114 protein-coding genes, 1 pseudogene and 3 riboswitches (2 of these 118 only partly in view) are annotated in these 115,343 nt (G+C 42.2%); of the genes and pseudogenes, 89 read left to right on the top strand and 26 right to left on the bottom strand.

What is annotated here, in order from left to right:
- The 6 genes from AWT60_RS01725 to AWT60_RS01700 all read left to right on the top strand — a co-directional run.
- Positions 1 to 24 carry the 3' end of a hypothetical protein gene (locus AWT60_RS01725; RefSeq protein ID WP_041105755.1) on the top strand. It extends 420 nt beyond the left edge of the window, so only the last 24 of its 444 coding nucleotides appear in the window; its start codon lies beyond the left edge, outside the window; it ends in the stop codon at positions 22 to 24.
- Positions 25 to 27: 3 nt separating this feature from the next.
- On the top strand, positions 28 to 366 hold the full coding sequence (locus AWT60_RS01720; RefSeq protein WP_052462922.1) for a DUF3969 family protein: 339 nt from the start codon (positions 28 to 30) through the stop codon (positions 364 to 366).
- A 164-nt stretch (positions 367 to 530) separates the two neighbouring features.
- Entirely contained in the window at positions 531 to 1,388 is an 858-nt protein-coding gene (locus AWT60_RS01715; protein ID WP_024423955.1) for a MurR/RpiR family transcriptional regulator, read from the top strand.
- Positions 1,389 to 1,573: 185 nt separating this feature from the next.
- Complete coding sequence (gntK, locus tag AWT60_RS01710) at positions 1,574 to 3,118, top strand: gluconokinase (RefSeq protein WP_041105753.1); 1,545 nt, start codon at positions 1,574 to 1,576, stop codon at positions 3,116 to 3,118.
- 24 nt (positions 3,119 to 3,142) lie between these two features.
- Positions 3,143 to 4,471, top strand: coding sequence for a GntP family permease (locus tag AWT60_RS01705; protein ID WP_024423953.1), 1,329 nt, complete (start codon positions 3,143 to 3,145; stop codon positions 4,469 to 4,471).
- A 110-nt stretch (positions 4,472 to 4,581) separates the two neighbouring features.
- Complete coding sequence (locus AWT60_RS01700; RefSeq protein WP_373272886.1) at positions 4,582 to 5,670, top strand: DNA alkylation repair protein; 1,089 nt, start codon at positions 4,582 to 4,584, stop codon at positions 5,668 to 5,670.
- Between the two features lie 31 nt (positions 5,671 to 5,701).
- On the opposite strand, the gene AWT60_RS01695 is transcribed toward AWT60_RS01700, so the two are convergent.
- Positions 5,702 to 7,039, bottom strand: coding sequence for an amino acid permease (locus tag AWT60_RS01695; RefSeq protein ID WP_024423951.1), 1,338 nt, complete (start codon positions 7,037 to 7,039; stop codon positions 5,702 to 5,704).
- Between the two features lie 314 nt (positions 7,040 to 7,353).
- Between AWT60_RS01695 and AWT60_RS01690 the strand changes: the two genes are divergently transcribed.
- The gene (locus AWT60_RS01690; RefSeq protein ID WP_087975962.1) at positions 7,354 to 8,868 is read left to right on the top strand and encodes a methyl-accepting chemotaxis protein; all 1,515 of its coding nucleotides are present in this window, start codon (positions 7,354 to 7,356) and stop codon (positions 8,866 to 8,868) included.
- Positions 8,869 to 8,907: 39 nt separating this feature from the next.
- On the opposite strand, the gene AWT60_RS01685 is transcribed toward AWT60_RS01690, so the two are convergent.
- Both AWT60_RS01685 and AWT60_RS01680 read right to left on the bottom strand, forming a co-directional pair.
- A complete protein-coding gene (locus AWT60_RS01685; RefSeq protein ID WP_087975963.1) occupies positions 8,908 to 9,891 on the bottom strand; it encodes a Gfo/Idh/MocA family protein in 984 nt (327 codons plus the stop codon).
- Positions 9,892 to 10,019: 128 nt separating this feature from the next.
- Entirely contained in the window at positions 10,020 to 10,379 is a 360-nt protein-coding gene (locus AWT60_RS01680; protein WP_039182663.1) for a MerR family transcriptional regulator, read from the bottom strand.
- A gap of 307 nt (positions 10,380 to 10,686) precedes the next feature.
- Here AWT60_RS01680 and yidA point away from each other — a divergent pair, with 307 nt between their 5' ends.
- Positions 10,687 to 11,499, top strand: a complete 813-nt coding sequence (gene yidA, locus AWT60_RS01675) for a sugar-phosphatase (RefSeq protein WP_024423947.1) — start codon at positions 10,687 to 10,689, stop codon at positions 11,497 to 11,499.
- A 35-nt stretch (positions 11,500 to 11,534) separates the two neighbouring features.
- On the opposite strand, the gene AWT60_RS18680 is transcribed toward yidA, so the two are convergent.
- On the bottom strand, positions 11,535 to 12,542 hold the full coding sequence (locus AWT60_RS18680; RefSeq protein ID WP_087975964.1) for a helix-turn-helix transcriptional regulator: 1,008 nt from the start codon (positions 12,540 to 12,542) through the stop codon (positions 11,535 to 11,537).
- Positions 12,543 to 12,671: 129 nt separating this feature from the next.
- Here AWT60_RS18680 and AWT60_RS01665 point away from each other — a divergent pair, with 129 nt between their 5' ends.
- Positions 12,672 to 13,379: a class I SAM-dependent methyltransferase gene (locus AWT60_RS01665; protein WP_087975965.1), complete on the top strand. Its 708-nt coding sequence runs from the start codon at positions 12,672 to 12,674 to the stop codon at positions 13,377 to 13,379.
- Positions 13,376 to 14,473, top strand: a complete 1,098-nt coding sequence (locus tag AWT60_RS01660; protein ID WP_218676793.1) for a saccharopine dehydrogenase family protein — start codon at positions 13,376 to 13,378, stop codon at positions 14,471 to 14,473. The genes AWT60_RS01665 and AWT60_RS01660 overlap by 4 nt, the downstream gene beginning before the upstream one ends.
- Before the next feature lie 152 nt (positions 14,474 to 14,625).
- On the opposite strand, the gene AWT60_RS01655 is transcribed toward AWT60_RS01660, so the two are convergent.
- Positions 14,626 to 16,449, bottom strand: a complete 1,824-nt coding sequence (locus AWT60_RS01655; protein WP_218676792.1) for an acyltransferase family protein — start codon at positions 16,447 to 16,449, stop codon at positions 14,626 to 14,628.
- Positions 16,450 to 16,674: 225 nt separating this feature from the next.
- On the opposite strand from AWT60_RS01655, the gene AWT60_RS01650 reads away from it, so the two are divergent.
- From AWT60_RS01650 to AWT60_RS01600, 11 genes and pseudogenes are all read left to right on the top strand, one after another.
- Positions 16,675 to 17,550 carry an aldose 1-epimerase family protein gene (locus tag AWT60_RS01650; RefSeq protein WP_218676791.1) on the top strand — a complete coding sequence of 292 codons (876 nt, stop codon included), beginning with the start codon at positions 16,675 to 16,677 and terminating at the stop codon, positions 17,548 to 17,550.
- Between the two features lie 60 nt (positions 17,551 to 17,610).
- On the top strand, positions 17,611 to 18,555 hold the full coding sequence (locus tag AWT60_RS01645; RefSeq protein ID WP_034624115.1) for a DNA-binding transcriptional repressor DeoR: 945 nt from the start codon (positions 17,611 to 17,613) through the stop codon (positions 18,553 to 18,555).
- 84 nt (positions 18,556 to 18,639) lie between these two features.
- Positions 18,640 to 19,311, top strand: coding sequence for a deoxyribose-phosphate aldolase (deoC, locus tag AWT60_RS01640; protein WP_024423938.1), 672 nt, complete (start codon positions 18,640 to 18,642; stop codon positions 19,309 to 19,311).
- A gap of 166 nt (positions 19,312 to 19,477) precedes the next feature.
- Complete coding sequence (locus AWT60_RS01635) at positions 19,478 to 20,659, top strand: NupC/NupG family nucleoside CNT transporter (RefSeq protein ID WP_017368363.1); 1,182 nt, start codon at positions 19,478 to 19,480, stop codon at positions 20,657 to 20,659.
- 25 nt (positions 20,660 to 20,684) lie between these two features.
- Positions 20,685 to 21,986, top strand: a complete 1,302-nt coding sequence (locus AWT60_RS01630; protein ID WP_024427551.1) for a pyrimidine-nucleoside phosphorylase — start codon at positions 20,685 to 20,687, stop codon at positions 21,984 to 21,986.
- 151 nt (positions 21,987 to 22,137) lie between these two features.
- Positions 22,138 to 22,622 (top strand): annotated as a pseudogene (locus AWT60_RS01625) (MarR family winged helix-turn-helix transcriptional regulator).
- Between the two features lie 13 nt (positions 22,623 to 22,635).
- Positions 22,636 to 23,274 carry a nitroreductase family protein gene (locus AWT60_RS01620; protein WP_024427550.1) on the top strand — a complete coding sequence of 213 codons (639 nt, stop codon included), beginning with the start codon at positions 22,636 to 22,638 and terminating at the stop codon, positions 23,272 to 23,274.
- A gap of 25 nt (positions 23,275 to 23,299) precedes the next feature.
- Positions 23,300 to 23,593 carry a putative quinol monooxygenase gene (locus AWT60_RS01615; protein ID WP_024423933.1) on the top strand — a complete coding sequence of 98 codons (294 nt, stop codon included), beginning with the start codon at positions 23,300 to 23,302 and terminating at the stop codon, positions 23,591 to 23,593.
- A 189-nt stretch (positions 23,594 to 23,782) separates the two neighbouring features.
- Positions 23,783 to 26,164, top strand: coding sequence for an immune inhibitor A domain-containing protein (locus AWT60_RS01610; RefSeq protein ID WP_218676790.1), 2,382 nt, complete (start codon positions 23,783 to 23,785; stop codon positions 26,162 to 26,164).
- Between the two features lie 206 nt (positions 26,165 to 26,370).
- Positions 26,371 to 26,625, top strand: coding sequence for an ORF6C domain-containing protein (locus tag AWT60_RS01605; protein ID WP_012011773.1), 255 nt, complete (start codon positions 26,371 to 26,373; stop codon positions 26,623 to 26,625).
- A gap of 5 nt (positions 26,626 to 26,630) precedes the next feature.
- Positions 26,631 to 27,002 carry a DUF1304 domain-containing protein gene (locus tag AWT60_RS01600; protein ID WP_034281380.1) on the top strand — a complete coding sequence of 124 codons (372 nt, stop codon included), beginning with the start codon at positions 26,631 to 26,633 and terminating at the stop codon, positions 27,000 to 27,002.
- A gap of 34 nt (positions 27,003 to 27,036) precedes the next feature.
- On the opposite strand, the gene AWT60_RS01595 is transcribed toward AWT60_RS01600, so the two are convergent.
- Positions 27,037 to 27,201 carry a hypothetical protein gene (locus AWT60_RS01595; RefSeq protein WP_003214630.1) on the bottom strand — a complete coding sequence of 55 codons (165 nt, stop codon included), beginning with the start codon at positions 27,199 to 27,201 and terminating at the stop codon, positions 27,037 to 27,039.
- Between the two features lie 255 nt (positions 27,202 to 27,456).
- On the opposite strand from AWT60_RS01595, the gene AWT60_RS01590 reads away from it, so the two are divergent.
- The 11 genes from AWT60_RS01590 to bglH all read left to right on the top strand — a co-directional run bounded on the left by AWT60_RS01590 (position 27,457) and on the right by bglH (position 39,877).
- On the top strand, positions 27,457 to 28,113 hold the full coding sequence (locus tag AWT60_RS01590; protein ID WP_218676789.1) for a type 1 glutamine amidotransferase domain-containing protein: 657 nt from the start codon (positions 27,457 to 27,459) through the stop codon (positions 28,111 to 28,113).
- Between the two features lie 141 nt (positions 28,114 to 28,254).
- On the top strand, positions 28,255 to 29,382 hold the full coding sequence (locus AWT60_RS01585) for a hypothetical protein (protein WP_076840550.1): 1,128 nt from the start codon (positions 28,255 to 28,257) through the stop codon (positions 29,380 to 29,382).
- Between the two features lie 56 nt (positions 29,383 to 29,438).
- A riboswitch (TPP riboswitch) is annotated at positions 29,439 to 29,542 on the top strand.
- An 87-nt stretch (positions 29,543 to 29,629) separates the two neighbouring features.
- Positions 29,630 to 30,316 carry a thiaminase II gene (gene tenA, locus AWT60_RS01580; protein WP_076840549.1) on the top strand — a complete coding sequence of 229 codons (687 nt, stop codon included), beginning with the start codon at positions 29,630 to 29,632 and terminating at the stop codon, positions 30,314 to 30,316.
- Positions 30,313 to 30,912, top strand: coding sequence for an ECF transporter S component (locus AWT60_RS01575; protein ID WP_024423927.1), 600 nt, complete (start codon positions 30,313 to 30,315; stop codon positions 30,910 to 30,912). Before tenA ends, AWT60_RS01575 begins: the two co-directional genes overlap by 4 nt.
- On the top strand, positions 30,887 to 32,485 hold the full coding sequence (locus AWT60_RS01570) for an ABC transporter ATP-binding protein (RefSeq protein WP_218676788.1): 1,599 nt from the start codon (positions 30,887 to 30,889) through the stop codon (positions 32,483 to 32,485). Before AWT60_RS01575 ends, AWT60_RS01570 begins: the two co-directional genes overlap by 26 nt.
- On the top strand, positions 32,475 to 33,209 hold the full coding sequence (locus AWT60_RS01565; protein WP_218676787.1) for an energy-coupling factor transporter transmembrane component T family protein: 735 nt from the start codon (positions 32,475 to 32,477) through the stop codon (positions 33,207 to 33,209). The genes AWT60_RS01570 and AWT60_RS01565 overlap by 11 nt, the downstream gene beginning before the upstream one ends.
- Before the next feature lie 150 nt (positions 33,210 to 33,359).
- Complete coding sequence (locus AWT60_RS18795) at positions 33,360 to 34,199, top strand: methyl-accepting chemotaxis protein (protein ID WP_041108429.1); 840 nt, start codon at positions 33,360 to 33,362, stop codon at positions 34,197 to 34,199.
- 168 nt (positions 34,200 to 34,367) lie between these two features.
- Entirely contained in the window at positions 34,368 to 35,183 is an 816-nt protein-coding gene (locus tag AWT60_RS01555) for a YwqG family protein (RefSeq protein WP_218676786.1), read from the top strand.
- 235 nt (positions 35,184 to 35,418) lie between these two features.
- Positions 35,419 to 36,252, top strand: coding sequence for a BglG family transcription antiterminator LicT (gene licT / locus AWT60_RS01550; RefSeq protein WP_034281373.1), 834 nt, complete (start codon positions 35,419 to 35,421; stop codon positions 36,250 to 36,252).
- Between the two features lie 327 nt (positions 36,253 to 36,579).
- Positions 36,580 to 38,487, top strand: coding sequence for a beta-glucoside-specific PTS transporter subunit IIABC (locus tag AWT60_RS01545; protein WP_041108425.1), 1,908 nt, complete (start codon positions 36,580 to 36,582; stop codon positions 38,485 to 38,487).
- The gene (gene bglH / locus AWT60_RS01540; protein WP_041108423.1) at positions 38,459 to 39,877 is read left to right on the top strand and encodes an aryl-phospho-beta-d-glucosidase; all 1,419 of its coding nucleotides are present in this window, start codon (positions 38,459 to 38,461) and stop codon (positions 39,875 to 39,877) included. Before AWT60_RS01545 ends, bglH begins: the two co-directional genes overlap by 29 nt.
- Before the next feature lie 55 nt (positions 39,878 to 39,932).
- On the opposite strand, the gene AWT60_RS01535 is transcribed toward bglH, so the two are convergent.
- Entirely contained in the window at positions 39,933 to 41,057 is a 1,125-nt protein-coding gene (locus AWT60_RS01535) for a 5-methyltetrahydropteroyltriglutamate--homocysteine S-methyltransferase (RefSeq protein WP_041108421.1), read from the bottom strand.
- 88 nt (positions 41,058 to 41,145) lie between these two features.
- A riboswitch (SAM riboswitch) is annotated at positions 41,146 to 41,258 on the bottom strand.
- Between the two features lie 136 nt (positions 41,259 to 41,394).
- Between AWT60_RS01535 and AWT60_RS18470 the strand changes: the two genes are divergently transcribed.
- Together AWT60_RS18470 and AWT60_RS01530 are read left to right on the top strand one after the other, a co-directional pair.
- On the top strand, positions 41,395 to 41,649 hold the full coding sequence (locus AWT60_RS18470) for an AAA family ATPase (protein ID WP_256928148.1): 255 nt from the start codon (positions 41,395 to 41,397) through the stop codon (positions 41,647 to 41,649).
- Positions 41,650 to 41,799: 150 nt separating this feature from the next.
- Entirely contained in the window at positions 41,800 to 43,425 is a 1,626-nt protein-coding gene (locus tag AWT60_RS01530; RefSeq protein ID WP_256928147.1) for an ATP-dependent nuclease, read from the top strand.
- A 54-nt stretch (positions 43,426 to 43,479) separates the two neighbouring features.
- On the opposite strand, the gene AWT60_RS01525 is transcribed toward AWT60_RS01530, so the two are convergent.
- The 4 genes from AWT60_RS01525 to AWT60_RS18635 form a co-directional block, all read right to left on the bottom strand.
- Positions 43,480 to 44,799, bottom strand: coding sequence for a gluconate:H+ symporter (locus AWT60_RS01525; RefSeq protein ID WP_024423918.1), 1,320 nt, complete (start codon positions 44,797 to 44,799; stop codon positions 43,480 to 43,482).
- A gap of 49 nt (positions 44,800 to 44,848) precedes the next feature.
- Entirely contained in the window at positions 44,849 to 46,270 is a 1,422-nt protein-coding gene (locus tag AWT60_RS01520; protein WP_041108539.1) for a four-carbon acid sugar kinase family protein, read from the bottom strand.
- Positions 46,271 to 46,277: 7 nt separating this feature from the next.
- A complete protein-coding gene (garR, locus tag AWT60_RS01515; protein ID WP_041108417.1) occupies positions 46,278 to 47,171 on the bottom strand; it encodes a 2-hydroxy-3-oxopropionate reductase in 894 nt (297 codons plus the stop codon).
- A 198-nt stretch (positions 47,172 to 47,369) separates the two neighbouring features.
- The gene (locus tag AWT60_RS18635; RefSeq protein ID WP_171464800.1) at positions 47,370 to 48,227 is read right to left on the bottom strand and encodes a MurR/RpiR family transcriptional regulator; all 858 of its coding nucleotides are present in this window, start codon (positions 48,225 to 48,227) and stop codon (positions 47,370 to 47,372) included.
- Positions 48,228 to 48,388: 161 nt separating this feature from the next.
- Between AWT60_RS18635 and AWT60_RS01505 the strand changes: the two genes are divergently transcribed.
- Positions 48,389 to 49,066, top strand: coding sequence for a DUF3298 and DUF4163 domain-containing protein (locus AWT60_RS01505; protein ID WP_034281367.1), 678 nt, complete (start codon positions 48,389 to 48,391; stop codon positions 49,064 to 49,066).
- A gap of 83 nt (positions 49,067 to 49,149) precedes the next feature.
- Here the strand turns inward: AWT60_RS01505 and AWT60_RS01500 are convergent, their stop codons facing one another.
- Both AWT60_RS01500 and pepT read right to left on the bottom strand, forming a co-directional pair.
- Entirely contained in the window at positions 49,150 to 49,329 is a 180-nt protein-coding gene (locus AWT60_RS01500) for a hypothetical protein (RefSeq protein ID WP_008345664.1), read from the bottom strand.
- Positions 49,330 to 49,618: 289 nt separating this feature from the next.
- Positions 49,619 to 50,851, bottom strand: coding sequence for a peptidase T (gene pepT, locus AWT60_RS01495; protein ID WP_041108413.1), 1,233 nt, complete (start codon positions 50,849 to 50,851; stop codon positions 49,619 to 49,621).
- A gap of 226 nt (positions 50,852 to 51,077) precedes the next feature.
- Here pepT and AWT60_RS01490 point away from each other — a divergent pair, with 226 nt between their 5' ends.
- From AWT60_RS01490 to AWT60_RS01470, 5 genes are all read left to right on the top strand, one after another.
- On the top strand, positions 51,078 to 51,401 hold the full coding sequence (locus AWT60_RS01490; RefSeq protein ID WP_024427532.1) for a WXG100 family type VII secretion target: 324 nt from the start codon (positions 51,078 to 51,080) through the stop codon (positions 51,399 to 51,401).
- 4 nt (positions 51,402 to 51,405) lie between these two features.
- Positions 51,406 to 52,602 (top strand): DUF6861 domain-containing protein, encoded by a 1,197-nt coding sequence (locus AWT60_RS01485; RefSeq protein WP_041108537.1) that lies wholly within the window; start codon positions 51,406 to 51,408, stop codon positions 52,600 to 52,602.
- Positions 52,603 to 52,614: 12 nt separating this feature from the next.
- On the top strand, positions 52,615 to 53,373 hold the full coding sequence (locus AWT60_RS01480; RefSeq protein ID WP_041108411.1) for a hypothetical protein: 759 nt from the start codon (positions 52,615 to 52,617) through the stop codon (positions 53,371 to 53,373).
- Between the two features lie 21 nt (positions 53,374 to 53,394).
- Positions 53,395 to 53,922: a YfjD family protein gene (locus AWT60_RS01475; RefSeq protein ID WP_041108409.1), complete on the top strand. Its 528-nt coding sequence runs from the start codon at positions 53,395 to 53,397 to the stop codon at positions 53,920 to 53,922.
- Between the two features lie 99 nt (positions 53,923 to 54,021).
- The gene (locus tag AWT60_RS01470) at positions 54,022 to 54,486 is read left to right on the top strand and encodes a helix-turn-helix domain-containing protein (RefSeq protein WP_041108407.1); all 465 of its coding nucleotides are present in this window, start codon (positions 54,022 to 54,024) and stop codon (positions 54,484 to 54,486) included.
- Positions 54,487 to 54,540: 54 nt separating this feature from the next.
- Here AWT60_RS01470 and AWT60_RS01465 read toward each other — a convergent pair whose 3' ends face one another.
- Complete coding sequence (locus tag AWT60_RS01465; protein ID WP_024427528.1) at positions 54,541 to 54,888, bottom strand: helix-turn-helix domain-containing protein; 348 nt, start codon at positions 54,886 to 54,888, stop codon at positions 54,541 to 54,543.
- A gap of 205 nt (positions 54,889 to 55,093) precedes the next feature.
- Here AWT60_RS01465 and AWT60_RS01460 point away from each other — a divergent pair, with 205 nt between their 5' ends.
- From AWT60_RS01460 to AWT60_RS01435, 6 genes are all read left to right on the top strand, one after another.
- A complete protein-coding gene (locus tag AWT60_RS01460) occupies positions 55,094 to 56,083 on the top strand; it encodes an asparaginase (protein ID WP_024427527.1) in 990 nt (329 codons plus the stop codon).
- A gap of 28 nt (positions 56,084 to 56,111) precedes the next feature.
- Positions 56,112 to 57,533, top strand: a complete 1,422-nt coding sequence (gene aspA / locus AWT60_RS01455; RefSeq protein WP_041108405.1) for an aspartate ammonia-lyase — start codon at positions 56,112 to 56,114, stop codon at positions 57,531 to 57,533.
- A 143-nt stretch (positions 57,534 to 57,676) separates the two neighbouring features.
- A complete protein-coding gene (nhaC, locus tag AWT60_RS01450) occupies positions 57,677 to 59,083 on the top strand; it encodes a Na+/H+ antiporter NhaC (protein WP_218676785.1) in 1,407 nt (468 codons plus the stop codon).
- Positions 59,084 to 59,378: 295 nt separating this feature from the next.
- On the top strand, positions 59,379 to 59,804 hold the full coding sequence (locus AWT60_RS01445) for a YwqH-like family protein (RefSeq protein WP_218676784.1): 426 nt from the start codon (positions 59,379 to 59,381) through the stop codon (positions 59,802 to 59,804).
- Positions 59,805 to 59,841: 37 nt separating this feature from the next.
- Positions 59,842 to 60,105, top strand: coding sequence for a YwqI/YxiC family protein (locus AWT60_RS01440; protein ID WP_218676783.1), 264 nt, complete (start codon positions 59,842 to 59,844; stop codon positions 60,103 to 60,105).
- 287 nt (positions 60,106 to 60,392) lie between these two features.
- Complete coding sequence (locus AWT60_RS01435) at positions 60,393 to 60,818, top strand: YwqH-like family protein (protein WP_041087582.1); 426 nt, start codon at positions 60,393 to 60,395, stop codon at positions 60,816 to 60,818.
- A 48-nt stretch (positions 60,819 to 60,866) separates the two neighbouring features.
- On the opposite strand, the gene AWT60_RS01430 is transcribed toward AWT60_RS01435, so the two are convergent.
- A complete protein-coding gene (locus AWT60_RS01430) occupies positions 60,867 to 61,076 on the bottom strand; it encodes a hypothetical protein (RefSeq protein ID WP_229137077.1) in 210 nt (69 codons plus the stop codon).
- Between the two features lie 136 nt (positions 61,077 to 61,212).
- On the opposite strand from AWT60_RS01430, the gene AWT60_RS01425 reads away from it, so the two are divergent.
- The 6 genes from AWT60_RS01425 (at position 61,213) to AWT60_RS01400 (ending at position 67,633) form a co-directional block, all read left to right on the top strand.
- Positions 61,213 to 63,171, top strand: coding sequence for a BglG family transcription antiterminator (locus AWT60_RS01425; RefSeq protein ID WP_218676782.1), 1,959 nt, complete (start codon positions 61,213 to 61,215; stop codon positions 63,169 to 63,171).
- An 88-nt stretch (positions 63,172 to 63,259) separates the two neighbouring features.
- Positions 63,260 to 64,570, top strand: a complete 1,311-nt coding sequence (locus tag AWT60_RS01420) for a PTS sugar transporter subunit IIC (protein WP_024423901.1) — start codon at positions 63,260 to 63,262, stop codon at positions 64,568 to 64,570.
- 30 nt (positions 64,571 to 64,600) lie between these two features.
- Positions 64,601 to 66,034 (top strand): glycoside hydrolase family 1 protein, encoded by a 1,434-nt coding sequence (locus tag AWT60_RS01415; RefSeq protein WP_218676781.1) that lies wholly within the window; start codon positions 64,601 to 64,603, stop codon positions 66,032 to 66,034.
- 12 nt (positions 66,035 to 66,046) lie between these two features.
- Entirely contained in the window at positions 66,047 to 66,370 is a 324-nt protein-coding gene (locus AWT60_RS01410) for a PTS sugar transporter subunit IIB (protein WP_024423899.1), read from the top strand.
- Positions 66,371 to 66,389: 19 nt separating this feature from the next.
- Complete coding sequence (locus tag AWT60_RS01405) at positions 66,390 to 66,719, top strand: PTS sugar transporter subunit IIA (protein WP_024423898.1); 330 nt, start codon at positions 66,390 to 66,392, stop codon at positions 66,717 to 66,719.
- A gap of 65 nt (positions 66,720 to 66,784) precedes the next feature.
- Positions 66,785 to 67,633, top strand: coding sequence for a polysaccharide deacetylase family protein (locus AWT60_RS01400; RefSeq protein WP_218676780.1), 849 nt, complete (start codon positions 66,785 to 66,787; stop codon positions 67,631 to 67,633).
- Between the two features lie 1,003 nt (positions 67,634 to 68,636).
- On the opposite strand, the gene fosM is transcribed toward AWT60_RS01400, so the two are convergent.
- The 4 genes from fosM to AWT60_RS01380 are packed head-to-tail and all read right to left on the bottom strand — an operon-like array spanning position 68,637 to position 71,832.
- On the bottom strand, positions 68,637 to 69,062 hold the full coding sequence (fosM, locus tag AWT60_RS01395; RefSeq protein ID WP_218676779.1) for a FosM family fosfomycin resistance protein: 426 nt from the start codon (positions 69,060 to 69,062) through the stop codon (positions 68,637 to 68,639).
- A 59-nt stretch (positions 69,063 to 69,121) separates the two neighbouring features.
- Positions 69,122 to 70,213, bottom strand: a complete 1,092-nt coding sequence (ribD, locus tag AWT60_RS01390) for a bifunctional diaminohydroxyphosphoribosylaminopyrimidine deaminase/5-amino-6-(5-phosphoribosylamino)uracil reductase RibD (protein ID WP_041108388.1) — start codon at positions 70,211 to 70,213, stop codon at positions 69,122 to 69,124.
- On the bottom strand, positions 70,200 to 70,961 hold the full coding sequence (locus tag AWT60_RS01385; protein WP_218676778.1) for a GTP cyclohydrolase II: 762 nt from the start codon (positions 70,959 to 70,961) through the stop codon (positions 70,200 to 70,202). Before AWT60_RS01385 ends, ribD begins: the two co-directional genes overlap by 14 nt.
- Positions 70,962 to 70,977: 16 nt before the next feature.
- Positions 70,978 to 71,832: a VOC family protein gene (locus AWT60_RS01380; protein ID WP_218676777.1), complete on the bottom strand. Its 855-nt coding sequence runs from the start codon at positions 71,830 to 71,832 to the stop codon at positions 70,978 to 70,980.
- 177 nt (positions 71,833 to 72,009) lie between these two features.
- Between AWT60_RS01380 and AWT60_RS01375 the strand changes: the two genes are divergently transcribed.
- The 15 genes from AWT60_RS01375 (at position 72,010) to cydC (ending at position 88,507) form a co-directional block, all read left to right on the top strand.
- Positions 72,010 to 72,342, top strand: a complete 333-nt coding sequence (locus AWT60_RS01375) for a winged helix-turn-helix transcriptional regulator (RefSeq protein WP_087977956.1) — start codon at positions 72,010 to 72,012, stop codon at positions 72,340 to 72,342.
- A 369-nt stretch (positions 72,343 to 72,711) separates the two neighbouring features.
- A complete protein-coding gene (locus tag AWT60_RS01370; RefSeq protein WP_076840531.1) occupies positions 72,712 to 73,170 on the top strand; it encodes an NEAT domain-containing protein in 459 nt (152 codons plus the stop codon).
- A 20-nt stretch (positions 73,171 to 73,190) separates the two neighbouring features.
- Entirely contained in the window at positions 73,191 to 73,844 is a 654-nt protein-coding gene (gene isdC / locus AWT60_RS01365; RefSeq protein WP_075621474.1) for a heme uptake protein IsdC, read from the top strand.
- Positions 73,845 to 73,863: 19 nt separating this feature from the next.
- Complete coding sequence (locus tag AWT60_RS01360; RefSeq protein ID WP_218676776.1) at positions 73,864 to 75,699, top strand: NEAT domain-containing protein; 1,836 nt, start codon at positions 73,864 to 73,866, stop codon at positions 75,697 to 75,699.
- A gap of 76 nt (positions 75,700 to 75,775) precedes the next feature.
- Entirely contained in the window at positions 75,776 to 76,663 is an 888-nt protein-coding gene (gene isdE / locus AWT60_RS01355) for a heme ABC transporter substrate-binding protein IsdE (RefSeq protein ID WP_056765396.1), read from the top strand.
- Between the two features lie 33 nt (positions 76,664 to 76,696).
- On the top strand, positions 76,697 to 77,683 hold the full coding sequence (locus AWT60_RS01350; RefSeq protein WP_024427509.1) for a FecCD family ABC transporter permease: 987 nt from the start codon (positions 76,697 to 76,699) through the stop codon (positions 77,681 to 77,683).
- Positions 77,670 to 78,440: an ABC transporter ATP-binding protein gene (locus tag AWT60_RS01345; protein ID WP_056765397.1), complete on the top strand. Its 771-nt coding sequence runs from the start codon at positions 77,670 to 77,672 to the stop codon at positions 78,438 to 78,440. The genes AWT60_RS01350 and AWT60_RS01345 overlap by 14 nt, the downstream gene beginning before the upstream one ends.
- Before the next feature lie 26 nt (positions 78,441 to 78,466).
- Positions 78,467 to 79,219: a class B sortase gene (gene srtB, locus AWT60_RS01340; protein WP_056765398.1), complete on the top strand. Its 753-nt coding sequence runs from the start codon at positions 78,467 to 78,469 to the stop codon at positions 79,217 to 79,219.
- Between the two features lie 18 nt (positions 79,220 to 79,237).
- Positions 79,238 to 80,176, top strand: a complete 939-nt coding sequence (locus AWT60_RS01335) for an ABC transporter substrate-binding protein (protein ID WP_218676775.1) — start codon at positions 79,238 to 79,240, stop codon at positions 80,174 to 80,176.
- Positions 80,173 to 81,186, top strand: a complete 1,014-nt coding sequence (locus AWT60_RS01330) for a FecCD family ABC transporter permease (RefSeq protein WP_218676774.1) — start codon at positions 80,173 to 80,175, stop codon at positions 81,184 to 81,186. Before AWT60_RS01335 ends, AWT60_RS01330 begins: the two co-directional genes overlap by 4 nt.
- A 7-nt stretch (positions 81,187 to 81,193) precedes the next feature.
- Positions 81,194 to 82,309, top strand: coding sequence for a heme oxygenase (isdG, locus tag AWT60_RS18630; RefSeq protein WP_283936073.1), 1,116 nt, complete (start codon positions 81,194 to 81,196; stop codon positions 82,307 to 82,309).
- Between the two features lie 323 nt (positions 82,310 to 82,632).
- The gene (locus AWT60_RS01320) at positions 82,633 to 84,048 is read left to right on the top strand and encodes a cytochrome ubiquinol oxidase subunit I (protein WP_024423881.1); all 1,416 of its coding nucleotides are present in this window, start codon (positions 82,633 to 82,635) and stop codon (positions 84,046 to 84,048) included.
- Positions 84,035 to 85,051, top strand: coding sequence for a cytochrome d ubiquinol oxidase subunit II (cydB, locus tag AWT60_RS01315; RefSeq protein WP_218676773.1), 1,017 nt, complete (start codon positions 84,035 to 84,037; stop codon positions 85,049 to 85,051). The genes AWT60_RS01320 and cydB overlap by 14 nt, the downstream gene beginning before the upstream one ends.
- Positions 85,051 to 86,787, top strand: a complete 1,737-nt coding sequence (gene cydD, locus AWT60_RS01310; protein WP_218676772.1) for a thiol reductant ABC exporter subunit CydD — start codon at positions 85,051 to 85,053, stop codon at positions 86,785 to 86,787. The genes cydB and cydD overlap by 1 nt, the downstream gene beginning before the upstream one ends.
- Positions 86,777 to 88,507, top strand: coding sequence for a thiol reductant ABC exporter subunit CydC (cydC, locus tag AWT60_RS01305; RefSeq protein WP_218676771.1), 1,731 nt, complete (start codon positions 86,777 to 86,779; stop codon positions 88,505 to 88,507). The genes cydD and cydC overlap by 11 nt, the downstream gene beginning before the upstream one ends.
- A gap of 57 nt (positions 88,508 to 88,564) precedes the next feature.
- Here cydC and AWT60_RS01300 read toward each other — a convergent pair whose 3' ends face one another.
- A complete protein-coding gene (locus AWT60_RS01300) occupies positions 88,565 to 89,602 on the bottom strand; it encodes a pectate lyase family protein (protein ID WP_256928167.1) in 1,038 nt (345 codons plus the stop codon).
- 460 nt (positions 89,603 to 90,062) lie between these two features.
- On the opposite strand from AWT60_RS01300, the gene sigY reads away from it, so the two are divergent.
- From sigY to AWT60_RS01250, 11 genes are all read left to right on the top strand, one after another.
- The gene (sigY, locus tag AWT60_RS01295; protein ID WP_075621487.1) at positions 90,063 to 90,596 is read left to right on the top strand and encodes an RNA polymerase sigma factor SigY; all 534 of its coding nucleotides are present in this window, start codon (positions 90,063 to 90,065) and stop codon (positions 90,594 to 90,596) included.
- Positions 90,593 to 90,904: a YxlC family protein gene (locus AWT60_RS01290; RefSeq protein WP_041108357.1), complete on the top strand. Its 312-nt coding sequence runs from the start codon at positions 90,593 to 90,595 to the stop codon at positions 90,902 to 90,904. Before sigY ends, AWT60_RS01290 begins: the two co-directional genes overlap by 4 nt.
- Positions 90,901 to 91,113 carry a hypothetical protein gene (locus AWT60_RS01285; RefSeq protein ID WP_041108354.1) on the top strand — a complete coding sequence of 71 codons (213 nt, stop codon included), beginning with the start codon at positions 90,901 to 90,903 and terminating at the stop codon, positions 91,111 to 91,113. Before AWT60_RS01290 ends, AWT60_RS01285 begins: the two co-directional genes overlap by 4 nt.
- A gap of 311 nt (positions 91,114 to 91,424) precedes the next feature.
- A complete protein-coding gene (gdhA, locus tag AWT60_RS01280) occupies positions 91,425 to 92,795 on the top strand; it encodes an NADP-specific glutamate dehydrogenase (protein ID WP_163114671.1) in 1,371 nt (456 codons plus the stop codon).
- Positions 92,796 to 92,877: 82 nt separating this feature from the next.
- Positions 92,878 to 92,991 (top strand): hypothetical protein, encoded by a 114-nt coding sequence (locus AWT60_RS18445; RefSeq protein ID WP_231120688.1) that lies wholly within the window; start codon positions 92,878 to 92,880, stop codon positions 92,989 to 92,991.
- Positions 92,992 to 93,340: 349 nt separating this feature from the next.
- Entirely contained in the window at positions 93,341 to 95,284 is a 1,944-nt protein-coding gene (locus AWT60_RS01275; protein ID WP_218676770.1) for a BglG family transcription antiterminator, read from the top strand.
- Between the two features lie 122 nt (positions 95,285 to 95,406).
- On the top strand, positions 95,407 to 95,712 hold the full coding sequence (locus tag AWT60_RS01270; RefSeq protein ID WP_024423869.1) for a PTS sugar transporter subunit IIB: 306 nt from the start codon (positions 95,407 to 95,409) through the stop codon (positions 95,710 to 95,712).
- 14 nt (positions 95,713 to 95,726) lie between these two features.
- Positions 95,727 to 97,076 (top strand): PTS cellobiose transporter subunit IIC, encoded by a 1,350-nt coding sequence (gene celB / locus AWT60_RS01265; protein ID WP_218676769.1) that lies wholly within the window; start codon positions 95,727 to 95,729, stop codon positions 97,074 to 97,076.
- A gap of 26 nt (positions 97,077 to 97,102) precedes the next feature.
- Entirely contained in the window at positions 97,103 to 97,429 is a 327-nt protein-coding gene (locus AWT60_RS01260) for a PTS lactose/cellobiose transporter subunit IIA (RefSeq protein WP_024427495.1), read from the top strand.
- Positions 97,426 to 98,754, top strand: a complete 1,329-nt coding sequence (locus AWT60_RS01255; protein WP_218676768.1) for a 6-phospho-beta-glucosidase — start codon at positions 97,426 to 97,428, stop codon at positions 98,752 to 98,754. Before AWT60_RS01260 ends, AWT60_RS01255 begins: the two co-directional genes overlap by 4 nt.
- 118 nt (positions 98,755 to 98,872) lie before the next feature.
- On the top strand, positions 98,873 to 99,271 hold the full coding sequence (locus tag AWT60_RS01250) for a hypothetical protein (protein ID WP_034281330.1): 399 nt from the start codon (positions 98,873 to 98,875) through the stop codon (positions 99,269 to 99,271).
- Between the two features lie 317 nt (positions 99,272 to 99,588).
- Here the strand turns inward: AWT60_RS01250 and AWT60_RS01245 are convergent, their stop codons facing one another.
- Positions 99,589 to 100,680 carry a branched-chain amino acid aminotransferase gene (locus tag AWT60_RS01245; RefSeq protein WP_218676767.1) on the bottom strand — a complete coding sequence of 364 codons (1,092 nt, stop codon included), beginning with the start codon at positions 100,678 to 100,680 and terminating at the stop codon, positions 99,589 to 99,591.
- Between the two features lie 368 nt (positions 100,681 to 101,048).
- On the opposite strand from AWT60_RS01245, the gene AWT60_RS01240 reads away from it, so the two are divergent.
- From AWT60_RS01240 to ywaC, 5 genes are all read left to right on the top strand, one after another.
- Complete coding sequence (locus tag AWT60_RS01240) at positions 101,049 to 102,476, top strand: right-handed parallel beta-helix repeat-containing protein (RefSeq protein WP_218676766.1); 1,428 nt, start codon at positions 101,049 to 101,051, stop codon at positions 102,474 to 102,476.
- 97 nt (positions 102,477 to 102,573) lie between these two features.
- A riboswitch (SAM riboswitch) is annotated at positions 102,574 to 102,683 on the top strand.
- A gap of 170 nt (positions 102,684 to 102,853) precedes the next feature.
- Complete coding sequence (locus AWT60_RS01235) at positions 102,854 to 103,972, top strand: sugar ABC transporter substrate-binding protein (protein WP_218676765.1); 1,119 nt, start codon at positions 102,854 to 102,856, stop codon at positions 103,970 to 103,972.
- Between the two features lie 69 nt (positions 103,973 to 104,041).
- A complete protein-coding gene (locus AWT60_RS01230; protein ID WP_218676764.1) occupies positions 104,042 to 105,538 on the top strand; it encodes a sugar ABC transporter ATP-binding protein in 1,497 nt (498 codons plus the stop codon).
- Positions 105,535 to 106,548, top strand: a complete 1,014-nt coding sequence (locus tag AWT60_RS01225) for an ABC transporter permease (protein WP_041108333.1) — start codon at positions 105,535 to 105,537, stop codon at positions 106,546 to 106,548. The genes AWT60_RS01230 and AWT60_RS01225 overlap by 4 nt, the downstream gene beginning before the upstream one ends.
- Positions 106,549 to 106,643: 95 nt before the next feature.
- Positions 106,644 to 107,276: a GTP pyrophosphokinase YwaC gene (gene ywaC / locus AWT60_RS01220; RefSeq protein ID WP_025093809.1), complete on the top strand. Its 633-nt coding sequence runs from the start codon at positions 106,644 to 106,646 to the stop codon at positions 107,274 to 107,276.
- Between the two features lie 44 nt (positions 107,277 to 107,320).
- Here the strand turns inward: ywaC and AWT60_RS01215 are convergent, their stop codons facing one another.
- Both AWT60_RS01215 and AWT60_RS01210 read right to left on the bottom strand, forming a co-directional pair.
- On the bottom strand, positions 107,321 to 107,461 hold the full coding sequence (locus AWT60_RS01215; RefSeq protein WP_164512173.1) for a hypothetical protein: 141 nt from the start codon (positions 107,459 to 107,461) through the stop codon (positions 107,321 to 107,323).
- Between the two features lie 19 nt (positions 107,462 to 107,480).
- Positions 107,481 to 108,566: a Rap family tetratricopeptide repeat protein gene (locus AWT60_RS01210; RefSeq protein WP_041108330.1), complete on the bottom strand. Its 1,086-nt coding sequence runs from the start codon at positions 108,564 to 108,566 to the stop codon at positions 107,481 to 107,483.
- 519 nt (positions 108,567 to 109,085) lie between these two features.
- On the opposite strand from AWT60_RS01210, the gene AWT60_RS01205 reads away from it, so the two are divergent.
- The 3 genes from AWT60_RS01205 (at position 109,086) to AWT60_RS01195 (ending at position 111,290) form a co-directional block, all read left to right on the top strand.
- Complete coding sequence (locus AWT60_RS01205; protein WP_024423857.1) at positions 109,086 to 109,850, top strand: transporter substrate-binding domain-containing protein; 765 nt, start codon at positions 109,086 to 109,088, stop codon at positions 109,848 to 109,850.
- Between the two features lie 70 nt (positions 109,851 to 109,920).
- Complete coding sequence (locus AWT60_RS01200) at positions 109,921 to 110,565, top strand: amino acid ABC transporter permease (protein WP_024423856.1); 645 nt, start codon at positions 109,921 to 109,923, stop codon at positions 110,563 to 110,565.
- Positions 110,562 to 111,290 carry an amino acid ABC transporter ATP-binding protein gene (locus tag AWT60_RS01195; RefSeq protein WP_024423855.1) on the top strand — a complete coding sequence of 243 codons (729 nt, stop codon included), beginning with the start codon at positions 110,562 to 110,564 and terminating at the stop codon, positions 111,288 to 111,290. Before AWT60_RS01200 ends, AWT60_RS01195 begins: the two co-directional genes overlap by 4 nt.
- Before the next feature lie 84 nt (positions 111,291 to 111,374).
- Here the strand turns inward: AWT60_RS01195 and AWT60_RS01190 are convergent, their stop codons facing one another.
- Positions 111,375 to 111,758, bottom strand: coding sequence for a glyoxalase GlxA (locus AWT60_RS01190; RefSeq protein WP_024423854.1), 384 nt, complete (start codon positions 111,756 to 111,758; stop codon positions 111,375 to 111,377).
- Positions 111,759 to 111,876: 118 nt separating this feature from the next.
- Here AWT60_RS01190 and AWT60_RS01185 point away from each other — a divergent pair, with 118 nt between their 5' ends.
- Positions 111,877 to 113,058: a class I SAM-dependent rRNA methyltransferase gene (locus AWT60_RS01185; protein WP_218676763.1), complete on the top strand. Its 1,182-nt coding sequence runs from the start codon at positions 111,877 to 111,879 to the stop codon at positions 113,056 to 113,058.
- 34 nt (positions 113,059 to 113,092) lie between these two features.
- Here the strand turns inward: AWT60_RS01185 and AWT60_RS01180 are convergent, their stop codons facing one another.
- Both AWT60_RS01180 and AWT60_RS01175 read right to left on the bottom strand, forming a co-directional pair.
- Positions 113,093 to 113,773: a CidB/LrgB family autolysis modulator gene (locus AWT60_RS01180; protein ID WP_024423852.1), complete on the bottom strand. Its 681-nt coding sequence runs from the start codon at positions 113,771 to 113,773 to the stop codon at positions 113,093 to 113,095.
- A complete protein-coding gene (locus AWT60_RS01175) occupies positions 113,767 to 114,150 on the bottom strand; it encodes a CidA/LrgA family holin-like protein (RefSeq protein ID WP_024423851.1) in 384 nt (127 codons plus the stop codon). Before AWT60_RS01175 ends, AWT60_RS01180 begins: the two co-directional genes overlap by 7 nt.
- Before the next feature lie 165 nt (positions 114,151 to 114,315).
- Between AWT60_RS01175 and cidR the strand changes: the two genes are divergently transcribed.
- Both cidR and thiM read left to right on the top strand, forming a co-directional pair.
- Positions 114,316 to 115,203 (top strand): cidABC operon transcriptional activator CidR, encoded by an 888-nt coding sequence (cidR, locus tag AWT60_RS01170; RefSeq protein WP_218676762.1) that lies wholly within the window; start codon positions 114,316 to 114,318, stop codon positions 115,201 to 115,203.
- 17 nt (positions 115,204 to 115,220) lie between these two features.
- Positions 115,221 to 115,343, top strand: the beginning of a protein-coding gene (gene thiM, locus AWT60_RS01165) for a hydroxyethylthiazole kinase (RefSeq protein ID WP_218676761.1). The gene runs 702 nt beyond the window's last position; only the first 123 of its 825 coding nucleotides appear in the window; it begins with the start codon at positions 115,221 to 115,223; its stop codon lies beyond the right edge, outside the window.

The following is a 115,343-nucleotide window of genomic DNA, read 5'->3' as shown; positions in this document are numbered from 1 at the left end:
AAAAAAGGTTGGAGTGTGAAATGATTTATGAATAAAATAGAACTAAGATATTCTTCACATGAAGATTTAGATAGGATTATTGTTATAAATATCATTGGTATAATCATATCGCTAAAAGAAGGTTTAATCACTATAGAAGAAGCGGAAAAGCTCATGTTCAGTCCACGAACAATCGATGTTTTAAAAAAGAAAGGGATAAATGAAGAACTGATAAATATACTTCATTTGGGAACAGAACTTGAAGATGTAGAAAGTTTAATACCACATGAATTAAGTGATAGTTTAGAAGAAATAAGGGTAAAATGCTTAAGATTCCTAGAAAGAAATACAGAAAATGAAGTTAAAAATAATGTGGTAGATTGTTGAGCTAAAAGTGTATATTATAAAATTTTGAGTAAATCTTTTTTGATTTATTGATCAAAACGATGAATTCATAAAAAGAGAAGTCTGTGCAAACAGGCTTCTTTTTTATAAGATGGGAACATGAGGAAATGTATACGCTCACATGAATAAGGAAGGAGTGAAGTCAATTGGCTTCTGTCAGTTTAAGTAGTATTGAAAAAATACGAGCAGCAAGCAGAGGATTGCCGCCAAAACTGAAAGGAATTGCAGAACATATTACGAGTGAACCTGGCGACATTATTCATTTGTCTATTGTTGAGCTTGCCAAAAAAACAGCGAGTTCAGAGGCAACGATTTTTCGTCTTTGTAAAAGGCTTGGATTTGAGGGCTTTCAAGATTTGAAGATTGCAATTGCCCAGGAAATAGATCAAACAAAGCCTGATTATGTAGATGAAGAAATGAGTCTTGATGATGATACGGCCGTTTTTATGCAAAAGGTTTTTCAGGCGAATATATCTGCATTAAAGGATAGCTTTCAATTACTGAATCCAGAAGATGTAGAAAAAGCCATTCAAATCATTCATGAAGCAAAGCGCTTAGAGTTTTATGGGAGTGGCGGGTCCGGACTCATTGCAACAGACGCTTTTCATAAATTTATGAGGACAGGCATCAACTGTATTGTTCACACCGATTCTCATTTTCAAGCGATGTCTGCCGGTCTTCTCGACCAGCACAGTACAGTAATTGGTATATCTCATTCTGGCCGTAATAAAGATTTACTCGATGCAATGAAAACAGCAAAGGAAAAAGGAGCGAAAACCATCGGTATTACAAGCTATCAGCGCTCTCCATTGAGCCAGCTTGCCGATGTCACATTGTATACTTCGACGCAGGAAACGGCTTTTCGAACAGAAGCGATGTCTGCAAGACTTGCTCAGCTCACTGTCATTGACGTACTATACTTTGCACTTGCTCACTTAAGACAGCAGGAAACTTTAACCAATTTAAAACAAATGAGAGAAACCATTTCACAAAAAAGGGTGTAATGGTTTCAAAAATAAATTTTTCTATTAGTGAAAAATGCCGTTGTGGTAACGATTTTGAGCTTTTAAGTGAAAATAATTTTCTTTTTAGTCGTTGAATGTCGAAAAAATTATTCCTATAATGGGATTTAACAGGTATATCAAAACAATAAAATATGATTTCAAATCAATGATTGGGCGTGATACAGATGAAGGGAAACCAGGCGGTAATTGGTTTGGATATTGGAACAACAAGTACAAAGGCGGTTCTGTTTGGACCACAGGGGAAAGTGATAGCAAAGCATTCGGTTCCTTATGATCTCATTCAGCCCCAGCCAGCATGGGTTGAACAGGACCCTGAACATATATTAGAAGCCGTCATTGCAAGTGTAAGAGGTGCGTTGACGAAAGCAGCATTTGATGCAAAACATCTCATAGGCGTCGGGATTAGTACAGCGATGCATTCCTTGATTGTGATGGATAAGCATGGCAAGGCGTTAACGAACAGTATCATTTGGGCAGATAACAGAAGTGCAGAACAAGCGAAGCGAATCACTTCAGACATGGACGGCTTCCAAGTGTATAAAAGAACCGGTACACCGATCCATCCAATGTCACCGCTTTCAAAAATACGGTGGATCAAGGAAATGGCACCTGATGTCTTCAAGAAGGCAGCGAAATTCATTTCCATCAAAGAATATATTCTTTATCATTTCTTCGGTCAGTATGTCGTCGATTATTCAATCGCTTCAGCAACGGGACTGTTCCGTTTGGAAACGCTTCAATGGGATGAGCAGGCGCTGCGTATTGCTGGAATTGAAGCTGATCAATTGTCTGAACTTGTTCCCACGACATATCAGCTGAGAGGGATTCAGCCAGAGATCGCCCTGCGAATGGGCATTGCGGAAGATACACCATTTGTTGTTGGTGCGAATGATGGGGTTCTAGCGAACTTAGGTGTGGGAGCGATTGGAAAAGGTGAGGTGGCTGTCACGATTGGGACAAGCGGTGCAGTCCGTACGGTCGTGGACAAACCAATAACAGATGAACAATCAAGAACGTTCTGCTATGCGTTGACTGATAAGCATTGGGTGGTTGGAGGACCGACGAATAATGGCGGGATTATGCTCAGATGGCTGAAGGATGAATTTGGATCCTCGGAGGTTGAGGTAGCAAAGCGTCTTGGAGTGGACCCTTACGACCTGATGATTGATATTGCGAAAAAAGTTCCAGCCGGCTCAGAGGGACTGCTGTTTCTGCCATTTTTAACAGGTGAGCGTGCACCTTATTGGAATCCTAATGCGAGAGGCACTTTCTTTGGGATCGGTCTTCAGCATAAGCGGGAGCATTTTATAAGAGCTGTGTTAGAAGGCGTCATTATGAGTGTTTTCTCAATCGGTGTTGCCTTAAGGGATTTAACCGGTTCAGCAAAGGATGTCAGGGCGTCGGGCGGATTTGCGCGATCTCCGCTGTGGCGGCAAATTTTAGCGGATACGATGGGCAGGGAAGTACTTGTCCCAGAAAGCTACGAGGCATCAGCACTTGGGGCGGCTGTCCTCGCACTTCATAGTTTAGGTTATATGGAAGAGATAGAAGAGGTCCAAGATTGGATTCGAATCTCTGCCCGTCATGAACCAAATATGGAGAACAATGAAACATACATAGAACTGTTTTACTTATATGAGCGTCTCTATGACAAACTCAAGGATGAATTTGATGTCATTAGTGCGCTGCAATTAAAACAAAATCATTAAACATCAGGGAAAAGGTGGGAGAGCATGCTTTTATTCATCGTGATTGCCGCAATTGTCCTTTTACTCATCCTCATAACAGTTGCTAAGTTGAATCCGTTTGTGAGTTTAATTATTACCTCTATGTTAGTCGGCTTTGCCACAGGGATGGACCTGCAGGAAATTATTCAATCCATCAAAACGGGGTTAGGCAATACGTTATCATTGCTGGCCATAGTTCTAGCGCTTGGAACCATGCTTGGGAAAATGATGGCTGAATCAGGTGGAGCTGAGCGGATCGCTCACACATTAATCGGCCGGTTTGGGACAAAAAATGTGCATTGGGCGATGATGTTTGTTGCCTTTATTGTGGGAATACCTGTCTTTTTCCAGGTCGGATTCGTTCTTCTCATTCCTTTATTGTTTACGATTGCGATTGAAACGGGAATCTCGCTCGTGACAATTGGGATTTCGCTCATTGCTGGCTTGTCTGTCGTTCACGGTCTTGTGCCGCCTCATCCAGCTGCCATGGCAGCTGTCGGCATCTATCATGCCAACGTGGGGAAAACCATTTTCTTTTCCATTATTGTCGGTTTGCCGACAGCTATTATTGCTGGGCCGCTGTATGGAAAGTGGATTGGAAAGCGGATTCATAAACCAGTTCCAGAGCTGCTGAGAAAGCAATTTACTGAACGCAATGAAGATCGAAAACTTCCCGGCTTTGCAAATACGATGTTTACGATTTTGGTGCCAGTGATTCTAATGCTTCTTGCCACACTGGCGGATATTATTTTACCAGAGGACAATATTTGGTATCAGGTATTTAAGTACATTGGAGATCCAATTACAGCACTGCTGATTGCAACGGTGTATTCTTTCTTCAGTCTTGGCTTTGTGCAAGGGATGAGCCGTGACCGGGTGCTTTCCTTTAGTAATGAGTGCTTAGGACCGATTGCTTCTATTCTGCTTGTCATTGGAGCAGGCGGGGCTTTCAATAATGTGCTCATCGATTCGGGTGTTGGTGATTATATTGCAGATTTAGCCAAACACTCGCCGATCTCGCCAATTTTGCTTAGCTGGCTGATTGCTGCGGTTATTCGTGTGGCAACAGGATCTGCTACGGTCTCCATGATGACCGCAGCTGGTATTGTCGCACCGATTGCTGCATCTATGCCGGATGTGAGCAGAGAGCTCCTAGTGTTAGCTACAGGGGCGGGTTCATTGATTTTGTCTCACGTCAATGACTCTGGTTTTTGGCTGATCAAAGAGTATTTTGGTATGACCATTAAAGAAACGTTTTTGACATGGACGGCTATGGAGACGATCATTTCTGTTAGTGCCATTGCATTTATTATGATCATTAATATGTTTATATAGTGAGACGCAACAGCCTGATTCTTCGGAATTGGGCTGTTTTTGCTTTTGACAATACCACCTCTTTCAGATTGGGGTAAAATAAAGATATTGAGAAGCGGGAGGCGGACACGATCGAACCATTAAAACACGTTTATCATGAATTATTTATTGAAGAATTAGCGGAGAAACTTGCACAAGCGTCGACTGGGTTTGATGCTGGAGAATTCCAGCGGCTTGTGTTTCAAAAGGATTGGCAGCAGCTTGAGTTAAAAGGCAGAATGAGAAGAGTCACTGAATCGATGCATGCCTGTCTGCCTAAGGATTATGAGCAGGCCATTGAGGTGCTGCGTCAGACAGCCCCGCATTTTTCAGGACTTAGTGCGCTTGTATTTCCAGACTACGTCGAAATGTACGGTCTAGCACAATGGGATATCTCGATCAAGGCGCTCGAATTCTTTACGCCTTTTTCCACTTCTGAATTTGCCGTTCGGCCTTTTCTGATTCAGGATCAAGACAAAATGCTGGCGCACATGCTTGTATGGTCACAGAATCAAAATGAGCATATTCGGCGGCTGGCTAGTGAAGGATGCAGACCACGTTTGCCATGGGGATTAACTGTTCCTGCACTTAAAAAGGATCCTTCGGTTACGCTGCCTATTTTAGAAAACTTGAAGTCGGACCCAGCGCGCTATGTGCAAAAAAGTGTAGCGAACCACTTAAATGACATTTCAGCGATTCAGCCTGATCTGATGAAGAAGACGGCTAAAAGCTGGTATGGAACGAATGAACATACGAACTGGATCATCAAACATGCATCTCGTACCTTACTAAAAAAAGGCGATCCAGATATCATGGCTTTGTTTGGCTATGGGGATGATCCATCTGTTCAAGTAACAGATTTGAAGGTAGTGCAAGACCCTATTCGTATTGGAGAGAAAATGACCTTTCAATTTACACTTCAGGCCGCTAAGCCACTAAAGCTGCGTATAGAGTATGCCATAGACTATGTCAAAGCTCGGGGTACCCGCAATCAAAAGGTATTTAAAATCACAGAGTTTGAAACAAGTTCAGCGTTAAATAGAGAATTTATCAGATCACAGTCCTTTCAAAATATGACGACGAGAAAGCACTATGAGGGAACCCATACTTTAACGATTATCATCAACGGCATTCCAAAAGCGTCGATTGATTTTGAGGTAACAGAAGATAGCAGCTCATAAAAAAACCCGCCAATTCGGCGGGTTTTGGCGTTTAAGCCTTCTTTTTCATTAAGAATGAAGCGATGATGGCAGCGACTAAGAAACCAATGCTGATAATGGAGCTAGGCAGGTTTTCTTGTCTGAATAGGAACAAAACAAAGCTCAAACTGAGTACAAGACCTGCAAATAAAGTTAGATACGGAAACAGCCACACCTTGAAATATGGCTCCTGTGGATACTTTGGACGCAGTTTCAGATGTGCCATACAAATGCTGATCCAAATGAGTGAAACAGCAAAACCAGGAATAGCCAGCATGTAGCTGAAAATTTGGTCTGGATATAAGTAAGCAAAAAATGTTCCGATGAGAAGAAATAGAACGGTAACCCATAAACTTAAAATGGGTACGCCTCTTTTGTTGACCTGTGCCAGTTTTTTCGGACCGCCGTCTGATTTAGAAAGAGAATGAATCATTCTCGTCGTTCCATAAATTCCGGAATTCGCCGCAGAGAGAACGGCTGTAATCAAGACGAAATTAATGAAGTGAGAGGCGCCTTGCATACCAGCAGCAGAAAAGACTTGGACAAAAGGACTGTTATTTGGGTCAATTTGATTCCAAGGAATAAGGCCGCAGATGATCAAAATCGGCAATGTGTAAAATAAGATAATCCGCCACATCATACTTTTGACTACTCCAGGCAGAACCTTCTCCGCATCCTTTGTTTCAGTAATGGTCAGCCCAATCAATTCAGAGCCTCCATAAGAGAAAATAACCACTAAAAGTGATGCAAAGATCGCACCCCATCCATTCGGGACGAAGTTTTGATAGTTGGTAAGCGCTGGTGTGCTTTGTTCGTTTGGAATGATCCCAAATAATAATGCTGCACCGAGAATAATAAAGACAATAATAACGAAAATCTTCATTCCAGCGAACCAAAACTCAATTTCACCAAAGTATTTTACATTATTTAAGTTAATTCCGATGACTAACAGTGAGCAAAGTAAACATAGTGACCATAGCGGCACGTTCGGCAGCCAGTATTGAAGCAGACTGCCAGCTGCAATAATCTCAATGACACATACAGTGAGCCACATAAAACAGTAAACCCAGCCGACGACAAATGAAAAACGTTGACCAAGCGCAATTTGTATAAGGTCGCGAAGATTATTTCCCGGATACACAATGGCCATTTCGGCTAATGCTGCCATCACAATGAGGAGCAGCAATCCAGCAAATACATAGGAAAAAATGACCCCAGGGCCTGCTAAACCAATTGTATCGGCACTTCCTTTAAAGATTCCTGTACCAATGACCCCGCCCATCGCAATCATGCGAATGTGACGCGGTGATAAAAGCTTTTTTAATTCTTGTTGCTCCTGATTCGCGCTCATGACGTTCTCCTTTTTTAAAAATGCTTATGTTCCATTTTCTTTTTTCAAGACGTCAGTGTCAATATAAAAAAAGAGATTTTTCAGACAAAAATAGAGGTTGATTCTATCAAAACATATATTTATATCCATAATTCCCTTATTTCATCCATATTCTAAAAACGAAACTTCAAATAAATGAACATTTGCCTTATTTATGACATAAACAATTTTCAGTTTTTGTCGATATATCATTTGTATTACTAAAGTCCTAATAAAGAATTGTTTATAACTGTAAAATATTTCAAGAACGTTAGAGTTGAAAGGAGTTATGAAAGATGTTTAAGAGAAAAGCAAATGATTCATCGGCTGGAATCCTTCTGAGTGAAAGCAGCCAATTAATAGAAAGAATCGAAAAAGGAGACCTTTCAGCAAGATTAGATACTGCTGCATTTTCTTCTAGCCAAACGATTGAAGCAGTGGCACAAATTAATGAAGCTTTGCAAAAGATGCAGGAAGCACATGAAAATATTCAAATGCGGGTGGAATTAGTGACAAAAGCCATTCAAGTTGGCTTATGGGATATGGTCGTCATCGCTGGAGACCCAGTCAATCCAAAAAATGAATTCACATGGACGGATGAATTCCGCAAAATGCTCGGCTTTCAAAATGAGCACGATTTTCCCAATCTATTAGACAGCTGGGCATCTCGAATACATCCGGATGAACAAGAATATACATTAGATGCATTTTCTTCGCATTTATTGGATCATTCAGGGCGTACGCCGTATGATATCGAATATCGCTTAAAGTTAAAAAACGGAGATTATCGCTGGTTCAAAGCAACTGGAACGACCGTTCGTGATCGAAATGGTGTCCCTCTTCGTGTGGCGGGCGCTCTTTTTGATATTCATGATCAGAAATTGAAAGAAGAAGAGCTGCAAGCATTTGTCACAAGATATGACTTAATCAACCGTGCGCTTGTCGAAGCTCCTTGGGACATGGTGGTAGAGGCAGGCGATCCAGTCAATCCAAATAACGAATTCTGGTGGTCTCCGCAGTTCAGAAAAACGCTTGGCTTTACAGACGAAAAAGATTTCCCGAATGTACTGAGCAGCTGGAGCGATCGTCTGCATCCTGAGGATCAAGAAATGGCTCTCCAAGCTTTTGCAGATCATTTAAATGATCACTCTGGACGTACACCGTTTGATATTGATTACAGATTGCAGCGCAAAAATGGGGAGTACCGCTGGTATCATGCCGGTGGTGAAACCATTCGTGATGAAAAAGGTGTGCCTCTTCGTGTGGCAGGAACCATTCGTGATATCACGTTAGAAAAAAACAAAGAGAAAACAGCGAATGAAATGGCGTCACAAGTAGAACAGCTTTCAAGTTCTATTAGTGAGATGGTATCGGGCATTAGCTCTGTGACAAATCAAGCACAGGAGCTTGCTGTTGCTCAAGAGCAGTCAACATCTGCCGCCAATTTAGCAAAAAATAGTGCTGATGAGACGAAAAATATTTCTGACTTAATCAAAGAAGTGGCGAACCAAACGAACCTGCTTGGTCTAAATGCTGCAATTGAAGCAGCTAGAGCTGGTGAACAGGGCCGCGGATTCTCTGTTGTTGCAGATGAAGTACGGAAGCTGGCGCTGCATAGTGCCAATGCAACGGAAAATATCGAATCTAGTTTAACGGAAATGAAAACACAAATTGATGAAATTCTTGAAAATATCTCGAATATGACAGCTCTCACGCAAACTCAGGCTGCTTTAACAGAGCAGGTGAATGCTTCAGTCGATGAAGTGAATCACATGTCTCAGCGTCTTGTGGCGTATTCAAAGAGTATTTAATCGTCAAAAACCGCCCTCTCATAGAAGGCGGTTTTTTCATTAAAATTGATCTGCTGGGAAAACAATACCTGCATCTTTTCTTGCGGCATCAAGAACTTTCATCACGGAGAGACTTTCATCAAGCCATGAATAGCACTGTTCATGATTTTTTGTTTCAATGATCTGCTGGAAAGCTTCTGCTTCATAAAACAGCCGATTTGGATTTGTTTGTGCATTGAGTGAGATGACCCTGTCATCAACATGCAGCAGCACTTCCTCGCACCCATTCGCCCCATTTTTCACATGAATGAAGCCTTTTTCTCCTTGAATCAATGCAAAGTTCATGCTGCTTGTATCCTTACTGCCGACACTTGTCGCAATAAAATCATTGTAAGTGAACGTCAAAACACCAGATGTGTCAATACCGTTTGGATGGCGGTTTGCCTGATATCGGACTTGCTCTGGTGATCCAAAGAGGTTCATGATGAAATGGACATTATAGATATTAATATCCATCAGCGCTCCTCCAGAGAACTCAGGGTTAAAGACATTTGGCGTTTCGCCGGCTAGCAGCTGATTATATTTGCTTGAATATTGACTATAGTTGCATTGAACCAGTTTGATTTTACCTAATTGATGAAGGTGCTTTTTGATCAAATGATAGTTTGGCATATGAACGGTCGTAATGGCTTCAAATAGGAGAAGCTGCTTTTCCTTTGCGAGAGCGATTAAGGCTTCCAGCTCTTTTACATTAGAGGTGAAAGGCTTTTCGCATATCACATGTTTTCCGTGTTTCAATGCTTTCGTTGCATGCTCGCTATGTAAACGATTCGGTGATGCGATGTAAACGGCTTCTACGTGAGGATCTTCTAGCATAGCAGTTAGATCCGTATAAGTTGTCTGCACCCCAAATTTGTCTGCGAACTTCTTTGCCGTTGCTTCCTTTCTTGAATAGACAGCGTGACAAGAAGCACCGTCGAGCTGTTCAATCGCTTGCAGGAAGCCTTCCACAATGATACCTGTTCCGATGGTTGCGATGTTCATTCTCAAAACCCCTTCCACTCGTTTAAGCTGACTCTAGTATAACCGATGTTTTCATTGAACGTGTACTGAGATACATGAGCGAAGTGTGCCAGTGATCAACACCGGCACACCTTTGGCAGCCCTTACAATCAGCTGATGTTTGCTAATGTTTGCTTTGTTAACAATTGAATGGCAGCCTTCCTTTTTTTTAACTCTTGAATAGAGTGCTGGATATCTTCGACTTTTTGCTCGAGCAGCTGTTCAGCTTCTGTTTTTGACTGTTTTTCAAAAAGTGACTTGATAATTTCACGAATTTCTTTAAGGGAGAAATCTAGCTTTCTCGCTTCGGTGATAAATGATAGCATGAGTACATATTTTTTATCATATAGACGATAGCCGTTATGTGCTCTCTTTGGCTCTGGGAGCACTCCCTCATTTTCGTAAAAACGAATGGTTTCAATATGTACACCAGACATTTTTGACAATTTACCTCTCGTAAACGTAATCATTCCCTGCACCTCCTTTCTTTGTTATTCATCATACAATTAGATTTACTCGTTTCAAAACATTCTATAGTGGTGGACAATTGTTCTGTTTTACTTGTTTCAAATGGGTGATCAGCACGAGCACGATGATTAGAATGCGTTATAATAGAGTAGACTCATGTGATATTTGTTACAGATAAGAACAAGTAGACAGCGTGAAGAAAAAACGATAGGCTAAAATAGGTAAATAGTAATGAAATAACCTGTCATCATCGTAATGGTGGCTCAAAATAGTGACAGCACGTTTTTGCTGAGAAAAGGGGACCAGTGAATGTATAAATTAGTCGCAATTGATATGGATGGTACGTTATTAAATGATCAACATATGGTGCCGGATGAAGTGTTTGAAGCCATTCAACAGGCTAAGGCAGAAGGAATTAAAATTGTTTTATGTACAGGCCGGCCAATTGGCGGGGTAAATCGCTATTTAGCTGATCTTCAGCTTGATCAAGAGGGAGATTATGTGATCGCCTATAATGGAGCGCTTGTTCAAAACAGCCATACAAATGAAGTGGTGTCAGAGCTGACATTATCCTATGATGACTTAACTTCGTTATATGAATTGAGCCGTCAGCTGGACACGCCGATGCATTATTTCGATTCAGCCAATTTATACACACCGAATCGTGATATTAGTGAATACACAGTGCTTGAATCCTACTTAACAAAACTGCCGCTGAAATATATGCCTGTTGAAGAGGCAGATTCATCGATGAGACTTCCAAAAATGATGTATATTGATCAGCCAGAACGTTTGGAAAAAACGATACAAGCCATTCCATCTGAAGTGAAGGAAAAGTATATGATGGTGAAAAGTACAGATTTCTTCCTTGAAATCCTGCATCCTGATGTGAGTAAGGGAAATGCCGTGAAGCTTCTAGCGAAGGAGCTGGGAATTCCTCGTGAAGAAGTCATGGCTATTGGGGATAACGGGAACGACGTCTCAATGCTAGAGTTTGCGGGCTGCGGCGTCGCTATGGGAAATGCCATTGATGATGTCAAAGCCGTAGCTGATGTTGTAACAAAATCTAATAATGAAGCCGGAGTAGCACATGTCCTGCATGAGCTGGTTTTAGGAAAATAAGAAAAGAGCGGTCTGCCAGTGCGGCAGCCGCTTTTTTATATATTGGAGAAAAAGTAAACAAGCATACGTCTGCTGTTTAAATTCGTCTTTTGCAGCATCGCTTTCACATGATCATGAACGGTATGGGGTGAAATATATAACGTACTCGCAATTTCCTTTGTCGACTGGCCCTTTAATAAGCAGTCGAGGACGTTCATCTCTTTTTCTGTCAGCTTGTACGTTTTCGCTGCATAAGGAAGAATATCATTTGTTTGGGCTCGTTTGATGTGAATCATGACAGCCTCCTCCTGCCTGTCAGCCTGCGCCAATCGAAAGGCTTGAAGGGAAAGAAAGACCCCCGTAGGCATTCTTGTGATGCTTGCTGCTGTTTGATCGGTGCCGCCGTATAAAAGTTTAGCGCCTAATGCTCTGAACGGGCGGGGCATGACGGCTTGGTCATGGATTTGCTCAAAGGCTTGAAATGTACGAAGCCAATGGAGCCCTGTCTCATTTCCATAAAGAAGCTTGTAATGAGTTGAAAGAATGAGAAATCCTTGCTGCTCCGCCGCATCATCATCTTCAGTGTCCCTTTTTTTGAAAAGCTCATCTCTCAGCTTGGCTGCAAGTGACGGTGTTAGATCGATGACTGCTTGTATATCTCGCTTCTGAAAAGATTCCTTGCCCTGTTGACGATAAAGGCTGGCGATACCCCAGCATTCTCCTTGAATCACAAGGGCTGCCCGCAATTCATCAGACCAACCGTTAGGTATCAAAATATGCAGATAGCGCTCGCTGCTCAGATATTCTCCGCTTTGGACGAGACTCGCAGCATGAATAGGGCCTTTGGCTAGAAACTCATGCTGATGCACGTCCTTTTTTAAAAATTCATTTTGAAAGAGCTGGTCATGAATTTCTTCAATCGGTTCATCAGTGTAGGAACCTGTCGAGAGGAGAGTGGCTGGATCGATGGTTGTGATACAGGCGGCATCAAAATCAAGGACAGCAGCAAGCTCGTCCCGAATGTGCTGCCTTAGCTGCTGAAAATGAGTGGCTGGATTGACCACATGATCTCCTCCTCAAAAACCCCCACTTTTAGGGATCGTTTTTTCTGGTGCCTCTTTTTACAATAAAGATGTCATATCGATAGTGTACAGGAAACGATGGAAAGCGGAAAGGAACTGGAGGAGAATCATATGAAGGGACACCAGCATTGGCACGATCCTGTTGCTGAATTATACGCAGCAACGATTTCACATAAAGTACCCGGCTATCACCTTTTGCATGAGTTAACAGTAGATGTATTAGAAACTGAAATAAAGGGAGCGGCCTCTCGTATTCTAACTGTCGGAGCGGGTGGGGGCGAAGAGATCATCAACATGCTTCAGAGAAAAGAAGACTGGCTCATCACAGGAGTCGATCCCTCTGCATCTATGCTGGATATGGCGAAACAGCGGGTTTCACAGCTCCATATGGAGGCGCGTGTCACATGGTATGAGACCGCATTAAACAAGGTGTCTGCTGAAGCTGTTTACGATGCCGCAGTGAGCCTGCTCGTAATTCATTTTGTAGAAAATCGGCTGCCATTTTTACAGGAGATTGCACAAAGGCTTCAACCAGGGGCCCCGTTTGTACTCGCATTTATACAAGGAGAGATGAATTCCAGCGCATTTCAGCAAGAGCTTCATATGATGTCTCTTTTCATGAAGCGGCAAGGTCTAGGAAAAGAAGTGTTTTCGTCCTTTCATGACAGGCTGGGACGTGCCACATATCCTGTGCCTGAGGAGGAAATGAGAGGACATTTAATTGAGGCGGGGTTTCGAGACATCAGACCTTATTTTCAGGCAGGAATGATCAAAGGGCTTGTTTGCAAGCGAGGTCGTAGAGAGGCGGATGAGAGATGAGATCACAGGTGATGGTAATTGGCGGCTATGGACATGTCGGACAGCAAATATGTCTTCAGTTAAGTGAAGTGTATCCAGGGCAAATTGTTGCGGCGGGCAGGAGCTATGAGAAGGCCGAACAATTTTCACAGCAGACAAAAAGAAGAGTCCGTCCTTACAAACTAGATGTTAGTCAGCCATTACATTCGGACTGGATGGATGAAACAAAGCTGGTGATCATGTGTCTCGACCAAGATGACACGTCATTTGCTGAAACCGTTCTGCGGGCAGGCATTGATTATATCGATATTTCTGCAAAGGGGGCGTATATGGAGCAAATGGCACAGCTGGATCAGCAGCAAATCAGTGCAACGGCTTTGCTCAGTGTAGGCCTCGCGCCCGGTCTTACAAATTTATTAGCTGCGAAAGCGGCATCTATGCTTTCATCAGTGGATCAAATAGATATTGGGATTATGCTTGGGTTGGGGGATCAGCATGGAAAAGCCGCGATTGAATGGACGATTGATCATGTCCATACTGAATATGAACTCACTGAGCATGATCAGCGGAAAAGAGTGAAAAGCTTTACTGGAGGCAGACAGGTCAACTTTGGTGAACAGCTTGGAAAGCGGTATGCCTATCGATTCCCCTTCTCTGATCAACAGACATTGCTTTCCACACTTCATGTGCCATCTGTGACGACAAGGCTTTGTTTTGATTCACGTCTCGCGACGGGTGCATTGGCCTTCACAAGGAGCCTTGGACTGACGTCGTTCCTTACACTGCCGAAGATGAAGGACAGAGCCATTTCAATGATTCAATCTTCTCAAGTGGGAACAGATCAATATGCAGTCAAAGTGGAGGCGGCAGGGACGGATGGGAAAAAGGTTCATCATGCAGCGCTTGGTATAAAAGGACACGACGAGTCTCAAGCAACAGCTCAAGTCGCCTGTGCTGCGGCCCTGCATTTATTGAACAGGCGGTTTCAGTCAGGAGTTTTTCATATTGAACAATTATTTTCACTAGCATATGAGAACGGGCTTTTTGCTTTGGTGGATCAAAAAACAAAGGAAGAGCAGACATTAGTCATAAGAGCCAGCCTTTTGACGGCATAAAAGCAGCGTGCAGACAAACCCTCGCATTCGTTGTCAGGTCTGCGTGCTGGTGCTCACGAATGTCAAATTCGCTCCGCGCCGGTACTCGCCCTTCCTCGACTGCAAAGGTTTTCTATCACGCTGAAAAAAAGACTAGCATTCTGCTAGTCTTTTTATGATGACGTCGACACATCCCCTTTTTTCTTAATGCTTGCTGTGATGAGCTGTGTCAATGTGTCAGAACCTTTTTTTGAAAGGTGGACCCCATCGGACTGAAAATAGGATGGCTGTCCAGTAGCGGCTGAATGCCAATCGACCAAGGTAACATTTTGATCTTGATCGGCCACTCGCTGAATTACCGTATTTACATCATTTTCCCATGATCTAGGGACCCTCGTGTTCACTAGGAAAATATGTGCCTTTGAAAAGTTTTGAATGAATGCTTTCAGCGTGTCCTCAGTAAAATAACCATTTGTGCCAAGTTCAATGATAACAGCAGCATCAGATTGATTAAATGATTTGTATTGAGGGGCGATGCTGATGGCTTCGTTCATCTGTCTGCCAACTTTCCCATCGATGGTGATTTGTTTATATGCTTTTTCAAGATTCGGCGCAATGTCTAGCATGACAGAATCACCAATGGCAAGAACTTGGTGAAATTGTTTTTGATCAGCTGCTTTTTTCTCGTGCTTTTCTTTCTTTTTCTTCGCTTTTGATTCCGATGGTTCGGCTGTTTTTTTCGGTGCTGTCTTAATTTGCGTCACTTCCTTCACATGTGGAGATGAAGAGGGCGAGTTAGACATGCCGATAATAAATAAGATCAAAAGAGCTGCGGTGATTCCAAGGAACACCTTATTAGATGTAGACCACTGTTTGATTCCTTTTTTCCAAATAGACCAAGAGGAAAAATATTGTCTGAAGCCATGCTGGCGGATCGGTTGTTCGATGAAGCGATAGGAAGCCTCAGCAACTAGTAAAATGGCGATGAGCTGCAATGTGACACGCGCTATGGAAGGCTGTCCAATTTCAATGACCGGTGTGGTCAGTACGATAATGGGATAATGCCACAAATAAATACCATAAGACCGCTTACCTAGCCAGACGAGCGGCTGAAAGGACAGCCATTTCCCTATAAGACTTGCAGGATGGCAGACGCACGCAATTAAGATGGCCGCATTCAGACAGAATAAAAGCATGCCGCCCTGATAGAGAAAGGCATCGAAATCGTCCACTGCATAAACACAAAGAAGGAAAATCGCAAACGAACCGAACCCGGCAATATGTAAAATACGTCTGCCAACAGGAAGTAATTTTTTGCTGGACAGTCTTTGCATAGGCCACACAAATGCCAGGCTGCATCCAATCAGGAGCGCAAATGCACGAGTATCTGTTCCATAATAAACCCTGCTTGGATCGGTATCTGGTGAATAAAGAATCGCCATCCATAAGGCAGAGACAAGAGCAAGTCCAAAGGTGATCATAGGCAGATGCGATCTGTTTTTTACCCATTTCAGCCCTGCTATCAACAGTACCGGCCAAATGATATAAAATTGCTCTTCTATTGCCAGAGACCACAAATTTTTCAGTGGAGATAGGGCATTGAAGCTATCAAAATATGAAAGCTGATGAAAAATGTACCACCAGTTACTGACATAAAAAAAGGACGATATGGCATCGCCACGAATGGACAATAATGCGTTTGATCCAGCAATCGCGCACCAGCTGACGGTTATAAAAATCATGATGTAAGCTGCTGGAAGAAGCCTCCTGATCCGTCCCATCCAAAATGGCAAAAGCTCTTGATAGCCTAAATCCTGCTTATGTAACAAGATCGTTGTTATCAAGTAACCAGAAATGACAAAAAATAAATCAACGCCAAGAAACCCGCCGCTTGCGGGTCCGATATGTAAGTGATAAGCAATGACTGCCAATACAGCAACGGCTCTTAGTCCATCTAATCCTAAAATATAACGAAAACGATTTTCCTTGCTGTTCATGAAAATGAATCCCCCATCAATGTCAAACGCTTCTTTTTGTCGTTCATTCAAAAGAGCAACGATTCTTTTATTTTATATAAGATTAGACGAATCAGCATTACATTTTGTTGGCGAATTTCTGTCTTTTTTAAAATTTTTTTAATTGGTGAGTAAGAGATGTCGAATTTGATACTCAAAACCAAAATCCCTGTCATAATAAAAGAAGAAGGAAAGGGGATGTATTGAATGAAAACGATTGAAAATGATCAGTTATTGGTTCAGATTCATGAAAAAGGAGCGGAAGTCAGGGAGGTGCTTGACAAGGAAAGCGGGCGTCACTATATGTGGTCTGGTGATCCAGCTTATTGGGGCAGGGTGTCGCCTGTCTTGTTTCCGATTGTTGGGCGATTAATGAATGATCAATACAAGATTGACGATCAAACCTTCGAGCTCACACAGCATGGGTTTTTACGTGATGTCAATTTTGATTTATATGAAGAAACGAAGCATACGGTGACCTTTCAATATGAATCAAGAGGCCGGCACGTGAAGCAATACCCGTATGAATTTACAGCGCGAATTCGTTATGAACTATTGGAAAATGGACTGAAGATTTCCTGGGAAATTGATCATGACGGAGAGGATACGATGTATTTCTCCATTGGAGGACACCCAGCATTTCGTATTCCGCTTGTTGAAGGTGAGCAAACATCAGATTATTCACTCACATTGACATCTTCCACTGAACATCTCCCTGTGCAATATGAGCTGCGGAATTCACTTGTCAGGGAGAAAGAAAAAGGCATTCAGCTTGAACCGATCCAGCTTCGCCCAGAGCTTTTTCAGCATGATGCGATGATCTTTAGCCATATCAATCGAGTGTCATTGACTTCAGGGGCAGGTCACGGAGTTGAGGTCGATCTCACTGGCTTTCCTTTCGTTGGCATTTGGTCGCCTTATGATCAAGAAAAAGGAACGATGGCTCCTTTTGTTTGTATTGAGCCGTGGTATGGCATCGCCGATAGGGAAGGGACGCATGGACAGTATAAAGAGAAGTTTGGCATTCAAACATTAGAAAAGAATGAGACCTTTCATGCCGCTTATACAATTTTCTTTAAATGAACATTTGTGCATGATGAGGTGAACAATTTGTTATGATAGAAGAAAAAAGGGGGCGTATGAATGGATCGAGAGAAACAACAGCTGAGTATTGAAGCGGCAAGGCTTTACTATTTGTCTGATTACAGCCAGCAGGAAATTGCCAAACAGCTCAACTTGTCGAGACCGACCGTATCTCGGCTGCTTCAATATGCGAAAGAGAAGGGATACGTCCAGATTACGGTGATGGATCCGTTTGAGGATTTAAACGAGCTTTCTTCATTGCTCAAGGAAAAATATGACCTTCTCGAAGCACATGTGGTGTTTTCGCCAAAGGACGACTATCCAACCATCACCGATTATTTGAGCCGATTTGGTGCAGATTACTTGCAAGAGACGGTGAAAGACGGTGATATCGTTGGCGTGAGCTGGGGAACGACTATGTATCAAATTGCACAAAAGATGCAACCTAAACAGGTAAAAGGTGTGGAGGTTGTCCAGCTCAAGGGTGGAATCAGCCATTCTCATGTGAATACATATTCTGCGGAAACCATCCAGCTGTTTGCTGAGGCCTTTCAAACAGCACCGCGCTATTTGCCGCTTCCTGTTGTATTTGATAGTGCTGCTGTCAAGGAAATGGTGGAGCAGGACAGACATATTCAGCGAATTATTGAAATGGGCAAGCAGGCGAATATCGCTGTGTTTACTGTTGGAACGGTAAGAGATGAAGCACTTTTGTTTAGACTAGGTTATTTCCGTGAAGAAGAAAAAGCGCTCCTCAAGGAATCCAGTGTTGGAGACATTTGCTCGCGTTTTTATGATCAAGATGGACGCATTTGCAGTGAAGCCATTAACAATCGCACAATTGGCGTAGAGCTAGATGATTTAAGGACAAAAGAACGATCCATTCTTGTCGCTGGCGGTCATCGAAAGGTGGCTTCTATACACGGTGCACTAAGAGGGAAATATGCCAATGTATTGATCATCGATCAGCACACAGCGAGGGCTCTTTTAAATGTCACAAAATAGATGAACAAAATTTCATAACCATGTTTACAATTGTTCATCCGTCATATATGATGAAAGTATCATAATTAAAAGGAAGTGTGAAGCATGACGATAGCAAAGCTCATTGATCATACAGCACTAAAACCAGATACAACTAGAGCTGCAATTATGCAGTTACTTGAAGAAGCAAAGACTCATCAATTTGCATCTGTTTGCGTAAACCCAACTTGGGTATCTCTAGCGTCGAAAGAACTAGCCGGAACAGGTGTTGATGTATGTACAGTCATCGGTTTCCCGTTAGGCGCAAACACAACAGCGGTGAAAGCATTCGAAACAAAGGATGCCATTGAAAACGGTGCAACAGAAGTGGACATGGTCATCAATGTTGCGGCATTGAAAGACGGCGAATATGATGTGGTTGAACAAGATATTCGTGCAGTTGTAGACGCAGCAAAAGGCAAAGCATTAGTGAAAGTCATTATTGAAACATGTTTACTTACTGATGAAGAAAAAGTTAAAGCTTGTGAGCTTTCAGTGAAAGCGGGCGCAGATTTTGTGAAAACATCGACTGGATTTAGTACAGGCGGTGCAACGGCTGAGGACATTGCATTAATGCGTAAAACAGTAGGACCTGACATCGGTGTGAAAGCATCAGGCGGCGTGAGAACAAAAGAAGACGTTGAGGCAATGACTGCAGCAGGTGCTACGCGTATTGGCGCTAGTGCAGGCGTTTCCATTATCAAAGGGGATCAATCAGCTCCTTCGAAAGACTATTAATTCATACGATCCTATGGTAGGATAACATTCATGACTCATAAATGATGAAAAAGTCATATGCGGAAGGAACTCACTTCTGGGAATTTCTTCCGCGTTTTGTTTGCGAAATAGGGTTTGTTCCATACAAGCGCATTAATGTAAACGAATTCATTCAAGGAGGAAAAACATGAAATACGTGATTGGTATCATCGGTTTGCTAGTGATTCTCGCCATTGCATGGCTGGCTAGTAATGGAAAAAAACGAGTGAAATTCCGTCCAGTAATTGTCATGATTGTACTGCAATTTATTTTAGGTTATATTCTGCTCAATACAGGTGTTGGAAACTTCCTAGTCGGAGGCTTTGCAAAAGGATTCCAAATGCTTCTAGGCTATGCCGGCGAAGGAATCAACTTTGTATTTGGCGGGTTAATGAATGATAATGCGTCCACTTTCTTCATCAATGTTTTACTGCCGATCGTCTTTATCTCGGCGTTAATCGGTATTCTGCAGCATTGGCGTATTCTTCCGCTTATCGTACGCGGAATCGGATATTTGCTTAGTAAAGTGAACGGTATGGGGAAACTAGAATCTTACAACGCAGTAGCGTCTGCGATTTTAGGTCAATCAGAAGTCTTTATTTCTATTAAGAAACAGCTTGGATTATTACCTCAGCAGCGTCTTTATACATTATGTGCATCTGCAATGTCGACGGTATCGATGTCGATTGTTGGTGCGTACATGCAAATGATTAAACCAGAGTATGTGGTTACAGCACTTGTGCTGAACCTATTTGGTGGATTTATTATCGCATCAATCATCAATCCGTATGAAGTGTCTAAGGATGAAGACATGCTTGAAGTCGTCGAGGAAGAAAGACAATCCTTCTTCGAAATGCTTGGCGAATACATTATGGATGGTTTCAAAGTAGCGATTGTTGTTGCTGCAATGTTGATTGGATTCGTTGCATTAATTGCGATGATTAACGGTATCTTTACAGCAGTCATCGGTGTTTCTTTCCAAGATGTACTTGGATATGTCTTTGCTCCATTTGCGTTCCTTGTCGGTGTACCTTGGAGCGAAGCGGTACAAGCAGGAAGCATTATGGCGACCAAAATGGTATCGAACGAATTTGTTGCGATGCTCGCTCTATCTGGAGACGGCCTGCATTTCACTGCTCGTACAGAAGCGATTATTTCTGTATTCCTTGTATCATTTGCGAACTTCTCTTCTATCGGCATCATTGCTGGAGCAGTCAAAGGCTTAAACGAAAAGCAAGGAAACGTAGTCGCACGCTTTGGATTAAAGCTGTTATTCGGTGCAACTCTTGTCAGCTTCTTAACAGCAGGCGTTGTCGGTTTGATTTACTAATTTAAAAAAAGGAATGGTGAAAACAATGAGAATGGTAGATATCATTGCGAAAAAACGTGACGGAAAAGAATTAACTTCAGAGGAAATTTCTTTCTTTGTCAAAGGTTATACGGACGGAACAATTCCTGACTACCAAGCAAGTGCCTTGGCTATGGCGATTTTCTTCCAAGATATGACGGATCAAGAACGTGCAGACTTAACACTCGCTATGGCGAACTCAGGAGATACAATTGACCTGTCTGCCATTGACGGTATTAAAGTAGACAAGCACTCGACAGGCGGTGTAGGCGATACAACAACGCTTGTACTCGCTCCTCTTGTTGCGGCACTAGATGTACCTGTTGCGAAAATGTCAGGGCGCGGTCTTGGGCATACAGGCGGTACAGTGGACAAGCTTGAAGCGGTCAAAGGCTTTCACGTAGAAATTACAAAAGACGAATTCATCGAGCTCGTGAACCGTCATAAAGTAGCAGTTATTGGCCAATCAGGCAACCTGACACCAGCTGATAAAAAGCTGTATGCTCTTCGTGATGTGACAGGAACTGTTAACTCAATTCCGCTTATTGCAAGCTCCATTATGAGTAAGAAAATTGCTGCTGGTGCAGATGCGATTGTACTTGATGTGAAAACAGGCGCAGGTGCTTTCATGAAAACACCAGAAGACTCAGAAAAGCTTGCAAAAGCCATGGTACGCATCGGAAACAACGTAGGCAGACAAACAATGGCGGTTATCTCTGACATGTCTCAGCCGCTAGGATTAGCGATTGGAAATTCCCTTGAAGTGAAAGAAGCGATTGACACACTCCGAGGCGAAGGTCCTGAAGACTTAAACGAGCTTGTGCTCACATTAGGAAGTCAAATGGTCGTTCTTGCGAAAAAAGCAGACACACTTGATGAAGCAAGAGAAAAGCTGATTGAAGTGATGAAAAACGGCAAAGCACTTGAGAAATTCAAGGAATTCTTAGAAAACCAAGGTGGAGACAGCTCAATTGTGGATCAGCCTGAAAAACTGCCGCAAGCACCTTACAAAATCGAAGTACCTGCAAAAGAATCAGGTGTCGTAGCTGAAATCGTCGCGGACGAAATCGGTGTTGCAGCGATGATTCTTGGAGCAGGACGCGCAACAAAAGAGGACGATATCGACCTATCTGTCGGCATTATGCTGAACAAAAAAGTGGGCGATCGTGTTGAAAAAGGAGATTCACTTGTGACTCTGCATGCGAATCGTGAAGATGTTGCAAATGTCATGGAGAAAATTTATGACAACATCCGCATTGCTGATCATGCCGATGCACCAACATTGATCCACACAGTCATTACTGAATAAAGAAAAAGGACAAAAGTGATTCGTCGCTTTTGTCTTTTTTTATGGTCATTTTAGGCCCGTCTTTTTCTATTGAAATAAAAAAATTCACTTTATGAAACAAACCTCTTGCAATCATCAAACAATGGGTGTATATTAATTGACGAGTCAATGATTGATATATCAAGTAATTGATTTCTGAATAGAAAAGAGGGGATGGCATTGACTGCATTTTGCTCTGAAGAGGCAGAGGTATTATATCGTTTGCAGTGCGTGAACCGTATGATGGGCGTGAAGTTCGAAGCATGCACGGGCATCAGCCAATCAAGACTTGAGTTGCTATCGCTGTTATTCCAAGCCGATGAAATCAGCCAATCAGATTTGCAGAAAAAAGTAAATATTGATAGTGCAGCTGTGACGCGTCATTTAAAACAGCTAGAAACAAAAGGAATGGTCACACGCAGAAGAAAACCAGAAGATAATCGAGTCACACTTGTCCGCTTAACAGAAGAAGGCAGAACGAGAATCGAAGCTTCTAAAATAGAAAAAGAACGATTTATCTCAGAAATGCTTGAAAACGTAAGTGAAGAAGAACGAAGGCTTCTCACTGATGTGCTCATCCGTATACAACAAAACATCGAAAAGATTCAAACAACCTAAAGGAGTGTTACACATGGCTACAACATTAAAAACAAACGATTTTATGGAAATTATGAAAGGGCGCCGCTCTATTCGTAACTATGATCCATCTGTGAAAATCAGCAAAGAAGAAATGACAGAGATTTTAGAAGAAGCAACAACTGCACCATCATCAGTAAATGCACAGCCTTGGCGCTTCATGGTTATTGACAGCCCAGAAGGAAAAGAAAAGCTTGCACCACTTGCAAAATTCAACCAAACTCAAGTGTCAACATCAGCAGCTGTCATTGCAGTATTTGCAGATATGAAAAGCAATGAATACTTAGAAGAAATTTATTCAAAAGCAGTAGAGCATGGCTACATGCCGCAAGAAGTGAAAGAAAGACAAATTGCTGCATTAACTGCACACTTTGAGGTTCTTCCAGAGCAAGTGAACCGCGAAACCATCTTAATTGACGGTGGGATTGTGTCTATGCAGCTTATGCTTGCTGCACGTGCACACGGTTATGATACAAATCCAATTGGCGGATATGATAAAGAAGTCATCGCTGAAACATTTGGATGGGATAAAGAACGTTATGTACCAGTCATGCTGCTATCAATTGGGAAAGCAGCAGACGAAGGCTATGCATCTTACCGCTTACCGGTTGATCGTATTGCTGAGTGGAAATAATATCTTTTCAAAAGGAGACGATCAAATGATTATTATTCATGCAGGGATGACCATTCATCCAGAAAAAGAAAACGTATTTTTAGAAGAAATCAACGAGTTAATGAAAGCTTCACAGGCTGAAGAAGGCAATGTTTCCTACAAGCTGTTCAAGGATACAGAAAAGGAAAATACCTTTTTAATGGTAGAAGTGTGGAAAGATGACGCTGCGGTTCAGAGCCATAATGCAAGTGCTCATTTCCAGGCTTTCGTAGCGAAGGCAAAAGAATTCTTAGCCGCTCCACTTGACGTGGTTGCCTTTCAAGGCCAGCAGCTTTCATAGAAAAACAACAAACACCCTAGGCGGTTATCGCCTAGGGTTCTTTTATTTTCGACATATGGTTCCACCCATTTCATTCACGTATTGTGCATTTTCCACAAAATTTCTGAAAATAAAATGTTTTTCGACTTAACTATATTGGAATATGCTAGAATTAGATATTATTTATTACCAAAATAGGGAGGAACCAATATGAAAAAAGGGAAATGGACGAAAATTGCACTAACCGCTGTCCTAAGTTTAGGCACATTGACAGCTTTCAGCACCCCTCTATCTGCCCACACCACAGAAAAATCAACATCCTCTGATGGCGGTCATTATTCAGGTATTCCATTTGACTCAAGTGTCGTGAATGAAGACCGTCTTGTCAAAGCCTTGAAAAAACAAGGAAAGATCAAAAAGAATGCCAATGAGGCAGAAACCCAAAAAGCATTAAAGAACTATCTAAAGAAAAAAGAAGAATCAGCAATGAAACAAAGTGCCAGCACCTTAACAGAAGAGCCTGAATTCCTGAAAGAATACAAACAAGAGGTACATAACAAACTTGCCAAAAAGAAAAAATTAAAGAAGCATAAAGGAAAAGAAAGCAATCAAGTAAAACCGGTCAAAAAGGAAAAGTATAAAGGTGACGTCCGCAATGATAAAGTATTGGTTTTATTAGTAGATTTTAAAGATTATAAGCATAATAGTATTAAAAAAGAAGAGACTGATATGTACTATGACAAGTACGATCAACAGCACTATCAAGATATGCTTTTCGGAAAAAATGGCTACATCGGTCCTGATGGGAAACGGAAAGTATCCATGAAGCAATACTATGAAAAGCAGTCCGGCGGCAGTTACACAGTTAGTGGAACAGTTGCAGGATGGTATACAGCGAAGCATGATGCAGCTTATTACGGCGGGAACGTACCTGACGATTCAGGCAGTGACGGCAGACCGCGCGAATTGGTGAAAGAAGCACTCGAAGCAGCAGCAAAAGATCCGAATATTGATCTCAGCGAGTATGATCAATGGGACCGTTATGATATTGATGGCGACGGTGTTTATAACGAGCCAGACGGCATCATTGACCATCTGATGGTCGTTCACGCCGGCGTAGGTGAAGAAGCAGGCGGTGGACAACTTGGCGCTGATGCGATTTGGTCACACCGCTGGTCACTTGGTGATGTATTTGAAATTCCGGATACTGAATCTGAAGTTGGTCAAGGCGGGAAATTAGGCGCGTTGGATTACACCATCGAGCCTGAAGATGGCGCAGCAGGTGTGTTCACACATGAATTCGGACATGATCTTGGTCTTCCTGACGAGTACGATACACAGTACACAGGCAGAGGAGAGCCCGTTTCTTACTGGTCGATCATGTCAAGCGGAAGCTGGGCAGGTAAAGTTCCTGGTACGGAACCAACAGGCTTTAGCCCATATGCGAAAGAAATGCTTCAAAATCTGCATGGAGGCAACTGGCTTTCTGGACAAACCATCGATGGTAAAACATTAAAGAAAAGCAAAACAGTATTAATTGATGAAGCAGCAACAAAAGGAACGAACCATGATGCCGTTCGAGTCGATTTACCAGATAAAGAGATTGTCGTCACGACACCTGCTCAAGGGAAATATTCGTACTTCAGCGGAACGGGTGACAATTTGAATGCAACCATGACGACAACAGGTATTGATTTGTCAAAAGGAAGCAAAGCAGAGCTGACATTTAAAGCATGGTACGATATTGAAGAAGATTATGATTATGCGTATGTCGAAGTGCGTGAAACAGGGACTGATCAATGGAAGACCATCGCGGGTAACATCACGAATGATCGAAATGAAGCAGGTGCAAACGAAGGCAATGGCATCGACGGAAAATCAGACGGCTGGGTAGATGCAGCCTTTGACCTGTCTGCTTATGCAGGGAAGAAAATCGACCTGCAATTCCGTTACACAACTGATGCAGGCTATGCACTCCCAGGCTTATTCGTAGATGACCTGAACGTCACAGCAGATGGAGCGAAAGTATGGTCAGATGATGCCGAGGGCACGTCTACTTTTACCTTTAATGGATTCTCAAAATCTAATGGAAAACAATATGCAGCACAATACTATTTACTAGAGTGGCGCTCTTATGCTGATGTCGATAAAGGCTTAAAGCATATTAAACGCGGGGCAAGTCTGATGAGCTATAATAACGGGTTGGTTGTTTGGTATGTCGATCAATCATACAGTGATAACTGGGTAGGAAAACATCCGGGGAACGGCTTCCTTGGCGTAGTAGATGCAGATCAGCAAGTATTAAAATGGAGTGATGGTTCCATTGCCGCAACAGGGTTCCAAGTACATGATGCAGCATTCTCTTTGAATCCAAGTACGAAGCTGAATATAGATTATACAGCCACAACGGGCTTAACTTTGCAAGATCGCTACATTCGCCCGGCTCGTACATTTAGTGATAAAAAGAACTATGTGAATCCAAACAACCCAGATGCAGGACGCGATGTACCGACATATGGGTTATCCTTTAAAGTCGTTGGACAAAGTAAGGATCGTTCTGTTGGAAAGGTGTTAATTTCGAAAAGTAACTAAATAGAAAGCCGGATTCTATCATTGAATCCGGCTTTTTGATATGTGAGAAAAGGATTGTGAGGGCACGATTGTTTTTTCAATCGAATGTCTGTTCTTTTTTATTTTGATATCCGAATGAAACCATTATATAATAGACACTGGAAGGTTTTTCTTTTAACCAAGATTCTTTTTAGCTGTTAAAACAAAGGAAAGGATGAGCGTTACCAATGAGTTGTGTCACTGCCAAGCAATTAAAGGTGATTCGAGGGACGATGCAGACTTTTTGCAGCCATTTGGAGTATGATGGCCACGGTAAGCTTCATATCAATACCATCATGGCTTTTATTAAAAAGGAATTCGGCGTGAGAAAAATGAAAGACATTCCACAAAGTCGCTTTACAGAAGCGCTAGAATTAATACAAGACTTTGATTTATACACGGACAAAATAGAGATTCGTGACCGTCTATCAGAAAGGAATTAACTAAATTGAATATTTTAGCAATGATTTTAGTAGGAATTGTCGCATTAGAACACATTGTCATCATGTTATTAGAAATGTTTTTTATGGAATCAAAGATGGCGAAGCGATCTTTTAAGCTGCCAGAACACTTGCAAAAAGATCCAAATGTCAAAGTGATGTTTGCCAATCAGGGGCTTTATAACGGGTTTTTAGCTGCAGGACTCATTTGGGGGCTCATTCTTGGATCGAATACCGTTGGATATATGATTCAGCTGTTTTTCATTCTTTGTGTGATCATCGCAGCAGTATTTGGCGGTGTAACATCTAATAAATCAATTATCATCAAACAAGGAGTACCAGCACTGCTTGCACTCATTGCACTGATGCTGGCGATCTAATCTTAAATAAAGCCGCCCCTAGTGAGGGCGGCTTTTATCTTTTTCGAAGACCCATTAAACGAATAATGGATGTCAGACAAAGGGCAACGGCAACGGCCAAAATGATTTTTCCGTACATGACCCCCGTTAGGTTCATCAAAAAGACGGCCAATATAATACAGAGCGTGATGATGATCATCACAATCGAATAGGTTTTCATCTCTTTTCCACTCCTTTAAAAATCTCCTCTTGTGACGAGAGATCTGTCAATCTTTCCTCATATTATATCACTCAATGACAATTTTACATGAAATTCCCTACCAATAGAATGTGACATATTGATTAGATTTGGAGTCATACCATATTTTTTAGAAAATCGGGTATATCATAATGAGCTGGCCTGAATTCATATTGCTTGATATTTAATTGCGCAAAATATAAAATGGCCACAGGATAAATCGAAAGGATGATCAAGATGAGTAAGAAAGTGTTATTAGTATCGACAAGCAGCCCGGAAATGAATGGACATCCAACAGGCTTATGGCTAGAAGAGTTAGCAGAGCCATTTCATATTTTTAAAGAAAATGAACTAGAAGTACAAATTGTCTCTATTCAAGGTGGCGCTGTACCAATTGACAAAAATTCAATTCCTGAAGGTGTCCCAGCGCAGTATCAAGATGTGTATGAATTACTTCAAGACACAAAGGCGCTTACAGATGTGAATCCCGCTGATTATGACGGAATTTTCTTTGCTGGAGGACACGGCCCTATGATCGACTTTGCGTCTAATCAACTGGTAGCGGATGCGATCTTAGCGCTTTCAGATAAAAATGGTGCGATCGGAGCCGTTTGTCATGGCGTTTCAGCATTCGTTGATGTGAAGGACCAAAATGGCAAATCATTTATCGAAGGCAAAAAAATCACAGGCTTCACAAATGAAGAAGAGGAAGCCGTGCAGTTGACATCAAAAGTTCCATTTTTATTGGAAACAAAACTTCGTGAGCAGGGGGCAGCGTTTGAAAAAGGAGAGGCCTTTGCGCCATTTGCTGTCGTTGACGGACAAATCATCACTGGACAAAATCCGGGGTCAAGTGCAGAAACAGCACGCTTGTTTGTCAAAACCATTGCATAAAACGATCAAAAACCAGTCGTGACTCATGCGGCTGGTTTTTTTGTTATAAAAATGTCCCAAAAAAGACCAAAACAATAATTAGAATAATGGTAAAATAATCACAGGGTAAAAAACCCAAATGAGGAAAAAGGGGATGTTCCTGTGAGAGCATTTTATGTCAAAATCACCGCAGCTTTACTGTCTGTTTTACTCGTCGCAACAGGTTTGTTTTCACCAGCATTAAAAGCAGAAGAAGCACCGAAATCAGAAGGGAAAATATCACCACTGACGGAAAAAGCGATTCAGCAAGTGCAAGAATCGTTTGAAAAGCAGGATGAAGGAACCGCTATTCAACAGAAGCAAGTGAAAAAATCATTTAAAGTGAATAAGAAGAAAGGAATCAGTATCAAACGAAAAGCTGCTAAAGAAGGCAAAATGCGCACGTCTGCCGTTCGCTCCATTGATGGACTAGCTATTAATCAATCGGCTGTCTTAACAGAGGACGACCCAGTTGATTTATGGTTTTTAAGCACATCTTCACCTCAGGCACTCATCAGCCGGATTACCTCTTCAAATCCTGATTATTTTGTTCAATTATTTGTTGTTGATTATGAAACAGGACAAGCCTACCCGACAGATTTAATTCAACCGGCAGGCAGCCTGCTTGGATTGACCAATTTACCAGCAGGTGATTATGCATTCGGTATTACAAGCGGCGGAGAATTTGGAGATTCCTACACGATACAAGTGAATGCAAAAAACCCGCCCAATTTCACGGGGGCTGTATCCCTTTCGTCCACCTTTCAATATTTTGTAGCTGAGTATGCAAACGGTGATGTTTTCGCAAATGGTACAAAAGTGTACAATAAGCAAACAAAGACAGCAAATTATGAATGGGAGCGTGTTTTTTATTTCTCTTATGATGGAAAATACGAACAAAGAACTCATTCAATCTCAAGTGTGAAAGTAAAAAGTATTTCGGCTCCTGTGTCATACTCAGCTCCTTATGCGAGCTCCTCAGAAGCCATCCTCGTTTACTTAGATGTTGAGACATTGTTTATGTACCATCAATCATCATATGCAAGCGGGCAATATTACCATGATACCTTTGTTGATACACTCGGGAAGACAACACCAAGACGCTTAGATATTGATGATATGACAAATTACGGTGATCATATTTTAGCTGTAGATTTAAAAACAGGAAAGCCGATTGATTTCTTCAGTGTTCTGAATTTCTACTATGCTGCAGGGATCGAGAAGCTGCCAACAATCAGAACGTTGAATTAAGAAAGGCGGTTGACATCAAATCGCCACATGTGTAGAGTAAAGATAATTAAATGACAAAAGTCCACTAGGGGAGTCATGTATGACTGAGACAAGAGAAAATCTTGGACCCTTTGAACCTGATCTAGTTCGTACTAGCGGAGGGAAGTGGAGCTGGACCTTGTCTTATTCATGATTGAATCGATAAGAAGGCCGCTCCATTTGGGGTGGCTTTTTCATTTATTCAACTGAAGAAGAGGAGGCTTTTTTTATGACATTTTCTACGCAATTAAGGAAAGAAGCAGAACCGTTATTTGAAGCCATTTATCAGCATCCGTTCGTCAGAGGCCTGGCAGCAGGAAAGCTGGAAAAGGAACAAATCATTCATTACGTCAAACAAGATGCAGAATACTTACAAGCATTCATTAAAATTTATGCAGCAGCGCTCAGCAAATGTACAGACAGAGAGGATATTGCGTTTTTTCATCAGCAGATTGCGTTTGTACTAGATAGTGAGACGCACCCTCATCAAAACCTTTGCCGAGTGGCAGGAGTAGCATATGATGAGCTCCAAGGTGCTTCTTTGGCTCCGAGTGCTCACCACTATATACATCATATGTTGCAAGTTGCGCAAGAAGGCACGCTTGGTGAAATCATCGCTGTCCTGCTTCCATGTCCTTGGACATATTGGGAAATAGGGAAACGAATGCTTACAGATGTGCAGCCAGACCCGTCACATCCGTTTTATGAGTGGATCACATTTTATGGAGGATTAACTGATTCTGTCACAGGTGAGCTTTGCAGGCGGCTCGATCAATTGGCGGAAGCAGCAAGTGAGAAGGAAAAGGAAAAAATGAAACAGCATTTTATCTTAAGCTGCCAGCTCGAGTACAAGTTTTGGGAAATGGCCTTCACTGTTGAAGAGTGGCCAGTTCAACTGGAGGTGCATTCATCATGACATGGAAGATGAAAGAAGTCGTCCTTGCGGTGATTTTATCTGTTGCGTGCGGTGTGATCTATTTAGGGTGGTCCACGCTATACTTACCGATTACAGCACTTGTTGGCCCAGCAGGAGGCAACATCATGTTTGGAATATGGGTCATTGCCAGTCCAATCGTTGCATATATCATTCAAAAGCCGGGGGCTGCTCTGATTGCAGAAACAGCCGCCGCGGCTGTGGAATTATTGACAGGCAGCCACTTTGGACTTTCAGCTCTGCTGATTGGTGTATGCCAAGGGCTTGGGGCAGAAATCGCCTTTGCTCTTTTTGGTTATAAACGATATCGCATGTGGACACTGATGCTCTCTGGTGCCTTTGCCGCTATCGGAGCGATGGCGTACAGTCTCGTGGCAAATGGCTTTGGTTATTACACGCCTCAAGTTTTACTTATGACCCTTGTGACTCAAATGATCAGTGGAATGATACTTGGCGGCTGCCTTGCGAAAGTGGTGGTAGACGCACTATCCAAAACAGGTGTACTGAATCAATATGCCATCATGAAAGAAAAACGAAACAAAGGTGAACAGCATGAATTCATTTCTCGCGTGCAATGAACTCTCTGTCCGTTTTTATGAACAGCCTAAGCCCGTTTTGCATCAAATCTCCCTTACGATTCAAAAAGGGGAAAAGGTGCTTATTTTAGGACCGAGCGGAAGCGGGAAATCCACGCTCATTTCGGTTCTGGCTGGAATCATTCCAGAGCATGTGGAAGCAGACATGCAGGGTGAAGTGGTGCTGCAAAGACATACAGGCGTCATGTTTCAAGATCCAGACTCTCAGTTTTGTATGCACCGCGTCAATGAAGAAATTGCCTTTAGCTTAGAGAACCGTTCCGTTCCTCGTGAAGAGATGGATGACATCATTCAGCAGCTCATGCAAAAAGTCCAACTGAATGTCGATCCGCATACAGAGATTCACACTTTATCTGGCGGCATGAAGCAGCGATTGGCACTTGCTTGTTTACTCGCATTACAGCCGGATGTTCTATTCTTTGATGAACCGACCGCACAGCTTGACCCGGCAGGTAGAATGGACATATTTCAACTGCTGCAGCAGCTTGCAGCCGATCAGCAGCAGACCATGATTTTTGTAGAGCATGTGCTTGACGGTGTCATCGAATGGATGGACCGGGTGATTCTATTAGATGATCAAGGCAGCATTTTAGCAGATGGATCTCCAAAAGATGTGCTCACGACATATGAGGAAGAAATGAAAGAGGCAGGGATTTGGCGGCCCAAATTATTTCCCGAGAAATGGTCCACGATCATTCAAGATCCATATCATCCACTGAGTCAAACTTTTATGCAAACCTTTAAAGCACGAAAAGAGCAGCGTGAAAAAGTGCCATCAATCGAACGAAAGACAATGATTCGTACAGAAAATCTTCAATTAAGCTACGGGAAAAAAAGGATTATGAGTGATCTCCAGCTTGATATCAAATCAGGGGATTGGGTGGCGATCATTGGGGAAAATGGAAGTGGAAAAAGCACACTTCTCAAACATTTGGTTCGTTTAGAGCCAACGAAAAAAGGCCACATTTTCTTAAAAGATACACTCCTAAAAAAGTGGTCAGACCGAGAACTATATGAAAAAGCAGGCTTTGTGTTTCAAAATCCGGAGCTTCAATTTATACAAGACACAGTATTCAATGAAATTGCCTTTGGCGGCAGACAGCGAAACTGGCCAGAATCTGTCGTACAAGAAAAAACGGTTCAGCTGCTGAAAGAGTTCGGTTTAGAGAAGCATGCAAAAGCACATCCCTTCACCTTAAGTTTAGGGCAAAAAAGAAGATTGAGTGTTGCCACGATGCTCCTTTTTGATCAAGATGTATTGCTGTTAGATGAGCCGACTTTCGGGCAGGATGAAAAAACGGCGAAGGAATTGATGAGGCGTTTAAAAGAGCGTCAGCGCCAAGGCACTACCATTGTGATGGTCACACATGATATGGAGCTTGTCGATGAGTGTGCCGATCAAGTGCTTCTGTTTCATCAAGGGAAGCATGTGTATCATGGCACCCCTTATGATTTATTTTCAAATCAAGAACTTGTCGATGCTTATCAGCTGAGAGCTCCTTTACATTATCGCTATGTGGCAGAAAGAAAGGACGTGCTGACGATTGCAAAGTAATCACTCCTTTCTTTCTAATGTGAATCCAGTCATGAAATTACTCGCTCATCTGCTTGCGATGGGCTGTCTCATGTCGATTTCTGACCCTAAAACTACCTTTATCATTTGGCTGTTTGCTCTTGGCATTGGAGTTGTTTTAGGTGGATGGAATATGAAGTATCTCGTTACAAGGCTTGTCCCTTATCTGCTCTTTTTTATTCTCGTGTTCTGGATGATGGCGGCCTTCGGCAAGGGGGATCATACCGTTTGGAAGTGGGCATGGTTTCATATCACAGAGGAGAGTTTAAGAAATGGGCTCACCATCGCTTTTAGAATGCTTGGATTTGTGACATTTGGTCTCCTTTTTACGTCCACTACAGATTTGACGGCATTTATGATGAGTCTGATTCACCAATGCCGAATGTCCCCAAAATGGGCGTATGGCATGCTTGCCGGCTTCCGGTTTATTCCGCTATTTCAAAGTGAATTAAAACAAATGAAAGCTGCACATAAAATCAGAGGCTACAAGCAAAAAAACAGCTGGAAAGCCTTTATGCGTTATGCATTGCCCCTTTTTACACAAGGTGTACGAAAATCAGAGCGCTTAGCGATTGCGATGGAAGCCAGGGGCTTTACTGGGACGAGAGAGCGAACGTATTATCATATCATCAGCACCTCATGGATTGACTATATGTATCTTTTTCTCATCGGTATCAGTGTCTTCATGTGCATTTACTTTGTTTAAAAAACACCCACATTCTCTTGATAGAATGTGGGCTTTTTATATGTCTTAGGTCATTTGATTGATATTAGTGCACATTACAGGCTGTAATAGATCATATAACGAACCGATAAAGAAGGTGTACTGAGAAATAGAGAGGATGAACGTAAGCGAATGTCACAGAGAATTGATAACATAATAGACGCTTTACCAATCATTGGACTTGCTATGAGAGAGCAGCTAACCTTTTCTGTTTTAGGGAAAGAGAAGGTTCTTTATTATCAGCAGCATGGGAATATTGATTTAGGATTTAAAGCTGGTGATACAGTAGATGCTGGATTCCAAAACTTTGCGATGCTGAAAAATGGAAGAGAACCATCGTTTATTCAAATTCCGAAAGAAGTATACGGGATTCCAATGGATATCGTAGCCGTTCCAATTACTGATGAATCAGGTCAAGTGGTTGCTGCCTTCTGTGTGGCCTATGACCAAACGAATCAACAACGATTAGATCACATCATGACGGAAAGCAACGAAGCTTCCGAAAAACTAGTCGCTATGGTACAGCAGGTTGCCGCACATTCAGAGGAACTACAAGCGACAAGTGAACAAATTCTACAAAATACGAAAACCACTGTCGAAAATTCCTCTAAAATCAATCAAGTGTCCAATCTCATCAAAGGTATCTCTGATCAAACGAACTTACTTGGACTCAACGCATCAATAGAAGCTGCAAGAGTAGGGGAAGCAGGAGCAGGTTTTGGAGTGGTCGCAACAGAAGTGAGAAAGCTGTCAACTCACGCGAAACAGGCGACGACTGATATTGAAACAGCCCTAAAAGATGTGCAGGGGTCGATCAAAGGAATGGAAGAAGAAATTGCGCAAATTGTCGCTTCCTCTGAGCATCAAGCAGAACTAGTAGGCACTTTTACAAAAATTATTGAAGGTCTTCACGAAACAAACGAAACGATGAAAGCATTAGCAAACGACTTAGTAAACTATCAAGTGAAATAAAAGAACGACAAAACCTCCAGCTGAATCGGAGGTTTTTTTACATTTTAAGAAGAGAAACTTGTTAGGATTTTGACCGATTTATCACTGACAGGCAGGGTACACTTCTGTATGATAGAAAAAGAGATACAAGTTTTGTCATTAGACCTATTCATAAGGAGGAGGATCATCGTGACACAATCAGCGAAGCTGCAGGAAATACTTGCACCCTACTGTCCGTTGTTAGATGAAACTGAAAAACCAATGATTCAATTGCAGATGAAACAAGGAAAAACAGGACCATACGACAGCAAAATAGCTGGTGATCCTTATTTCCCAAAAAACGACGAATATCCAGTTGACGGCGAAGGACATCCTATGAAACTTTTGGCACAAATTAATTTCGGCCAGCTGCCCAAGCTGAAGGATTATCCAGAAACAGGACTTTTGCAAGTTTTTATTTCTGTGCATGATGATCTTTATGGGATGAATATTGACCATAAAACAGAGCAAAAAGATTTTCGCATCAAATTTATTGAGGAACCTTTCTTGGCAGAAGAAGAGTTAATGACTGATTTTTCTTTTGTGAAAATTCCAGATGATTTTTATTTTCCTGTGACGAAGGAAGGCGCGATTACAGGTGAATTATCAAGCGAAACGATCAGTGTAGGAGATTTCCGCTTTGAAAAAGTCACAGGAAAGAACAGCTGGGACCTATTCGAAGATGCAGATGGTGTTAATGGCGATGAAGCAGATGCCCTGCTGGATGAGTTTTATGAAACAGCGAGTGGCTTTGGTCACAAATTGGGCGGGTATCCAGGGTTTACACAAGAAGATCCGCGTACCTATGTAGATCAAGAACATACCGTTCTGTTATTACAAATTGACTCAGATGATGAAGTAGATTTGATGTGGGGAGATTGCGGTATTGCCAACTTTTTTATCAAACCAGAAGACCTTAAACGAAAAAATTTCGAGAATGTCGTCTATAATTGGGACTGCTCCTGATTTTGTAAAAAACACACTTTAAACACTCTTTTTAGAGTGTTTTTGTGTATGTTTTTAGACTTTTTTGCCCCTATTTCGTCATTTTTGAGAGGTAATATGTCATTCTTTCTAGTTGACCGTATCAAAAAAAAATGTAAAATCATCTTAAAGTCCTCTTTTTTGAAAATAATAATAACATGACATATGAATCAACGATAAAATGCTCGAAAAAGCGGAATGTACTGGGGGGTATCAATTGATCATTTCTAAAGTAATCAATAATAATGTTGTCAGTGCGTATGATGACGAGCAGCATGAGCTGGTCATTATGGGCAGAGGGATCGCGTTTCAAAAGAAAAGCGGAGACCCGATTGACGAAGAACGAATCGAAAAAGTATTTTCTATTCAAAATAAAGATATATCAGAAAAATTCAAAACCCTGCTTTATGATATTCCAATCGAGTATATGCAAGTGTGTGAGGCAATTATTGAGCATGCGAGAACAACCCTTAACAAAAATTTAAATGACAGCATCTATGTGACGCTGACGGATCATATTACCTTTGCCATTGAACGTCATCAAAAAGGAATGGACATCAAAAATGCCTTGCTCTGGGAAATCAAACGGCTGTATAAAGATGAGTTCAGATGCGGTTTAGAAGCTATTCGAATCATTGAGGACAAGCTGAGCATCCATCTTCCTGAGGATGAAGCCGGCTTTATTGCCATGCATATTGTCAATGCAGAGCTCAATGAAGAAATGCCAAACGTTATTCAAATCACCAAACTCATTCAAGACATTTTAAACATCGTTAAGTATCACTTTCAAATTGATTTGGACGAGGAATCATTAAATTATTTCCGTTTTGTTACGCATTTGAAGTTTTTTGGTCAGCGTTTGTTTAACGAAACACAAATGGAAAATCAAAATGAGTTTCTGTATGAAGTGGTAAAAGAGAAAAACACCGCAGCTTTTCAGTGCGCAGAAAAAATTAACGATTATGTTCAAAAAGAATACAACCGAAGTCTCATAGAAGATGAAATGCTATATTTAACTTTGCATATAGACAGAGTAATAAAAAGAAAATAAATTCAAAAAGAAAGCGTTGACATCACAAATTTAACATGATAATTTATAACTATAAACTAAATAACCCACAATCTTTTAGGATTGTTACTGGTCAAGCAGGCAAAACCTAAATCATTGTCCCTATCTTTGATAAGGCGTGATTTAGGTTTTTTTATATCTAAAGACTTATAAAAATTAAATAACGATCAATCGCTATGAAGGATTGTTACTGGTTAAGCAGGCAAAACCTAAATATCGATTAATGTCTGAATCGCTATTTCTCGGACATTAATGGATGTTTAGGTTTTTTCTATATCAAGATTAAATCAATGATTGGAGGGTAATACAATGAACCACAAACAAACAGCAAAAGAAGTGCTAGAACTTGTCGGCGGTGAAAAGAATGTTAAACACGTCACGCATTGTATGACAAGACTTCGCTTCAACTTATACGATGAAAGCAAGGCGGATAAAGAGAAGCTGCAATCAACAGACGGCGTCATGGGCGTGAATCAAAGCGGAGGTCAATATCATGTCATTATCGGCAATGATGTCTCAAATGTCTATCAAGCAATGATCGCTGACTCAGGTCTATCATCTGATGTAAAGTCAGGGGGGACAGAAGAAGCGTCAAAACAAAATGTGATATCAAAGCTTTTCGATTTTATCTCTGGTGTCTTCACACCGATTCTTCCAGCCATCGCTGGAGCCGGTATGATCAAAGGGATTTTGGCATTGATGCTCACATTCCAGTGGATATCAGATAAAAGCAGTACGTATGCGATTTTAACAGCCATCGGAGATGGAGCCTTTTACTTCTTACCGATTCTGCTTGCTGTAAGCGTAGCCAAAAAAATTGGCACAAATCAGTATATCGCGGCTGCCATTGCAGCAGCAGCACTGCACCCGCAGTTAACCGCTTTACTGGGCGCGGGAAATACAGAATTTCTAGGCTTGCCAGTGGTTGCCGTTGTGTACTCTTCATCGGTGATTCCAATTCTGCTCACCATCTGGCTTGGCTCATATGTTGAAAGATTCGCAGAAAAATATAGTCCGAAATCATTAAAGATCATCCTTGTTCCAACGGTCACACTTCTTGTCGTTGTACCAATTATGCTCATCGCGGTTGGACCGCTTGGCGGGATTATCGGAAGTGGCCTTTCAGGTGGAATTGATTTATTGTTTAAACATGCAGGTCTTTTGGCCGGACTCTTAATCGGCGGATTCATGTCACCATTGATCATTACGGGCATGCACTATGCACTGCTTCCAATCATGATCAACAACATTACGTTAAACGGTTTTGACTACATTCTTCCAATGATGTTTGTAGCGAATATGGCACAAGCAGGCGCAGCATTTGGTGTCTTCTTAAGATCAAAAAACAAAACATTCAAATCATTGGCGATGTCTACAAGTATCACAGCCTTAATGGGAATTACTGAACCTGCTATGTATGGTGTGAACATGCGATTGAAAAAACCGTTCCTTGCAGCCCTTATTGGTGCAGCAGCAGGCGGCGTGTTCATGTCAATCTTTAAAGTAAAATCATATGTGATATCTGGATCAGCAGGCCTCCCAGGTCTCCCAACATTCATTGGACCAACATTTGTCTACTCAATCATCGGTTTAGTAATCGGATTTGTTGTAGCAACGATCATGACACTTGTTCTCGGATTCAAAGATGTACCAGTGAAAGACGATACAAAAGCAGACAAACCAGAAGAAAAGAAAGACACAGCAGCACTTCAAAATGAAGTGGTACAAAGCCCGCTTGAAGGTCAACTAAAGCCGCTCAATCAAGTAAATGATGCAACATTCTCTAATGAAATCATGGGCAAAGGTGCAGCCATTGTACCAACAGCTGGGCGTGTTGTAGCACCGTTCAACGGCAAGGTTGAAACCATTTTCCACACAAAACATGCCATTGGCTTGAAGAGTGAACAAGGTACAGAACTTCTCATTCATGTCGGGATTGACACGGTAAAACTTGGCGGAAAGTATTTCACAAGTCATGTGCAGTCAGGTGATCTGATTCAAGCAGGAGATGTACTCATTGATTTTGATATCGAGGGCATTCAGCAAGAAGGCTATGATGTCACCACACCTGTTATTGTCACCAACACGAATGATTATGCACAAGTTGATGCGAAAACAGATGGAACGATTACAGTGAAAGAGACACTGCTTACAGTCAGTGTAGAAGAAAAAGAGGAGGGTATTCAACATGAACAAGTTAGAAAAAACATTTCCTAAAGGTTTCTTATGGGGCGGCGCTGTTGCAGCCAATCAAGTTGAAGGCGCATATAATCAAGATGGAAAAGGCTTATCGACAGCTGATGTATCACCAAATGGTATTATGCACCCATTCGATGAATCAATGAAAGACTTGAACTTATATCATGATGCAATCGATTTCTACCATCGCTATAAAGAAGATATTGCACTCTTTGCAGAAATGGGATTCAAGTGCTTCAGACTATCCATTTCTTGGCCGCGTATTTTCCCAAATGGCGACGATGCGGAACCGAATGAAGCAGGCCTCGCTTTTTATGAAAAAGTATTTGATGAACTGCATAAGCACGGAATTGAGCCAGTTGTCACCATCTCTCACTATGAAATGCCGCTCGCACTTGTGAAAAACTACGGCGGATGGAGAAATCGTAAGCTTGTGGATCTTTATGAAACATACGCGAAAACATTGTTCACCCGCTTTAAAGACAAAGTGAAATATTGGATGACATTCAATGAAATCAACGTTGTATTACATGCGCCTTTCACTGGCGGCGGACTTGTATTTGAAGAGGGTGATGACGAGAAAAGCATTCAATATCAAGCAGCGCATCACCAATTTGTTGCAAGTGCTTTGGCTGTCAAAGCAGGACACGAAATCATTCCTGATGCGAAAATCGGCTGTATGATTGCAGCGATGACAACTTATCCGTACAGCTCAAGACCTGAAGATATGTTTGCTGCAATTGAGCAAGATCGTAAAACATTGTTCTTCTCAGATGTACAGGCAAGGGGTTATTACCCAGGTTACATGAAACGTTATTTCCTTGAAAATGACATCAACATCGAGTTCCAAGAAGGGGACGAAGATATTTTAAGAAACCATACAGTGGACTATATTGGCTTCAGTTATTATATGAGTTTTGTGACGAGTACAGATCCAAAGATCCTTGAACAAGTGACTGGCGGTAACCTATTTGAAGGTGTGAAAAACCCTTATCTAGAAGCAAGTGATTGGGGCTGGCAAATTGATCCGAAAGGACTTCGTACAACACTGAATCAGCTGTATGACCGCTATCAAAAGCCATTGTTTATCGTAGAAAATGGATTGGGTGCTGTCGATCAAGTAGAAGAAGACGGATCAATTCAAGACGATTACCGAATTGATTACCTCAGAAGCCATTTGCTAGAGGCGAGAGAAGCGATCGCAGACGGAGTTGACCTGATCGGTTATACAAGCTGGGGCCCAATTGACCTCGTCAGCGCATCTACGGCTGAAATGAAAAAACGCTACGGCTTCATTTATGTTGACCGTGATAATGAAGGAAACGGTACATTAGATAGAAAGAAAAAGAAAAGCTTCGATTGGTATAAACAAGTGATTGCGACAAATGGTGAACATTTGGATGCATAAAAGAAAAAGACAAACCGCTCATACTGCGGTTTGTCTTTTTTTTGTCTTTGAGGGACTACGAAGTCCACACTTGATCAGCAATCTCAATCACATGACGCAGCTTTTCCCATTGCTGCTCTTCTGTTAACAGGTTGCCTTCCTCTGTAGAGGCGAATCCGCATTGTGGACTCAAACAGATTTGGTTAATGTCCACATATTGAGCCGCTTCCTCAATGCGTTTTTTAATCTGTTCAACTGGCTCAAGCTCACCGTATTTTGAAGTGACAAGGCCTAGTACGATTTGAAGGTTTGGGTTCTTCACATATCGAAGGGGCTCAAATCCGCCAGAACGATCGTCGTCAAACTCTAAAAAGAGACCATCAAGATCTAAGCCGGCGAAAATAGTTTCTGCTGCTGCTTCGTAACCACCTTCAGCTGCCCAAGTTGATTTAAAGTTACCGCGGCAAATGTGCATCGTAATCACCAAATCCTCTGGGCGGTCGGCAACAGCTTCATTGATTGTCTTCGCAAACGATTCACGAAGTTCATCTTCTTCACGGCCAAAGGCTTTGATTTGTTCATGGCCTTTTTCAGAAAAGAACACTGCCCATGCCGTATCATCCAGCTGCAAGTAGCGGCAGCCTGCATCATAAAAAGCACGGATGGCTTTCTTATACGCTTGTGCCACATCATGGTGGAATTCCTCTAAGCTGTCATACACTCCTTCTTCAAGCTTTCCACGGAAAAAGAGCATATTTGGACTTGGAATCGTCATTTTAGCCGTATGATCACCAGCGATGCTGTGAAGGAAACGATAATCCTCCAGCATTGGATGATCTGTAAAATCGATCTTGCCTGTTACCTTGATCCCTCTTGCTTTTGTCGTCGTGTTATGAAATTGAATGCCCTGATCTGCTTCAAATCCTTCAACCCCATCGAGTCCTTCAAGAAAGTCAAAATGCCACCATGCACGTCTGAATTCACCATCTGTGACAACCTCTAACCCAATTTCTTTTTGCTTCTCTACAATACGTGTAATTTCTTCGTTTTCAATTTGCCGGAGCTGCTCTGCTGTCAGCGTACCGTCTGCTTTTTGCCTGCGTGCTTCCTTGATGCGCTCTGAACGAAGTAAACTTCCTACTTGATCTGCGCGGAATGGCGGTTTTGTTGTTTTCTTTCCAATGGTTTGTACTTGTGTCATGCTGAATCCCTTCTTTCCTCAGGTTAAAAAATCAAATAAAAAAGCTCTTCCTTAGATAAGGAAGAGCATCATATACTGTGAGAACTCTGCCTTATCTTCAAACAAGCATTTGCTTGCTTAAGGAATTAGCACCATTCTGTTCCTAGGAACAGCGGTTGCCGGGTTTCACAGGGCCAGTCCCTCCACCACTCTTAATAAGGTTACCTTTTGATTCAATTTTCTTAATAAACACAATTATTCAACCTTTTCAGGAAAAAGTCAATGGTTTTTTTATTGATTATTTTGTCAAATAAACTTATATTTAATTATATGGAAAATTTTATAAAGGAGGATACTCATGATTCTAGGAGTATTTTTAAATGGTTATAAATCATATCCAAAGTCTGTATTCATTCCTATCACGAGTGATGTAAAGGAAAAATATTCTGTTTATATAGGTACTAATGGTATAGGTAAAAGTGGGATTTTAGAAGCGATAGATGTTTTTTTTAATAATAGAGAATGGAATGCAAATAGAGGTTCAAAAAAAGAAGAATGTTATATAACCCCCATTTTTATGATAGAGAAAGAAATATTAAGAGAATTTGTTTGAAATAAAAATCGTTTTAATAAAATTGAAATTAAAGAAAATGAACTATTATTACATGATATTGAAGTTATAAGTGCTCAGTTTTGGAATGGTATACAAAATTCTCTGGTTGGTGCGACTAGAAGAGAATATGCAAAGATATTCTTTAGTCATTTGGAGCAATTAATAGGTAATTATTCTGAGAAAAAGTATTATATTCTGCCAGCTGGTATTAAATATAATGGCAAATCAACTTTAACTCCTTTTGATAGTCATTATAGGAAGTTATTGGGCGAGGATAACTTTGAAAAAAAGATAGACAGATTGAGGAAAATATTAAAAGAATACTATGCATACATATATATACCTGTAGAACAAAATGTTGATGAAACATTAAAGTTAGAAGATAGGCAAATGCAAACTTTAATGAATAAAGACATTTTATATGAGATAGATAATGTATTAAACTCTAAATATGAAATAGAGGGTAAGAATAGAAGTTTTCTGAATTTCACAAATGATTATCTTAACGAATTTATTAAAGGTATCAATAGTTCAATAAAGCAAATAGACGAAAATTATAACTATAGTGCAGAAGCTTTTAGTAAAAAAAATCTAACAGTTACAGATATCAGAGATAAAATAATAGAAGCATATTTTTCTAAGAGACCGTTAAGGTATAAGAATAGAGAAGTAAATCAATTAAGTTCTGGTGAAAAAAGAAAAGCTTTAATTGATATTGCTTATGCCTTCTTATCTAATTCAAAAGAAATGGATAGGGAAGTAATTTTAGCTATCGATGAACCTGAAGTTTCAATGAATATTGCAAATTGCTTCCCTCAATTTATGAGACTTCAAGAATTAGCAAGTAATTTTAAAAGACAGGTTTTAATTACTACACATTGGTATGGATCTTTACCAATAACAGATCATGGTTATTTATATCATTTGAGAAAAGAAGAGCAAGATGTTGATATAAAAATATCTGACTTTAATTTTTTTGATTATTTAGATGAACAACGGCGCTTTCCTGATGACATTGAATTGAAAAGCATGTTTGATTTAGCTTCGAGCATTATAAGTTTTTCAAAAAGTGTTGAAAATATTAATTGGATAATTTGTGAAGGTAGTACAGATAGGCTGTATTTAGAGAATTTGCTTGATGGTTTGGAGAATTTCCGAGTTTTACCTGTTGGTGGTTGTGGTAATGTAATAAAACTATATGGATTATTAAGTTATCCGCTTTCAGACAAATTAACAGCAGATCAATTTAGTGGTAAAATTCTTTGCTTAATCGATACTGATAGTAATAAAGTGAACGTTACTAAAGCTCCTGAGAGTAAAGGGAAAGTGGATATAAGAAGGATTCAAACATTAACTAGTAATAATATAGAGGCTGTTAAATTTTTAGAGCCTTGGAGACAGGGACAATTTTATGAACGTACAGTCATCGAGGATTGTTTGGATCCCCAAAATTATTATACAGCAGTTCAAAGGGTAATTGAAGAAGAAGGCGATGAGTATTTGAGAATTCTTTTTCAAAAATTTGAGTTTAATACTCAAATTTCTTTTTCTAAAATACTTGGTGATAAATCAATTCTTATCCCTAAAGATAATGATGCTTTTATTAATAAAGAACATATAGTTGATTTTATTAACAATAAGAATATAAAAATGAAAATAGCTAAAAATTATATCGACTGTACAGATAGTAACAAAAATACAAATGGACTTTTAAAAGACGAAGTGTTTAATTACTTTGGTGTTACTAATTCAAAGTATGAACTCTCAAGAACATAAAGAGACTTGATTATTAAATAAAAGCACCTTCAATGAAGGTGCTAATTTAAATTCCTACATGAACAAATCAGCAACAAGAACACCAGCTAGTCCGACAAGTGAAAGCACGGTGACCATCAATGTCCACGTTTTAAAGGTTTGGGCCATTGATAGGTTAAAGTATTCTTTATAAATCCAGAAACCCGCATCATTCACATGAGAGAACGTAATACTTCCGGCACCTGTTGCGATCACCATTAATTCAGGGCTGACACCCGTCAGACCAATCAGTGGTGCAGAAATGCCAGCCGCCGTGAGACCGGCGACAGTGGCTGATCCTAAAGAGACACGTAGGACAGCAGCAATGAGCCAAGTCAGAAGCAGGGGAGAAAGTGTGCTTCCTTGCATGATCCCTGCAATGTATTGATCGACGCCGCTATCAATGAGCACTTGTTTAAAGGCACCGCCGCCTGCAATAATTAATAGAATCATAGCAATAGAGCCGATAGAATCCGTTATTGACTTCATCACGTCCTGCATGCTCTTTCCTCTTCCAAGCCCAAACGTGTAGATGGCAAGCAGCACTGAGATTAATAGTGCAATCGCCGGTTCGCCTAAAAACTCAGCAGTTGGCAGCAATGGAGAGGATGGGAAGAAAATTTCTAGAAATGCTCTAAATGTCATAAGCAATACAGGCAGAACAGCGGTGAAAATGCTAATGCCGAAGCTAGGCATTTCTTCTTCTGTGAATTCCTTTGGATTAAATAAGTTCTTTGGAATATGTGCGTGCAACTGATCTTTTTTAAATAGTTTCGTAAACAGAAGTCCGCCTACTAAAACAGCAGGAATCGCTAAAATAATCCCAACCAATAAGGTTTGCCCCATGTTTGCCTGAAAGACATTTGCAATGGCAGTCGGTCCTGGGTGAGGGGGGAGGAAGCCATGTGTGGTGATGAGTGCAGCGACGAGCGGCATCCCCACATACAGTACTGGAAGTCTTGCAGCTTGAGCGATCGTAAAGACTAATGGAATTAAGATAATGAATCCGGTTTCATAAAATAGAGCAATTCCAATCACAAATCCAGTCAGCATCGTCGCCCATTGGATTTTTCCGATGCCAAATCGGTCAATGAGTGTCATCGCGATCCGCTGAGCTCCGCCAGAATCAGCCATCAATTTACCAAGCATCGCACCAAAACCGAGAACGAGTGCGAGATGCCCGAGCGTACTGCCAAGTCCTTTTTCGACGGAAGCGATCGCTTCTAGTGGTGTCATCCCTTCTAACACAGCAACAATTAAAGAGACAATAATCAAAGATATGAAAGCGTTTAACTTAAAGACAACCATGAGTAAAAGCAATAACAAAACGCCAAGTCCTATAAACACTAACGACATGATCTTTCCTCCTTTGTGGTGCATAAGGGGCGCAAACACCCCCTAAGCTTTATCCTTCAAGTATGTCTACAGCTTCTTTTAACGTATCCTTTGACCCAACATTTCCCGGGAAAATCACATAAGACATGAAAGGGAATTTACTTTCTTCTCCTGTTTGCCAAACGGGGATCCCTGGTTTGATTTGACCTGCCACGGTCGCACGTTTCACGCTAAGTCCTCTTGTTCCAATATCGCTGGAGGTAATTCCACCTTTGGCAATAAGATACTTAGGACGAATGGTGAGACGCTGGACAATACTTGTCACAGCATCACTAATCTGTACAGAGAGCTTTAATTCTTCCTCTTGGCGATCATCCCCAAGATCAACCCGTTCTCTTCTTGTATAAACAGCCACAGATTGACCTGCTGCCAACAGTGCTTCAGTTTGCTGAATGACACGGTCAATTTCTTCGCGAAAGGCATCAGGCTCTAATATGAGGTGGGTATTAAATTCAATAAAAGACATCTCTTTATCTTGTTGCAGCGCTTTTAATTGTTCTGTTGTTTTTTTTACATGAGAACCGATCATAATGAGACCACCATGCGGGCTTTCTTCTTGTATCAAGTCATCTCTTGTTAATAAGGCTTGATCCCCTATACCGCCAAGTACTTTTGTGAGCGCCGCCGCACTTCTGAACATCAGCTGCTGTCCTGCTTGAATGGCTTCAATGAGAGCGGTGACAAAGACTTTGACATCGTCATAGTCCACCGCGTTTACAACCACCTTTTTGAAATCCTTGACACTCATGAGCTGATGCTTGATTTGATCAATGCGTAAAGCCCGCAGATCAGCTAACGAAATGTAGGTAGTGTTCTCTTTTGTGAACATTCCTTCTGACTTTTCTTCAATCCATTCTCCAAGATGAGATGATTGAAAGCCGAATGTACGGTCTCTTGCAAATTCTGTGTCACCAGCAGGAATTAATTCGTGTCCTTCCTGTACGTAATGAATATTGTTGATCGTAAAGCGTCCACCTTCTTGGAAAAAAGGAAGAAGGATTTCACCATCGAAATGGCGGGAGCTTTGCTGTTCAATGGTCGTTTTGAGTACTTCGGTTTCAAGCGGAAAGTGTCCGCGAAGAGTAGAATCCCCTCGGCTGACAATGACGAAGTCCTGATTAAGCCGTTCAGCCACCTTTACAATGGTTGCTGCGATTGTTTCGTGCACAGCGGCAGTTTCTTTCTCTGTCATACTGCGAGAATTGGTCAAAATAAAGAACATGCGGCTGTCTTCAAGAAAACCAGCTTCAATGCTTTCTTCTGACCAATCGGTGAAAACAGAGACGCCATGTACGGTTTGAATCCCTGTTGGATCATCGTCTAATACAATAACTTTATGCTGAAAGCTGCTCAGTGCTTGTTCGTATGCTGATTGAATGGCCTTTGAATCTGCTTTCGGAATGGCATTCAGTATGTCAGTGCTTTGTTTCATGACCATCTCATCCTTTCTTTACTTCGACATGAGCCATTTTTTCGTAATATTGAACGATGCCGCCATGATCAAGCCCGGATTTTCCGTCCGCTTTGAGGGCGTGGAAGATTTCGAGCAGCTGACTAGAAAGCGGAAGAGGAACACCGATATCATGAGCAGTTTCCATGACATTGGTTAAATCCTTCAAGTTGATGTCGATGCGTCCGCCAGGTTCAAAATTTCGTTCTAAGATGAGAGGAACTTTTGCATCGAGAACGGCACTTCCTGCCAGTCCGCCGCGGATGGCTTCATACATCTTATCAATGGCAATGCCTGATTTAGCAGCTAGAACGAGCGCCTCGGACATGGCCGCAATATTTAAGTTGACGATGATTTGATTGGCAAGCTTCGCTGTTGTCCCGCTGCCATTGGCCCCAACTAATACGACCTCAGTGCCCATTGCAAGCAGGACATCCTTCACTTGCTCAAAGATGTATTCTTCGCCGCCAGCCATGATGGCGAGTGTTCCGTCTATTGCCTTCGGTTCTCCGCCGCTGACAGGTGCATCGATAAATTCCACCTGATGCTGTTTGGCAAGAGCAGCTAAAGCCCTGGAGGTGACAGGAGAAATTGAGCTCATATCTACAATGACAGTGCCAGGTGCAGCTGTCGTTAAAATGCCTTGATCACCTGAAACGACTGCCTCTACATGCTCTCCTTTAGGAAGCATTGTGATAATGATATCGCTTTCAGAAGCTGCCTCAGCTGCTGAAACAGCACCTTTTGCTCCGGCTTCTTGTAACGATCGAATCGCTTCCTCATTTAGGTCAAAAACTGTCAAAGTATGACCAGCTTTTAATAGATTGAGTGCCATAGGTTTTCCCATAATACCTAGTCCAATGAATCCAATCTTCTTTGTCACGTTGTCCGCCTCCTATATAGAAAACCCTTACAAAAAGCGCTTTCTTTTCTATGTGTTAGTATATATACTATCTTATAAATTTAATAGTAGGAAATAAACTATTGTTAATTTAATGTACATGACGTGATAGGAACGTGTCAACGGAAAATATGAAAAAAGTCACAAAAAAAGACCGGAATCAGCTCCGGTCTTTTGCGTTTATGTTTTATTTTTAGCTACGGCTAATCGAGATCGTTTCACGTTTTCAATGGCATTTGATCCTAGCTCTAAAACAGCGGAGACGTATAGTACATCAATGATCACAAGCTGGTTGATACGGGAGATCATGGAGTCTGATCGATAGGTTGTCTCTCTTGAAGAGCTAAGCAGATGAAAATCAGACCGCTTTGCGAGCTCAGATTTCGGATAGCTGGTGATAGAAGCAACCTTTGCCCCTTTTTCTTTTGCAAACTGTACGGCGTCAAGAATTTCTCTGCTCTCTCCTGAATGGGAGATTGCGACGATAAAATCGTGTTCCGTGGCGTGTGTTGCAATCATATTCATCATATGCGGATCACTGCATAGGCTCACTTCAAAACCAAGCTGCAGGAACTTATGATAAGCATCCCCAGCAATAAAGCTGGACGCACCTGCTCCAAAAAAGACGGTTTTATGTGCCTGTTTCATGTGTTCAATGAATTGTGTGACGGCATGGTCCTCTAAAATATGCTTCATATCTTGTATAGAGTTTGTTGTTAACTCTATGACCTTATGTTTAATATCAGCTACACTATCGGTTGCCTCGATCTCGCCGTATATGGATTGAGGTGTATTGGTCGCGATATCCTGTGCGACATGAACACGAAACACTTGATACGATTCATAGCCAATTTTTCTTAGAAACCGAAAGATCGTCGTTTCACTTGTGCTGCATTCAGCAGCGAGTGCACTTATAGAATGAAGCACAACTTTCTGAGGGTTTTGTAAAATGTAATTGGCAATCTTTTTCTGGGTTGGGGACAAACTATGAAACGTTGTCCGAATGTGACTAAAAATATTCTCTTCTATGATAAACACCACACTTCATCTAGCATTCTACATTAAGCATACAGGAACTTATGAAAACGGTAAACAAACCCGATGTGGAAAAATGAAGAATAATATGGAAAAAATACTTCTTTTGGTTCTTTTGTCATGGTATACTCATTTGGTAATAGACAAAAATGGGGGTTTTTACTATGACAATGAAAAAAGGCCTAACGATCAGCCTGCTTATTTTCTCACTGATTGTTTCCTTGTTTGCGCCAGTTGGATCTGCGGATGCCAAACAAGCAAAAAAAGCAAAAGTAAGCACACACTATTATAAAAAGAAAAAAACGTTCAAATATGCACAGGTGAAAAACCTAAGCAAGACGCATATGAAAACCATCAATCGTGATTTAAAAGAAGATATCGCTTTCTCTTATTCTACGTACTTGTTTTTAAAGGACGAAGCGAAAAAGGAAGGCTACGGGAAGGTCACGTATGAGAGAACGTATAAAACGAAATTTAATAATGGTAAGAAACTGAGTATCTTAAACTATGATTACATGTATAACGGTGGAGCACACGGAGACACAATGGTTTCCAGCATGAACTATGTGTTAACAAAGAAAAAAACAAAGCAGCTGTTCTTGACAGACGTTGTGAAAACAAAGAAAAAGCGTACGAAAGTAAGAGATTATATTTATAACTACACAAAGAAACATAAAAGCAAATTCTACGCAAACCTGAAAAAAAGCGACATTGAAATCAACTACAACACGCAGTATTACTTCACGAAAAAGGGAATTGCTGTTGTCTTCCAGCCATATGAAATTTCACCTTATTATGTTGGAATTCCTATGATTCAAGTGCCTGCGAAGGTATATAAATAAAAAGAAAAACGACCAGATTCAGTGGTCGTTTTTTGCTGTTTATTCAACAAAAAGAGCCCCTCGTGAGGCTCTTTTATTTGGATTTATACTTGTTTAGGTGCATCGTTTAGTGGGTGACGGCGTTTTCCGTTGTAGTGGCGGCGCATACGAAAGATTTCAAACTCCGAAAGCTCTGCGCTTTTTCTTTTTTGGGTGCGGTTATCTTTTTTGAAAGAGAATAGTAAGTAGCAGCAAAGTGAAGCGATAATCAATAAAATCATCATATGACATTCCTCCAATTCATCCTATTCTTTAAGTGTAGACAGGGTGAGTGATGTTTATAACTGAAAATAAGCAGCAGACTTGGTTTAGTTCTTAAGATTCATTCGATCTGCTATTTTAGGTCTAAAATACTGGTTGTTTTTAACTATTATATTTCCAGTTATTTCACTCGTCAAGAAGAATTTTTTCTGGGGTTGTCTCTATTAGTACGAATAAGTGTCATAAAAGTTTCGGAAAATTGTAAACTTTTATTAAAAAACCGTTCCCGAACAGGAACGGTTGTAAACATGTTTATGCTTTTTCTTCAAATAAACGGGCAATTTCAACGATAACCTCGGTTGCTTTCACCATGTTTTCAACTGAAATAAATTCATATTTGCCGTGGAAGTTTTCCCCGCCAGTAAAGATGTTTGGCGTTGGGAGACCTTTATATGAAAGCTGGGAGCCGTCTGTGCCGCCGCGAATTGGTTCAATGACCGGTGTTACTGAGCGATTTTCCATGGCTTCATGAGCAATGTCCACAATATGTTTCACCGGCTCAATTTTTTCTCTCATATTATAATACTGATCCTGAATGCTGAGGGTGATGCTGTTTTCTCCGTAGATGGCTTTTAAGTCATTTGCTATTTTTTCAAACAGTGCCTTGCGATTGTTGAATTTCTCTTTATCAAAATCTCGGATAATATATTGCAGCTCAGCCTCTTCTACTTCCCCTACAAATTTCGTCAGGTGGAAAAAGCCTTCGTAGCCTTCTGTATACTCCGGAGATTCTTCAGAAGGAAGTTTATTGTGAAAGAGCATCCCAATTTTCGCAGCGCTGACCATTTTGTCCTTTGCTGTTCCTGGGTGGACGTTGTTTCCTTTAATGGATACTTTCGCGCCTGCTGCGTTGAAGCTTTCATATTGCAGCTCGCCAAGCGGTCCGCCGTCAATTGTGTACGCATAGGAAGCGCCAAAGGCATCAACATCAAACTTGTGCGGCCCTCTGCCAATCTCTTCATCTGGCGTAAAAGCGACGCGGATTTTTCCATGCTTGATTTCTGGGTGTTCGATGAGGTAATGCATAGCTGTCATAATTTCTGCGATACCAGCTTTGTTATCTGCACCAAGCAGGGTTGTGCCATCTGTAGTGATCAGTGTATGTCCTTGGTACTTTTGTAAATTTGGAAACTGTTGTGGAGATAAAACGATATGTAGATCTTCATTTAAGGTAATGTCGCCGCCTCGATAGTTCTCATGAAGCTGCGGTTTTACATTTTTGCCGGTGAAGTCAGTGGCTGTGTCGATATGAGCCAGGAAGCCAATGGTCGGCACATCTTTGTCTGTGTTAGATGGGATTGTTCCCATGACATAGCCGTTTTCATCCATAGTCACTTCTTGAATCCCGATGGATTTCATCTCTTCAACAAGCTGTCTCGCCAGGTTCAATTGTCCTTCAGTAGATGGGCAGCTTTCCTTTTCTGCATCTGACTGCGTATCTACCTTCACATAACTTGTGAAACGCTGAATCATTTCCTCTTTCATCTATACGTCACTCCTTTTGTAGAATACGTCCATTTTATCACGTCTTGAATGCGCTTCATAACAAGAAAGGCTTTCTCTGGCAATTAGAGAGGAAAAAGGCCTACTTTCATTAGGTAATGTGCTGAATGGTTCTTTAGGGTGATTTTTTTGGGTGTCTTTTTATTTATAATGGGGACATATAAAATCATCCATTTGTACGTTAAATTGGGAGAAAGGGGTGCGAAAGTTGGATTCTAGTCAAACGCTGGCACTCGCTCAAAAGTTTCAGGAAGCGGCTGATGAGATTCGGCAGTCCAAGCAGCTGCTGGAAAATCGTCTGAAGGCAGTAGGATCAGGCTGGCAGGGAGAAGCAAGGGATAAATTTGATCAAAGCTTTGAAGAAACAACGGCACGCTACGATCAATTTGAAAAAGATTTGCTTGAAACAAGTCAGGAACTGCGGGATGCAGCGGTCAAAATTGAGGAGCGTAAAGCTGAAATTGCCAGAATGGAAGAGCTTGAGCGAAAGAGACGAGAAGAACGGAGAGAAAGAAACCGAGAAGGGAGATGAGGTGATGGCACGTGACATTGTGGTTGATCCAGATCAGCTGACTGGGCTGGCGAATGATTTTGTAGGTGAGCTGTCAGCCATTGAAACGAAGCACCGCGATTTACATAGTCAACTGGACGGGCTGATTTTAGGCTGCGATCCTCGGTATAGAAGCTGTTTTTCTAGTGTCGGGGATGCATGGGGAGCAGGACAGGCATTAATCAGCAAATTGAGCAGTGATGATATTGCCATTCGTCATGCAACGGATAAAATGGTCGAAGCAGATGATATATTGCGGAAATTGTACAGTATCTATGATCAATATGGTACACTCACGAGCTTAGCTGGTATCGTGATGATGCAGGCGAAATATTACGGGCTTGGGATGACGACTTTCATTAAAGAGAATGGCCGATATGCAGCGCAGCATTCAAAGCTGCTGCTTGATCTGACCAGTCGGGTAGAAGGAACGAGATTTGACCGGTTAGCAAGGATTTGGCTGAGTAAAAAAGAATTATTAAAACGATCGAACTGGCCGATGGCTGACTTGGTCCATAAGAAATTCACAAAATTTTATCCTGACGATACAGTTGCGTTCACAAACAGTGTTCGTGATTTTACAAAAGGAAGTATTAATTGGAAGGACACGGCTGCGATTAAGTCTGTTCTGAAAAATGGCGCAAGATTTGCGAAAGGAAATGCCATTATTGCAACAGTTGTCACTGGTGCAACAGAAACGGTTGGCTGTGGATTGAAAATTGCCGAGAACTATGCAGAATTCGGTGATCAGCCCGAAGTTCTTAAGCGTGAAAATGCAAAGGCTGTTGGAAATGCAGTGAACAATACGGTCTTTATCGCTGGCGGTTCTGTCGCAGGTGCCGTTGTCGGCGGGGCTCTTGGCAGCTTTGCAGGTCCGATTGGAACCGTTGTTGGCGGAGCCATTGGTTCAGCAGTAGGTGGATTTATTGGAGAAAAAGTCGCCAAGCTGACATCCGGTTTTGCTGAACAGATGGCAGTGAAATTAAAGGATCCGATTCATGCAGTCGTGGATAAAGGGAAAAAAGCATTCGAACTGGCGGGTCAAGGTGTGAAAGCAGTGAATGATACCATTGATCAGGCAAATCAAGTGATACATAAAGGGATAGAAAAAACAAAAGAAACCGCAGATTCGCTCATAAAGGGTGCAGGCGATTTCTTGAAGGGTGCATTTTCTTTTGGATAAGGAGAGATCAAGTTGGATCAGCTAAGTCTAAGTATTGAGGAACTCATCTTTAGTTTTTACAGTGAAGGCTATTTTGAACAAGGCATGTCCTTAAAGGAGGCTTATTATCCTGAAGTAGAGGACGAGCGCTTGGGGTTTTTATTTGAAATTGCGTGCCGCTCTTTGCTTGCAAAAGGTGTACTGGAATTTCGAAACAGACAATACCGTTATAAAGCGGAATACCGTCATTTCATCCAGGCGATGAATGATGCCTCTCACACGATCAAGGCATCTAAATTTGGAGACACAGATGAAGAAGTCAGCACCTCTTTTCACACAACACAAGCGGGTGTATATGCGCATCATACGCTTTATGATCAACAAGTGCATCAGATTCGCAAACTGGACGGCGATCAGCAGGCAGAGGAGCAAGTGACAGCCTTTTTCAACATACAGATGAATGATCACCCTGAACCTGTCATCAGCCTGCAGGCAGAGGAATTTGAAATGCTGTTAGAACAGGCAAGCGAAGCGAAAAATGAGTGGCCATCCTTCCTGAATAAAGCAGAGAATCAAGAGCTCGTGAAGGCATTTGTTTCTGATATACAGACGAGAAAAGGAAAGCTGGACTCTCTCATGAAGGTCGTCTATGACAAAAATAATACGCCTGATGTGGAGTCCATGATATTTGTGATTCCAGGTGAGAACCAATCGTGGCTTGTATCAGGAATAAAAGAAAATCAATTTCGCATTGAGACGGCTCATCAAGACGGGTTACGTTCTATATTCTAATGGAGAAAAGGAGAATGACGCTTGAATCCAAGTGAAGTAATAGAAGTAAGGAGCAGACCTTTTTTAAGAGTATGGGCATTCTTAGCAACGGGCGGCTTCGGTATCATCGGTATTTGGTTATTTTCAGAAGCTCTTACATTTGAATCGAACTATACATTGTTTTTATTTTTAGGCGGACTATTAGGTATTGTCTATGGCTGGATCTCCTTTTTGATGATTTTGCCTGCTTTTACGAAGAGGGGAAATGTGATTTTTCGCATTCAGCGCGGAGAGAATGGCGCTGTGCTGCACCGGGAGCGAACGATCTCTTTTCAAGATATTCAATCAATTGACATGCGCAGGCATCGTTACAGTATAAGAGGATTTCTTTTCATGGATGTGCTCATTCGGAAAGTGGATGGGAAATTGATCAAAATTCCAGCGTACAGCATTTTAGATGAAGAAGTATTTGAGCAGACCGTCAAACAGGAGATCTATCCATATTTACATCAGACAGCCCAAGAAAATTGGAGACAGCAGCATGGCCAAGGAGAAGAGAAGAGCGACTAAGCTGTTTTTGTCAGAATTCTATAGGATGAGGCGCCACTTTTTCGAAGAAATCGTGTATGATGTCAGTAAAGACTGAACACTCGAAAGAGGTGATGAGAGATGGATAAAGAGATGGTAATCGACCTCGTCACAGAACAAATGGCACGGATTCGAAAAGAAAAGGATTATACGCAGGATCGTATGGCGGAGGTACTTGGTCTATCAAAACGGCATCTACAGCAGGTTGAAAAAAACAGGCTACGTCTCAACTGGACGCAATCCGCGGCCGTATGTGCATTATTCAGAGATAGTGACATTTTGAAAGGGACTCTTGGGGATGACCCGCTCGAGATTTTGGAAGTTGTGGCACATGATGAATTACATCTATCAGTAGAGCGTACGATTGGCGGCAAGGTTTGGTGGAGGACGTCTGTCAAAAAAGGCACGTTTCGCCTTCAGCAAAATGTACTTAGTCAGCATTACCGCATCTTAGATGAGGAGAATTATCGCTATTATAGTTCGTTTAATAAAGAAGAAGCGAAGCGGCGGCTAGAGGAATTAAGCCAGCTGTCGTCCTCATATTGAGATTGGAAAAGGAAAGAGAGGCACCTGTTTATAAGGAGCCTCTCTTTTCTGTGTTTATACTTTTAGAGTGTTTTTCGCCCGAATAAAGGCAACAAGCTGTTTGATTTCTTCATCATTTAGGGGAACGCCGTCTACATAAATGGTTCCTTCTTTTGCTTCCGTCAGTTCAATTTTGATATCAGAGATTTTGCGTTGTATCTCTGGCTCGTCCGTTCTACCAAGTAAAAAATCAATGGACGTATCATACAAATCAGCCAGCAGCTTCACTGCTTCAAGCGAAGGTCGTCGGTACCCAGATTCGTAACCGGCATAGGTGCTTTTGGCGATACCTAGGCGATCTGCCGTATGCTGGAGAGACCATTTTTTCTTTTTTCTAAGGGTGGTTAAACGATCGAGTATCATACATGAACGCTCCTTTATTTACAACAACAGTATATCATATTTTGACATAGAATGTACGCGTTATGCGTAACAATTTCTTGATTAATTCGCGTTATGTGACTATAATGGCAATGAAGGTACGCGTAAAGCGTATATTATAGAATAGCACAAGCTAGCTTATAATATGTGTGACAAACGAAGTAATTTTACGAAAGAGGTGGACCTGTTGAAGAAATTATTGCTTTTAACGACTGGTGGGACGATTGCATCTGTAGAGAGTGAAAATGGTTTAGCTCCAGGTGTTAAAGCTGAGGATCTTTTGAGCTATTTAAACGAAATTAATGCAGAATATACAATGGACACAAAGTCCCTAATGAGTATAGATAGTACAAATATGCAGCCTGAATACTGGGTTGATATCGCAACAGCCATTTATGAGAATTATGACCAGTATGACGGGTTTGTCGTTACTCACGGAACCGATACAATGGCCTATACATCAGCAGCGCTGTCTTATATGCTGCAAAATCCTGATAAGCCGATCGTGATTACAGGTTCACAAATTCCGATTACTTTTAAGAAAACAGATGCGAAGAAAAACATCACAGATGCGATTCGCTTTGCATGTGACGGTGTTGGCGGCGTGTATGTCGTGTTTGATGGCAGGGTCATCCAAGGAACACGTGCGATCAAACTAAGAACGAAAAGCTACGATGCATTTGAAAGCATTAACTACCCATATATTGCATCAATTGAAAACCATCAAATTGAATACAATAGCAAAGTAAAAAGAACACCAATGAAACCGCTTAAATTAGATGCATCCTTGAACACAGATGTGTGTCTGTTAAAATTGCACCCAGGCCTGAAGCCAGAATTTTTAGATGCAGTCAAAAGCATGTACAAAGGCGTCGTCATTGAAAGCTACGGCAGCGGCGGAATTCCTTTCGAAGGAAGAAACCTTTTAGAAAAGATCAACGAATTGCTGGAAGAAGGCATTTCTGTTGTCATCACCACTCAGTGTCTTGAAGAAGGAGAAGACATGAGTGTGTATGAGGTAGGACGCAAGATCAATCAAGAATTGGTGGCGCGTTCAAGAAATATGAATACAGAAGCCATCGTGCCGAAACTGATGTGGGCACTAGGCAAAACAACAGATCCAAGAGAAGTCAAAAAGATTATGGAAACGCCAATCGCAGAAGATTTAGTGATTTAACTATTCTATAGAAAGCAGGTCATAAGAGATGGTTCAAGCAACTTATCGCTATGAGAAGGATTTTCTTGGTGAAAAAGAAATTCCAGCAGACGTGTATTATGGGGTTCAAACCCTTCGTGCAAAAGAGAATTTCCCGATTACAGGATATCGGATGCACGAGGAACTAATCAGAGCCTTTGCCATCGTGAAAAAAGCAGCAGCTCAAGCCAATATGGAAGTTGGACGTTTATATGAGGGCATTGGAAATGCCATCGTTCAAGCGTCTGATGAAGTCATTGAAGGCAAGCTGCACGAGTACTTTATTGTCGATCCAATTCAAGGCGGCGCAGGAACGTCCATGAATATGAATGCCAATGAAGTGATTGGAAACAGAGCGCTAGAAATCATGGGACATCAAAAGGGTGAATACATCCATTTAAGCCCAAACACACATGTGAACATGTCGCAATCAACGAATGATTCTTTCCCAACGGCGATCCACATTGCTGTGCTCAAGCAGTTAGACATTCTGCTTGAAACGATGCAAGCCATGCAGGACGTTTTTCAAAAGAAAGCAAAAGAATTCGATCATGTGATCAAAATGGGGCGTACGCACCTTCAGGATGCTGTTCCAATCCGTTTGGGACAGGAATTTGAAGCTTACAGCCGTGTGCTGAGCCGTGATATTAAGCGGATCAACCAATCAAAACAGCATTTATATGAAGTCAATATGGGTGCAACAGCTGTTGGGACAGGCTTAAACGCAGATCCTCGTTATATTGAAATCGTGGTGAAGAAGCTCGCTGATATATCTGGTCTTCCTCTTGTAGGCGCAGAGCATCTCGTGGATGCAACGCAAAATACAGATGCTTACACAGAAGTATCCGCCGCATTAAAAGTATGTATGATGAACATGTCTAAGATTGCCAATGACCTTCGCTTAATGGCATCTGGTCCGCGCGCAGGTCTTGCTGAAATCGCATTGCCAGCCCGCCAGCCTGGATCATCCATCATGCCTGGGAAAGTCAATCCAGTCATGGCAGAGCTCATTAACCAAATCGCATTCCAAGTCATTGGGAACGATCACACGATCTGTCTTGCTTCTGAAGCAGGCCAGCTTGAGTTAAATGTGATGGAGCCTGTTTTGGTCTTTAACTTGCTTCAGTCTATTAGTATAATGAATAACGGGTTCCGCTCATTCACAGATCATTGCTTAGCGGACATTGAAGCAAATGAAATACGTTTGAAAGAATATGTAGAAAAAAGTGCAGGCGTGATCACTGCCGTGAACCCTCACTTAGGCTATGAAGCAGCCGCTAGAATTGCAAGAGAAGCCATTTTAACAGGACAATCGATCAGAGATCTTTGCTTGCAGTACGATGTTTTAACGGAAGAAGAACTTGATATTATCTTAAATCCATTCGAGATGACAAAGCCTGGCATTGCGGGTGCAGAGCTCCTAGAGCGATAATAATATCAAAAATTTTATTTTATTAATATGAGGAATTGCCTGTGAAAAAGAGAAAAACAGGCAATTCACTTTCTTTCGAATTGACACACTTTTTTCACAATATTTTGAAAACGCTTAACGCACGCACAAAGGGAGGAAACACAATGAAATCACCACGTCTACCATCTATTTTAGAGGTCGTAGCTGTACTTGGCTTGTTTTTAGCAATTGTTTTATCATTTACTCTTTACTTCAAATTAGATATTCAGTTAGCATTGTTTATCTCATGGTTTATGGTTATTGCTTTAGGTATTCGATTGGGGCATTCATACAAAGATCTTCAAAACGCCATTACAAAAGGGATATCGAATGGTTTAGAGGCCGTTTTGATTTTAATTGCTGTAGGTGCACTTGTTGGAACATGGATTGCCGGCGGAGTGGTACCCACATTAATTTATTATGGATTGGAATTTATTCATCCTAATATTTTCTTACTAGCTACACTGATTATCTGTTCCATTATGTCTGTTGCTACAGGAACATCATGGGGGACAGTTGGAACCGCAGGTATTGCCATGATTGCGATTGGTGAAGGTTTGGGAATTCCATTACCTATCGTGGCAGGGGCCGTCTTATCTGGAGCTTATTTTGGCGATAAGTTATCTCCTTTATCTGATAGTACTGTGCTTGCTTCCTCACTTTCAAAAGTGGACGTGCTCGCACATGTTAGAGCAATGATGGTCTTATCTATACCTGCATTTGTCATAACTGCTATTATGTTTACAATTACCGGGTTTATGTATGGCGGAAAAAATATTGATCAAGGAAAAGTAGAGTTTTTGAAACAAGCACTGCAAGATACATTCACGATTAATATTTGGATGATCATTCCGGCGCTTATTGTTGTGCTATTACTTGTCTTGAAAAAGCCTTCAATGCCTGTTATTGCGATTGGTGCGCTTCTTGGCGCAGTTTGGGCAATGGCTTTCCAAGGAATGAATCCAGCAGATGCGATTGGTTCAGCATACAATGGCTTCTCTATTAATTCAGATGTAGATTTCTTAAATACGCTGTTAAATCGCGGCGGTATTGTGAATATGCTTGGATCTCTAGTGGTCATTATTCTCGGACTTGGTTTTGGTGGAGTACTTGAATATCTCGGCGTCTTAAAAGTGATTGTCGCTACTTTCGAGAAGAAATTATATAATGCAGGGAATGTCACCCTATCTACACTTGTTGTTGCATTCTTCGCAAATATCTTCGGCTGTGCAATGTACGTTTCATTAATTCTTACACCGAAAATTATGGAAAAAAGCTATGATAAATTAAAAATAGACAGACGCGTTCTATCAAGAAACGCTGAGGTCGGGGGAACAATGACCTCTGGTATGGTTCCATGGTCAGATAACGGTATTTACATGGCAGGAATTCTTGGCGTATCGACATTCTCTTATTTACCATTTATGTGGTTGAGCTTTGTCGCCATTGGTCTTGCGATCATTTACGGATATACGGGTAAATTCATTTGGTACGTGAAAGATCAACAAGAAAGAGAAGAATCGGCCTCATAAGCCGTTTGCAAAAGCCGCTCCTGAACGGGGCGGCTTTGTTTGTCCTAGGACCGTGAGACTATATGTGACATATAGCAAACGAACAGGAATTTAGACCTCCTATAAAAGAGGTCGAAAGGGGGAGTGAGGAGCAGAATGAAAGCATATTTATCCCATAAAAAGGGTACAAATCCCTATTCAAACATGAGTCTTTGAACCTTATAATAACAATATTGGAAAAAGTGCTATTCACCTTACGCTCGTTTAGAGAGACTCTAAGCAGCGTTTTTATTTTTTGACAGGAGGAGGAACCCATATGAGCTTATCGGATATGCTGTCTGCCCTTAACGGTGGCATTTCAAATAAAAAAGCAGAAATTGAAGAGAAAATCGCTCGGCTCAAAAAGGCGAAAAGCAAGGTTGAACGTGAACAAGATGCCGCAGAAACAGATTTAAAACAAATCAAGCAGCCAAAGCTTGGGACCTCTTGGAAAGGTGAGCGAAGCCAGGATTTCAAAACAGACCGAAATGAAGCACATGATGCGCTGCAAACAATCGTGAACGATCAATACCCACGCTACGTGAGCCGCATCGAATTCAAAATCAGTACATTAGAAGCAGAACAAGCTGCGTTATCCTTTGCCAGTTCCTTAGCTGGAGACGCCGCACGTCTTGCTGAAAAAGGAGAAGACGCAGTAGAGGACGCAAAACGCTTGATCTCAAATGCATGGAGCAGCTTGTAAACGAGTTTCGTGCTGAACAAATCTGGAGGATATCACAATGGGACAAATTAAGTTAAACTACCAAACAGTTATGGATAAACTAGATGAAGTCTCCCAAGCCGTCGAAGCTTTAGCGATGAAAAAAGCAGCAGATAAAGCGGGTGAAAACAGCCTTGAATTTGTAACCAAGTGGACGACACGTGAAGCAGAAGTGAGCGAAATGGTCTCAAGCTTTAAAGAAGCCTTAATTAAAAATGTTCAGGATACACGCTCTAACGTGAAAACATTAAAAGAACAAGACGAAGCGATTGCTGCAAAATAATCAGCACAATCGCTTTTATTTATGGGTACCATTGACATAATGTGATTGTGGTATTAAAGACTCATATAAAATTCAGGGTGTAAGACCTTGTATTATTCCGTTTTTCTTCCAAACGCGTCGCTAAAAGGACACCTTTTCCCTATTTAAGCCTGAGGCTTTTCGCCTTATACTATACTTAATGAAAGCAGAACGATAGAAATGTCAGGATTGGAAAAATCAAGTGAGTCGATGGTTTCCAAAGGCGCTCACGCCGTGCTTTCGTATGAGGTCAGATAGAGGTGGATGACATGAGTTTATCCGAGATGCTGCACCATCTGCATATGGGAATTGAGAACAAACGTGCAGAATTTGACGAAATGATCTCTCGGTTAAAGACAGCCAAAAGTAATATTCGAACAGAACAAGATCTTGCCCAGTCAGATATCAAAGAAATCAAGAAGCCTGCACTAGATTCGTCATGGAAAGGCGAGAGAGGAACCGACTTTCATCGCCACCGGAAAGACGCTTACAGCGTGATGCACGACATCGTCAACAATGAATATGAAAAATATATAACAGAGATTGATCAAAAAATCTTACACTTTGAATTGAAAAAAATGGAGCTGGCTGTTGCCAGTAATTTTGCAGGAAGAGCTCAGGACGTGATGGAAAAGGGCGAGGATTTTGCAAAGGATGTTAAACATTTGATTGAACGGGGCTGGAAAGCTCTTTAAAACCATAAACGAAACAGCCGTCTCTTAAAAGGGCGGCTGTTTTTTTGTTTAGTCACATCCACCACCGCCGCTGTCGCCTGAATCACTCCCACAGAAGGCATCAGAAGCGTGATGGGTATACGAATCAGAATAAGTGCTTGTCGTTGAGCTATGATGTGCAGAACGCTTAGCAGATGCACGTTTATCCTTTGATGTGAACTGGTTGGCAATGATGGCTCCTAAAAAAACTAATATGACAACAAACATAAAAGTACCCATAATGCATCCCTCCTCTAGTTTCATATTCATACGAATGAGCCATATCAAGGTTCCCGATTTGAAAGAAATACTGGGCAAAGAGTTCTATTTTCGTTTATGATGATAGGCAAAAGTAAATGCCAAGGGAGGAGAGCCCATGCTATCTCTACGTCAGGAGGAGCTTCTGAAACGATTGATGCAAGCGGAGCAGGAACTGACAAGTGAAGAAATTGCCCGTGTGATCGGAGTCACATCACGAACCATTCGAACAGATATGAAAGCGCTTAAAAAGATCTTAGAAGAACATGGTGCCGCACTGCATATTAAACGCGGGGCAGGGTATACATTGAGCGTTGAAGATTATGGAGCATTTCGTACATTTTTGAAAACGTCACTGAGAGAAAGGAATGAGAAAAAGGAACCGTTCATTCCCAATCAGCCTGAGGATCGCGTCGCTTATCTATTGAAAAGACTGCTTCTGTCAGAAGACTATATCAAATTAGAGGGATTGGCAGAGGAATTATTTGTGAGTGAATCTACAGTGAAAAATGATTTGAAAGCTGTCAGGCACTTGTTTTCATTGCATGGACTTTCTATATCGCACCGGCCTAAATATGGCCTTCGTCTGACAGGCGATGAAATGAAATTAAGATATTGTATGGCAGAGCATGTGTTTCAGCAGGAGCATGCGAATGCTGCACTGTTACCTGCAGAAACGTATCAATTGATTCAGGACATCGTACGTTCACGTACAAAAGCTACCGGACTTCATCTATCAGAAATCGGTTTAAGTAATTTAGTAACCCACATTGCTATCGCATGCAAACGAATTGAAGAAAAAAAGCTGGTTCAGATGCCAGAAGCGGAATTGAAAGAAATTCAAGTGCAGCCAGTTTTCCAGGTAGCTCAACAAATGGCAGAAGATATTCGCCGCATATTAGCGATTGATTTTCCATTATCTGAAATGGCGTACATCGCGATTCACTTAATGGGGGCAAAGATGATGGCATATGGAGAGGCTGGCCATACGCTATTTCATCTGCTGGACGAAGATCATTTTCGTTTCACTCACCAATTGCTTGCTTATGTAGAGGAGCACATGTCACTTGATATTCAGTTTGATAAGGAGCTGATCGTTGGTTTAAGTCTTCATTTGCGTTCTGCCATTCATCGTTTTAGATACGATATGAACATCCGAAACCCTTATTTACCAGACATTAAAAGGCATTATCCCATTGCGTTTGAGGCGGGTGTTTATATGGGCAGATGGCTGAAGGAAAAAGAGAGTGTTGAGATTCCTGAGGATGAAATCGGATATTTGGCACTTCATATTGGGGCTGCAATCGAGCGGACAAAATCACAGCATGTGAGAAAGACATGTCTTATTGTGTGTGCGACGGGTGTCGCCAGCAGCCAGCTTCTTCTTCATAAACTCACGGCAGCTTTTAGCGGAAGGCTGGAGATCGCTGGAACTGCAAGTGTCGGGGAACTTCCTTCGTATGATTTGAGAAGCATTGATTTTATTATTAGTACCATTCCGCTTCAGAATACATTGCCGGTGCCAGTAATTGATGTACATACGATTTTAAGTGACGATGATATTGTGCGGCTGAAACGATTTGTGAAGAATTCACAGGATACAGGAGTTTTGCGGTATGTGAGTCCGGCGCTGACATTTTTTCAGCAAGATCTCCAATCAAGGGAAGAGGTTCTTCAATTTTTTGTGAACGTGCTAAAGGAGCAGCATCGAATCCCAGACGAGTTTGAACAATTATTGCTAGAAAGAGAGCAAGTATCACCCACATCTTTCGGTCATTTGGTTGCGATTCCTCATCCAATTAAACCGGCAACAGATGACACGTTTTGTGCGATCTGTACGTTGAAAAAGCCGGTGCTGTGGGGAGAAGATCGAGTACAAGTCGTATGCTTGTTAAGCATCCAGAAGACGTATCAAAAAGAATTACAGTCGCTTTATCAATTTCTTGTGCGGCTGACAGAACGGAAAGAAGTGGTGGAACAACTCATCAAAGCCGCTTCATTTGAAGAACTGACAGCTGCGCTTCAAGTATTGGAGCAGCCAAATGACAAAACGCGATACCCATTTCCGCATCTGTGAGGAAAAAGATTAGATGTTAATGAAAGCGCTTTTAAAATAACATCAAAAAGGAGGATGATCACGAGTTTTTGCAAAGGGGGAGACGATCATGAGCTTCAAGGAGAAAGCGGCAGATGTCATGGGGCATGTGGCTTATCGCATCACCAACCAGAAATATATTATGGCGATTAAACAGGCATTTGTCACACTGATGCCGATCATCATTACAGGAGCTTTTGCTGTACTGGTGGCGAATATGATCATGAGCCCGGAAACAGGGCTTGCTCATTTTGAGATATTCAGGTTTTTAGCAGAGCTTCAGCCTATTATGAAGGCAATCAATTATGCCACACTGAACTTTTTAACCATTGGAGCTGTGTTCCTCATTGGGATTGAGCTTGGGAAAATCAACGGTCACAAATCTCTGTTCCCAGGATTGATGGCATTGATTTCATTTATATCTGTTATTCCAACGACACTTCTTCTTGAAGTCGATGGATCGATGCGTGAGGTTGTTGACGTGTTGGCAAGACAATTTTCTGATCCAAAAAGCTTATTTTTAGGGATGATCATTGCGATCGTATCTGTGGAGATTTTTTGTAAGCTGACCGAGGTGAAATGGCTGCAAATCAAGATGCCGGATTCGGTTCCGTCGAATGTGGCAACATCTTTTTCGTCACTTTTCCCATCCATCATTACAATTACAATCATTAGTTCATTCGGCTTTGCATTTCATCGTGTGACAGGCATTTATTTGCATGAAGCAGTGTATAACGTGGTGCAGCGTCCGTTAGAAAGTGTTGTACAGGGGCTGCCTGGGATTTTAACGTTGATGTTTGTGGCGCAATTTTTCTGGGTGATCGGCATCCATGGCAACCAGATGATTAAGCCGATCCGGGAGCCGCTCTTATTAGGATCGATTGCAGTGAATATGACAGCATTTCAAGAGGGAAAAGAAATACCGAATATCATCACAATGCCGTTTTGGGATGTGTATATGAGCATAGGTGGTTCAGGTGTGACTATTGGTCTTTTGGTTGCGATTTTTATTGCTGGTAGAAGGGAAGAGATGCGAAGCATTGCCAAGCTCTCATCAGGACCCGGACTGTTCAACATCAATGAACCCGTTATTTTTGGATTACCTGTCATGCTAAACCCTGTGATGGCGATTCCATTTATCGTCACACCACTTGTGACAGGTACGATTGGTTATATTGCGACGGCTACTGGATTCGCTGGAAAAGCGGTCGTGATGGTGCCATGGACGACACCGCCGCTTGTGAATGCATGGCTGTCCACTGCTGGCAGTATGGGCGCTGTCATCACACAGCTTATCTGTATTGTGGTTGCTGTTTTCATCTATTTACCGTTTGTTCTATTGTCTAACCGCAAGCCAGAAGCAGCACCAGATTCAGAATAAACATTCAGACGAAGAAAGGGAGGCGGCGACATGAACAGAATTGAGATTCCGAGTGATTTTATCCTAGGTGCTGCGGCTTCTGCTTGGCAGACCGAGGGATGGAAGGGAAAGCGGGCGCATCAGGACTCGTACATCGACTTATGGTATAAGGAAGGATATCACGTGTGGCACGAAGGCTATGGTCCTGCTGGTGCGACAAACTTTTACGAGCGCTATCCTGAAGATGTAGCCCTAATGAAAGAGATTGGCCTGACACATTACAGGACATCGATCAATTGGTCGAGGTTTCTCATAGATTACGAGAATGGGATAGTGGATGAGGCCTATGCTCGTTACATTGATGATCTGATCAATGAATTAATCGCAGCAGGTGTAGAACCAATGTTTTGCTTAGAGCACTATGAACTTCCTGCCGTTTTGCTTGATAAGTACGGCGGATGGTCATCAAAGCATGTTGTCGAGCTGTTTGTTCTCTATGCAGAAAAAGTGTTTGAGCGCTACGGAGACCGAGTCAAGCATTGGTTTAGTTTTAATGAACCGATTGTTGTTCAGACACGTGTTTATCTAGATGCGATAAGATATCCGTTTGAGCAAAATACGAAGAAATGGATGCAGTGGAACTATCATAAAGCTCTGGCAACAGCAAAAGTAGTGAAGCTGTTTCAGGAGATGGGGTTGAAGGAATCGGCAGGAGCCAAAATCGGCGTGATTCTCAATCCAGAAGTGACGTATGCAAGATCGTCTGCTCCCCATGACCAAGAAGCGGCACGTATGTATGACTTGTTTTTTAATCGAGTGTTCTTAGATCCTTCCATCAAAGGGGAGTATCCAGAGGAACTAATCGATGTGTTGAAAAAGCATGATATTCTTTTCGATTCCACAGAGGAAGAGCTTCAGATCATCAAGAATCATACGGTGGATGTCGTTGGGCTTAACTTGTACTATCCGCATCGTGTCAAGGCACCGAGTAAGGCTTGGAACGAAGGAACACCTTTTCATCCATCCTATTATTACGATATGTTTGAGCTTCCAGGGAGAAAAATGAATCCTTTCAGAGGCTGGGAAATCTACCCGAAGATTGTCTATGATATGGGGATGAGAATAAAAGAAGAATACGGAAATATTGAGTGGTTTGTGGCCGAAAATGGCATGGGTGTAGAAAAGGAAGAACGGTTTAAAACAGAAGACGGTATCATTGATGATCAGTATCGCATTTCATTTATCAGCCAGCATTTGAAGCGGGCACTTCAAGCGAAAGCAGAAGGATCAAATTGCACAGGCTATATGCTTTGGGCATTTACGGACAATGTCTCGCCGATGAATGCCTTTAAAAACCGCTACGGATTAGTGGAAATCCAGCTGGAGAATGAACGAAATCGTCAGCTGAAAGCATCTGCGTATTGGTACCAGACATTAATCAAAACAAGGGAACTGCAGGTTAAAACAGAAGTCATTTATCAATAGGAGTGATGAGAAATGAAACGAATCATTCTCGCTTGTGCAGCAGGAATGTCAACGTCCATTGTGGTGTCCAAAATGAAGGCTGCCGCAGAAGCTAAAGGGCTGGATTATTATATTTATGCTATACCTGAAGGAGCCATTGCGGATGAACTAGAAGAGCATGGAGAGGATGTACAGGCGATTTTACTTGGACCGCAAGTTAGTTTTATGAAAAAAGCAGCAGAAAAAACGGCGGCACCCTATCAAATACCTGTCGATGTCGTCAATGTAAGATTATACGGAACAGCAAACGGAGAAAAAATTCTAGAGCATGCACTGAAACTAGCAAATGAATCTTGAGTAATTGGAGGAGAAGCAGATGACGGTATTAGAGGAAATGCAGGGAGCAGCCTTTCAAATCATTGCCCATGCAGGCGAGGCAAGAAGTCATTATGTAGAAGCGATTCGTCTAGCAAGAGCTGATGATTTTGAAAAAGCGCAGCAGTTGATCGAAAAAGGGGAGGAAGCCTTTCGAAGCATCCACAACCTGCACTTGTCGCTGATTCAAAAAGAAGCGGCAGGTGAACAGCTTCCGTTTTCTTTACTGCTCATACACGCAGAAGATCAAATGCTCACAACAGAGACCATTCATCTGCTCGCCATCGAAATGATCGAAATGTGTAAAAAAATGAACACCCTGTCAAAATAGATGTCAATAATTAACCAATTTCTGTTATAATCATTCGGTAGATAAAGAGAAAGCAGGATTGGTGAATGAAGAAAACATGTATATGGCTTGCAGTTGGTCTAGTCATGCTGCTCATTTCGGGCTGTATGGGTACGAAACAGCAAACAGAAGGAAATCAGCAAGCCGTCAAAGAGGAAAAGGGTCCATTACAAACAAAAGACATTCAGCAGAAAAAAGAACCAGCAGTGATAGAGACACAAAACTGGATGAAGCAAAAGGAGCCGGTCGAGCTTCCGATCTTGATGTATCATAGCATCTCAAGCGGCAACTCGTTACGTGTGCCAAAGAGCGAATTTGCATCTCATATGAAATGGCTGAAGGAAAACGACTATGTCACACTGTCGCCAAAAGAGGCATATCAAGTTCTCACGACCAATTCGATACCAAGCGAAAAGTGTGTCCTCATTACATTTGATGACGGATATACCGATAACTATACAAAGGCATTTCCGATTTTAAAGCAATATGGAATGAAAGCGACGATTTTTATGATTGAGCAATCCATTGGCCGTCCGCATCACTTAACCGACGCTCAAATGGATGATATGTTGTCGAATGGTATTTCAATAGAGAGTCACACAATTCATCATTTAGAGCTCAATCGTCTATCACAGAAGCAGCAGGAAGAAGAACTAAAAGGATCGAAGGCATTCTTTGATCAGCGGTTTTCTCAGCAAACGATCATGGTCAGTTATCCGGTCGGACGCTACAATGAGGACACGCTAAAGCTGGCGAAGGAAGCAGGATATGAATTGGCTGTAACCACTGAACCAGGACATGCGAAGAAGGAACAAGGCATGATGTCCTTACACCGCGTCCGCGTGTCACCGGGACTTTCACCAGAAAGCTTTGGCAGGATGGTAGAAGGGAAGTAACGATCAATGTTTCACATGAAACATTTTACGACAAGTTTCGCGGGACCTGAATAAAACTTGTTTAGGATTTAGATAGATTCATGCAATATAAGGAATCAGTTTTTTAATATACTGAATCTTTTTTATTTAGCTAAACAAGGTCATACAGTTGCCAATAGAAAGTAGGAGGGCATAAAGTACATCTGATTTTTAAGTTATATAGATTGTTGTTCAGTTTATTTGATCAATTGAACAACAAAAAAGCTGTATCATTCATTTTAAACATTGTGCAGGAATAAAAAAATAAATTAAGCTCACTCTAATTTAAAATTACTGTAACTAAAGCTCTTATAGTTTTTTACACATGAAGGTTAAAAAAGTATGCTTATCTATGGTAACAAATTGATACTTATGGTAACATGTAATTGCACAAGTTTTTTGTTCAACTCGGACTAAGTTGAACTAGTTTTCAAACTGAAGCACGAGAGCTTCAAGGTGAATTTCTTGAACGTCACCATATAACTGAAAAGAAATTTAATTTGAGCACTCGGCTGACTACCGTGTGCTTTTTCTATGTATAAATTTATCATGTGATGAATATACTGAAGTAATATAGAAAAAATAAAGCAGCCCTCCAAAAAACAGAAACGAGATAGAACCAGCATTACCTTGACTAGGGGTAATGAAGGTGCCACTTTATTTTTCATTATCATTTTAAGGGTTAATTCAGAACGGTCTCTTATCTATCATCCATGCTATGAACTGGACTAGAGTTCGGATTGAATTTAAGATAAGTAACCAAAGCTTGTACTTGCAGGTACAAGCTTCTTTCTTTTTGTTCTTGCGTCTCTCAACGCGTGAACGCACAAGTTTTGTTCTCAAACTGACCCCTCCTTTCTCGGCATAAAAACACCTTTAGTATAGAAGGGGGGAGGACTATCGCTTGCTACACGTTTCTATGTATATTTTACCATCCTTTCTATTAAATGACGAATAGCACTTTGTTTTTTCCTCTTCGTTTTCATCATTTATCAAAAAACTCCATATGAGCTTTTTCTTCCTTGTAATAATCCATTCGGTCTTTTAAGGTTCCTGTATGAAACTCGAATTTATGTCCATCAGGGTCCGTAAAGTAGATGGACTGACGATCCTTTTTATCTCTCGGCCGGCTTGGTAAGATGTAGACGTTCAAATTTTTTAATTTGTTGTACATGTGATCTATATCCTCTTCATCAATTGAAAAAGCGATGTGTGTGTATGAGTGATGGATATCTTGGCGAGGAATATCCTTTTCTACATTGAGGGCAAGCCATAGCCCGTTCAAATCGAAGTAAGCTGTCGTTCGGCCCTTTGCTAACAATGTGGCGTCAAAGACCTTAGTGTAAAAATCAATAGATGCCTCTAAATCAGAAACAGAAAATAACAGATGGTTTATTCCTTTTATTTTCAAATCAATCACCCCATTATAAATGATGAGAAAAAAGCTTGCAGATCCGATCTACAAGCTTTTTATTGATAAACGGGATAGCCCGTCATTTTGATATCTTTTCCAAGCGGTTCCACTGAGAGTTGATCCAGTTCAATGGCATCACTCATGAGGCGAATGCCTTCGCCTCCGAAAAAGGAAGGGGAAAGTCGTCCGCCAATGAGCTTAGGCGCCATATAGATGACCAATTTATCTACCAGCTGCTGTTCTAAGAACGAGGCATTAATCTGGCCGCCGCCTTCAATCATGAGAGAGGAGATATTTTTTTCTCCCAGCACTTGAAGCACTTCTTGCAGGGGCACCCGCGTGTCACTGTCTGTCATAAAGACACGAACGCCAGCTTCTTCTAAAGCCGCTCGTTTTTCCTCATCGGCTTGTTTTGTTGTGAAGATCCAGGTAGGTGCCATCTGATCGGTGACGATCTTTGCTGTCAGTGGTGTTGACAGCTTAGAGTCTAAGACAATTCGAATCGGATTATTCCCATTTGGAATCCGCGCAGTTAATGAAGGATCATCGTGAATGACGGTTTGAGCACCGACCAAAATCGCATCATTGATACTGCGGATATGGTGAGCGTCATAACGGGATGTCTCAGATGTAATCCACTTGCTGTCAGACGTGGCAGAGGCGATTTTTCCATCTAAGGTAATGCCCGCTTTGAGCGTCACGAAAGGTGTTTTTTTCGTAATAAAGTGATTAAATACTTCATTCATCAGAATGGATTCTTGTTCAAGTACGCCCGTGATGACTTGTATGCCTGCGTCTTGTAAAATGGCAATCCCGCGGCCAGCGACAAGCGGGTTTGGATCAAGTGCCGCCACGACAACAGTTTCGACGCCGGCTTTTACAAGTGCTTCCGCACAAGGGCCTGTGCGGCCATGGTGGGAACAAGGCTCAAGGGTCACATAAATGGTGGCTCCTTTTGCCTTGTCTCCAGCCATGTTGAGTGCATGAATTTCAGCATGCGGTTCACCGGCTTTCATATGAGCACCGACTCCAACAATTTCATTCTCTCGCACAATCACAGCCCCGACGAGCGGGTTCGGAGATGTCTGACCTTTCATTGCCCTTGCATTATCAAGGGCTAGCTTCATATATCGCTCATGATGTGGCAATCGTACGCACCTCTTGCTCCGCCTTCATGTGACCTGAGCGGTTGATTTTTGTCTGCAAGTATTTTTCGTTAAATTCAGAGACATCTCCCCAAAGCGGAATGCGTCCAGAAAGAGATAAACCTGCATGGCTGATCGCATCTGTCTTTTTCGGGTTATTGGTAATGAGTCTGACCGGCTTTGTACGAAGTGTTTGAAGAACGGCAATGGCTTCTTCGTATTGACGTGTGTCATCTTCAAAACCAAGTGCTTCGTTCGCTTCTACTGTATCGTAGCCGTTTTCTTGAAGAATATAAGCCATGGCTTTACTGAAAAGACCAATGCCGCGGCCTTCATGATTGGCTAAGTAAAACAGGGCTCCTGTTCCATTGTCCTCAATCATTCGCATAGACTGCTTCAATTGGAATCCGCAGTCGCAGCGCTTGCTTCCGAAAATATCGCCTGTGTGGCAAATGGAATGCATGCGGATAAGAGCTTCGTCAGCGTGCTCAAAATCCCCATATACGAGAACGCTTGACTGCTGATGATCAGCAAGCTGGCGGGACGAGAGGCTTTCAATTAAAGCTTCATCCGACAATGGCTCTTTTCCATCGTCTTTTAACCATGAATACCAGTTGAACATGACGGTTCTGCCGTCTAAATTCACTGGCAGTTTAATGGGTCCAGTGATATATATATACCCGTCTTCTTGCTGTACTCGTTTGATTTTATCTTTTAATATGGCTGTTTTAAGCTCTGTGTGTTTGTCCATATTCTGCACCTTCTTTTTAGTCTGTTTCTTCAATCTGTAAACGAACGAGAACGCCAAATGGATCAACAAATTCGCTGCTTTTTCCTGTTGTGTTGACTTGAGTGCCTGCTTTTGTCAGGCGTTCGATGACGGATTGTCTGTCTGCTTCTTCTGGGAAAACCAGTGTATAGCTTCTAATTCCTGAAAAACGTGGATCAATGGCTCCTTTTCTTCCGCGTCCCCATGCATTAAAGGCAAGGTGATGGTGGTACACACCAGCGGCGATAAATAGGCTTGCTGGTGGAGCCATTCGGATATGAAAACCGAGCGTGTTCACATAAAAGGAATCGGCTTCTTCTGGGTTGAGATGGAAATGCAAGTGTCCCATGACTGTACCGGCAGGGAGTCCTTCCCATGTGGTATCAGCGGCTTCCTGCAGGAGACCATCTCCATCAAGCGGTGCATTTCCGCCACCTTTCACTTCTCCATGCTCACCTACCCAAATGTCCTCAGGGCGATCAGCATAAATTTCTACGCCAATGCCGTCAGGATCACTTAAATAAATGGCTTCACTGAAAAAGTGATCGCTTGCTCCAATTAAAGGATAGCCTTTTTTGATCACATGCGCCAGCCATGTGCCCAGGTTTTTTCTGGTAGGTAATAAAACAGCAAAGTGATAAAGTCCTGGCTCATGATCAGGCTTCTCTTTGAGCTGTGCATCTTCTTTTAACAAAAGAATCGGTTCCTTTGCATTGCTGCCAAGTGTCACCGTGGAATCTGTTTTTTCTAATATAGAAAATCCTAAAATGTCTGTATAAAAAGGTAAAGAACGATCAAAGCTGGACACATGTAATTCTGTCACACCCAACCTTAGCTGCTCAATTGTCTTCAAGCTCGGTCATCTCCTTCATGATATATGCATCGGCATGTTCAAATGTTTTTGAAAATCTATAAAAAATGAATACCTTGTTACTTTTAGTAACTAAACTATATAATAGTTAGTGACTTATTTCAAGTAATTAATTGTGTTATAATGAAAAAAAGAGAAAAAAGCAGGAGGGAGTAAGATATGGCTCAAGTAGATGGCTGCCCAATTACAGATGCCATGGAGATTCTAGGCAAGAAGTGGGTCATTCTCATCATCAATCAACTTCTGACAGGGCCTAAGCGTTTTTGTCAGCTTGAAAATGAAATGAACATCAGCGGAAGATTACTATCAGAAAGGCTGAAGGATTTAGAAGCTGAGGGACTTGTTGAGAAAAAGGTATACCCCGATATTCCAGTGCGGATTGAATACGAATTAACAGTGCAAGGGAAGAAAATTGAACCGATTATTCGTGAAATGTATGCTTGGTCTTTAGATCGTAAAAACAGCAAAATAGGGGAACATGTTCCTTCTTAATCGATTTCGATCAGTGTGTCTGATCGAAATTTTTTTGTGTGATTTTCCAGAAAACTAAGACAATAGTATGAAAAATGATGTTGACAATCATTTCATGCATTATATAATATCAAGGAGAAGAGGGTTCTTTTCCCTGTAATGGAATGGAGGTTATGCCATGGTATTATGAATGGGACAGATTGCCTAAAACTCTTATCAATCCATCATTTAGAAGCAGACATCTTTGACTTTAAGAAGCAAAGATTTATTTTTTCCACTCAATTGATAATGATTATCATAATCATCTATATGTGTGTTCCAGCACTTATGAAGGTTATTTTTTTTATTGTCTATTGAGAATAATTATCAATATCATTTAGGAGGGTTCACATGAAAGTCATTCGTTCAACATCACCCGTATTATTATTCCTTAGTTTTGTTCTATTATTTGCTCTAGCTCCTGTTAGCTCAGCCTCAGCAGCTGGCTTAGCAGATGGTCAATATTCAGCGCAATATGTGGTATGGAAAGCTGATAGCGATTCGACTTCAACAGCGAATACGTATTTCGAAAAACCAGCCAAGCTTGTCGTAAAGGATGGAAAAATCAAAGCGCAAGTCACGTTAACGAATAGCTCTTGGATCACAAGCTTTAAAACGCTCGATCAAGGTGTCTACAAAGATGCGAAGGTGATCAGTACAAATGCAGCTGCGAATAAGAGAACAGTAGAATTCAATGTGAACAGCCTGACTGAGGTCGTACCAGCAAAAGTGAGTGTGACTGTACCGGCTATCGGATATACAGGCAATTACGACATTCGTCTCAAGTTTGATGCGGCATCTGTTCAATAGAAAGGGAGGAAATTCGCTTGATGAAAAAAAGAATGAGGCTGTCAGTCTTCATGGCCGTTTTTTTACTGGCACTTATGCTGCCTTTTTCAAACGCACAGGCTGCCGCATTAAAGGATGGTACATACTCCGTCAATTATACAGTGCTGAAAGCTGAAGGAAATGCGGTCTCAATGGCAAATGATTACTGGCTGAAGCCAGCAAAAGTGATAGTGAAAAATGGGAACCTGACCGTGCAAATGACGATTAAAAATAGCAGCTGGGTAACGGAATTTAAAGTACCGGGAAATGGCGGCTATGTCGATACAACCGTTCTCTCAACAAATAAAAAAGCCAATACAAGGCTTGTTCAGTTCCAGGCTCAAAGCTTGTCTAAACCAATCACGTCAAAAATTCATGTCACTGTGAAATCTGCTGATTATGATCATGATTACACCATTCAGCTGAAATTCGATGAAAGCAGCATCAAATCACTTTCATCTAACAGTGCAAATCAATCAGCGGGTGCAGCAGAAAGTCAGCAGCCATCAAAAGAATCAACGAACAAAGCTGATTCATCCACAACGAAACAAGAAGAAAATCCTCAAACTGGTGATACAAGCCAAACAGGGTGGCTCCTTGTGCTTGTCTTATGTTCAGGCGGGTTTTTAGCAAGAAAGTGGATCATCAAGCATTAACGGAAGGAAGTGTCACCATTTGAAACGTCTTTTTCATCTAAAGGCAGCCATTCTGCTCGTTTTATTCAGTTTGTTGACTGCGTTTCAGATTCCTCAAGGAACAGCTCAAGCGGCATCATTCGTTGATGGTGAATACACAGTCGGATTCACCATTTTAAAAAATGGCAGCACAGAAGCGTCCATGATGGATACCTATACAGAAAAGCCAGCTAAGCTGATTGTGGAAAATGGCAAGAAAACAGCCTATGTCACACTGAAGCAAAGCAAAGAAATAACAGATTTCAAGGTCGAACAAAATGGTGCTCTCGTTACCACTGAAACGGTCAGTGAGGACGAAACAGCCAATACACGTGTGATCAAATTTGATGTCGACGACTTATCAGCGAAATTAAACGGCTGGGTGAAAATTTACTGGGATTTAGGCGGCTTTATTTATGACGAAGCATATGACGTACAGCTTGCATTTGATCAAAGCAGCCTAACACTCGTTACGCCTGCAAAACCAGACGATAATGAAACAAAGCCAGATGACCAAAACGGTACAAAACCAGACGATAACGAAACAAAACCAGATGACCAAAACGGTACAAAGCCAGACGATAACGAAACAAAGCCAGATGATCAAAATGGTACAAAGCCAGACGATCAAAATGGTACAAAGCCAGACGATCAACCGACAACACCAGGCAATAACAATGGCACAAAACCAGATGATTCCGCCCAAAATCAATTAAAAGATGGCGTATATCGTATTCATTACAGTGTGCTAAAAGGGGATACGGATGAGGCATCTCGAATGAGTGATTACTTCTCACATCCTGCATCCTTAACTGTCAAAAATGGAAAGCAAACCATTTCCTTTACGGTGAAGGACCATAAGTCTGTCGCTTCTTTAAAAACAGAGAAAAACGGTTCTTATCAAGAAGCCAAAACAGTCAGCAAGGATGAGGCAAAGAACACAAGAGTGGTTTCATTTGATGTAGATGATTTGAAAAACGAGGTCAAAGGAAAAGTACACATTGTAGTAGCAGCCGCTAACTATGACCAAACCTACGATATTCGTTTTCAATTTGATTCAAAGAGTATCGCTCCAGTGAAGGACGGGCAGGTGGTAGAGGAAGAAACACCAGCTGCACCAGAAACACCAAAACCAAACACACCAACAACAGAAACGAATAACGGCGGAGCAGATCAAGAGACGGCTCAGCTAAAAGATGGTGTATACAAGCTTCCTTTCTCAATGAAGAAAGCAGACAAGGATGAGCTTTCCCGCATGAATGATTACGTTGTGAGTCCTGCGACACTGGTTGTAAAAAATGGCCGCCACTTCGTTTCATATACAGTGAAGAACAGCTCAGCCATCACGTCATTCCAAGTAGGAACAGGTGGAAAGTTTGAAGAGACTCTTGTTGCGAAAACAGATGAAAAAGCAGATACACGCGTTATTCAATATGAAGCAAAAAGTTTAAGTGGAGCTCAGGCTGCACGCGTAAAAATTGATATTCCAGCTGCGAACTACCATGAGCAGTACGATGTCAAAATTGTCTATGACACAAAAGGAATCGCTCCTGGTGAGGGAAGCGGGATTCATGAGGTCATTGGAGACGATGAGAGTATCGGCTTTGTCAAAAATCCAAATGATCACGATTCTCAAACAAATCAACTTGAGAATGCAGCACCTGAGGAAACGGGTGCGGAGCAGATGACCTTTACGCCATCAGATGATCAAACCAAATCTGAGTCTGGACAGCTGAATCCGAAAACGGGAGATGCCTCTCTTCTTTGGGTGTATATTCTTTTATTCGGCGGTTCGTTATTCGTACTCGTCAGAAAATATCAAACACGGACAAGATAATTCGTTTTATTTTAAGTGAGATGCGCCTTTTACCTCGGCGCATCCACTCTCTTTTTTCGAAAGGAGGCTTCTGTTTTTGAAGCATCGAATGTTATGTACCTTGATTGCTGCTCTCAGTGTGTGCGTGATCTTATCGGGCTGCTCACAGTCAGCTGAAAGCTCAGCAAAAGGCAAAAAAAGCGCTGAATCAAGTGAGCGCATTGTAGCAACGACTGTAGCTGCTGCGGAGATCATGGATGCTTTAGAGGTGGATCTTGTCGGGGTGCCAACAAGTCAAAAATCCTTGCCAGCTCGTTACAAAGGACTGCCGGAAGTCGGTAACCCAATGAGCCCGGACATGGAAATCATCCAATCACTTCAACCGACAGATGTCCTGTCTGTCACAACCCTTCAATATGATTTAGAGACACCCTTTCAGCAAGCAGGTGTCCCTGCCACATACCTAAATCTCGAGAGCATGGCTAACATGGAGAAGGCCATCACGAAGCTTGGAGATCAGTATGACAGAAAGAAGCAGGCTGAACGCATTGTGTCTGAGTTTGAGCAAAAAAAGAAAGACATTCAAGAGAGGACGAAAGGAAAACGCAAGCCGTCCGTTCTGATTTTACTTGGTGTGCCAGGCAGTTATTTGGTGGCGACAGAGAATTCATATATTGGTGATCTTGTGCGTATCGCAGGAGGAAAGAATATTGTCAAAGGCGAGAAAATGGAGTATTTGGCATCCAATACGGAATATTTACAAAAAGCCAATCCAGATATCATTCTCCGGGCCGCACATGGGATGCCAGACGAAGTCGTCCAAATGTTTGATCAAGAATTCAAAACAAATGACATCTGGAAACATTTCAATGCGGTCAAACAAGACCGGGTGTATGACCTCGAAGAAAGCTTATTCGGGACAACAGGCAATTTAAAGGCAGCAGAAGCATTAGATGAATTGACTCGTATGTTGTATCCGTCATAAGCGGCGAATCTTAATGATAAAAGGACGTTCAAGATGAAAAAAACAGGGATTTTATTTCTGATAGTCAGTCTCTTACTGGTCTGCGTGTTTATTTATTCAGCCATTACTGGGAGCATTCATGTCACCCCAATTGAATTATTAGAAGGGCTCATCACCGGTCAACATGCACAGGTAGAAATCATTAAAGATTTGAGAATTCCCCGCATGCTTATCGCGATGTTTACAGGGGCCGCCTTATCTGTCTCCGGTGTACTGCTGCAGTCGGTCATGAGGAATCCGTTAGCTGATGCCGGCGTCATTGGCATTTCATCAGGAGCCAGCTTCTTTTCATTAATGGCGATTACAGCGCTTCCTCAATTTTATTTCTACTCTCCTTTATTTTCGGTATTAGGCGGAGCTATTGCGTGTTTCCTCGTGTACGTTCTGTCTTGGAAGGGTGGTTTAAGCCCGATCCGCATGATCTTGGTTGGGATCGCCATCAATGCCATGTTTACTGGGATGGCTGAAGCATTTGTGACCATTTGCAGCTATTTCAATATCACGATTAATCAGTCGGGACAGTCGAATCTCACGATGAAAACGTGGGGAGATGTCCGTTTAATCGGTGTCTATGGTGTCGCCGGCCTTGTCGTTGCACTCTTCTTCAGCAGATGGTGCAACCTCCTGGCTCTTCAGGACAAGACAGCGAAAAATTTAGGATTGCGTGTGACCAGAATGCGCCTTTTGATTTCCATCACAGCCGTTTTACTTGCGGCGGTGACAGCTGCAGTAGCGGGCGTGATAGCCTTTGTCGGCTTGCTCATTCCGCACATTTCAAGAAGGCTTGTCGGCTCGGATCACCGGGTACTGATTCCATTTTCTGCGTTAAGCGGGGCTTTGCTTATTTTGACGGCTGATACGCTTGGCAGGACGCTTGTGGCGCCAAATGAGATTCCTGCTTCTACGATCATGGCCGTGATTGGCGGGCCGTTTCTGATCTTTTTATTAAGAAGGGGGGACCGTCTCCATGGACATTCGTGAGGTGTCATTCTCATATGACCAGCAGAAGGACATCGTTCAATCAGTCACAACAAAGATTGAAAAGGGAAAAATCACAACCATTATCGGTCCAAATGGCTCGGGAAAATCCACACTGCTTTCCTTAATGGCGAATAATCATTGTCCAAATAAAGGGCAAATTCACTTAGACGGGCAAACGCTGAATACGTTCAAGCCAAAGGAGCTGGCAAAAAAGCTCGCTGTCGTCCATCAGCAAAATGAAGCGCCGCTTGATTTAACGATCGAACGGCTCGTGGCATTCGGCAGAACGCCGTACCAGACGATGCGCGGAGGAGACAAGGAAGAGGATGAGAGAGCGATAGAGTCGGCGCTGTCCAGTACAAAGCTAACGGACAAACGAAAGGTGCCGCTCGCCTCACTGTCAGGTGGAGAGCGGCAGCGTGTATGGATTGCGATGGCACTTGCGCAAAAAACACCGATCCTTTTCTTAGATGAACCGACAACTTATTTGGATATTTACTATCAATTTGACATTCTTGAGCTGATCCGTGAACTGAATGCCGTGCATGGATTAACGATTGTCATGGTGCTGCACGACATGAATCAGGCTGTCCGCTACAGCGATATCATCATAGCGATGAAGGATGGACAGATTATCAGTGAAGGACAGCCAAGCGATGTGTTAACAGAGGAAAACGTGCGGCACATTTATGATGTGTCCGTCACGATTAGACAGGATGCAGAAACAGGGATGTACATCGTGCCTGTTGGTATATAAGCTGGGCAAAAAGCAGGTGAGACAGTGTGAAACGAGGAAAACGGCTTTGGCAGCAGATGCTGACGATCGTTTGTTTAGGTGTATTTATTTATAGCGGGACAGCCATCGGCTTCGAACTTTTCGGTTATTATCAAAATCGCCAGGTGCTTGCAAAGGCTCAGACGATGTATGGACATGAAGAAGAAATGACTGAGAAAAGGGAGCCGGGAAAGATCCGTTCGTCATTTGATGAGCTGCGGAAGGTGAATGAGGACATTGTCGGCTGGATCAATATGAAGGACACGATGATTCAGTATCCGATCGTTCAATCTCACGATAATGCGTTCTACTTAACTCGCAATTATTTAAAAAACGACACCCGGGCAGGCAGTATCTTTATGGATTATCGTAATGACGTCCTGCAAGAAAGCCCCAATACAGTGGTGTACGGCCATCGGATGAGGGATGGATCCATGTTTGCTGGACTCACAAACTATCTAAAAAAAGATTTCTTCCAAGAGCACCGGACATTTCAGTACGATACGCTGTATCAAAGCTATGAAGCGGAGATTTTTGCCGTGTATGAAACGACGGTTGACTTCGATTATATTCAAACCGATTTTCAAGATCTTGGCGAATATGCGCACTACTTGCAAGCTGTGAGGAAGAAATCAATCTATCAAACGAAGACAGACGTGTCCACAGATGACCTCATCCTCACCTTATCGACCTGTGATCATGTGCTTGCACCTAAAAGCGGGCGTCTCGTGGTACAGGCAAAGCTAAAGAAAGTTTACTAGAAAAGGAGAGACAGACGGTTGAAATTTTCACATGTGATCTTAGCGGGACTCGTCTTGATGCTTCTCCTCGGGGGATGCAGTCAGGCAGCACTTGTAGAGAAAGGAAGCGGGCAAGGAGCGCTGAAGATAAAGGATTTTACCGGAAGAACGCTGTCGTTTGATGAATCCCCTCAGCGTATCGTCGCCTTGTCGACCGGGGACATGAGTATTCTGTATGCTTTAGGCGGTGAGGCGGTCGGCCGGCCAACTGCCGAGTTACCAGACAGCTTACAAAAGGCAAAGTCCGTACAAACGATTGGCACAACGCATCAATTTGATGTAGAGCTGATCACAAGCTTAAAGCCTGATGTGGTGCTTGGAAATGAACAATTAAACAGCAAGGACATCTCTACAATAGAAGGAATTGGATCACAGCTTCTATTGACAAGCGCCAATTCAGTGAGAGATATCCAGCGTCAAATCTCGTTATTTGGGGATTTGCTCGGAAAGCAGCAAAAGGCTAAAGCACTCAATGATCAAATTGATGAGCGGAAAAAGCAGGTCAAGCAGCCCAAGAAAAAAGTGAAAACACTCGTTGTGTACGGTGCACCCGGCACATATATGGCGGCACTTCCGCAATCCTTAAGCGGAGATTTGCTGCACATCGCTGGGGGTGCAAACATTGCTGAGAATGAACCGGCACTCGAAAAATTTCCTCAATACGCTCAAATCAATGCAGAAAAGGTGATCGAAGCCGATCCTGATCTCATTCTGCTCATGACACACAGCAATCCTGAAGATGTGAAAGCAGGCTTTATGAGTGAAATGAAACAGAATGCAGCATGGCACGATGTATCTGCTGTCAAGAATGGCCGCGTGGAGGTTCTGCCTAGTGATCTATTCGGGACGAATCCAGGCGCAGACGTCATAAAGGCGATTGATGAACTAGAGAAGAGATTGAAGCGATTGTCATCATGAAGATGAATGCAGAGTTAGATTTTCAAAAAAGACAGTCGAGACGAAGATGGCTGATACCGGGACTGCTTCTTTCGCTAGGTGTGGGCATCTGTTTAGGGCTTGCCTTAGGTTCTGTTCAATTATCGCTGCCAGATTTAATCGCTGCTTTGACGGGATCAGGTCAGCCAGTCCATGAAAAAATCGTTATGGATTTACGCCTGCCGCGCGTTCTCATAGGTTTCATCGTCGGGGCCTGTCTCGCAGCATCAGGAGCCATTTTACAAGGAGTCGTCCGAAATCCACTCGCTGACCCCGGGATCATCGGTGTGACCGCCGGCGGCGGGTTAGCCGCTGTACTCAGCATGATCGTGTTTCCGCAATTCACATATCTGCTTCCAGCGGCTGCCTTCCTTGGCGCTTTATTAGCGGCACTTGTTGTGTATATTTTGTCGTTCGATCAAGGGGTTTCACCACTGAAATTGATTCTGGCGGGTGTGGCAGTCAATGCCCTGCTTGGTGCAGTCATGAATGGATTTATGGTGCTTTATAGTGAGCGTGTGCAGGCCGTTCTGCCTTTTTTATCAGGAGGATTAAATGGACGGAGCTGGCATCATCTGAACTTTGTGTCACCTTATGCGATTGCTGGATTGTGTCTTTGTTTTTTTGCGATCAAGCCGGCAAATCTTCTTTTGCTTGGTGATGAGTCAGCGCAGCTGCTCGGCCTTAGAGTCGAGCGAACCCGATTTTTCTTAATTGCATTGGCAGCGCTTTTGGCGGGTGCAGCTGTAAGCGTGAGCGGTTTAATTGGATTTGTCGGTCTTGTCGTGCCTCATTTTATCCGCCTTTTAATTGGAGATGACTACCGGTACCTGCTGCCGATCTCAATGCTTGGCGGCGGCGTACTTGTGGTCTTTGCTGATACAGCAGCACGGGTATGGTTTACACCGGTTGAACTGCCTGTTGGTATTCTGCTGGCCTGTATCGGTGCACCTTTCTTCCTCTATTTATTAAAAAAGAAAGGGAGGGGTTAAGTTGGATATGATTGCGATGGATGACGTGAGTCTCAGTCAAGGAGGCTTTCGGCTGTCGTCTATTTCAGCAGCTGTGCCTAAAGGAAGTGTAACAGGCATTATTGGACCAAATGGGTCAGGGAAGTCGACGTTTATTAAAGCGGCCGCACGTCTTACGTCGATTGAAAGCGGCATGATTTATATTCACGATATCCCGCAAAAAGAAATGACAGCACAGGAGATTGCACAGGAAATCGCCGTTTTGATGCAGACGAGAACAGCCATCCCATCGATGACAGTACGTGAGCTGGTTGCCCTTGGACGCAGTCCGCATCGTTCGATCTGGAAAAAGAGCTCGAAGATAGATCAGGAAGCGATAGAGTGGGCGCTTGAAGTGACAAATAGCCGCGTGAATGAAAACAGGATGCTGCATACATTGTCAGGCGGAGAAAGGCAAAAGGCGTATATTGCCATGGCACTGGCTCAGAAGACAGAGACGATTATTCTGGATGAGCCTACCACTTACTTAGATATTGCGCACCAGCTTGATTTACTGGAGCTGCTCAAACAGCTGAATGAAACCCATGGGATCACCATTTTAATGGTTCTTCATGACCTGCAGCAGGCAGCAAAATATTGTGACCGCCTGATTGCGATGAAGCGTGGTCAGGTTTACCAAATAGGGACACCAAAGGAAGTATTAACAGAAAACTTTTTCAAAGAGGTGTTTGGGATTCAGGCAGAGGTTCACCTAGATGGAGAGCATCCGCTCATTATCCCAATCGCTTCGATCCAACAACAAAAGGGAGATGAACCAAACATGATCATTGTAAACAACCAGGTTAGAGTAGAAAAAGGCAGTGCAGACCACCTCGTTAAGCGTTTTAACAAGCAGGGACAAGTAGAATTCATGGAAGGATTTTTAGGCATGGAAGTCTGGGTCACACAGCAGACAACCGATTACGATGAAGTGACCATTCATACCCGCTGGAATCGAAAAGAAGACTTTGTGAACTGGACAAAATCTCAGGCATTTGGTGATGCACACGCTCATGGAAAAGCGAAACCTGAAGGCCTATTAAAAAACAAAATTACGTACTATGAAGTCCAAGTCACAAGACCTGCTTTACAGAAAAAAGCTTAAAATAGAAACACAGCGCTGCGGCCCACGTGCAGCGCTATTTTTTTTGCGGTTGTTTATTTTCCGTCACATATTCTTGACAAAGTATTCAAACAACTGACACAATACCATCCAATTTTTAGGTAAAATTTACTTTATTTTTGAAGCGTATGGGTGTAAAGTACAGGTATAAATAACTAACCGAATGAAAATCAAGAGTAAAATTTCACCGAGTGAACCATTTCAAATGGACTTTTATTTGTGAAACATTGAACAAATAGTGAATATTTTGTGAAATGGTGAGCATGAATCGTTCGGCATGTGAAAGTAAGGGAGGATGTAAGGCTGTGAGTGAGCTGTTTTTAGCAAGATTTCAATTTGCTTCAACGACATTATTTCATTTTATTTTTGTTCCTATGTCAATAGGTTTGGTGTTTATCGTCGCATTGATGCAGACCCTTTATGTCGTCAAGAAAAAAGACATCTATAAAAAGATGGCGAAGTTTTGGGGTCACCTGTTCTTACTTAACTTTGCAGTAGGTGTGGTAACAGGGATTCTGCAGGAATTCCAGTTTGGGATGAACTGGTCAGATTATTCAAGGTTTGTCGGTGATGTCTTTGGTGCACCGCTTGCCATTGAAGCACTTTTGGCCTTTTTCCTTGAATCTACATTTATTGGACTTTGGATATTCGGCTGGGATCGTCTGCCGAAGAAGATTCATTTATTGTGCATTTGGCTTGTTTCTCTTGGTACGATCTTTTCGGCGTTTTGGATTTTACTCGCCAACTCATTTATGCAGGAGCCAGTTGGATTTGCCATTAAAAATGGCCGTGCAGAAATGAATGATTTTGGCGCTCTTGTGACGAACCCGCAGCTTTGGGTTGAGTTCCCGCACGTTCTATTTGGTGCACTGGCAACAGGAGCTTTCTTTATTGCAGGAGTTAGTGCCTATAAAATGATCAAAAAACAAGAAATCGCCTTTTTCAAAAAATCATTCCAGATTGCGATGGTCCTTGCTTTAATTTCTGGTTTAGGTGTGGCGTTCTCTGGACATGATCAAGCGAAGCACTTAATGAAATCACAGCCAATGAAGATGGCAGCAAGTGAAGCCCTTTGGAAGGATAGTGGAGATCCAGCGGCTTGGACACTATTTGCCAACATTGACACAGATAAAAAAGAAAACTCTGCGGAGATCAATATTCCGTTTGCCTTAAGTTATTTGGCATATTCGAAGTTCAGTGGAGATGTTCCAGGTATGCTGACACTTCAAAAAGAATATGAAGCCAAGTTTGGTCCCGGAGACTACATTCCGCCAGTGAAAACAACATTCTGGAGCTTTAGAATCATGGTCGGTGCCGGAATGCTGATGATTTTTGCTAGTATGATTGGTTTGTACTTGAGCTTTAGAAAGAAACTCGAAACAAACAAATGGTTTTTACGCTTCATGGTAGGGATGATTGCGTTCCCGTTTATTGCGAATTCAGCCGGCTGGATCATGACTGAGATCGGGCGTCAGCCGTGGACCGTCTTTGGTATGATGACGACAGCTCAATCGATTTCACCGAACGTATCGTATGGCATGCTGTTATTCTCAGTCATTAGCTTTACGGCGATGTATCTGATTCTTGCCATTTTGCTTGCCTACTTATTCATTCGAGAAATTAAAAAAGGTGCACATTCTGAAGAGGATACAGATCAAAAGGATGAAACGGACCTGTCTACAGATCCATTTGATGGAGGCGCATATCATGGCATATCTTAACGAGATTTGGTTTATTCTTGTCGCAGTATTATTTGTTGGATTTTTCTTCTTAGAAGGATTTGATTTTGGTGTCGGGATGTCCATGCAGCTGCTTGGAAAGGACGCGCACGAGCGCCGCATTTTAATCAATACGATTGGTCCTTTCTGGGATGCGAATGAGGTCTGGCTGATTACTGCCGGCGGCGCTATTTTCGCTGCATTTCCTCACTGGTATGCCACGATGTTCAGCGGATACTATATTCCGTTTGCGGTTCTCCTCTTAGCGCTCATTGGGCGCGGCGTCGCCTTTGAATTCCGAGGGAAGGTTGAGAAAGCCTCTTGGATTAAAGCGTGGGACTGGGTGATCTTCTTTGGCAGTCTGCTTCCGCCGTTTTTGCTCGGTGTGTTATTCACGAGTATTTTACGAGGGATGCCAATTGATCAAGACATGAACATGTACGCTGGATTTACGGACTTTGTTAATCTTTACTCAGTGATCGGCGGGTTAGCTGTGACGGTTCTTTGTCTGCTGCATGGCTTGATTTTCGTCACACTTCGTACAGAGGGTGACTTAAGAGACCGTGCAAGAAAACTAGGCCAGCGTGTCCTGCTCATTGCACTCCCTGTTCTTGTTATATTTGTCGGTGTGTCCATCATTGAAACAGATATTTATACTGTACGCCCGATCATCACCATTCCATTAACTGTGCTGATTGTGGTTTGTTATATAGCTGCCCTTGTTTTGATGAGAAAAGAACGTGATGGCTGGACATTCTTATTCACAGGCGCAGGCATCATGGTGACGGTGTCTATGCTGTTCACTGCATTGTTCCCGCGCGTCATGATTAGTTCAATCAGTCGTTCATTTGATCTCACAATTCAAAACGCTGCATCTGGATCTTATTCACTGACGGTCATGACGATTGTTGCTGTTTCTTTGCTGCCCTTTGTGCTTGGGTATCAAATTTGGAGCTATTACGTCTTCCGTAAACGTGTAAGCGGCAAGGAGCCAATGACCTACTAATGGATAAACGTTTGCTTCAATTAAAAGGAATGAGAGGGCTTCTTGCCCTCTTAGGTATTGTGTCACTCATCCAAGGAGCAAGTATTATTTTTCAAGCACAGTGGCTGGCACATGCCATTACAACGCTGTTTGACGGGAAAAGCCTCTCGCAGGCAACGCCTTATGTCATGCTGTTTCTTGCTGCCTTTGTTGTGCGGCACGGTCTCACCTTGATTCGGGAGAAGGTCATGTTTACCTACTCTTCCCGAATTGGAGCAGACGTCAGAAAGCAGCTGCTAGACCAACTCTTTCGATTAGGGCCTGCCTTCGCAAAGAAAAAAGGGACAGGAAAGCTTGTCACATTGGCAATGGAAGGAATTGCTCAATACCGTCAGTATTTACAGCTGTTTTTGCCAAAAATGGTGAACATGGCAGTGATTCCGGCGATGGTCCTTATCTATGTGTGGACATTAGATGAAACATCAGCCGTCATTTTAATTGTGACGCTGCCAATTTTAATTATTTTTATGATTTTGCTAGGCCTTGTTGCTCAGCGTAAAGCGGCCAAACAATGGAGATCGTATGAGAAATTATCCAATCATTTTACTGACTCTCTCCGCGGCCTTGAGACGCTTCGTTACTTAGGTATCAGCAAAAAACACTCCCGTCATATTGCGGAGGTGTCAAAGCGATATCGTAAAGCGACCATGAGCACACTGAAGGTTGCCTTTCTGTCATCATTTGCGCTCGATTTCTTTTCGATGCTATCGATTGCAACCGTCGCTGTTTTTCTTGGCTTGCGATTAATTGAAGGAGAACTTCTGTTATTGCCGGCTTTGACGGCGCTTATGCTGGCGCCGGAGTATTTCCTGCCGGTACGTGAAGTGGGAAATGATTATCATGCGACGTTAAATGGTAAAGAAGCGAATGAGGCCATGCAGGTCATTTTAGAAGAAAAAGGCTTCCGCGTACAGAAGACACAATCTGTGCAGCTGAATAAGTGGGATGAACAATCCGTGCTCACGCTGCAGGATGTTTGTGTTCAGCATGATGAACATGCCCCTTATTCCATTCAGGATGTAGATCTCACTGTCAAAGGGAAGAAAAAAATCGGCATCATTGGTGCCAGTGGTTCAGGGAAATCGACATTAACTGATGTCCTCGGCGGCTTTGTTGAACCGTCTTCAGGTCAAATTACGCTAAACGGCCAGCCACTTGTTCATTTACAGATGAACGAATGGCAAAAGGAAGTTGTCTATATGCCGCAGCATCCCTATTTATTTCACATGACATTAAGAGAAAACATTCGTTTTTATGAACCGAATGCAACAGACGAAGAAGTGGAAAGAGCTGTGCATGAGGCTGGCTTATCTCAGCTGGTTACGCAGCTGCCAAATGGACTGGATGAGGTCATTGGAGAACAGGGAAGAGAGCTAAGCGGCGGACAGGCGCAAAGAATTGCGCTTGCTCGAACTGTGCTGGGCCAGCGGTCCATTATGCTGTTAGATGAACCAACGGCGCATCTCGATATTGAAACAGAGTATGAACTGAAGAAAACAATGCTTCCACTGTTTGAACATAAACTTGTGTTCTTAGCGACACACAGACTCCACTGGATGCCGGACATGGATGAAATCATTGTCATGGATCAAGGAACCGTCGCAGAAATGGGGACACATGAATCATTAATGCAAAGAAAAGGCGTGTATTATCAATTGGTACAGGAGCAAATGGGGGCGGTCACACATGGTCAGTAAAGGCTGGTTTATACCTTATATCAAGGAGAATCAAAAGCTGTTTGCCTTGGTTTTATTTTTAGGAGCCATTGCGGTATTCTCTGCTTCTATGCTGATGTACACGTCGGGATTTCTCATTTCAAAAGCTGCGACAAGACCTGAGAATATACTCATGGTCTACGTCCCAATTGTGGCTGTACGTACCTTTGGTATTTCGCGCTCTGCTGCCCGCTACGCAGAAAGGCTGGCAAGCCATCAGCTCATTTTGACAATGATTGAAAAAATGCGTGTACGCCTCTATGACATGGCTGAACGAAGTGCCAAACAGACAAAGCTTGGGACAGGTGAAATGCTTGGTCTCTTGTCAGATGATGTAGAGAGACTGCAGGACGCTTATTTAAAAACCATCTTTCCATCTATCGGTGCACTGCTTTTATATGCCGCATCCATTGGAGCACTTGGCCTTTTCTCATGGCCTTTTGCTGGACTGATGCTGCTTTATATGGCACTTCTCGTATTCGTTTTCCCATACGTCACAGTGCTTGTGAACCGGGCAAGACAAATTCAAATGAAAAAAGGCAGAAATCAACTGTACAGCCATTTAACAGATGCAGTCATGGGCGTTAGTGACTGGCTGTTCAGCGGCAGGCAGAAAGATTTTGTGGATGGATATGAACAAAAAGAAGCGCAGCTGTTAGCGCTTGAAGCAGCCAAACACCGATTTATCCGCGTTCGTCAATTTTTGGCACAGCTCTTGATTGGAGGAGCTGTCGTGCTTGTTGTGTATTGGAGCGGCTCGGTCGTTCAGTCAGGATCCATGTCACACACACTGATTGCAGCCTTTGTACTTGTGCTGTTTCCGTTAACAGAAGCCTTTCTTCCGCTGGCAGATGCGGCAGGCGATATTCCCGTCTACCAGCATGCTGTCAGCAGATTACATCATTATGAAAAGCAGTCATATGAAGGGGAAAAAAGCGAGGCAGTGGAACAGTCAGCCATTTCTCACGATGAAACTGTCTGTTTTGATCAAGTGTCCTTTCGATATGACACGCATCAATATGTCCTTCAAGACCTGTCCTTTTCTCTAAAGCAAGGGGAATCACTCGCGCTTTTAGGAAAAAGCGGTGCAGGAAAATCAACCATTTTGAAATTGTTAGAAGGGGCAGTTGTTCCAAATCAAGGGGCTGTCAGCATTCAAGGAAAACCGGTTCAAAGCATTCAAGAGAAGGTGTCTGCCTATGTATCTGTGCTCAATCAACAGCCATATTTATTCGATACGTCTGTTTTAAACAATATTCGTTTAGGATCTCCAGAGGCAACAGAAGAGCAGGTAAAAGAAGCAGCTAGACAAGTGCAGCTGCATGATGACATCGAGTCTTTGCCAGAAGGGTATCACACAGGTGTTCAGGAGACAGGGGTTCGATTTTCAGGTGGAGAAAGACAGCGTATGGCGTTAGCTCGGATTTTGCTGCAGGACACGCCGGTTGTTGTATTAGATGAACCGACCGTCGGGCTTGATCCGCGGACAGAGCGTGAATTGCTTGAAACCATTTTCCGTGTGTTAAAAGGGAAAACAGTTATTTGGATTACCCATCACCTGACTGGCTGTGAGGCATGTGACCGCATCATGTTTATTGAAGACGGGCGCATTGAGATGCAGGGGCAGCATCAGGATTTACTAAAAGAAAACAAGCGTTATCAAAAGTTGTATGAAATGGATCGTCCATTTTCTACAATATAAATGAATGAAATGACAAGAACGTTCGGACAGGAAATCTCTGCCCGAACGTTTTGTGGTTTAAGGGTTTACTTTCCCAACACCTGCATTTGATATCACTTCTGATTTCACATTGTTCACGTTAAGCAAAGAGTAGTTATAAGGAGGGTTATACGTACCTGTTGAAGACGTTGGCAGACTGCCTGTGCTGTTAATATACGAGTTGTTGATGACATGCCATGTCCCAACTTGACTGCTGTCCCAGCTTCCGATCGCATTTTTGGTGTTTTCAAATACGTTGTGTTCAATTCTCATCTTCGCGCCCATACGCGAGTTAATCGCTGTTGTGAGGATGTCTTTGTAATAGTTGTTATAGACATGTCCTTCCCCGAAGCGCATAGACGGTACACGAGAGTTTAGGTTTTCAAAGCGGTTGTTATGGAACGTAATTTTTCGATTGTAGTTATCGTTATCGGAGCTGCCCATGAGCATTGTTTTCCAGCTGTCATGTACATAGTTCCACGAGAAGGTAATGTAGTCAGAGTCATTTTTTACATCAAATAAACCATCGTAGTCATCCTTCCCAGAATTCAATGTGTTGTACAGTTCATTATGGTCGACCCATATGTTTTTAGAACCGCCTTCGATCCCGATCGCATCTTTGTCACCGATTTTGCTGTGGTGGATTTTCAAGTTGCGGATGATGATGTTATTGGCACGCCATACTTTAATGCCAATCCCATTCAATTCGCCGTTCGTCCCTTTACCGACGATCGAGACATTATTTGTATCTTTCACATCGATTTTATTGGCTGATGTATTAGAAGGGGTAATCGTCCCGTCTACAACAATTTTTAATTTTTCGTTTGTTCCTTTATTTTTGAGGGCAGCCAATAGTTCATTTCCAGTTTTGACTGTGACGGTTTTACCGCCTTCACCGCCTGTTGTGCCGCCATTTAATGTGGAGAAGCCTTGTTGATTAAAGTTGGCCATAATAGAAGGGCTTTCTGGATATTTGGCTGCTGCCTTTGCCTCCCCGTTTGGTGCAAATAATGAAGTGACGAGACCAACAGCTAATACACCGGCTAACATTGGAACTTTTCTCTTCAAAGTCAACATCTCCATTCTATTTTGTTTTAATGAAAACGTTTCCAAAATAAGCTGTGATTCAACCAATCCTCCTTTCTTCACAAGCATCGCTTCATTCGGAATGTAGGATGAGCATAGCATGCAAAAAGGTATCATCGGCTAAGGATAGGCGCAGCGTATTCCATGATTTTCTAGGGAGCTAAGCCAATGATTATTTCATTTTCATCTTCATGAGATAAGGACCATTGTCGATAGGTATGAGGATGACATCTTGATTATGGAGAGGAGGCTCTCCGTTTGGTAGAAAATCAAGATGATTATAAACGCATCATTTTGTTAGAGAAGAAGGAATGCCATAATCATTACATAAGAAAAAATTGGATAAAAACGAGAATCATAGAAGGTATGCTAAAAAATAAGGTCTAATTTAAACGATATTATCATCCGTGTCGTCTTATGAGTAAGAGAAGAAAAGGAAGGAGGGGTGTGTTTGGAGCAGACAGAAGAGACATTATTGATTCAGCGGGCAAAACAGGGAGATGATGCCGCGTTTACAGCCCTTTATCGGCATCATTATTCCTTTGTTTACCGATATATGTTGAAGCTCACCCTTCAACAAGAACTGGCAGAGGAAATCATGCAAGAAACGATGCTGAAAGCGTATATGAAACTTTCTTCATTTAGAGGAGATGCCTTATTTTCAACCTGGCTCATTTCGATTGCATCTAGGCAATTTTTAGATCACCAGAAAAAAAGAAAACGTGAACAAATGAGAGAAGGAAAAGCGAATCAGGAAGCCATACGCCGCTTTAAATGGGACGTTCAGCAAAAGGGGAACACATGGCATGACATGTGGGATGCTTTAAATGAATTAAAGGCTCAGGAGAGAGCACCGATTATTCTGCACTATTATTATGGCTTTACCTATCCAGAAATGGCTTCAATGCTCGGAATGAGAGAAGGCACTGTGAAATCGAGGGTTCATCATGGATTAAAGAAAATTCGAAAGGAGTGGGATTTATGAAGGAAGATCGTTTGACCGAACGTTTAAAAGAAGAGCTCAAGCAGCTAGACGAACAAATTGAAGTGGAAAAGCCAAGTGAGCAGGCTGTCATGATGATGCTGAAACAGGCGAAGGAACAAGAGAAAAGGCGTTTTAAACAAGAAGTGCTGGCATACGTTTTGATCAGTTTGACTATTCTAGCACTCTTTGCAGCTGCCATTACCCATTTGCCTATCATCTTCATACTTCTCCAAATAGTGAGCGTCCCCATCTGCTTTGTTGTTGGCTACAAGGAATATCAACATATCAAAGGAGGGTCTTCCTTATGAGTCAGTCGGAAATGATCATCTTATTGTGCGTCTTGCCGTTATTGTTTGCACAGGGCTTTCTTTTATTTATGGATGCAAAGAAAAGAGGGCGTTACAAGTGGTTTTGGGGCATTGTCGGTCTCATTAACTTTCCATCGTCTTCTATTTTATATTGGCTTTGTGTTGTGTTACCTGATCGAAAAAGAGGCGGGAAGCCCCGAAAAGATTGAGTGCATCCGATCAAACTTTTGACCTTTTTTTCGTTGGAAAACCAGCTAGAAATTCATCATGATTCATGTATTTGTCAAAGAAAACGGGACGAGAAACATCCGCTTGTTCGTTTCTAGCACATTAGTCATTCCTTGAGCGCTTATTTTTAATGACAATTGCTGCGGCTGCTTGATCTATCTCAATTCGGCATCATTTTCATCTGTTATCAATATTGATCAGATTTTACAATTGGTGTTAAATTAGTCTCAATATGCGTTAGAAAATCTAACAATTAAATGTGTGAAGATATCTACAAGGAGGCAGATGCGACATGTTGACCTTAGATCGAGCAGCACAAACAGCACAAAGCTACATCCACCGTGTGTTAGAAGAGGTGGAAAAACGAAATCCCGGAGAAGAGGAATTCCAGCAAGCCGTAAAAGAAATTCTGGAATCACTCGTCCCAGTTTTTGTAAAGCATCCAGAGTATGAAAAACAAGGCATTTTAGAACGTCTCATTGAGCCTGAGCGGCTTGTGGTATTTCGAGTGCCATGGGTAGACGATGAGGGCAAAGTACAAGTCAATCGAGGGTTTAGGGTTCAATTCAATAGTGCCATCGGTCCTTATAAAGGAGGCATTCGTTTCCATCCAACCGTCAATGCAAGCATTATCAAATTTTTAGGGTTTGAACAAATCTTTAAAAACGCACTGACTGGTATGCCGATTGGCGGAGGGAAAGGCGGATCGGATTTTGATCCTAAAGGGAAGTCTGATGGAGAAATCATGCGTTTCGTTCAAAGCTTTATGAGTGAACTCGGCCGATATATTGGACCTGATCAAGATGTGCCAGCAGGTGATATTGGTGTAGGAGCACGCGAAATTGGCTATATGTTCGGACAGTACAAGAAAATGCGCGGTGCTTATGAAGCGGGTGTACTCACGGGGAAAAGCCCTGGATTCGGAGGCAGCTTAGCGAGAAAAGAGGCAACAGGCTACGGACTGGTGTACTTCATGGAGGAAATGCTGAAAGCACATGGGCTCCAATTTGAAGGACGTTCTGTTGTTGTGTCGGGCTCAGGAAATGTGTCTATTTATGCAATGGAAAAGGTAATCGAATTAGGTGGTAAGGTTGTGGCTTGCAGTGATTCAAGCGGAGCGATTTATGATCCTCAAGGAATTTCGCTTGAGACCATCAAGCAGCTCAAGGAAGTCGAGAATCAGCGGATTGGGGCATATATAGACATTCACCCGCATGCTGAATTAATTGAAGATTGCGAACAAATTTGGTCCGTTCCTTGTGATATTGCGCTGCCATGTGCAACACAAAATGAAATATCAGAGGCGCATGCACAGCAGCTTGTGGCAAATGGTGTCATCGCTGTAGGAGAAGGAGCCAATATGCCGTCCACTCTTAAGGCGGTCAAAGTATTTGAAGAGAATCGTATTTTGTTTGCGCCGGCAAAAGCGGCGAATGCTGGCGGAGTAGGTGTCTCAGCATTGGAAATGGCACAAAACAGTGCAAGAATATCTTGGACATTTGAAGAAGTAGATGCTCAGCTGAAACAAATGATGCAGTCTATTTATCGTCAGTGTACAGAGACAGCAGACGAATATGGACACTCAGGAAACATCATGGTTGGAGCAAATATTGCAGGATTTCGTAAGGTGGCAGATGCCATGATCGCACAAGGCGTGATTTAACTCCTGCTCTCCCGCACCTGTTTATTTCATGACAAGATGGGGAATCGTCCTTTAAGAATGACAATAAGGAGGCGCGGGAGAAATGAAAAAATGGCTGAAACAAATTGTCAGATGGGCACCTGTGATTTATCCAGTGGTGAGGAAAATATATAAAGAGCGAAAAGCATCTAAACGTCGTAACGTATCAGCCGGATAATCCGGCTTTTTTTTATGCAAACATACAGAGCCTGTGTACAGGGACATTTGATCATGCAGCAGGTACGCATGAAAAAAGATTGGTTGTCTTTACCCAGCTGATCTCTTCATAAAAAAGGCGGGTACACGATGGTGTACGCCTTTTTTTCGTGGTTTTCGAAAGCATCTTCAAAAAAGATTCGTAGGACATTAGATGTGGTTAGTTGTATAAATAGGGGCATTTGTCATATATATGAGTTGGCAATTTTTATTTCTTTTCAGTAGAATATGAGTAATGAAGAGAACTGCAAGCGTATACAACCTGTCCAGACAAGGCAGATTCTCCACCCCTACATAAGGAGGCCGATCTGATGCTGAGTAAAAGACTGGCGCACATCTTAAGTCAGCTCATGGCAGCTGAGACCCCGCTCACAAGCGCTGCACTTTCTGCCAGTTTACAAGTGACAAGCCGCACCATTCGTACAGACATAAAAGAACTGAACGACCGTCTTGCCCCTTATCGAGCGGCAGTAACAGCTGTTAGAGGAGCTGGTTATGAGCTGCTGATCAACGATGAGAATGCCTTTCGCCGTTTTATGAAGGAGGAGGTCGAGCAGGAAGAGCCGCTTGCTGTGCTGCCAGAGGAGCGTGTTCGGTTTATTTTAAAAAGGCTTCTTTTGGCAGAATCCTATGTGAAGCTGGAGGATTTACAGGAGCAGCTGTTTATTAGTAAATCAACGATGAGCAACGATGTGAAATCGGTCAAACGTAAGCTGGAGCCCTTTGATCTGAAGCTGGAAGCGAAGCCGAGCAAAGGCTGCCGAATCAAGGGATCAGAGATGAAAATCCGTTATTGTATGTCAGAATATTTATTCAATGAACGTCGTTCTTATCAAACGATGCTGAACACAGCTGTTACCATTTTGCCAAAGCATGAACTCGAATTGATCCAGAAAACAATGATCAATTATATCAATGAGGAAGGTATGAATCTATCAGACATTTGCATGAATAATTTAATCGTTCATGTCGCCATTGCCTGCAAACGAATTAGACACGGAAACTATGTATCTGTTCTTCCAGAGGAAATCAGCGAAATTCCCCGGGCAAAGGAATATAAGGTCGCTAAAAAAATGGTGGAGCGCCTTGAAGGGCTGCTGGATGTCTCATTTCCACAAGAGGAAATCGTCTATATCACCATTCATTTGCTAGGAACAGCCAAAATGGTACAGTCCTTTTCCTCGAGTGGCCAAAAACAAATTGTAGATGATGACACGAGCCGGCTTGTACAGCTCATGCTGAAGGCTATTGATCAAAAACTGCAGCTTGATTTAGCAGGTGATACGGAACTAATGATTGGACTCAGTCTGCACTTAAAGCCTGCCATCAACCGATGTAAATATGGAATGAACTTAAGAAATCCGATACTTGATGAAATAAAAGCGGGGTATCCCCTTGCTTTTGAAGCGGGGATTATCGCCAGCAGGGTCCTTGAAGAAGAGGAGGGGCTGAGTATTCATGAGAACGAAATCGGATATATGGCGCTTCATTTTGGTGCGGCTTTAGAGCGTAGGAAAATGGAGATCCCGCCGAAGCGGTGTCTCATTGTCTGTGCGTCTGGTGCAGGGAGTGCAAGGCTGCTGCAGGATCGTTTGCGGTCACAATTTGGGTCAAAGCTGACCATTTTAGGAACAGCAGAGCTATATTCGCTTCCGCATGTCTCTTTGCATGCCTTGGATTTGATTATTACAACGATCCCAATTCATATGGATTTACCGGTTCCAGTCATTCAAGTGAACACCATTTTGGGAGGCGGTGATTTTTTAAAAATTGAAGAAGCCCTGACAAGTGAAACAAGGGTGACATTGGCCTCTCAATATATGAAAAAGGAATTGGTTTTTACAAAACGAGCTTTTCACACAAAGGAAGAGGTCATCACCTTTTTAACACAAAAAGTCATCGATATGGGCTTAGCGCCAGCTGAGCTCACACCATCTGTCATGGAAAGAGAAGAAGCTGCCCCTACCTCTTTCGGGCATTATACAGCGATCCCGCACCCGATGACGCCGCTGACAGATGAGACGTTTTGGGCGATATGTACATTAGAAAAACCAATCATTTGGGGAGAGAAAAAGGTTCAATTTGTCTGCCTGCTTTGTGTCGAAAAAGAGAATGCCAAAGATTTAAAAGGCATGTACCGCCTGCTGGGTGAGCTTGTGCATAATGTGAAATTCATTCAGCATCTGATCGCCTGTGATACATTTGAAGACATGCTTGATATCATGTATAAAAAGGTTCCTTCGTACAAGAACTAACTGTGTGATACTAACTTTTTCCGCTTCCTAAAGGAAAAAGTATGGGTGTTTATGAAAGCGGTTTCATAATATGATGAAAGTGTAAAGAATAGCTTCACACTTTGAAAAGGGGGCGTTTACACATGAACATCTTATTGGTTTGCGCAGCAGGTATGTCCACAAGCTTACTTGTCACAAAAATGGAGAAAAGCGCACAAGAACAAGGAAAAGAATATCGTATTTGGGCAGTATCAGGAGATTCTGCGAAAAATCATATTGATCAAGCCGATGTGCTTTTATTAGGACCTCAGGTTCGATATTTATTACCGCAAATGAAAAAGCTCGGAGAAGAAAAAGGAATCCCAGTAGACGTGATTAATACTGTGCATTATGGCGTATGTAATGGCGCTGAGGTTTTAAAATCTGCTGAACAGTTAGTGAACGGATAAAGGGGGCGGAGGGGATGAATGGATTCAACCGATTTCTAGAAGAGAAGGTCATGCCGTTTGCAGGGAAGATTGCCGCTCAAAGACATTTACAAGCATTGCGTGACGGAATTGTTTTAACGATGCCTCTCATTATTGTCGGTTCACTGTTTCTCATTTTAGCCAACCTTCCGATCCCAGGATACAGCGATTTTATGGCAAGTATCTTCGGAGCAGAATGGGCCACGAAACTATCCTATCCTGTTAATGCAACCTTTGACATTATGGCACTTGTTGCGACCTTCGGGATTGCTTACAGGCTCGCTGAAAAGTATGCCGTTGATGCACTATCATCTGGTGCGATCGCTGTTGCGGCTTTCCTTTTGGCTACTCCATATCAAGTACCTTTCACACCTGAAGGCTCAACAGAAGCTATCCTAGTAGGCGGGGGAATTCCTGTCACACTGATGGGCAGTAAAGGTTTATTCGTTGCCATGATTATTGCCATGCTTTCAACCGAAATTTACCGCTTCATTGTACAGCGGAACATCGTCATCAAAATGCCTGATGGTGTACCGCCAGCAGTCAGTAAATCGTTTATTGCACTTATTCCAGGTTTTGTGGTCATCACCCTGATCTGGGTCGCTAGACTTGTGATTGAGATGACACCTTTTGAGAGTATTCATAATATTATCACGGTCTTAATTGGCACACCGCTTTCCATTCTTGGTGGCAGCTTAGGCGGCAGTATCGTTGCGATGGGTGTGCAAATGCTCCTCTGGGCATGTGGTATTCACGGAGCAACCATTGTCGGTGGCGTCATGGGGCCAATTTGGCTCGGTGCAATGGATGAGAACCGTCTTGCATTCCAAGCAGGAGAAGTACTGCCGAATATTTTCACAGCGCAGTTCTTTGAAATCTTCATCAACGTCGGCGGAAGCGGAGCAACGCTTGCTTTGGTGCTGACCATGATCTTACGCGCCAGAAGTAAACAAATGAAACAGCTCGGCCGCCTTGCCATTGGGCCAGCCATCTTTAACATCAACGAACCGATCATTTTTGGTATGCCGATTGTCATGAACCCAATGCTCCTCATTCCGTTTATCCTTACGCCAATCATGATGATCATCACCACATATATCGGAATGAGTACAGGGCTTGTGGCAAAACCAGCCGGGATTGCTGTCCCATGGACCATGCCGCCAATCATTTCAGGCTATCTCGCCACGGGAGGCAAAATCTCTGGTGCTGTCATGCAGCTGATTAACCTTGTGCTGTCATTTGCTCTATACTACCCATTCTTTAGAATGTGGGATAAGCAGAAATTGAAAGAAGAAAGTGAGCTAGAAACAAAAGCATCAACTGATGAAAATGTCGTCAGCATGTAATAGAGGGAACAAGGGGGATGCAGCCGATGGAAATGGAACAAATTGTGTTTCAACTCATCCTGCACGGCGGAAATGGCAGAAGCTCCGCGATGGAGGCCATTACATGTGCAAAACAAGGAAACTTTGATGAGGCGAAGCAAAAATTGCAGGACGCACAAGACGCGTTAAATGAGGCGCATCACGCACAGACAGAGCTGATCCAAGGAGAAATCAGGGGCGAAAAGACGGATATTAGTCTCTTAATGATTCATGCGCAGGATCATCTCATGAACGCAATGACCGTCAAGGAGCTCGCAGCAGAAATCATCGAGCTCCATGAAAAAATGAAGCAACTCGGAGGTGTCAATTCATGAAAGAAGGAATCAAAATTGTCACAATAGGCGGTGGATCGAGCTATACGCCTGAGCTCGTCGAAGGGTTTATTAAACGATATCAAGAATTGCCTGTAAAAGAATTATGGCTTGTGGATATTGAAGCGGGTCAGGAAAAGTTAAACATCGTAGGCGCTCTGGCGAAACGTATGGTTGAAAAAGCAGGTGTGCCGATTGAGGTACACCTGACTCTTGATCGCCGGGAGGCATTGAAGGACGCAGATTTTGTGACGACACAATTTCGTGTAGGACTGCTGGAAGCACGGGCAAAGGATGAGAGAATACCGCTTAAATACGGCGTCATCGGTCAGGAAACGAACGGACCAGGCGGTTTATTTAAAGGCCTTCGGACCATCCCAGTCATTCTAGACATTGTGAAGGATATGGAAGAGCTTTGCCCAGACGCATGGCTTGTGAACTTTACAAATCCAGCCGGCATGGTCACAGAAGCTGTTTTACGCTACACGAATCTAAAAAAAGTGGTCGGTCTATGCAATGTGCCGATTGGGATCAAAATGGGGATTGCCAAAGCGCTTGATGTGGACGTTGAACGCATCGAGGTACAGTTTGCCGGTCTCAATCACATGGTCTATGGATTAGACGTATATTTTGACGGGGTCAGCATTATGGATCAAGTGCTTGATGAACTAGGAAATCCGAACAGCCAGTGGTCCATGAAAAACATTGAAGCGAAAAACTGGGAGCCTTCTTTTGTGAAAGGATTAGGGGTCATCCCATGTCCGTATCACCGCTATTACTATAAAACGAAAGATATGCTGGAAGAAGAGCAAAAGGCGGCTCAAGAGAAAGGAACACGAGCAGAGGTTGTACAGCAGGTCGAGCAGGAATTATTTGAGCTCTATAAAGATCCTGATTTGTCGATTAAACCACCGCAGCTCGAAAAAAGAGGCGGGGCCTATTACAGCGATGCGGCCTGTAACTTAATCAGCTCCATCTATAATGATAAGCACGACATTCAACCAGTCAATACAGTGAACAGAGGGGCGATTGCCAGCATTCCGGCTGAATCAGCGGTTGAAGTAAACTGTATCATTACGAAGGACGGACCAAAACCAATCGCGATAGGTGATCTGCCTGTAGCTGTAAGAGGACTCGTTCAACAAATCAAATCATTCGAGCGTGTGGCAGCAGAAGCGGCTGTGACTGGAGATTACGAGACGGCTCTTGTGGCGATGACCATCAACCCGCTCGTCCCATCTGACGACATTGCAAAGCAAATTTTAGACGAAATGCTCGAAGCGCATCGTGAGCATTTACCGCAATTCTTCAAATCAGTCAATGCTTAACACATAATGGCCCCTTTATGGGGTCATTTTTTATGATTGCCCCATATGGAAACTGGAGAAAGAAGTGTATGATTAGAAATAACAGCATGTATGGCTTCAAAGAAAGGACTGTTGGAATATGGTTGCAATTGGTTTAATGTTTTACGGGTTTGTCGTACAGCCTGTCATGAGTTATGGTACAGTGATCTTGTTTTTGTATGGCCTTATTGCTTCATTTGTTGGCCTCATTCGGCATAAGGAATATGTGTGGATCTATGTTCTCCGCCTGCTCGTTTGTTTTACCATTCCCGTGACCAATCTGTTGATGTATTTCGCAACGATTGGAGGAGATGCAAGAAAATTTGATTTCCAGCCAATGCCGCTTGTTTATTATCTTGTCTTTATCCTAGAAATCATGATCATCTTTTTGCCAGAGATCTTTTTACTGATCGAAAAAAAGCGGAGCATCAAAAGGAAACAGTGGATATACGCAGGGGCGATTGTTGGGGTGTCGGTCTTGTTTTGGTGCACGATTTGATGGGAAGCAGACGGGTCAACTAAGTCTATTTCGCCTTTTTTTCTGTAACTTCTTTCGTCGGACCTTTACAAAAGAGATGGAAAGAGCAAGGATAGAGATTCCAAGAGCCTTAAATAAAAACCGGGTGAGGAACGGTGAATCATCGAAACCAGTGGCGACGATCATCGATCCTATGCAGATTCCAAAGAACGCTAGTAGATAAGTAAAAAACATACCATTACTCTCCTTATTTATGTGTATTTACCATTATGAGGGATAAAAGAGAGGTAAATAAACAAAAAGGAACCCTTCATGATTGAAAGGTTCTTTTTATATGCTTATGCTTGCTTGACGACTGAGTCAACTTCAACTGTCCAGCCAAAGATGTCTGGCTGTGTCCCTTTTTGAATGCCAGTAATGGCCTCATACAATTTCTTGGATACTTCGCCTGTTTGACCATTTTGGATCACATATGGCTGATCATGATAAATTAATTCCCCGACAGGAGAGATTACGGCTGCCGTTCCAGTTCCGAAAATTTCTTCAAGCTCGCCAGATTGATGTGCTTCAATTAACTCATCAATTGAAATTTTGCGCTCTGTTACTGGAATTCCCCAATGCTTTAACAGTTCAAGTACAGAGTTACGTGTGATGCCTTCTAAAATGCTGCCGTTCAATTCAGGCGTCACGATTTCTCCATTGATTTTAAAGAAGATATTCATGCTGCCGACTTCTTCAATGTATTTTTTCTCGACCCCATCAAGCCAAAGAACCTGTGAAAATCCTTTCGTTTCAGCAACTTGCTGTGCTTTAAGGCTTGAGGCATAGTTTCCAGCTGTTTTGGCATTTCCTGTTCCACCCTTAACGGCACGGACAAACTCATTTTCAACTGCAATTTTGACCGGATGAATGCCTTCTTTATAGTATGATCCCACTGGAGATAAGATAATCAGCAGCTTATACGTGCTAGACGGTGCAACGCCTAAATACGGCTCAGTGGAAATAATGAATGGACGAATATACAAGGAAGTGCCCTCTGCATCAGGTACCCAATCCTTATCAATACGAATGAGTTCATTTAAGCCCTCTAATACTGTTTCTGTATCAATTTGCGGAATACACAGGCGGTCATTGGATCTGTTTAAGCGCTCCATGTTTTTTTCCGGACGGAATAAGAGAATTTTTTGATCCTCAGAAACATAAGCCTTCAAGCCTTCAAAAACAGATTGACCATAATGGTAGACCATCGAAGCTGGGTCCATTGGAATGGTCTGATAAGGGATAATTCTTGGATCGTACCAACCTTTATCAACTGAATAATCCATCACAAACATGTGATCAGTGAAGATTTTTCCGAATTCAAGTTGATCAGATTGAGGTTTTGGTTTTTTTGTTGAACTAAGTTCAACGCGGATGGGTTGTTTTGGCATTGTAAATCTCCTTGCTGTTTGATTATTTGAAAATTCTAATAATATGAAATAATTATGATTCTATTCTATACCTTCAAAAAATATTAGCAATAGGTTTTCTGGAATTCAGACAAGAAAAATCTGTTAAAGCGCTTTCCTTTTCTCTGCTGTCAGTTTGACTCCTGTCACCCCTTTTTAAAAAAGAAATAAAATCCAAATGCATTATTAACTGATTAATCTGACAATTTAAAAACGAATGGTTTTCCTGTAAGATATTCTTTCAACCATACACCTTTTGACTAGTACATTGCAAGGGACATCGTCATATTTTAATCCTCTTTTTTTTAACCGATAAAGGAAGAAGAGAAGAGAAAGGAGCAAACAACAAGATGAAACGAGCGATACCAGGAATTTTACTCATTTTATTCATGACCGTGATCAGCTTTGGCTGTCAGGCGGTGACAGATGAGGCTGGCGCTAAGCAAAGCACAGCCTATTACGTAGCGGTAAACGGAAGCGACAAAAACCCGGGAACAAAGCAAAAACCTTTCCGCACGCTGAAAAAAGCAGCAAGTATGGCGAAGGCTGGGGCAACCATTTACATGAGAGGCGGTACATACAAAGAAAAATTGATTGTCCGCCATTCAGGAACAAAGAAAGCACCCGTTGTCTTTCAAGCTTACGGAAAGGAAAAACCTGTGATTAGCGGGGCTTCCCTAAAAGGAAATCAAGCCGATGGAGGTCTTGTCACGATCGATCAAAAGAGCTACATCACCCTCAAAGGCCTGACTGTAGGACACCTTAAGACGAATAAAGAAGATTTGACACCAGTTGGTATTTTCATCAAAGGAAGCGGTAAAGGCGTCAAGCTGCTTAATAACCGAGTGTATGATATTCAGACGAAACATAAAAATGGAAATGCACATGGAATTGCTGTCTATGGGACAAAAGCTCCTGCAGCGATTGAAGACATTGAAATCAAAGGAAATACCGTTGAAAAATTAAAGCTGGGCTTCAGTGAAGCGCTTGTGCTAAATGGAAACGTCAACAAGTTCCGTGTGACACATAACACGGTCCGGCACACTGATAATATTGGCATTGATTTAATTGGTTTTGAGAACGTAGCACCCTCTAAAAAGTATGATCAAGTTAGAAATGGGGTCGTCTCTAGAAACAAAGTATATGAAATTACGAGTGCAGGGAACCCAGCCTATGGCAGCGACATCTCCGCTGGCGGAATTTATGTTGATGGCGGAAAAGACATTGTGATCGATCATAACATCTCACATCACAACGACCTGGGGATTGAAGTCACAAGCGAACATAAAGGAAAAATGGCGGACCGTATCCGTATCGAACACAATCAAGTATATTTAAACCGTTATACAGGCATTTCTATTGGCGGCTATGATAAGAAGCGGGGCGGTACAACCCATACGACGATTTCACATAATACTTTGTACAAAAATGACACAGCCGGCTTAGAAGGCGGTCAATTGCTGATGCAATATCAAGCAGTGAACAATCGAATCACGAATAATATCATGACAGCTAGTGCCTCGCATTACTTAGTCGTGAATCTTTATCAAGTGAACCAAAAGAATACCTTCCAGAAGAACGTTTATGATGACCGCAAAGGTGCGAAAGCATCACAGTGGGTATGGCGCGGGAAATGGATGGAAGGCTACAAAACGTATCTTTCTAAAAGCGGTCAAGATAAAGGATCAGCACATCTCAACCCACAATTTGTGAATGAGAAAAAATATGATTTCCGTCTGAAGAAATCATCACCTGCGAAGAAAATCATCGGAAGCTGATGATATTTTAGAAATTTTCAAAAAAGTCATTGACATTGATGTGACATCACATTAAAGTAAAGAAGACATTTCAACGAAAACAAATTTCATAACGGATCTCTTATCAAGAGAGGCAGAGGGACTGGCCCTATGACGCCCAGCAACCGTTTCTATTTTAGAAATTGGTGCTAATTCCTGCAAAGCTGTTACAGCTTTGACAGATAAGAGAGGAAGACTTCCCGATACATGTTTCATGCAACGGTGATCAAGCCTCTCTTTCCAAGAGAGGCTTTTTTTCGTCTCTTTTTCGAATCAAATGCCTGTTTTACAGGCGTATTTCCACTTTTTTACCTAGTTTTCCGATGTGAAAAATAAAAACAACTCGAGGAGGAACAGCAATGAAGCGTAATCATTTTACATCATTTCTTGTCTTATTAACGGCATTGACCGTCCTGTTAACTGGATGTGGCACCGGATCAAGTGCGGGCTCAAAGGCAAATACGAACGAAAAGGTTTCCTTTGATAATGTACCGAAGCGATTTGCAAAGGGACAGGGGGCAAAAATTAAAGTCATCCGCAAAATTGGAGGAGACGATCATACAGCTCAATTTTTAGCTGGAACGAAGGCAGAAGGTGAGGCACTCGGCTTTAAGGTAGATGTCTACACAGCAAATGGAGATACAGCGAAGTTTCATGATGCCATCTCTCAGGCGCTTGAAGAAAATTACGATGGCTTTATCATCTCTCACGGGGACGACGAGGCGACAGTCGCTGATGTGAAAAAGATCACAGCGAAAGGCATTCCAGTTGTAGCATTTGATTCGAATCCTAAGCTGAAGGACATCAAAGGGGTCACAGTGACATCTCAAGATGACGAACAATTAGCAAAAAAATCATTAGATGCGCTCGTGTCTGATTTTAAAGGAAAAGCAAATATTGCATACCTGTGGGTAGATGGATTCCCGCCAATGGTGAGACGAAATAAGGTCTATCAAGAAACGCTTAAACAACATTCAGGGATCAAGGAGCTTGACCGCTTTGGTATTGCCTCCTCTGATACGTCTGTTCAAACGCAAAATGCAGTAGCAGCCATGCTGAATAAGTATCCAAAGGGCAAGCTGGACGCTATTTTTGCCACATGGGATGCCTTTGCCATTGGGGCAGCAAGAGCGTTAAAGGAAGCAGGAAGAACAGAAGTGAAGATTTATGGGATTGATGTGTCAAATGCGGATCTTCAAGAAATGACGGCGAAGGACAGTCCGTGGAAGTACACAGCAGCGGTTGATCCGAAGCTCATCGGCGCCGTCGACGTGAGGATTCTTGCGAAGAAAATAGCTGGTGAGAAAACACCATCTTCCTATGACCTTGAGGCCTCTCTCATCTCGCAAAAGCAGCTTCAGCAAGCAGGAAAAGCCATTAACATGGTCAATCTTGCAGACGAAGTGAAGGGATTCGGTTCATCGACTGCTTTTGAGGAAGATTGGATGAAGACCTTGAAGAAGCATTATACAAAATAAGTGACGTGCACTCTCTTTTCATAGAGGGTGTTTCGTTTTTCAGATGATATCAAGAGAAGGAGGACACCAATGACAGCGCCGCTTGTTCGTATGAAAAATATTTCAATTGAATTCCCAGGGGTCAAAGCGTTAGATCAAGTAAATTTCACATTAAAAAAAGGGACGGTCCATGCACTGATTGGAGCAAATGGTGCTGGGAAGTCAACGTTAATGAAGGTTCTTTCTGGCGCTCATTCCCACTTCGACGGGACCATCCACATCAATGGCCAGGCGGCAACCATTCAAACCCCAAAGGATGCATCCTCATATGGTGTGCAGACGGTCCATCAAGAAGTGGATACGGCGCTTGTTCCCTACTTAAGTGTTGGTGAGAATATGATGATGCATGAAATTGAGAAAAAAACATTTGTCAGCTGGAAAGAGCTGCATCGCAAGGCGGCTCAGCTATTAAAAGAAATGGACATCGACATTTCCACAAAACGACTTGTCAGCGATCTGACCCTTGCTGAAAAACAGATGGTGCTCATTGCCAAGGCCGTTTCCATTAAATGCAGCATTTTAATCTTAGATGAACCAACGGCTCCGCTTAGTCATGCAGAAACAAGCAAATTATTCTCAATGATTGATCGGTTGAAACAGCATGGGACGGGGATCGTGTTTATTTCTCACCGCATGCCTGAAATTTTCACCATCTGTGATGAACTGACTGTGATGCGAAATGGAACGGATGTCGCAGCTCACCTTGTCAAAGACACAAATCCGCAGCAGGTCATTGAAGAAATGTTAGGTGCCCCATTAGAGGAGCAGTTCCCGTCTCGCAGGCCACTGAAAGATGCACCGATAGTGCTTGAAGTGAAAGAGCTAAACGATCAACATAAATTAAACAACATTCACTTTTATGTCAAAAAAGGAGAAATTCTCGGGATCGCAGGACTTGTCGGTGCTGGTAAAACAGAATTGTGCAAAGCCCTTTTCGGTGCCTCAGAAAAAAAGACGGGGACCGTGCAGCTTCATGGTCAAACCATTCGCATCACATCGCCTCATCAAGCGGTGAGAGCTGGAATGGCGCTTGTGCCGGAAGAGCGGAGAAAAGAAGGGATTCTGACCGAAGAGAGCGTGGGGTGGAACTTAACGGCTGCAAGTCTTCACTCATTTTCACGGATATTCAGCTTCTTACATCGTTCGAAGGAAAAGCGGGAAGCAGGCGACATCGTCAAACGGCTTGGTGTCAAAACGCCGTCGCTTGAAGCAAAGGTGAAGCACCTATCTGGTGGAAATCAGCAAAAGGTTGCCATCGGAAAATGGCTACTGGCTGAGGCAGATGTGTATCTCTTTGATGAACCAACCAAAGGTGTAGACGTTGGAGCGAAAAAAGATATTTTTACTCTGATTGCAGAGCTTGCTGCCCGCGGAAAATCTGTCATTTATGCGTCGAGTGAGCTGTCAGAGATTGCAGGTATCGCAGACCGAGTATACGTGCTATATGATGGCAGCATTGCCCGGGAAATGACCGCACCGACGACTGAAGAGGAGCTTTTATATCATTCAACAGGAGGACAATCATGAGCGAACAACAAATTCCAGCCCCTGTGCAGCAAATCAAAAAACAGCGGCCATCCTTTCATCTGTTTGATTTCTTTTATCAATATGGCACAATCTTAACCATTGTCGTGTTGATTGTGGTATTTGCGGCATCGAATCCAGCGTTTTTGCAATCAGGAAATATCATCAATATTCTACGATCTATCTCAATAGTGACCATCATTGCGGTGGGCTTAACCATCTCATTGGCAGTAAACGGCTTTGATTTATCAGTTGGATCAGTCGCTACGCTATCTAATGCGATTGTCATTTCTATGTTCGTATGGTTCTCGCAAAACCCACTGATTGCAATCCTCTCTGCACTAGCAGCTTCTATCATTGTTGGTTTGCTAAATGCATGGATGATCGTCAAAATGAAAATTCCAGATATGCTCATGACATTAGCCATGATGTTTATCATTCAAGGGCTGGCTCAAACGTATACGAAAGGGGCGACTATTTCTGAAAATATGGTGCTTCCCGATGGCACGTTCTCAACGGGAACGATTCCTGCCTTTTTCAGCAAAATTGGACAGGTGCCATATATCATTCTGATTATGGCTGTCATTGTACTATTTGCGCATGTTTTCATGACCTACACAAAGCACGGCCGATTCATGTACATCATCGGTGGGAATAAGGAAGCGGCTCGATTGTCTGGCATACATGTGAACAAATACAAAATTGCGGCCTATCTGCTTTCTGCGTTATTTGCAGCGATCGGCGGTATCGTACTGGCATCAAGGGTCATGACAGCAGAAATTAATGCGGGTGCACCATATTTAATGGATGGAGTAGCAGCTGCTTTTATCGGCTTTTCCGTCATGGGAGCAGGTAAACCAAACGCATTTGGCACTTTTATCGGAGCTGTACTCATCGGTATCTTACAAAATGGGCTTGTGATGATGTCTGTCCCTTATTATGCAATGGATATTGTGAAAGGCTCTGTGCTGGCCCTTGCGCTGGCGCTGACATATTATAAACAACGAGGCTAACTGCGTATTTTTTAAAACCATTCGAGTCCTCTCTCCGTCTAGTAAACGGAAAGCGGTGCAGCTGCCGTTTCCCAAAAGGAGATGACAAAAAGAAAATGAATATGTCAGCAACTCATGTAGAAGATTTGAAAAATGTCATGGAAGACTGGAAAAATGAACTATTAGTATATAAATTTGCATTAGATGAAATGGATACAAAGTTTTCAATTATCAGCCAGGAGTATAATTTAATCCATGGACACAACCCAATAGAGCATACAAAATCACGAATTAAATCCTTTGAAAGCATAGTGAATAAACTAGCAAGAAAAGGATGCGACATCACGACACAATGTGCCAAGGAGCATATCCATGATATTGCAGGTGTCCGCATCATCTGTTCTTTTATTCAAGATATCTATAACATTATGGATGTATTGAGGCAAAGAGAGGATTTAAAGATCCTTGAAGTGAAGGACTACATTCAACATCCAAAACCAAATGGCTACAGAAGCCTTCATTTAATTGTTGAGATACCTGTCTACTTAACAAATCGTGTGGAGCATGTGAAGGTTGAGATTCAGGTGCGGACCATTGCGATGGATTTTTGGGCGAGTCTAGAGCATAAAATCTATTATAAACTGCAAAACGATGTTCCTCATCAGCTGACTGATGAACTGAAGGAAGCCGCAGATATTGCACATTACTTAGATGAAAAAATGCAGAATATTAAACGAGAAATTGATTAGCACATCAAAAAGCAGCTGTTTTGATCACAGCTGCTTTTTTCATATTAAGGGTTGGTTCCACGGTCTCTCTTTTGAATAATATCTTGAGATTGTGCAGATTGACTGTCTTTTTGAATGAAAGTACCAACAGAAACACCTGTTATCAAGAGGGTTAAAATCGCACTTGTGATGAGCCATTTCTTCATCATACATCACTCCATTTTCTTAACAAGTTTTCAAGGACAACGCCTTGTTTCTAAAATAAGAGGATTCTTCATGAAGCCCAAGATCCGTTAAGTAAGCTGCTGCATCCTGACAAATAGCTTCAAGGTCAACAAGGAAATTCATTGATTCTAATTGATCGCAATAATCCTTGATTTGCTCAATCATGTTGTCTGGCTGAATCATAAGTGTTTCTAAAATGGATAATTTAAGTGAAATGTTTCGTTGTTTTAAATTTTCTGCTTTTTGAAGTGAAAGCTGTACATAATAGTGGAACAAACCTGGCTTTTTCAGCTTAAATAGTGCTTTTGTGTAGGCGTACATGGCAAGTAAATAGCCGCCTGGAGAAGAAGTTTCGAATGATTCTATCATTAAAGCCTTTTCTAGGAGTGGCACAGCTTCACTGTATTCATTTCTTAGACTTTTAATAAAGGCTGCATTGCAATAGGCATGTCCAAGTAAATCTGGATCATCCATCTGTTCTAGTGAATGAATGACTTCTTCGAACAGCGATTCTGACTCATCATATTTCGACTGATCCGCATAATTCAAAGCAAGCATCATTTGACAGCTGATTGATTTTTTCACATAACATGGATCTGCGTCGTAAATAGATGAAGCCATCTTTAAGTGGTGAATGGAGAGAAGCGTGGATCTAATATTATAGTAAAGACACCCTGTTTTATAATGAAATTCGGCTTTTTCAATGTCATCGTGCACGAGATCTAATTTATCCTCGGCCAATTTTAAATGGTGAAATGCCGTATCCTGATTGCCTCTGCGCATTTCATACATCCCTTTAAAGAAATAGAAATAATAGCTGAGCATATCATCCGTACGGATGGCATTTTCATCAACAAAAAGACTATGATCTAACGAAGCTGTATCTTCTATTAGATCTTTAAAACGGTACTCTAGCAGTTGATAGTAAAGTAAGACGTCTTGATTTTCTTCCATTCGATCAAACGCTTGAAGAATGTCTTCTTTTAACTGGATAGCACCTTGTATCTCTCTTTTTTTCATCATGACATACCAATCATTGAGCATATTCGCTACATCAACGGACGACAAAACACCTGCTTCTGCCAATTCATATCCTCCTTTCTTCATCTATCAGTAACCGTTCTTCTGAATCAACTTCCCATATTCCAGTATCTTCTTATATTTTAAGCTCTCTCGTGCAGTTTGTAAAACATGTTTTTTGATGTAAATTCAACCAGTAGTGAAAGAAATAGGGAGCCACTGCTCTTTTTGTATACGCTTACATATTTTTAGGTAAAAAGAGGGTTTTGAAAAAAATATATTACAATATCAATAAAGAGAGGAAGGAAGTTGTTGAGTTTGCTTTCGTATGCAAGGGAGAAACTTCATTTATCAAGGCACTGACTCGTTTTTTGTGAGATTATCTCACATCATAATTGTGAATCACTCTTCTTTTAGAATAAAATGAGTTATTCGCAAAAAAGTAAAATTTAAAGAGACTATTGATCTAGAATTGTATGGATCTTTGGTATTGATAAAAAATATCACACACTATAGATTTAGCGTGGTATAGTATTATTGTTATTGCGAATATTTAGACAAAACTGACAATGGGGGTCGTGTTTTATGAAGAAATCGATGTTATTGATCATGGGACTAATTGTTGTGCTTGTCATGGCAGCCTGTGGATCAAAATCGGACAGTGGTTCGGGAGAAGGCAAAGGCACATATAAAATTGGGATAGATACAACTTATCCGCCATTTGAATTTGAAAAAGGCGGTAAATATGAAGGGATAGACGTTGATTTAATTAATGCAATCGCGAAAGACCAAGGTTTCAAAGTGAAGCTTGAAGCTATGGACTTCTCAGGCATCATTCCAGCGATGCAGGCAGGACAGCTTGATGTTGGAATGGGCGGAATGAGTATTACAGATGAGCGTAAGAAGAAAGTAGATTTCTCAGATCCTTACTTCGACGCTGGACTGACAGTTGTTGTGAAAAAGGACAGCAGCATCAAATCTATTAATGATTTAAAGGGGAAAAAGCTAGCTGTTAAAAACGGGACGACTGGTGCAAAATTCGCATCTGATAACGCTGATAAATATGGGTATGAAGTCGTTCAATTTAATGACAGCCCATCTATGTTCCAGGAAGTATCAAACGGAAATGCAGATGCCTTAATTGAGGATTATCCTGTCATTACGTATGCGATCGCACAACAAGATTTAAAATTGAAAACAGTTGGAGACCGCTTGAATGGAGACCAGTATGGTATCTCTGTCATGAAGGGGAAAAACCAAGACCTATTGAAGAAGATCAATAAAGGTCTTGAGAACCTAAAGAAAAACGGTGAATATGACAAAATTATTGATAAATATTTGAAGTCATAACACAAGCGAGGCGCGCTCCGAGCGCGCTTTCTTTATGTGTCAGCCGTATGTGAATTAGGGAGGGAGAAACATGGATACTATTATTAATGCATTTCCGTATTTAATGGATGGTTTGCAAACCACTTTATATATCTTTGTTGTTGCCATCATTTTAGGGTTTATCATCGGGTTAATTGTGGCATTATTCCGTCTGTCACCATTTAAAATCTTAAATTTCATCGCACTCGTTTTTGTGAATGCCATTCGAGGTACACCATTTATTGTACAGCTATTCTTCATTTATTTTGGTTTGAATACACTTGAATTCATTTCGCTTGATCGAGTGCCTGCAGGAATTATTACAGTAGCGATTAATGCAGGGGCTTATTTCTCAGAAATTATTCGTGCAGGGATTCAGTCTATTGATAAAGGACAAACAGAAGCTGCGCGCTCTTTAGGCTTTACAGGGGGGCAAAACATGCGCTTTATCGTCCTTCCGCAGGCATTCCGCCGGATGCTCCCAGCGATTACAAACCAGGCCATCATCAGCTTGAAGGATACATCTCTCTTATCTATTATCGGGATTGCCGATATTATGCAGCGAGGACAAGTTCAAGCATCGGCTACATTTGATCCTTTGAATGTCTGGCTTATTGTCGGTGTCATTTATTTCGTGATCATTTATTTACTTTCTCTACTGGCTAGCTACGCAGAAAGGAGATTTGATATCAAATGAGTATGATTACGGTGAAAAACTTAAAGAAATCTTTTGGCGATCACGAAGTGTTAAAGGATATTAACGCAGTCATCGAGGAAAAGGAAGTAGTGTGTGTCATTGGTCCTTCTGGATCAGGGAAAAGCACGTTTCTAAGATGCCTGAATAAATTAGAAGATATCACGGCTGGAGAAGTCGTTGTCCACGGACACACGATTACAGACCCAAAAGTGAATATCAATAAAGTACGACAAGAAGTAGGCATGGTGTTTCAGCACTTTAATTTATTCCCTCATAAAACCGTTTTAGAAAATATCACGATTGCACCGATCAAGGTAAAAGGCATCGAGAAGAAGGCAGCAGTCGAAAAAGCGTTAGACTTGCTTGAAAAAGTCGGCTTAAAAGACAAAGCTCAAAGCTTTCCTAATCAATTATCTGGTGGACAAAAACAGCGTGTCGCCATTGCAAGAGCCTTGGCAATGGACCCGAAAGTACTATTATTCGATGAGCCGACATCGGCTCTTGATCCTGAGGTTGTGGGGGATGTATTAGCTGTAATGAAACAATTAGCTGTCGAAGGCATGACAATGATTGTGGTCACACATGAAATGGGCTTTGCAAGAGAAGTAGGAGATCGTGTCATCTTTATGGATGGCGGATATATTGTCGAGGAAGACAAACCGGAAGCTCTCTTTGGGAACCCGCAGCATGAGCGTACAAAATCATTTCTTAGTAAAGTGTTATAAAAAAAGAGTAAGGGCATGTATATGCTCTTACTCTTTTTTTATGAATAAATGGAGAGATTTAGCGGCCCCATTTCCTAGGAAATATTAGCGCTGGAAGAATTCGATCCATTCTTGGTCTGGTCCTCTGAAAAAGAAGTAGCAATATCCATTTGGTAATGTCGTGATTTCTTCATCAATTAATTCAATTTGCAGCTTTTGAATACGATTGAATTCAGCATGAATATTGTCTGTTGTGAAAGCGAGATGATGGACCTTCCCTTCAGATGGCAGGTCACTGCTGTAGCCTTGGATGAGCTCAATTTCCGTTTCGGTTTCATCTTTAAAACCGAGAAAGGCAAGCTCAATCACTCCATTTGTATGAGTGATGCGGTCCTTTAATTTCATGCCCACCACTTTTTCATAAAAATCAATCGATTGATCAATATTCGAAACCATAATACCTGTATGATCTAAGCGTAATGTCGTCAAACGAAGTGCCTCCTCTATGTCATGTTGATATTTTTCTCCTCATCTTATCATAATAGAAGTAACGTATACATTCATATGGTAGGATAGAGAGAGTCAATTTAGGATAAGGATGACACAAATGAAAAAAATCTCATTAAAACAAACATTTGCGGAGCAAGTGAAAAAAGGATATCCGCTCATTTCCAAAGATGCAGTATCGCATGTGAACGGTGTACGGGAAGGCGAGCTCATTGAATGGGTAGATGAGCGAGGCGCTTTTTTAGGAAAAGGGTATTATGGTGTACAAAATAAAGGAATCGGCTGGGTCCTAACCTTTGATGCGAACGAAAAAATAGATCAAGCTTTCTTTGACTCTAGGCTTGAGCAGGCGGCGAAAAGCAGAACGCATTTATTTCGTGATGCACAGACGACTGCTTTCCGCGTCTTCAACGGAGAGGGTGATGGAATTGGCGGCGTCACGATTGATCATTATGACGGATTCTACCTCATCCAATGGTATAGCGAAGGAGTCTATACATTAAAGGAAGATGTATTGGCTGCACTTGAGCACGTATATCCAGACTATAAAGGCATTTATGAAAAGAAACGATTTGATACGTCTGGACAGTATATAGAAGATGATGATTTTGTGAAGGGAGAGAAAGGTGAATTTCCTCTCATCGTGAAAGAAAACGGGATGAAAGTGGCGGTTTACTTAAATGATGGCGCGATGACGGGTATCTTCCTTGATCAGCGTCATGTGAGAAAAGCGATCCGAGACCGTTATGCAAAAGGAAAGACTGTGCTCAATACATTTTCTTACACAGGCGCTTTCTCAGTGGCAGCTGCGCTTGGTGGAGCGAGCTGTACGACAAGTGTGGATGTTGCAAACCGCAGCTTGAAAAAAACATCTGAGCAGTTTGAAGTCAATGGTATTGATGTGGACGGGCAGGATATCAAAGTTATGGATGTCTTTAAATATTTTCCGTTTGCAGCGAAAAAAGGCTGGACCTATGATCTCGTCATCTTAGACCCGCCTTCCTTTGCACGAACGAAAAAGCACACATTCAGTGCGGCGAAGGATTATAAGAAGCTATTAAAAGAAGCCATCCAAATTACAGCTGAGAACGGCGTCATTGTGGCATCAACGAATAGCAGTGCGTTTGGCATGAAGAAATTTAAAGGGTTTATTGCACAGGCTTTTAAAGAATCAGGGCAAACCTATCGGATACTTGAAGAATATACACTTCCTGAGGATTTCCGTACAACGAAGAATTATCCCGAAGGAAACTATTTAAAGGTTGTCTTCATACAAGCATAAGAAAAAGCCATTTCCGATAAGGAATGGCTTTTTTCTATAAGGCAAACGACATAAGGATAGGCGCTGCACATAATGTAATAATGGCTGAAATAATCATCGATACACTTGAGATCGTCCCTGAGACGGAGCTCATTTCAAAGGCCTTCGATGTTCCTGCACCGTGTGCACCTGTTCCAAGCAGGACGCCCATGGCAATGTCATTATCGATGCGGAAATAACGGATCACCATTGGACCGATAATCGATCCAAACAGTGCGGTTAAAATGACAAATACGGCCGTAACGGACGGCATGCCGCCGATCATTTCTGACACACTCATCGCTACAGGTGTTGTGACCGATCTTGGGACAAGGCTCTCAATAAGGCCTGTGTCCAGATGAAACAACTTGGCGATAAATGCCGTTGATAAGATCGCAATGACAGAGCCGCAAGCCACATTCAAAATAATTTCCACTGCATGCTTCTTCAGGATATGAAAATACTTATATAAAGGAATGGCAAAAGCAACAGTCGCAGGCTGCAGCATATTCGTGAGCCATTTCCCGCCTTGATTATAAGCATCGTAAGGAATGTTGACGATTAACAGCAAGACGACAAGGACAAGCGGAGTGACAAGTAACGGTGAGACATAAACCTTCGGATGCCGTTTGTACACCGCTTTTGATCCGAGATATAAAAGAACTGTTAAAATCAGAAATAGTCCGCCAACTAACATAGCTTTTTCCGCTCCTTTCGTTTCGCAATCATTTGCGTCATGATACCAGTTGAGAGCATAACCACAAACGTACTAATTAAGACGACAAGGACAATACTTGTGCCAGATTGAGAAAGCAGTTTTCCATAATCAATGACACCAACTGCTGATGGAATAAAGAAAAGCAGCAGTTCTCCGAGCAGCCATACGGCGCCAAGTTCTATCCATTTTAATTGAATGATCTTAAAATGAAGTAATAAGAAAATGACAAGAATGCCTAAGATCGTGCCCGGAATTCTTAAATGCAAAAAGGCCGCCAGCACATTCATGAATTTCGCAAAAATAAACAAGGCCATAATCTGAAGGGCAGCAATGAGCGGCGTTTTGAGCAATTTCACTTTCTGTTCACTCCTTTTTCTATATAAATTGTTCAGTGTTTCACAAAAACATGACAACGTTCCAAGTGATGAGCTTACTTTAAAGTGTACAGCACGTTCAGTTATAGGTAAAATACATATATCGAATAGTAATTATTCCTTTTGTCTATAGGAAGGATGAAGCATGTGGACATCAGACATTTAACATATTTTTTAGAAGTGGCAAGGTTAAAGAGCTTCACGAAAGCATCGCAGTCCCTTTACGTATCGCAGCCGACCATTTCCAAGATGGTCAAAAACCTGGAGGATGAGCTGGGGGTCCAGTTGTTTTACCGCAATGGCCGGCAGGTTGAAATGACAGATGCTGGCCAAACCATGTATACACAGGCGAGTGAAATCACACAGTCATTTCAGAATTTAACGAGCGAATTAAATGATTTAATGAATGTGAAAAAAGGGCATATTCGAATCGGACTGCCGCCGATGATTGGGTCAAGTTTCTTCCCGAATGTCATGGGGGAATTCCGTCAGCAATATCCAGATGTCACATTTCAATTGGTTGAGCACGGCTCTATTAAGGTAGAAGAAGGAGTTGAGGATGGGTCGCTTGATATTGGTGTCATTGTTCTGCCTGCAAATGATAAAATTTTTCATACGTACACCATTATTAAAGAGAACATGAAGCTCGTGACGCACCCATCCCATCCGATGGCTGGTCGTGAGGAGGTACATTTAGCTGATTTAAGGGAAGAGTCTTTTATTTTCTTTAGAGAAGATTTTGTTCTGCACAGCCGGATTTTGAATGAATGTATGAATGCGGGATTTCGGCCAAATGTCATTTATGAAACGTCTCAGTGGGATTTCATTAGTGAAATGGTAGCTGAAAACTTAGGGATTGGACTTCTGCCAGAACGAATCTGCCGTGATCTTGATCCTGAAAAGGTAAGGGTCATTTCCCTAAACCCATCGATCCCGTGGCATTTAGGTGTCATTTGGCGTAAAGACCGCTATTTGTCGTTTGCGGCAAGAGAATGGTTAAAGCATACGAAATCCTACGTGTGGGATGCAGAGTAAAAGGGAGGACGATACGGATGAAAACAAGCTGCGCGTCTCATTTATTGGAGAAGGTTCGAGAAAAAAATCCACTCGTTCATAATATCACCAATCAAGTCGTGACGAATTTTACAGCGAATGGACTGCTTGCTTTAGGTGCT

The sequence above is a fragment of the Bacillus sp. F2HM genome (assembly GCF_019266135.1).
Classification (GTDB): Bacteria; Bacillota; Bacilli; order Bacillales; family Bacillaceae; genus Bacillus; species Bacillus safensis.
Note: the sequence above shows the minus strand (reverse complement) of the source record. Positions and strands in the feature narration are given on the sequence as shown.

Coding starts and splice junctions, on each gene's coding strand:
- AWT60_RS01720 (WP_052462922.1), top strand. CDS start 28: ATGAATAAAATAGAACTAAGATATTCTTCACATGAAGATTTAGATAGG.
- gntK (WP_041105753.1), top strand. CDS start 1,574: ATGAAGGGAAACCAGGCGGTAATTGGTTTGGATATTGGAACAACAAGT.
- AWT60_RS01705 (WP_024423953.1), top strand. CDS start 3,143: ATGCTTTTATTCATCGTGATTGCCGCAATTGTCCTTTTACTCATCCTC.
- AWT60_RS01695 (WP_024423951.1), bottom strand. CDS start 7,039: ATGAGCGCGAATCAGGAGCAACAAGAATTAAAAAAGCTTTTATCACCG.
- AWT60_RS01690 (WP_087975962.1), top strand. CDS start 7,354: ATGTTTAAGAGAAAAGCAAATGATTCATCGGCTGGAATCCTTCTGAGT.
- AWT60_RS01685 (WP_087975963.1), bottom strand. CDS start 9,891: ATGAACATCGCAACCATCGGAACAGGTATCATTGTGGAAGGCTTCCTG.
- AWT60_RS01680 (WP_039182663.1), bottom strand. CDS start 10,379: ATGATTACGTTTACGAGAGGTAAATTGTCAAAAATGTCTGGTGTACAT.
- yidA (WP_024423947.1), top strand. CDS start 10,687: ATGTATAAATTAGTCGCAATTGATATGGATGGTACGTTATTAAATGAT.
- AWT60_RS01665 (WP_087975965.1), top strand. CDS start 12,672: ATGAAGGGACACCAGCATTGGCACGATCCTGTTGCTGAATTATACGCA.
- AWT60_RS01660 (WP_218676793.1), top strand. CDS start 13,376: ATGAGATCACAGGTGATGGTAATTGGCGGCTATGGACATGTCGGACAG.
- AWT60_RS01655 (WP_218676792.1), bottom strand. CDS start 16,449: ATGAACAGCAAGGAAAATCGTTTTCGTTATATTTTAGGATTAGATGGA.
- AWT60_RS01650 (WP_218676791.1), top strand. CDS start 16,675: ATGAAAACGATTGAAAATGATCAGTTATTGGTTCAGATTCATGAAAAA.
- AWT60_RS01645 (WP_034624115.1), top strand. CDS start 17,611: ATGGATCGAGAGAAACAACAGCTGAGTATTGAAGCGGCAAGGCTTTAC.
- deoC (WP_024423938.1), top strand. CDS start 18,640: ATGACGATAGCAAAGCTCATTGATCATACAGCACTAAAACCAGATACA.
- AWT60_RS01635 (WP_017368363.1), top strand. CDS start 19,478: ATGAAATACGTGATTGGTATCATCGGTTTGCTAGTGATTCTCGCCATT.
- AWT60_RS01630 (WP_024427551.1), top strand. CDS start 20,685: ATGAGAATGGTAGATATCATTGCGAAAAAACGTGACGGAAAAGAATTA.
- AWT60_RS01620 (WP_024427550.1), top strand. CDS start 22,636: ATGGCTACAACATTAAAAACAAACGATTTTATGGAAATTATGAAAGGG.
- AWT60_RS01615 (WP_024423933.1), top strand. CDS start 23,300: ATGATTATTATTCATGCAGGGATGACCATTCATCCAGAAAAAGAAAAC.
- AWT60_RS01610 (WP_218676790.1), top strand. CDS start 23,783: ATGAAAAAAGGGAAATGGACGAAAATTGCACTAACCGCTGTCCTAAGT.
- AWT60_RS01605 (WP_012011773.1), top strand. CDS start 26,371: ATGAGTTGTGTCACTGCCAAGCAATTAAAGGTGATTCGAGGGACGATG.
- AWT60_RS01595 (WP_003214630.1), bottom strand. CDS start 27,201: ATGAAAACCTATTCGATTGTGATGATCATCATCACGCTCTGTATTATA.
- AWT60_RS01590 (WP_218676789.1), top strand. CDS start 27,457: ATGAGTAAGAAAGTGTTATTAGTATCGACAAGCAGCCCGGAAATGAAT.
- tenA (WP_076840549.1), top strand. CDS start 29,630: ATGACATTTTCTACGCAATTAAGGAAAGAAGCAGAACCGTTATTTGAA.
- AWT60_RS01575 (WP_024423927.1), top strand. CDS start 30,313: ATGACATGGAAGATGAAAGAAGTCGTCCTTGCGGTGATTTTATCTGTT.
- AWT60_RS01570 (WP_218676788.1), top strand. CDS start 30,887: ATGAATTCATTTCTCGCGTGCAATGAACTCTCTGTCCGTTTTTATGAA.
- AWT60_RS18795 (WP_041108429.1), top strand. CDS start 33,360: ATGTCACAGAGAATTGATAACATAATAGACGCTTTACCAATCATTGGA.
- AWT60_RS01545 (WP_041108425.1), top strand. CDS start 36,580: ATGAACCACAAACAAACAGCAAAAGAAGTGCTAGAACTTGTCGGCGGT.
- bglH (WP_041108423.1), top strand. CDS start 38,459: ATGAACAAGTTAGAAAAAACATTTCCTAAAGGTTTCTTATGGGGCGGC.
- AWT60_RS01535 (WP_041108421.1), bottom strand. CDS start 41,057: ATGACACAAGTACAAACCATTGGAAAGAAAACAACAAAACCGCCATTC.
- AWT60_RS18470 (WP_256928148.1), top strand. CDS start 41,395: ATGATTCTAGGAGTATTTTTAAATGGTTATAAATCATATCCAAAGTCT.
- AWT60_RS01525 (WP_024423918.1), bottom strand. CDS start 44,799: ATGTCGTTAGTGTTTATAGGACTTGGCGTTTTGTTATTGCTTTTACTC.
- AWT60_RS01520 (WP_041108539.1), bottom strand. CDS start 46,270: ATGAAACAAAGCACTGACATACTGAATGCCATTCCGAAAGCAGATTCA.
- AWT60_RS01505 (WP_034281367.1), top strand. CDS start 48,389: ATGACAATGAAAAAAGGCCTAACGATCAGCCTGCTTATTTTCTCACTG.
- AWT60_RS01500 (WP_008345664.1), bottom strand. CDS start 49,329: ATGATGATTTTATTGATTATCGCTTCACTTTGCTGCTACTTACTATTC.
- pepT (WP_041108413.1), bottom strand. CDS start 50,851: ATGAAAGAGGAAATGATTCAGCGTTTCACAAGTTATGTGAAGGTAGAT.
- AWT60_RS01485 (WP_041108537.1), top strand. CDS start 51,406: ATGGCACGTGACATTGTGGTTGATCCAGATCAGCTGACTGGGCTGGCG.
- AWT60_RS01470 (WP_041108407.1), top strand. CDS start 54,022: ATGGATAAAGAGATGGTAATCGACCTCGTCACAGAACAAATGGCACGG.
- AWT60_RS01465 (WP_024427528.1), bottom strand. CDS start 54,888: ATGATACTCGATCGTTTAACCACCCTTAGAAAAAAGAAAAAATGGTCT.
- aspA (WP_041108405.1), top strand. CDS start 56,112: ATGGTTCAAGCAACTTATCGCTATGAGAAGGATTTTCTTGGTGAAAAA.
- nhaC (WP_218676785.1), top strand. CDS start 57,677: ATGAAATCACCACGTCTACCATCTATTTTAGAGGTCGTAGCTGTACTT.
- AWT60_RS01445 (WP_218676784.1), top strand. CDS start 59,379: ATGAGCTTATCGGATATGCTGTCTGCCCTTAACGGTGGCATTTCAAAT.
- AWT60_RS01440 (WP_218676783.1), top strand. CDS start 59,842: ATGGGACAAATTAAGTTAAACTACCAAACAGTTATGGATAAACTAGAT.
- AWT60_RS01435 (WP_041087582.1), top strand. CDS start 60,393: ATGAGTTTATCCGAGATGCTGCACCATCTGCATATGGGAATTGAGAAC.
- AWT60_RS01430 (WP_229137077.1), bottom strand. CDS start 61,076: ATGGGTACTTTTATGTTTGTTGTCATATTAGTTTTTTTAGGAGCCATC.
- AWT60_RS01425 (WP_218676782.1), top strand. CDS start 61,213: ATGCTATCTCTACGTCAGGAGGAGCTTCTGAAACGATTGATGCAAGCG.
- AWT60_RS01420 (WP_024423901.1), top strand. CDS start 63,260: ATGAGCTTCAAGGAGAAAGCGGCAGATGTCATGGGGCATGTGGCTTAT.
- AWT60_RS01415 (WP_218676781.1), top strand. CDS start 64,601: ATGAACAGAATTGAGATTCCGAGTGATTTTATCCTAGGTGCTGCGGCT.
- AWT60_RS01410 (WP_024423899.1), top strand. CDS start 66,047: ATGAAACGAATCATTCTCGCTTGTGCAGCAGGAATGTCAACGTCCATT.
- AWT60_RS01405 (WP_024423898.1), top strand. CDS start 66,390: ATGACGGTATTAGAGGAAATGCAGGGAGCAGCCTTTCAAATCATTGCC.
- AWT60_RS01400 (WP_218676780.1), top strand. CDS start 66,785: ATGAAGAAAACATGTATATGGCTTGCAGTTGGTCTAGTCATGCTGCTC.
- AWT60_RS01385 (WP_218676778.1), bottom strand. CDS start 70,961: ATGGACAAACACACAGAGCTTAAAACAGCCATATTAAAAGATAAAATC.
- AWT60_RS01375 (WP_087977956.1), top strand. CDS start 72,010: ATGGCTCAAGTAGATGGCTGCCCAATTACAGATGCCATGGAGATTCTA.
- AWT60_RS01370 (WP_076840531.1), top strand. CDS start 72,712: ATGAAAGTCATTCGTTCAACATCACCCGTATTATTATTCCTTAGTTTT.
- isdC (WP_075621474.1), top strand. CDS start 73,191: ATGAAAAAAAGAATGAGGCTGTCAGTCTTCATGGCCGTTTTTTTACTG.
- AWT60_RS01350 (WP_024427509.1), top strand. CDS start 76,697: ATGAAAAAAACAGGGATTTTATTTCTGATAGTCAGTCTCTTACTGGTC.
- AWT60_RS01345 (WP_056765397.1), top strand. CDS start 77,670: ATGGACATTCGTGAGGTGTCATTCTCATATGACCAGCAGAAGGACATC.
- AWT60_RS01330 (WP_218676774.1), top strand. CDS start 80,173: ATGAAGATGAATGCAGAGTTAGATTTTCAAAAAAGACAGTCGAGACGA.
- isdG (WP_283936073.1), top strand. CDS start 81,194: ATGATTGCGATGGATGACGTGAGTCTCAGTCAAGGAGGCTTTCGGCTG.
- cydB (WP_218676773.1), top strand. CDS start 84,035: ATGGCATATCTTAACGAGATTTGGTTTATTCTTGTCGCAGTATTATTT.
- cydD (WP_218676772.1), top strand. CDS start 85,051: ATGGATAAACGTTTGCTTCAATTAAAAGGAATGAGAGGGCTTCTTGCC.
- cydC (WP_218676771.1), top strand. CDS start 86,777: ATGGTCAGTAAAGGCTGGTTTATACCTTATATCAAGGAGAATCAAAAG.
- AWT60_RS01300 (WP_256928167.1), bottom strand. CDS start 89,602: ATGTTGACTTTGAAGAGAAAAGTTCCAATGTTAGCCGGTGTATTAGCT.
- AWT60_RS01290 (WP_041108357.1), top strand. CDS start 90,593: ATGAAGGAAGATCGTTTGACCGAACGTTTAAAAGAAGAGCTCAAGCAG.
- AWT60_RS01285 (WP_041108354.1), top strand. CDS start 90,901: ATGAGTCAGTCGGAAATGATCATCTTATTGTGCGTCTTGCCGTTATTG.
- gdhA (WP_163114671.1), top strand. CDS start 91,425: ATGTTGACCTTAGATCGAGCAGCACAAACAGCACAAAGCTACATCCAC.
- AWT60_RS18445 (WP_231120688.1), top strand. CDS start 92,878: ATGAAAAAATGGCTGAAACAAATTGTCAGATGGGCACCTGTGATTTAT.
- AWT60_RS01275 (WP_218676770.1), top strand. CDS start 93,341: ATGCTGAGTAAAAGACTGGCGCACATCTTAAGTCAGCTCATGGCAGCT.
- AWT60_RS01270 (WP_024423869.1), top strand. CDS start 95,407: ATGAACATCTTATTGGTTTGCGCAGCAGGTATGTCCACAAGCTTACTT.
- celB (WP_218676769.1), top strand. CDS start 95,727: ATGAATGGATTCAACCGATTTCTAGAAGAGAAGGTCATGCCGTTTGCA.
- AWT60_RS01260 (WP_024427495.1), top strand. CDS start 97,103: ATGGAAATGGAACAAATTGTGTTTCAACTCATCCTGCACGGCGGAAAT.
- AWT60_RS01255 (WP_218676768.1), top strand. CDS start 97,426: ATGAAAGAAGGAATCAAAATTGTCACAATAGGCGGTGGATCGAGCTAT.
- AWT60_RS01250 (WP_034281330.1), top strand. CDS start 98,873: ATGGTTGCAATTGGTTTAATGTTTTACGGGTTTGTCGTACAGCCTGTC.
- AWT60_RS01245 (WP_218676767.1), bottom strand. CDS start 100,680: ATGCCAAAACAACCCATCCGCGTTGAACTTAGTTCAACAAAAAAACCA.
- AWT60_RS01240 (WP_218676766.1), top strand. CDS start 101,049: ATGAAACGAGCGATACCAGGAATTTTACTCATTTTATTCATGACCGTG.
- AWT60_RS01235 (WP_218676765.1), top strand. CDS start 102,854: ATGAAGCGTAATCATTTTACATCATTTCTTGTCTTATTAACGGCATTG.
- AWT60_RS01230 (WP_218676764.1), top strand. CDS start 104,042: ATGACAGCGCCGCTTGTTCGTATGAAAAATATTTCAATTGAATTCCCA.
- AWT60_RS01225 (WP_041108333.1), top strand. CDS start 105,535: ATGAGCGAACAACAAATTCCAGCCCCTGTGCAGCAAATCAAAAAACAG.
- ywaC (WP_025093809.1), top strand. CDS start 106,644: ATGAATATGTCAGCAACTCATGTAGAAGATTTGAAAAATGTCATGGAA.
- AWT60_RS01215 (WP_164512173.1), bottom strand. CDS start 107,461: ATGAAGAAATGGCTCATCACAAGTGCGATTTTAACCCTCTTGATAACA.
- AWT60_RS01205 (WP_024423857.1), top strand. CDS start 109,086: ATGAAGAAATCGATGTTATTGATCATGGGACTAATTGTTGTGCTTGTC.
- AWT60_RS01200 (WP_024423856.1), top strand. CDS start 109,921: ATGGATACTATTATTAATGCATTTCCGTATTTAATGGATGGTTTGCAA.
- AWT60_RS01195 (WP_024423855.1), top strand. CDS start 110,562: ATGAGTATGATTACGGTGAAAAACTTAAAGAAATCTTTTGGCGATCAC.
- AWT60_RS01185 (WP_218676763.1), top strand. CDS start 111,877: ATGAAAAAAATCTCATTAAAACAAACATTTGCGGAGCAAGTGAAAAAA.
- AWT60_RS01180 (WP_024423852.1), bottom strand. CDS start 113,773: ATGTTAGTTGGCGGACTATTTCTGATTTTAACAGTTCTTTTATATCTC.